This window comes from Piscinibacter gummiphilus, from assembly GCF_002116905.1.
GTDB classification, from domain to species: Bacteria; Pseudomonadota; Gammaproteobacteria; order Burkholderiales; family Burkholderiaceae_C; genus Rhizobacter; species Rhizobacter gummiphilus.
Window position 1 is genome coordinate 4,326,148 of record NZ_CP015118.1, and the last position, 112,014, is coordinate 4,438,161.

The 112,014-nt window shown below is 70.5% G+C and carries 109 protein-coding genes, 1 tRNA gene and 1 riboswitch (2 of these 111 cut by a window edge); of the genes, 74 read left to right on the top strand and 36 right to left on the bottom strand.

Annotated elements, in window-relative coordinates:
- The 3 genes from A4W93_RS19585 to A4W93_RS19595 all read right to left on the bottom strand — a co-directional run.
- On the bottom strand, positions 1–856 hold the beginning of the coding sequence (locus tag A4W93_RS19585; protein ID WP_085752207.1) for an autotransporter outer membrane beta-barrel domain-containing protein. 2,651 nt of this gene lie to the left of the window's left edge; 856 of the gene's 3,507 nt are visible here — the first part of the coding sequence; its start codon is at positions 854–856; the stop codon falls past the left edge of the window.
- Between the two features lie 203 nt (positions 857–1,059).
- Positions 1,060–1,944: an acyl-CoA thioesterase gene (locus A4W93_RS19590; protein WP_085752208.1), complete on the bottom strand. Its 885-nt coding sequence runs from the start codon at positions 1,942–1,944 to the stop codon at positions 1,060–1,062.
- A gap of 37 nt (positions 1,945–1,981) precedes the next feature.
- Complete coding sequence (locus tag A4W93_RS19595) at positions 1,982–2,872, bottom strand: LysR family transcriptional regulator (RefSeq protein ID WP_085752209.1); 891 nt, start codon at positions 2,870–2,872, stop codon at positions 1,982–1,984.
- A 102-nt stretch (positions 2,873–2,974) separates the two neighbouring features.
- Between A4W93_RS19595 and A4W93_RS19600 the strand changes: the two genes are divergently transcribed.
- Together A4W93_RS19600 and dkgB are read left to right on the top strand one after the other, a co-directional pair.
- Positions 2,975–4,171, top strand: a complete 1,197-nt coding sequence (locus A4W93_RS19600) for an MFS transporter (protein ID WP_085752210.1) — start codon at positions 2,975–2,977, stop codon at positions 4,169–4,171.
- 12 nt (positions 4,172–4,183) lie between these two features.
- Positions 4,184–4,993 (top strand): 2,5-didehydrogluconate reductase DkgB, encoded by an 810-nt coding sequence (dkgB, locus tag A4W93_RS19605; protein WP_085752211.1) that lies wholly within the window; start codon positions 4,184–4,186, stop codon positions 4,991–4,993.
- A 428-nt stretch (positions 4,994–5,421) separates the two neighbouring features.
- Here the strand turns inward: dkgB and sixA are convergent, their stop codons facing one another.
- Genes sixA through A4W93_RS19625 form a run of 4 tightly spaced genes read right to left on the bottom strand, consistent with a single transcriptional unit; the run spans position 5,422 to position 9,831 of the window.
- The gene (gene sixA, locus A4W93_RS19610; RefSeq protein ID WP_085752212.1) at positions 5,422–5,883 is read right to left on the bottom strand and encodes a phosphohistidine phosphatase SixA; all 462 of its coding nucleotides are present in this window, start codon (positions 5,881–5,883) and stop codon (positions 5,422–5,424) included.
- A complete protein-coding gene (gene ppk1, locus A4W93_RS19615) occupies positions 5,883–7,934 on the bottom strand; it encodes a polyphosphate kinase 1 (RefSeq protein ID WP_085752213.1) in 2,052 nt (683 codons plus the stop codon). The genes sixA and ppk1 overlap by 1 nt, the downstream gene beginning before the upstream one ends.
- Positions 7,931–8,989 (bottom strand): glycosyltransferase family 4 protein, encoded by a 1,059-nt coding sequence (locus A4W93_RS19620; protein WP_085752214.1) that lies wholly within the window; start codon positions 8,987–8,989, stop codon positions 7,931–7,933. Before A4W93_RS19620 ends, ppk1 begins: the two co-directional genes overlap by 4 nt.
- Positions 8,986–9,831: a UDP-2,3-diacylglucosamine diphosphatase gene (locus tag A4W93_RS19625; RefSeq protein WP_085752215.1), complete on the bottom strand. Its 846-nt coding sequence runs from the start codon at positions 9,829–9,831 to the stop codon at positions 8,986–8,988. Before A4W93_RS19625 ends, A4W93_RS19620 begins: the two co-directional genes overlap by 4 nt.
- Positions 9,832–9,938: 107 nt before the next feature.
- Between A4W93_RS19625 and A4W93_RS19630 the strand changes: the two genes are divergently transcribed.
- The 7 genes from A4W93_RS19630 (at position 9,939) to A4W93_RS19660 (ending at position 16,849) form a co-directional block, all read left to right on the top strand.
- Positions 9,939–10,871 (top strand): hypothetical protein, encoded by a 933-nt coding sequence (locus A4W93_RS19630; protein ID WP_085752216.1) that lies wholly within the window; start codon positions 9,939–9,941, stop codon positions 10,869–10,871.
- Positions 10,871–12,607 (top strand): single-stranded-DNA-specific exonuclease RecJ, encoded by a 1,737-nt coding sequence (gene recJ, locus A4W93_RS19635; protein ID WP_085752217.1) that lies wholly within the window; start codon positions 10,871–10,873, stop codon positions 12,605–12,607. The genes A4W93_RS19630 and recJ overlap by 1 nt, the downstream gene beginning before the upstream one ends.
- Positions 12,608–12,626: 19 nt before the next feature.
- The gene (locus A4W93_RS19640; RefSeq protein WP_085752218.1) at positions 12,627–13,742 is read left to right on the top strand and encodes a PQQ-dependent sugar dehydrogenase; all 1,116 of its coding nucleotides are present in this window, start codon (positions 12,627–12,629) and stop codon (positions 13,740–13,742) included.
- Positions 13,743–13,799: 57 nt separating this feature from the next.
- Positions 13,800–14,663 carry a 3',5'-nucleoside bisphosphate phosphatase gene (locus A4W93_RS19645; RefSeq protein WP_085754243.1) on the top strand — a complete coding sequence of 288 codons (864 nt, stop codon included), beginning with the start codon at positions 13,800–13,802 and terminating at the stop codon, positions 14,661–14,663.
- Entirely contained in the window at positions 14,660–15,580 is a 921-nt protein-coding gene (locus A4W93_RS19650) for a DMT family transporter (protein WP_085754244.1), read from the top strand. Before A4W93_RS19645 ends, A4W93_RS19650 begins: the two co-directional genes overlap by 4 nt.
- A 145-nt stretch (positions 15,581–15,725) precedes the next feature.
- Positions 15,726–16,130 (top strand): response regulator, encoded by a 405-nt coding sequence (locus A4W93_RS19655; protein WP_085752219.1) that lies wholly within the window; start codon positions 15,726–15,728, stop codon positions 16,128–16,130.
- Positions 16,131–16,225: 95 nt separating this feature from the next.
- On the top strand, positions 16,226–16,849 hold the full coding sequence (locus A4W93_RS19660; protein WP_085752220.1) for an L-threonylcarbamoyladenylate synthase: 624 nt from the start codon (positions 16,226–16,228) through the stop codon (positions 16,847–16,849).
- Here A4W93_RS19660 and A4W93_RS19665 read toward each other — a convergent pair whose 3' ends face one another.
- The 4 genes from A4W93_RS19665 to A4W93_RS19680 are packed head-to-tail and all read right to left on the bottom strand — an operon-like array spanning position 16,850 to position 19,442.
- A complete protein-coding gene (locus tag A4W93_RS19665; protein ID WP_085752221.1) occupies positions 16,850–17,209 on the bottom strand; it encodes a RidA family protein in 360 nt (119 codons plus the stop codon).
- Positions 17,209–17,853 (bottom strand): glycerol-3-phosphate 1-O-acyltransferase PlsY, encoded by a 645-nt coding sequence (gene plsY, locus A4W93_RS19670; RefSeq protein WP_085752222.1) that lies wholly within the window; start codon positions 17,851–17,853, stop codon positions 17,209–17,211. The genes A4W93_RS19665 and plsY overlap by 1 nt, the downstream gene beginning before the upstream one ends.
- Before the next feature lie 25 nt (positions 17,854–17,878).
- A complete protein-coding gene (locus A4W93_RS19675) occupies positions 17,879–18,370 on the bottom strand; it encodes an aminoacyl-tRNA deacylase (protein WP_085752223.1) in 492 nt (163 codons plus the stop codon).
- A gap of 1 nt (position 18,371) precedes the next feature.
- Positions 18,372–19,442 carry an aldo/keto reductase gene (locus tag A4W93_RS19680; protein WP_085752224.1) on the bottom strand — a complete coding sequence of 357 codons (1,071 nt, stop codon included), beginning with the start codon at positions 19,440–19,442 and terminating at the stop codon, positions 18,372–18,374.
- 107 nt (positions 19,443–19,549) lie between these two features.
- Here A4W93_RS19680 and A4W93_RS19685 point away from each other — a divergent pair, with 107 nt between their 5' ends.
- A complete protein-coding gene (locus A4W93_RS19685; RefSeq protein ID WP_085752225.1) occupies positions 19,550–21,472 on the top strand; it encodes a PAS domain-containing sensor histidine kinase in 1,923 nt (640 codons plus the stop codon).
- 1 nt (position 21,473) lies between these two features.
- Here the strand turns inward: A4W93_RS19685 and A4W93_RS19690 are convergent, their stop codons facing one another.
- Positions 21,474–21,983, bottom strand: a complete 510-nt coding sequence (locus tag A4W93_RS19690; RefSeq protein WP_085752226.1) for a GNAT family N-acetyltransferase — start codon at positions 21,981–21,983, stop codon at positions 21,474–21,476.
- Positions 21,984–22,059: 76 nt separating this feature from the next.
- Here A4W93_RS19690 and A4W93_RS19695 point away from each other — a divergent pair, with 76 nt between their 5' ends.
- From A4W93_RS19695 to A4W93_RS19755, 13 genes are all read left to right on the top strand, one after another.
- On the top strand, positions 22,060–22,992 hold the full coding sequence (locus A4W93_RS19695; RefSeq protein WP_085752227.1) for an alpha/beta fold hydrolase: 933 nt from the start codon (positions 22,060–22,062) through the stop codon (positions 22,990–22,992).
- A 69-nt stretch (positions 22,993–23,061) separates the two neighbouring features.
- Positions 23,062–24,169 (top strand): peptide chain release factor 2 gene (prfB, locus tag A4W93_RS19700; protein ID WP_099959940.1). Its coding sequence is split into 2 segments (ribosomal slippage): positions 23,062–23,142 and positions 23,144–24,169, totalling 1,107 coding nucleotides; the frame shifts between segments, so codons are not numbered across the junction.
- A gap of 139 nt (positions 24,170–24,308) precedes the next feature.
- Positions 24,309–26,984 (top strand): aminopeptidase N, encoded by a 2,676-nt coding sequence (gene pepN / locus A4W93_RS19705; protein ID WP_085752228.1) that lies wholly within the window; start codon positions 24,309–24,311, stop codon positions 26,982–26,984.
- Positions 26,985–27,012: 28 nt separating this feature from the next.
- On the top strand, positions 27,013–28,026 hold the full coding sequence (locus A4W93_RS19710; RefSeq protein WP_085752229.1) for a class 1 fructose-bisphosphatase: 1,014 nt from the start codon (positions 27,013–27,015) through the stop codon (positions 28,024–28,026).
- A gap of 43 nt (positions 28,027–28,069) precedes the next feature.
- A tRNA-Thr gene (locus A4W93_RS19715) sits at positions 28,070–28,145 on the top strand.
- Between the two features lie 181 nt (positions 28,146–28,326).
- Positions 28,327–28,749 carry a VanZ family protein gene (locus A4W93_RS19720; protein ID WP_237357583.1) on the top strand — a complete coding sequence of 141 codons (423 nt, stop codon included), beginning with the start codon at positions 28,327–28,329 and terminating at the stop codon, positions 28,747–28,749.
- A 374-nt stretch (positions 28,750–29,123) separates the two neighbouring features.
- Positions 29,124–29,711, top strand: a complete 588-nt coding sequence (locus A4W93_RS19725) for a PEP-CTERM sorting domain-containing protein (RefSeq protein WP_085752230.1) — start codon at positions 29,124–29,126, stop codon at positions 29,709–29,711.
- 174 nt (positions 29,712–29,885) lie between these two features.
- Positions 29,886–30,431 (top strand): peptide-methionine (S)-S-oxide reductase MsrA, encoded by a 546-nt coding sequence (msrA, locus tag A4W93_RS19730; protein ID WP_085752231.1) that lies wholly within the window; start codon positions 29,886–29,888, stop codon positions 30,429–30,431.
- 7 nt (positions 30,432–30,438) lie between these two features.
- Positions 30,439–31,089, top strand: a complete 651-nt coding sequence (locus A4W93_RS19735) for an ABC transporter ATP-binding protein (RefSeq protein WP_085752232.1) — start codon at positions 30,439–30,441, stop codon at positions 31,087–31,089.
- Positions 31,086–32,354 carry an ABC transporter permease gene (locus A4W93_RS19740; RefSeq protein ID WP_085752233.1) on the top strand — a complete coding sequence of 423 codons (1,269 nt, stop codon included), beginning with the start codon at positions 31,086–31,088 and terminating at the stop codon, positions 32,352–32,354. Before A4W93_RS19735 ends, A4W93_RS19740 begins: the two co-directional genes overlap by 4 nt.
- A 15-nt stretch (positions 32,355–32,369) precedes the next feature.
- A complete protein-coding gene (locus A4W93_RS19745; RefSeq protein WP_085752234.1) occupies positions 32,370–32,882 on the top strand; it encodes a DUF3299 domain-containing protein in 513 nt (170 codons plus the stop codon).
- A gap of 25 nt (positions 32,883–32,907) precedes the next feature.
- On the top strand, positions 32,908–33,261 hold the full coding sequence (locus A4W93_RS19750; protein ID WP_085752235.1) for a hypothetical protein: 354 nt from the start codon (positions 32,908–32,910) through the stop codon (positions 33,259–33,261).
- A gap of 108 nt (positions 33,262–33,369) precedes the next feature.
- Positions 33,370–35,433, top strand: coding sequence for a TonB-dependent receptor (locus A4W93_RS19755; protein WP_085752236.1), 2,064 nt, complete (start codon positions 33,370–33,372; stop codon positions 35,431–35,433).
- A gap of 32 nt (positions 35,434–35,465) precedes the next feature.
- Here A4W93_RS19755 and pdxH read toward each other — a convergent pair whose 3' ends face one another.
- Positions 35,466–36,101, bottom strand: a complete 636-nt coding sequence (gene pdxH / locus A4W93_RS19760; protein WP_085752237.1) for a pyridoxamine 5'-phosphate oxidase — start codon at positions 36,099–36,101, stop codon at positions 35,466–35,468.
- A gap of 176 nt (positions 36,102–36,277) precedes the next feature.
- Here pdxH and A4W93_RS19765 point away from each other — a divergent pair, with 176 nt between their 5' ends.
- Positions 36,278–36,901, top strand: a complete 624-nt coding sequence (locus A4W93_RS19765; protein ID WP_085752238.1) for a nucleotidyltransferase family protein — start codon at positions 36,278–36,280, stop codon at positions 36,899–36,901.
- Here the strand turns inward: A4W93_RS19765 and A4W93_RS19770 are convergent, their stop codons facing one another.
- Positions 36,902–37,519: a gamma-glutamylcyclotransferase gene (locus A4W93_RS19770; RefSeq protein ID WP_085752239.1), complete on the bottom strand. Its 618-nt coding sequence runs from the start codon at positions 37,517–37,519 to the stop codon at positions 36,902–36,904.
- A 45-nt stretch (positions 37,520–37,564) separates the two neighbouring features.
- Between A4W93_RS19770 and A4W93_RS19775 the strand changes: the two genes are divergently transcribed.
- The 4 genes from A4W93_RS19775 to eda all read left to right on the top strand — a co-directional run bounded on the left by A4W93_RS19775 (position 37,565) and on the right by eda (position 42,794).
- Positions 37,565–38,041, top strand: a complete 477-nt coding sequence (locus tag A4W93_RS19775; protein ID WP_085752240.1) for an OmpA family protein — start codon at positions 37,565–37,567, stop codon at positions 38,039–38,041.
- Positions 38,042–38,172: 131 nt separating this feature from the next.
- Positions 38,173–40,278, top strand: a complete 2,106-nt coding sequence (locus tag A4W93_RS19780) for an AsmA family protein (protein WP_085752241.1) — start codon at positions 38,173–38,175, stop codon at positions 40,276–40,278.
- A gap of 60 nt (positions 40,279–40,338) precedes the next feature.
- Positions 40,339–42,156, top strand: coding sequence for a phosphogluconate dehydratase (edd, locus tag A4W93_RS19785; RefSeq protein ID WP_085752242.1), 1,818 nt, complete (start codon positions 40,339–40,341; stop codon positions 42,154–42,156).
- The gene (gene eda, locus A4W93_RS19790; RefSeq protein WP_085752243.1) at positions 42,147–42,794 is read left to right on the top strand and encodes a bifunctional 4-hydroxy-2-oxoglutarate aldolase/2-dehydro-3-deoxy-phosphogluconate aldolase; all 648 of its coding nucleotides are present in this window, start codon (positions 42,147–42,149) and stop codon (positions 42,792–42,794) included. Before edd ends, eda begins: the two co-directional genes overlap by 10 nt.
- Positions 42,795–42,800: 6 nt before the next feature.
- On the opposite strand, the gene A4W93_RS19795 is transcribed toward eda, so the two are convergent.
- From A4W93_RS19795 to A4W93_RS19805, 3 genes are all read right to left on the bottom strand, one after another.
- Entirely contained in the window at positions 42,801–44,471 is a 1,671-nt protein-coding gene (locus A4W93_RS19795; RefSeq protein WP_085752244.1) for an alkaline phosphatase D family protein, read from the bottom strand.
- Between the two features lie 76 nt (positions 44,472–44,547).
- Entirely contained in the window at positions 44,548–44,979 is a 432-nt protein-coding gene (locus A4W93_RS19800) for a VOC family protein (RefSeq protein ID WP_085752245.1), read from the bottom strand.
- An 83-nt stretch (positions 44,980–45,062) separates the two neighbouring features.
- Positions 45,063–45,620, bottom strand: a complete 558-nt coding sequence (locus A4W93_RS19805) for a PaaI family thioesterase (RefSeq protein ID WP_085754246.1) — start codon at positions 45,618–45,620, stop codon at positions 45,063–45,065.
- Positions 45,621–45,697: 77 nt separating this feature from the next.
- Between A4W93_RS19805 and A4W93_RS19810 the strand changes: the two genes are divergently transcribed.
- From A4W93_RS19810 to A4W93_RS19835, 6 genes are all read left to right on the top strand, one after another.
- Entirely contained in the window at positions 45,698–46,180 is a 483-nt protein-coding gene (locus A4W93_RS19810) for a MarR family winged helix-turn-helix transcriptional regulator (protein ID WP_085752246.1), read from the top strand.
- Positions 46,173–47,429 carry an MFS transporter gene (locus tag A4W93_RS19815; protein ID WP_085752247.1) on the top strand — a complete coding sequence of 419 codons (1,257 nt, stop codon included), beginning with the start codon at positions 46,173–46,175 and terminating at the stop codon, positions 47,427–47,429. Before A4W93_RS19810 ends, A4W93_RS19815 begins: the two co-directional genes overlap by 8 nt.
- Before the next feature lie 123 nt (positions 47,430–47,552).
- On the top strand, positions 47,553–49,025 hold the full coding sequence (locus A4W93_RS19820) for a sensor domain-containing diguanylate cyclase (protein ID WP_157782197.1): 1,473 nt from the start codon (positions 47,553–47,555) through the stop codon (positions 49,023–49,025).
- A 127-nt stretch (positions 49,026–49,152) separates the two neighbouring features.
- Entirely contained in the window at positions 49,153–49,407 is a 255-nt protein-coding gene (locus A4W93_RS19825; protein WP_085752249.1) for a hypothetical protein, read from the top strand.
- A 58-nt stretch (positions 49,408–49,465) separates the two neighbouring features.
- Positions 49,466–49,750 (top strand): hypothetical protein, encoded by a 285-nt coding sequence (locus A4W93_RS19830; RefSeq protein WP_085752250.1) that lies wholly within the window; start codon positions 49,466–49,468, stop codon positions 49,748–49,750.
- 124 nt (positions 49,751–49,874) lie between these two features.
- Positions 49,875–50,687 (top strand): YdcF family protein, encoded by an 813-nt coding sequence (locus A4W93_RS19835; RefSeq protein ID WP_085752251.1) that lies wholly within the window; start codon positions 49,875–49,877, stop codon positions 50,685–50,687.
- A 188-nt stretch (positions 50,688–50,875) separates the two neighbouring features.
- On the opposite strand, the gene A4W93_RS19840 is transcribed toward A4W93_RS19835, so the two are convergent.
- Entirely contained in the window at positions 50,876–52,489 is a 1,614-nt protein-coding gene (locus tag A4W93_RS19840) for a UbiD family decarboxylase domain-containing protein (protein WP_085752252.1), read from the bottom strand.
- Between the two features lie 308 nt (positions 52,490–52,797).
- On the opposite strand from A4W93_RS19840, the gene A4W93_RS19845 reads away from it, so the two are divergent.
- From A4W93_RS19845 to A4W93_RS19930, 19 genes are all read left to right on the top strand, one after another.
- On the top strand, positions 52,798–53,691 hold the full coding sequence (locus A4W93_RS19845; RefSeq protein WP_085752253.1) for a lytic transglycosylase domain-containing protein: 894 nt from the start codon (positions 52,798–52,800) through the stop codon (positions 53,689–53,691).
- 38 nt (positions 53,692–53,729) lie between these two features.
- Positions 53,730–53,861: riboswitch (ZMP/ZTP riboswitch) on the top strand.
- An 84-nt stretch (positions 53,862–53,945) separates the two neighbouring features.
- Positions 53,946–55,196, top strand: a complete 1,251-nt coding sequence (gene glyA, locus A4W93_RS19850; protein ID WP_085752254.1) for a serine hydroxymethyltransferase — start codon at positions 53,946–53,948, stop codon at positions 55,194–55,196.
- Between the two features lie 58 nt (positions 55,197–55,254).
- The gene (gene nrdR / locus A4W93_RS19855) at positions 55,255–55,698 is read left to right on the top strand and encodes a transcriptional regulator NrdR (RefSeq protein WP_085752255.1); all 444 of its coding nucleotides are present in this window, start codon (positions 55,255–55,257) and stop codon (positions 55,696–55,698) included.
- 89 nt (positions 55,699–55,787) lie between these two features.
- Positions 55,788–56,324 carry a GspH/FimT family pseudopilin gene (locus tag A4W93_RS19860; RefSeq protein ID WP_085754247.1) on the top strand — a complete coding sequence of 179 codons (537 nt, stop codon included), beginning with the start codon at positions 55,788–55,790 and terminating at the stop codon, positions 56,322–56,324.
- Positions 56,311–56,754: a type IV pilin protein gene (locus A4W93_RS19865; protein ID WP_085754248.1), complete on the top strand. Its 444-nt coding sequence runs from the start codon at positions 56,311–56,313 to the stop codon at positions 56,752–56,754. The genes A4W93_RS19860 and A4W93_RS19865 overlap by 14 nt, the downstream gene beginning before the upstream one ends.
- Positions 56,754–57,446 (top strand): prepilin-type N-terminal cleavage/methylation domain-containing protein, encoded by a 693-nt coding sequence (locus A4W93_RS19870; RefSeq protein WP_085752256.1) that lies wholly within the window; start codon positions 56,754–56,756, stop codon positions 57,444–57,446. Before A4W93_RS19865 ends, A4W93_RS19870 begins: the two co-directional genes overlap by 1 nt.
- Positions 57,443–58,669 carry a hypothetical protein gene (locus A4W93_RS29775; RefSeq protein ID WP_099959942.1) on the top strand — a complete coding sequence of 409 codons (1,227 nt, stop codon included), beginning with the start codon at positions 57,443–57,445 and terminating at the stop codon, positions 58,667–58,669. The genes A4W93_RS19870 and A4W93_RS29775 overlap by 4 nt, the downstream gene beginning before the upstream one ends.
- Entirely contained in the window at positions 58,666–59,829 is a 1,164-nt protein-coding gene (locus A4W93_RS19875) for a PilV family protein (RefSeq protein WP_085752257.1), read from the top strand. Before A4W93_RS29775 ends, A4W93_RS19875 begins: the two co-directional genes overlap by 4 nt.
- A 50-nt stretch (positions 59,830–59,879) precedes the next feature.
- Positions 59,880–60,947 (top strand): bifunctional diaminohydroxyphosphoribosylaminopyrimidine deaminase/5-amino-6-(5-phosphoribosylamino)uracil reductase RibD, encoded by a 1,068-nt coding sequence (ribD, locus tag A4W93_RS19880; RefSeq protein WP_085754249.1) that lies wholly within the window; start codon positions 59,880–59,882, stop codon positions 60,945–60,947.
- A gap of 22 nt (positions 60,948–60,969) precedes the next feature.
- The gene (locus A4W93_RS19885) at positions 60,970–61,596 is read left to right on the top strand and encodes a riboflavin synthase (RefSeq protein ID WP_085752258.1); all 627 of its coding nucleotides are present in this window, start codon (positions 60,970–60,972) and stop codon (positions 61,594–61,596) included.
- Positions 61,597–61,732: 136 nt separating this feature from the next.
- On the top strand, positions 61,733–62,824 hold the full coding sequence (ribBA, locus tag A4W93_RS19890) for a bifunctional 3,4-dihydroxy-2-butanone-4-phosphate synthase/GTP cyclohydrolase II (protein ID WP_085752259.1): 1,092 nt from the start codon (positions 61,733–61,735) through the stop codon (positions 62,822–62,824).
- Between the two features lie 43 nt (positions 62,825–62,867).
- The gene (gene ribH, locus A4W93_RS19895; RefSeq protein ID WP_085752260.1) at positions 62,868–63,332 is read left to right on the top strand and encodes a 6,7-dimethyl-8-ribityllumazine synthase; all 465 of its coding nucleotides are present in this window, start codon (positions 62,868–62,870) and stop codon (positions 63,330–63,332) included.
- The gene (nusB, locus tag A4W93_RS19900) at positions 63,329–63,826 is read left to right on the top strand and encodes a transcription antitermination factor NusB (protein WP_085752261.1); all 498 of its coding nucleotides are present in this window, start codon (positions 63,329–63,331) and stop codon (positions 63,824–63,826) included. Before ribH ends, nusB begins: the two co-directional genes overlap by 4 nt.
- A gap of 262 nt (positions 63,827–64,088) precedes the next feature.
- Positions 64,089–65,873 carry a serine/threonine-protein kinase gene (locus tag A4W93_RS30635; RefSeq protein ID WP_085752262.1) on the top strand — a complete coding sequence of 595 codons (1,785 nt, stop codon included), beginning with the start codon at positions 64,089–64,091 and terminating at the stop codon, positions 65,871–65,873.
- The gene (locus tag A4W93_RS19910) at positions 65,870–66,262 is read left to right on the top strand and encodes a TssQ family T6SS-associated lipoprotein (RefSeq protein ID WP_169726565.1); all 393 of its coding nucleotides are present in this window, start codon (positions 65,870–65,872) and stop codon (positions 66,260–66,262) included. The genes A4W93_RS30635 and A4W93_RS19910 overlap by 4 nt, the downstream gene beginning before the upstream one ends.
- A 40-nt stretch (positions 66,263–66,302) precedes the next feature.
- Positions 66,303–66,719, top strand: coding sequence for a tol-pal system-associated acyl-CoA thioesterase (gene ybgC / locus A4W93_RS19915; protein ID WP_085752263.1), 417 nt, complete (start codon positions 66,303–66,305; stop codon positions 66,717–66,719).
- A gap of 77 nt (positions 66,720–66,796) precedes the next feature.
- On the top strand, positions 66,797–67,510 hold the full coding sequence (tolQ, locus tag A4W93_RS19920) for a protein TolQ (RefSeq protein WP_085752264.1): 714 nt from the start codon (positions 66,797–66,799) through the stop codon (positions 67,508–67,510).
- A 3-nt stretch (positions 67,511–67,513) separates the two neighbouring features.
- A complete protein-coding gene (locus tag A4W93_RS19925) occupies positions 67,514–67,939 on the top strand; it encodes an ExbD/TolR family protein (protein ID WP_085752265.1) in 426 nt (141 codons plus the stop codon).
- Positions 67,940–67,964: 25 nt separating this feature from the next.
- On the top strand, positions 67,965–68,840 hold the full coding sequence (locus tag A4W93_RS19930) for a cell envelope integrity protein TolA (protein WP_085754251.1): 876 nt from the start codon (positions 67,965–67,967) through the stop codon (positions 68,838–68,840).
- Positions 68,841–68,849: 9 nt separating this feature from the next.
- On the opposite strand, the gene A4W93_RS19935 is transcribed toward A4W93_RS19930, so the two are convergent.
- From A4W93_RS19935 to pcp, 5 genes are all read right to left on the bottom strand, one after another.
- Positions 68,850–69,566, bottom strand: a complete 717-nt coding sequence (locus A4W93_RS19935) for an anti-sigma factor (protein ID WP_237357584.1) — start codon at positions 69,564–69,566, stop codon at positions 68,850–68,852.
- Positions 69,563–70,114: a sigma-70 family RNA polymerase sigma factor gene (locus tag A4W93_RS19940; protein WP_085752267.1), complete on the bottom strand. Its 552-nt coding sequence runs from the start codon at positions 70,112–70,114 to the stop codon at positions 69,563–69,565. Before A4W93_RS19940 ends, A4W93_RS19935 begins: the two co-directional genes overlap by 4 nt.
- A gap of 50 nt (positions 70,115–70,164) precedes the next feature.
- Positions 70,165–70,707 carry a DUF3455 domain-containing protein gene (locus A4W93_RS19945; RefSeq protein WP_085752268.1) on the bottom strand — a complete coding sequence of 181 codons (543 nt, stop codon included), beginning with the start codon at positions 70,705–70,707 and terminating at the stop codon, positions 70,165–70,167.
- A gap of 110 nt (positions 70,708–70,817) precedes the next feature.
- On the bottom strand, positions 70,818–71,999 hold the full coding sequence (locus A4W93_RS19950; protein ID WP_085752269.1) for an NAD(P)/FAD-dependent oxidoreductase: 1,182 nt from the start codon (positions 71,997–71,999) through the stop codon (positions 70,818–70,820).
- A gap of 97 nt (positions 72,000–72,096) precedes the next feature.
- Positions 72,097–72,720, bottom strand: a complete 624-nt coding sequence (gene pcp / locus A4W93_RS19955) for a pyroglutamyl-peptidase I (RefSeq protein ID WP_174694891.1) — start codon at positions 72,718–72,720, stop codon at positions 72,097–72,099.
- A 793-nt stretch (positions 72,721–73,513) separates the two neighbouring features.
- Between pcp and A4W93_RS19960 the strand changes: the two genes are divergently transcribed.
- From A4W93_RS19960 to A4W93_RS19970, 3 genes are all read left to right on the top strand, one after another.
- Positions 73,514–75,397 carry a GspE/PulE family protein gene (locus A4W93_RS19960; protein WP_085754253.1) on the top strand — a complete coding sequence of 628 codons (1,884 nt, stop codon included), beginning with the start codon at positions 73,514–73,516 and terminating at the stop codon, positions 75,395–75,397.
- Positions 75,398–75,569: 172 nt separating this feature from the next.
- Complete coding sequence (locus A4W93_RS19965; protein WP_085752270.1) at positions 75,570–77,402, top strand: methyl-accepting chemotaxis protein; 1,833 nt, start codon at positions 75,570–75,572, stop codon at positions 77,400–77,402.
- A 267-nt stretch (positions 77,403–77,669) separates the two neighbouring features.
- A complete protein-coding gene (locus A4W93_RS19970; protein ID WP_085752271.1) occupies positions 77,670–77,885 on the top strand; it encodes a putative motility protein in 216 nt (71 codons plus the stop codon).
- A gap of 42 nt (positions 77,886–77,927) precedes the next feature.
- Here A4W93_RS19970 and A4W93_RS19975 read toward each other — a convergent pair whose 3' ends face one another.
- Positions 77,928–78,431 carry a hypothetical protein gene (locus A4W93_RS19975; protein WP_085752272.1) on the bottom strand — a complete coding sequence of 168 codons (504 nt, stop codon included), beginning with the start codon at positions 78,429–78,431 and terminating at the stop codon, positions 77,928–77,930.
- 253 nt (positions 78,432–78,684) lie between these two features.
- Here A4W93_RS19975 and A4W93_RS19980 point away from each other — a divergent pair, with 253 nt between their 5' ends.
- From A4W93_RS19980 to A4W93_RS19990, 3 genes are all read left to right on the top strand, one after another.
- Positions 78,685–79,089 carry a VOC family protein gene (locus A4W93_RS19980; protein ID WP_085752273.1) on the top strand — a complete coding sequence of 135 codons (405 nt, stop codon included), beginning with the start codon at positions 78,685–78,687 and terminating at the stop codon, positions 79,087–79,089.
- Positions 79,090–79,401: 312 nt separating this feature from the next.
- Complete coding sequence (locus A4W93_RS19985; protein ID WP_157131709.1) at positions 79,402–80,388, top strand: hypothetical protein; 987 nt, start codon at positions 79,402–79,404, stop codon at positions 80,386–80,388.
- A gap of 401 nt (positions 80,389–80,789) precedes the next feature.
- Positions 80,790–82,868 carry a TerD family protein gene (locus A4W93_RS19990; protein ID WP_085752275.1) on the top strand — a complete coding sequence of 693 codons (2,079 nt, stop codon included), beginning with the start codon at positions 80,790–80,792 and terminating at the stop codon, positions 82,866–82,868.
- Positions 82,869–82,948: 80 nt separating this feature from the next.
- On the opposite strand, the gene A4W93_RS19995 is transcribed toward A4W93_RS19990, so the two are convergent.
- Complete coding sequence (locus A4W93_RS19995; RefSeq protein ID WP_085752276.1) at positions 82,949–84,847, bottom strand: B12-binding domain-containing radical SAM protein; 1,899 nt, start codon at positions 84,845–84,847, stop codon at positions 82,949–82,951.
- Positions 84,848–84,983: 136 nt separating this feature from the next.
- Between A4W93_RS19995 and A4W93_RS20000 the strand changes: the two genes are divergently transcribed.
- The 5 genes from A4W93_RS20000 (at position 84,984) to A4W93_RS20020 (ending at position 90,809) form a co-directional block, all read left to right on the top strand.
- Positions 84,984–86,321 (top strand): acyclic terpene utilization AtuA family protein, encoded by a 1,338-nt coding sequence (locus A4W93_RS20000; protein ID WP_085752277.1) that lies wholly within the window; start codon positions 84,984–84,986, stop codon positions 86,319–86,321.
- Positions 86,318–86,707 (top strand): AtuA-related protein, encoded by a 390-nt coding sequence (locus A4W93_RS20005; protein WP_085752278.1) that lies wholly within the window; start codon positions 86,318–86,320, stop codon positions 86,705–86,707. Before A4W93_RS20000 ends, A4W93_RS20005 begins: the two co-directional genes overlap by 4 nt.
- Positions 86,704–87,699, top strand: a complete 996-nt coding sequence (locus tag A4W93_RS20010) for a Bug family tripartite tricarboxylate transporter substrate binding protein (RefSeq protein WP_085752279.1) — start codon at positions 86,704–86,706, stop codon at positions 87,697–87,699. Before A4W93_RS20005 ends, A4W93_RS20010 begins: the two co-directional genes overlap by 4 nt.
- A gap of 76 nt (positions 87,700–87,775) precedes the next feature.
- Positions 87,776–90,124, top strand: coding sequence for a membrane-bound PQQ-dependent dehydrogenase, glucose/quinate/shikimate family (locus tag A4W93_RS20015; RefSeq protein ID WP_085752280.1), 2,349 nt, complete (start codon positions 87,776–87,778; stop codon positions 90,122–90,124).
- Between the two features lie 46 nt (positions 90,125–90,170).
- Positions 90,171–90,809 (top strand): DsbA family oxidoreductase, encoded by a 639-nt coding sequence (locus tag A4W93_RS20020; RefSeq protein ID WP_085752281.1) that lies wholly within the window; start codon positions 90,171–90,173, stop codon positions 90,807–90,809.
- A 4-nt stretch (positions 90,810–90,813) separates the two neighbouring features.
- Here A4W93_RS20020 and A4W93_RS20025 read toward each other — a convergent pair whose 3' ends face one another.
- From A4W93_RS20025 to A4W93_RS20035, 3 genes are read right to left on the bottom strand one after another with little or no spacing between them, the layout of a single operon-like run.
- Positions 90,814–92,814: an LTA synthase family protein gene (locus A4W93_RS20025; RefSeq protein WP_085752282.1), complete on the bottom strand. Its 2,001-nt coding sequence runs from the start codon at positions 92,812–92,814 to the stop codon at positions 90,814–90,816.
- A complete protein-coding gene (locus tag A4W93_RS20030) occupies positions 92,814–93,464 on the bottom strand; it encodes a hypothetical protein (protein ID WP_085752283.1) in 651 nt (216 codons plus the stop codon). Before A4W93_RS20030 ends, A4W93_RS20025 begins: the two co-directional genes overlap by 1 nt.
- Entirely contained in the window at positions 93,461–94,564 is a 1,104-nt protein-coding gene (locus A4W93_RS20035) for a sialidase family protein (RefSeq protein ID WP_085754254.1), read from the bottom strand. Before A4W93_RS20035 ends, A4W93_RS20030 begins: the two co-directional genes overlap by 4 nt.
- A 290-nt stretch (positions 94,565–94,854) precedes the next feature.
- Between A4W93_RS20035 and A4W93_RS20040 the strand changes: the two genes are divergently transcribed.
- The 4 genes from A4W93_RS20040 to A4W93_RS20055 are packed head-to-tail and all read left to right on the top strand — an operon-like array spanning position 94,855 to position 98,483.
- A complete protein-coding gene (locus A4W93_RS20040) occupies positions 94,855–95,544 on the top strand; it encodes a paraquat-inducible protein A (protein WP_157782198.1) in 690 nt (229 codons plus the stop codon).
- A complete protein-coding gene (locus A4W93_RS20045; RefSeq protein ID WP_237357585.1) occupies positions 95,541–96,218 on the top strand; it encodes a paraquat-inducible protein A in 678 nt (225 codons plus the stop codon). The genes A4W93_RS20040 and A4W93_RS20045 overlap by 4 nt, the downstream gene beginning before the upstream one ends.
- Positions 96,211–97,893, top strand: coding sequence for a PqiB family protein (locus A4W93_RS20050; protein WP_085752286.1), 1,683 nt, complete (start codon positions 96,211–96,213; stop codon positions 97,891–97,893). Before A4W93_RS20045 ends, A4W93_RS20050 begins: the two co-directional genes overlap by 8 nt.
- On the top strand, positions 97,890–98,483 hold the full coding sequence (locus tag A4W93_RS20055; protein WP_085752287.1) for a PqiC family protein: 594 nt from the start codon (positions 97,890–97,892) through the stop codon (positions 98,481–98,483). The genes A4W93_RS20050 and A4W93_RS20055 overlap by 4 nt, the downstream gene beginning before the upstream one ends.
- Before the next feature lie 37 nt (positions 98,484–98,520).
- Here the strand turns inward: A4W93_RS20055 and A4W93_RS20060 are convergent, their stop codons facing one another.
- The 3 genes from A4W93_RS20060 to A4W93_RS20070 form a co-directional block, all read right to left on the bottom strand.
- Entirely contained in the window at positions 98,521–100,866 is a 2,346-nt protein-coding gene (locus A4W93_RS20060; protein ID WP_085752288.1) for a peptidase inhibitor family I36 protein, read from the bottom strand.
- 270 nt (positions 100,867–101,136) lie between these two features.
- A complete protein-coding gene (locus tag A4W93_RS20065) occupies positions 101,137–101,568 on the bottom strand; it encodes a hypothetical protein (protein WP_085752289.1) in 432 nt (143 codons plus the stop codon).
- A 143-nt stretch (positions 101,569–101,711) separates the two neighbouring features.
- Positions 101,712–102,599, bottom strand: a complete 888-nt coding sequence (locus tag A4W93_RS20070; RefSeq protein WP_085752290.1) for a LysR family transcriptional regulator — start codon at positions 102,597–102,599, stop codon at positions 101,712–101,714.
- A gap of 101 nt (positions 102,600–102,700) precedes the next feature.
- Here A4W93_RS20070 and A4W93_RS20075 point away from each other — a divergent pair, with 101 nt between their 5' ends.
- The 4 genes from A4W93_RS20075 to A4W93_RS20090 are packed head-to-tail and all read left to right on the top strand — an operon-like array spanning position 102,701 to position 105,428.
- Positions 102,701–103,387 (top strand): type 1 glutamine amidotransferase domain-containing protein, encoded by a 687-nt coding sequence (locus A4W93_RS20075; protein WP_085752291.1) that lies wholly within the window; start codon positions 102,701–102,703, stop codon positions 103,385–103,387.
- 22 nt (positions 103,388–103,409) lie between these two features.
- Positions 103,410–104,123: an SDR family NAD(P)-dependent oxidoreductase gene (locus A4W93_RS20080; protein ID WP_085752292.1), complete on the top strand. Its 714-nt coding sequence runs from the start codon at positions 103,410–103,412 to the stop codon at positions 104,121–104,123.
- Positions 104,124–104,133: 10 nt separating this feature from the next.
- Positions 104,134–104,364, top strand: coding sequence for a tautomerase family protein (locus A4W93_RS20085; protein ID WP_085752293.1), 231 nt, complete (start codon positions 104,134–104,136; stop codon positions 104,362–104,364).
- Positions 104,361–105,428, top strand: a complete 1,068-nt coding sequence (locus A4W93_RS20090) for an NAD(P)H-dependent flavin oxidoreductase (protein WP_085752294.1) — start codon at positions 104,361–104,363, stop codon at positions 105,426–105,428. Before A4W93_RS20085 ends, A4W93_RS20090 begins: the two co-directional genes overlap by 4 nt.
- Here the strand turns inward: A4W93_RS20090 and A4W93_RS20095 are convergent, their stop codons facing one another.
- From A4W93_RS20095 to A4W93_RS20105, 3 genes are all read right to left on the bottom strand, one after another.
- Positions 105,429–106,352 (bottom strand): GGDEF domain-containing protein, encoded by a 924-nt coding sequence (locus tag A4W93_RS20095; protein ID WP_218919224.1) that lies wholly within the window; start codon positions 106,350–106,352, stop codon positions 105,429–105,431. It abuts the gene before it with no gap.
- 89 nt (positions 106,353–106,441) lie between these two features.
- A complete protein-coding gene (locus tag A4W93_RS20100; RefSeq protein ID WP_085752296.1) occupies positions 106,442–106,966 on the bottom strand; it encodes a hypothetical protein in 525 nt (174 codons plus the stop codon).
- Positions 106,967–106,984: 18 nt separating this feature from the next.
- Entirely contained in the window at positions 106,985–108,070 is a 1,086-nt protein-coding gene (locus tag A4W93_RS20105; protein WP_237357586.1) for an extracellular catalytic domain type 2 short-chain-length polyhydroxyalkanoate depolymerase, read from the bottom strand.
- A 219-nt stretch (positions 108,071–108,289) separates the two neighbouring features.
- Here A4W93_RS20105 and A4W93_RS20110 point away from each other — a divergent pair, with 219 nt between their 5' ends.
- Together A4W93_RS20110 and A4W93_RS20115 are read left to right on the top strand one after the other, a co-directional pair.
- Entirely contained in the window at positions 108,290–109,777 is a 1,488-nt protein-coding gene (locus tag A4W93_RS20110) for a cytochrome ubiquinol oxidase subunit I (RefSeq protein ID WP_157782199.1), read from the top strand.
- Complete coding sequence (locus tag A4W93_RS20115) at positions 109,774–110,481, top strand: glutathione S-transferase N-terminal domain-containing protein (protein ID WP_085752298.1); 708 nt, start codon at positions 109,774–109,776, stop codon at positions 110,479–110,481. Before A4W93_RS20110 ends, A4W93_RS20115 begins: the two co-directional genes overlap by 4 nt.
- A gap of 4 nt (positions 110,482–110,485) precedes the next feature.
- Here the strand turns inward: A4W93_RS20115 and A4W93_RS20120 are convergent, their stop codons facing one another.
- Positions 110,486–111,112 carry an NIPSNAP family protein gene (locus A4W93_RS20120; protein WP_085752299.1) on the bottom strand — a complete coding sequence of 209 codons (627 nt, stop codon included), beginning with the start codon at positions 111,110–111,112 and terminating at the stop codon, positions 110,486–110,488.
- Positions 111,113–111,122: 10 nt separating this feature from the next.
- Positions 111,123–112,014 carry the 3' portion of an FAD-dependent oxidoreductase gene (locus A4W93_RS20125; protein ID WP_237357587.1) on the bottom strand. It continues 857 nt past the right edge of the window, so the window shows 892 of its 1,749 coding nt (coding positions 858–1,749); its start codon lies beyond the right edge, outside the window; its stop codon occupies positions 111,123–111,125.

Below are 112,014 nucleotides of genomic sequence, written 5' to 3' on the forward strand. Positions count from 1 at the left end.
TCATGTTCGGCGCGTCGATGTTCAGCGTGCCGCCGTGGAAGACGGGGTTCAGCGTGGTGCCGAGGTTGCTGGCGTCATAGGAGGCCGCGCCGGTTCCGATGTCGGTGGCGGACGGACCGTTGCCGATCTGGCCCTGCTGGACGAGGTAGCCGATCAGGTTGTCGGTGAAGAGGGGCTGGAAGTTGTCGCTGTCGAGGAAGTTGACGTCGAGCACCGACACGATGGAGCCGCGCATCGCGTTGCTCAGCGTACCGGCGCCCCAGGCCGCGGCGCCGCATTCGATGGTGATGCACAGGCCGGAGCCCACGTTGGTGAACTTGCCGACGGCGTTGAAGGTGACGCTGCTGGTGTTGTTGACCGTCAGCAGCTCCGGGATGATGGCCTGCGTGCCGGGCGAGTAACCGCCCGTCGTGACCGGGCCGCCCCCGAGCGTGCCGAGCAGCGTCGACAGCGCGGCGTTGCGGAGGGCGCCATAGCCCGAGTTCTCGCCCATCATGAACATGGTGCCGCCACCCTGCAGGTAGCTGGTGATCGTGTTGGCGTAGCCGCTGCTGATGGCGGCGTTCGCGCCCAGGTCCCACACCTGGCTGTACATGGACAGGTCGGTCGGCAGCGCGCCCGACGAGATGATGGTGGCGGTGTTGCCGGCCAGCTGCAGGCGGGTCTGCAGGTTCGTGTCGGTGGTCGGCACGAGGTTGTAGTTGATGATCAGCACGTCGGCGGCCTGCGCGCCGAACGCGAGGCCGAGGCCGACGGCGGCGCCGATGATGCGGCGGCCGGTCAGGGCGCAGGTGGCGATGGAAACGAGGCGGCCCGCCATGCGGGTCAGGCGGAAGCTCAGGACGTCGAGGGTCATCGGTGGAGGGGTACTGCAGGGTGGATCGCGGCGCCGCCGCGGCCGGGCACATGCCGCGGCGAACCCTTCATCGGACCTTCCGATCCACCTCTGAACCTCGACGCTCGCATTCACTCACATGAATGTGCGTTTAGACCGATTCGGCCAGTTTTGCGCGTGAATGTCCCGGAATGTTGATCTCGCGCAACATCCCGGTGCGCGGCTCAGCCTTTCAGCGACGACCCCGGCAGGGCCTTGGTGCGCATCAGGCCTTCCTGCGCGACCGAAGCCACCAGCCGCCCATCCTGCGTGAAGATGCTGCCGCGGCAGAAGCCGCGGGCGTTGCCGGCCGCGGGCGAGTCGGTGGCGTACAGCAGCCATTCGTCCATGCGGAAGGTGTCGTGGAACCACATCGCGTGGTCCAGGCTCACGACCTGCACGTCGCCCTTCATGAAGCTCATGCCGTGCGGGGCGAGCGCCGAGCGCAGCAGCCCGAAGTCGGACGAATACGCCAGCATGGCCTGGTGCAGCACCGGGTCGTCGGGCAGGCGGTCGATGGCGCGGAACCAGGCGTCGTTGCGCGGCGGCGCCGGGGCGGGGTCGATGGGGTCCAGCGGGGCCACCTGGCGGATCTCGATGGCCGTCTCGGCATGCAGCACGTCGCGCAGGCGCTTGGGCAGCCGGTCAATGTGCTGGCGGCGGAACTCGAGGTCGCTGATCAGGCCCTCGGGGCCGGGCACCTGGGGCATGTCGCCGTGGTGGGACGGCCCCTCCTCGCGCACGTGGAACGACGCGGCGAACCCGAAGATGGGCTGGCCGTGCTGGATGGCCACCACCCGGCGCGTGGTGAAGCTGCCGCCGTCGCGGATGCGGTCGACGTCGTAGACGATCTTCGCGTTCTTGTCGCCCGGGCGCAGGAAGTAGGCATGCAGCGAGTGGACGGAGCGGTCGGCCTCGACCGTGAGCGCCGCGGCCATCAGGGCCTGGCCCAGCACCTGGCCGCCGAACACGCGCGGGCTGCCGATGTCGCCACTGACACCGCGGAAGAGGTTCTGCTCGAGCTGCTCCACCTGCAGCAGCTCGACCAGTTCTTGGACTTCGGACTTCATGCCCTCATGATCGCACGCCGCCCACCGGCGTGCATCGTCACGTCGGCGACAGTTTCGCCCCGACGAAGTCCAGGAAGCAGGTGACGCGCGCTGCCAGCTGCGTGTTGCGGTAGTACACGGCGTTGACGGACTGGCGCACGTCGGCGGTCAGGCGCGGCAGCACCTCCACCAGGTCGCCGCGCCCGCGGTCGGCCGCGGTCATGAAGTCGGACAGGCACACGATGCCCGCGCCGGCGAGCGCCAGCTGGCGCAGCGTCTCGCCGCTGGACGCGGTGATGGCCGGCGACACCGCCCATTCATCACCGTGCTCGCCCCGCAGCGGCCAGCGGTTGAGCGATTCGGGCTGCGTGAAGCCGAGCAGCGTGTGGCCCGACAGCGCCGCGACCGAGCGCGGCTTTCCGCGCGACGCGAGGTACGCGGGGCTCGCCAGCACGCGGAGGCGGCTCGTGGTGAGCGGCCGGGCGTGCAGCGTGGAGTCGCGCAGCGTGCCGATGCGGATGGCGATGTCGGTGCGGCGCTCGATCAGGTCGATGTTGAGCTCGTCGGTGTCGAGTTCGAGCGTGATGCCGGGGTAGCGCGCGCGGAACTCGGGCACGAGCGGCACGATGGCGTGCAGCATGAACGGCGTGGCCGCATTGACCCGCAGCCGGCCCACCGGCTGCTGGCGACGCGCGGCCATCTGCTCCTCGGCGTCGTCGATGGACGCGAGGATGGCCCGCGTGTGCGCGAGGAAGGCCGCACCCTCCTCGGTCAGTTCGATGCGCCGCGTGGTGCGCCGGAGCAGCGTGGTGTCGAGCTTGCGCTCGAGCCGCGCAAGCGCCCGGCTCACGCCCGAGACGGTCTGGTCGAGCGCCTCGGCGGCGGCGGTGATGGAACCGGTGTCCATCACCGTGGCGAAGGCCAGCAGCTCTTCGAGAGTGGTTTTCATGATTCTTGATTTCCAGTCAAGAACATTGTGCCCACTGGGGTGTTTTTCTGCAAAAGCGAACGGCCCACACTCCGCTCCCATGACATCCACCGGAGTTCTTTCATGCCCCTCGCCCTGCTGGCGCTGACCCTCAGCGCCTTCGCCATCGGCACCACCGAGTTCGTGATCGTGGGCCTGCTGCCCACGGTGGCCGCGGACCTCGGCATCGGCCTGCCGTCCGCCGGCCTGCTGGTCAGCCTCTACGCCCTGGGCGTGGCCATCGGCGCGCCGGTGCTCACTGCCCTCACCGGCAAGGTGCACCGCAAGACGCTGCTGCTGTCGCTGATGGCGCTCTTCACGCTCGGCAACCTGCTCGCCTGGCAGGCGCCCGGCTACGGCACGCTCGTCGCGGCGCGGGTGCTGACCGGCCTCGCCCACGGCGTGTTCTTCTCGATCGGGTCCACGATCGCCACGGGCCTCGTGCCGAAGGAGAAGGCCGCGAGCGCCATCGCCATCATGTTCACGGGCCTCACCGTCGCCCTGGTGACGGGTGTGCCGCTCGGCACGTTCATCGGCCAGCACTTCGGCTGGCGCGAGACCTTCCTCGCGGTGTCGCTGCTCGGGGTCGTCGCCTTCATCGGCAGCGCGGTGTTCGTGCCGAAGTCCATCCGGCACAGTCCGCCCGCCTCGCTCGCGGTGCAGGCCCGCGTGCTCGCCGAGCCGCGCCTGCTGCTGGTCTACGCGAAGACGGCCATCGGGTACGGTGGTTCGTTCATCCCGTTCACGTTCCTCGCGCCGATCCTCACCGACGTGTCCGGCTTCAGCGAAGGCGCCGTGGGCTGGGTGATGCTCGTCTACGGCCTGTCGGTGGCCGCCGGCAACCTGTGGGGCGGCAAGCTCGCCGACCGGCTCGGCCCCATCCCCGCGCTGAAGGTCATCTTCGCGCTGCTGGCGGCCGTGCTGCTCGTCTTCAACCTGACCGCGCCGCACCCGTGGCTCGCCGTGGCCACCGTGCTCGCCTGGGGCGCCGTCGCGTTCGGCAACGTGCCGGGCCTGCAGGTGTACGTGGTGCAGCAGGCCGAACGCCACACGCCGCAGGCGGTGGACGTGGCCTCGGGCCTGAACATCGCCGCGTTCAACCTCGGCATCGCCGGCGCTGCGTGGGCCGGCGGCCTGATCGTCACCCACCTCGGCCTGATGCACACCCCCTGGATCGGCGCCCTCGTCGTCCTCGTGTCGCTGGGCCTCACCACGTGGAGCGGTGTGCTCGACCGCCGCTCGCCTCCCCTCGCCCACCGCGCCGCAACGGCCGCCCACTGAATGAAAGTCACCATGAACAACACCATCCCCGCCCTCGGCCTCGGCACCTTCCGTCTCAAGGGCGACGCGGCCCTCGACTCCGTCCGCCAGGGCCTGCAGGCCGGCTACCGCCTCATCGACACCGCCCAGATCTACGGCAACGAAGCCGAGGTGGGCCAGGCCATCGCCGACAGCGGCGTGCCACGCCGCGAGCTGTTCCTCACGACGAAGGTCTGGACCGAACACCTCGCGAAGGACCGCCTTGCCGACAGCCTCAAGGAGAGCCTGCGCAAGCTGCGCACCGAGCAGGTCGACCTGACGCTGATCCACTGGCCCTCACCCGGCGGCGCGGTGCCCGTCGCCGAGTTCATGGGGGCGCTGGCCGACGCGCAGGACCAGGGGCTCACGCGCCTGATCGGGGTCTCGAACTTCAACAACGCGCTGCTGCAGCAGGCCATCGACGCGGTCGGTGCCGACCGCATCGCGAGCCACCAGATCGAGTTGCACCCTTATCTGCAGAACCGCACGGCCACGGGGTTCGCCAAGGCGCGTGGCATCCACGTGACCTCGTACATGACCCTCGCCTACGGCAAGGTGCTGGGCGACCCGGTGATCGGCGAGATCGCCGCGGCACGGGGCGCGACGCCGGCGCAGGTGGTGCTCGCGTGGGCGATGCAGTCGGGGTACGCCGTGATCCCGTCGTCGACGAAACGCGTGAACCTCGACAGCAATCTGAAGGCGGCCACGCTGGTGCTGCGCGCGGACGAGATGAAACGCATCGCGGGACTGGACCGCGGCGAGCGGCTCGTCAACCCGGAAGGTCTGGCGCCGAAGTGGGACTGACCCGCGTGGAGTCATCCCGGCGAACGCCCACTGCTGTCCGGGGAAAATCAGACGCCCTCAAAATACTTGTCATCCCGGCGCAGGCCGGGACCCTGAGCCTTCTCGGAAGCGCGGCGTTGAACATCGAGACACTGCGCCTCGGCACGAGGGCAGCAAGCCATCGCGGAGGACTTTCTGGAGCCTGAGCGGGGCACAACGCCCAGGGTCCCGGCCTGCGCCGGGATGACAGCTTGTTTTTGCGATGCGATCGAGTCACGACTTCGGCAGATGCGTTGCATCCCGCTCGGGATCGGGCCTGTCGCCGATCTTCCGTTTTTTCCCCGGACAGCAGTGGGCGAACGCCGGGATCCACTGCAATCCAGGCACGCCCCCGGGTCGAGTGGGCCCCGGCGTTCGCAGAAGTGACGGCGTCTTCCGCGTCTTCTTTCTTACAGGTGGTCCGGGGACATCACGGCCTGGACCAGCACCTGCGAGACCCCCTCGCGCTCGCGCTGCCGCAGCCACCACACGGCCCCCTTCTTCAGCACCCACGTCTGGTGCACCTCGCCGAGCAGCAGCGCCGCCACCTGCCCGAGCGTGGGCTGGTGGCCCACGATGAGCACCGGCTCGCTGGCATCGGGCCAGCGCGCCGCGCTCAGCAGCGCCACCGGCGACGCCTCGGGGGCGATCGCCGGCACGGTCTTGAAGTTGCGGTCGAGGGCCTTGGCCGTCTGCTGCGTGCGGACCGCCGGGCTCACGAGGATGCGCGTGGAGTGGGCGAGCCGCTGGTTCAGCCACTCGGCCATGCGCTGGGCCTGTCGCTCGCCCTTCGTGGTGAGCGAACGGTCGAGGTCGGACTGACCCTCCTTGATCACGTGGGCTTCGGCATGCCGCCACAGAATGAGGTCCATCAGTCGCTCCCGGAATGTCTCGCCATCAGGGCCTGTTGCGCGCAGGGCCCTTCGGTGCCGAGGCGCACGTAGTTGCCGTCGGCCTCCAGCTCCCACGCGTCCTTCCGGTCGTGCAGGTACGGCACCAGGCATTCGTCGATCACGCGCTGGCGCAGTTTCACGTCGCGCACGGGCCACGCCACCTCGATGCGGCGGAACATGTTGCGCCCCATCCAGTCGGCGCTCGACAGGAACAGCGCCTCCTCGGCCTCGGTGGCGCCCCAGCGGAAGTACAGCACGCGCGAGTGTTCGAGCAGGCGGCCCACCACCGAGATCACGCGGATGCGGTCGGTCACGCCCGGCACCTTCGGCGGCAGCATGCAGGCGCCGCGCACGATCAGGTCGATGTGCGCGCCGGCCTTCGCGGCGTTCACCAGCGCGGCGATGATGGGCACGTCGGTCAGTGCGTTGATCTTCGCGACGATGCGGGCCGGCTTGCCGTCGCGGGCAGCCGCGGCCACCTGGTCGATGTGGTTGACCATCTGCCGGTGCAGCGCGAACGGCGCCTGCAGCAGCTGGCGCAGCGGGCGCGTCTTGCCGAGGCTCGCGAGCTGCTGGAACACCGCGTCGGCGTCCGAGGTCAGGTCGGCATCGGACGTCAGGTAGCCCACGTCGGTGTAGAGCCGCGCGGTCTTCGGGTTGTAGTTGCCGGTGGAGAGGTGGCCGTAGCGGCGCAAGCGCGTGCCTTCGCGGCGCGTGACCAGCAGCAGCTTCGCGTGGGTCTTCAGGCCCACGATGCCGTACACCACCTGCGCGCCCACGGCCTCCAGCCGCTCCGCCCAGTTGATGTTGGCCTCTTCGTCGAAGCGGGCCTTCAGCTCCACGACGGCCATCACTTCCTTGCCGCGGCGGGCCGCCTCGATCAGCAGGTCCATCAGCGGCGACTCGCTGCCGGTGCGGTAGATGGTCTGCTTGATGGCCAGCACGTCGGGGTCGTGGACCGCTTCGCGCAGGAACTGCACCACCGGCTCGAACGATTCGAACGGGTGGTGCATCAGCACGTCGCGCTGCTGCAGTTGCTCGAAGATGGGAATGCCACGGGCCAGGCCGGCCGGCCACGGTGCGTCGTAGGGCGGGAAATGCAGCTCGGGTGCCACGGCGCCGTCGATCAGCGCGTTCAGGCGCACGAGGTTCACCGGCCCGTTGACCTGGTACAGCGCCGCCGGCGGCAGCGCGAACTGCTCCAGCAGGAACTGCGACAGCTCGGGCGGGCAGGTGTTGACCACCTCGAGCCGGATGGCCTGGCCGAAGTGGCGCGTGGTCAGGCCCGAACGCAGGGCCTGGCGCAGGTTCGTCACGTCCTGCTCGTCGACCTCGAGGTCGGAGTCGCGCGTGAGGCGGAACTGCGAGAAGGCCTCGACCTCGCGGCCGGGGAACAGCTCGTCGAGGTGGGCGCGGATCACGCTCGTCAGCAGCACGAAGGACTGCGTGCCGCCGGAGATCTCGGCCGGCAGGCGGATCACGCGCGGCAGCACCCGCGGCACCTTCACGATGGCGATGGTGTTCTCGCGGCCGAACGCGTCCTTGCCGCCCAGGCGCACGATGAAGTTCAGCGACTTGTTGGCGACCTGCGGGAACGGGTGCGACGGGTCGAGGCCCACCGGCACCAGCAGCGGCCGCACCTGGCGGTGGAAGAACTGGCTCACCCACTGGCGCTGCGCCTCGTTGCGCTCGCTGTGGTTGAGGATCTCGATGTGGTGCTTCTTCAGCGCCGGCATCACCTCGTCGTTGAACGCGTGGTACTGGTCGTCGATGAGCGCGTGGGCGTCGGCGGCGATGGCCTCCAGGTCGCGGTTCGAGACCCCGGCCCCGGGCACGCGCGCCGCCTCGATGTAGTCGGCGAACCGCACCTCGAAGAACTCGTCCATGTTGGACGACACGATGCAGATGTACCGCAGCCGTTCGAGCAGCGGGACGTCGGGGCGCCGGGCCTGGGCGAGCACCCGCCGGTTGAAGTTCAGTATGGCGCGTTCGCGGTTCAGCAGGGCGAGCGTCGGGGCGTCATCGGTCATGACACCAGTTTATGAAAGTCCGATGGCGGTTTTGTGACAGTCGTCACGACAGTGTCACGGGCGAGCACTAGGTGTCCGATGAACTGGCTGCACACCGCGTCCCAATCCATCGTCAACGCACGCGAACGGGCCTGATCTCGAGGCACTTCGAGTGCTTTCAGCGCCGCGGTGCGCAGATCCTCGTGGAGCACGCCCCCCGCGGCATCGGATCCCAGCACGTCCAGCGGACCGGGCACGGGGTAGGCCGCGACCGGCGTGCCGCAGGCCAGGGCCTCCAGCATCACGAGGCCGAAGGTCTCCGAGCGGCCGGGGAACACGAAGGCATCGGCCGCGCTGTAGATGTTCACCAGTTCGCTGCGGGGCACCACGCCGCGCCAGTGCACGTTCGGATAGGCGCGCTGCAGGCGTTCCTGGAGCGGACCCACGCCGTAGACCACCTTCGAGCCGGGCAGGTCCAGGTCGAGGAAGGCCTCGAGGTTCTTCTCGTAGCTCAGGCGCCCGACGTGGAGGAAGACGGGACGCGGCAGGCCGAGGTCGGCGCCCTCGACCGGCTTGAAGAGCCGCAGGTCGACCCCGTGCGACCAGGGCTTGAGCGGCGCGAAGCCGTAGCCTTCGAGGATGCCGTACATGCCGTGGCTCGGCACCAGGATGCCGGACGACGGCGCGTGGAAGCGGCGGAACCAGGCGTAGCCCCAGCGCTCGGGAATGTGCAGCGCCCGCGCGAGGATCTCGGGGAACCGGGTGTGGAAGGCCGTGGTGAAGCGGCGCTTGTGCTTGAGGCACCAGGCCCGTGCCGCCGAGCCGAGCGGCCCTTCGGTGGCGATGTGGATCGCGTCCGCGTCGGCGGCTTCCAGCAGCTTCGCGACCTGTCGGCCCGGCCGCCAGGCGAGTTCGATCTCGCGGTACCCGGGACAGGCGAAGCGCCGGAAGCCGGACGGCTCGATCAGCACCACCTCGTGGCCGCGAGCGAGCAGGCCCTCGTGCAGTTCCACGAGTGTGGTGACCACCCCGTTGACCTGGGGCTTCCAGGCGTCGGTGACCAGTGCGACCTTCATGCGGCCACCGCCACCGCAGGGACCGCACGGCCGGGCAGGCGGGCCGACCAGTCGAGGATTTCGAGCCGGCCGTCGGCGTGTTCGACCAGGGCCGTGAGGCTCTCGACCCAGTCGCCGTCGTTGGCGTACAGAACGCCTTCGATGTCGCGCATCTCGGCGTGGTGGATGTGGCCGCAGACCACCCCGTGCACGCCGCGCCGGCGCGCCTCGCGGGCCACGGCGTTCTCGAAGTCGCCCACGTAGCTCACGGCCCGCTTGACCTTGAGCTTCAGGTACTTGGAGAGGCTCCAGTACGGCAGGCCGAGGCGGGCCCGCAGGGAGTTCAGGTAGCGGTTGAGCTTCAACGTGAACTCGTACAGCGTGTCGCCCACGTGGGCGAGCCACTTGGCGCACTGGATCACGCCGTCGAACAAGTCGCCGTGCATGACCCACAGCTTGCGGCCGTCGGCCGTCTCGTGGATCCACTCCTCGGCCACGTCGATGCCGCCGAAGTTGTGGCCCACGTAGCGCCGGGCGAATTCGTCGTGGTTGCCGGGGATGAAGATCACCCGCGTGCCCTTGCGCGCCTTGCGCAGCAGCTTCTGCACCACGTCGTTGTGGGCCTGCGGCCAGTACCAGCTGCGGCGCAGCTGCCAGCCGTCGATGATGTCGCCCACCAGGAACAGGTGGTCGCACTCCACGTGTCTCAGGAAATCGAGCAGCGCCTCGGCCTGGCAGCCGGGTGTCCCCAGGTGCAGGTCGGAGATCCAGACCGCACGGTATCTCGCCTTGCGGCCGGGCGACGGTTCGTCGTCCGGCGGCGGCTCGGCCCATGCACGGAGGATGGCGGCTTCGGTTTGCATGGACCTGCATCGTCCCCCCCGGGTGTGACGCGGCCGTGGCGCCCGCATGAACCCTTGGTGACGGGGCCGCCGTAGGGGCATTGCGCCCCAACCGGGATAATCCACCCATGCACCTGATGATTCCGTTCGCCTCCGTGATGTCCGACAGCGGGCTCCACACGCTCCGCGACCTGACGCTGCCGAACCTGTCGAAACTGTTCGCCCGACTCACCCCGACGCGACGCACCGGCACCGACGAATACACGCTCAACACCCCGCACGAACGCGCGCTGGCCGAGGCCTTCGGCTGGTCCGGCGACGACGGCTGCCTGCCCTGGGCGGCCCACGCCGCCGCGGCCGACGGTGTCGACACCGGCACGGCGGCCTGGGGCCAGCTGACCCCGGTCCACTGGCACGTGGGCGCCGACCACGTGAGCCTCGCCGATCCGCACGCCCTCTTCCTCAGCGCCCAGGCCTCGCACACGCTGTACGAGGCGGTGAAGCCGCTGTTCGAGAGCGAGGGCTGGTCGCTCGCCTGGGGCTCGCCCGGCCGCTGGTTCGCCGCCCACGACAGCCTCGACAACCTGCCCTCCGCGTCGCTCGACCGCGTGGTGGGCCGCAACATCGACCTGTGGATGCCCACGCACCCGCAGGCGCGCCTCCTGCGCCGGCTGCAGAACGAGGTGCAGATGCTGCTGTACCAGCACTCGCTGAACGACGAACGCGTGGGGCTCGGCGCGCTCCCGGTCAACTCGTTCTGGCTGAGCGGCTGCGGCCGCGCCCAGCCGGTGCCGGAAGACCGGGACCGCGTCGTCGACCACCGCCTGCGCCAGCCCGCCCTCGCGGGCGACTGGGCCGGCTGGGCCGAGGCCTGGCGGGCGCTCGACGCCGGCCCGCTCGCCGAGGCCGCCGAACGCGCGCGCCAGGACCAGCCGGTGACCCTCACGCTGTCCGGCGAACGCTTCGCCCAGCGCCTCGAACTGCAGCCGCAGCCGCTGTGGACCCGCATGCGCCGGCAGTTCAGCGCGCCCGCCCCCTACCCGCTGCTGGCGGCCCTGTGATGAACACCCCCTCCATTGTCCGCCGCGACGTGCCGCCCCGCCCCCTCTGGGCGCTGGAGCAGGCCGGCGTGCCTCCGCTGCTCGCGCGGCTCTTCGCCGCCCGCGGCGTGAGCCGCTTCGACGAACTCGACGACGGCCTCGCCCGCCTGCTGCCCCCCGCGCAGCTCAAGGGCGCGACCGAGGCCGCGCGGTTCCTCGCCGACGCCCTCGCCGCCCGGCGGCGCATCTGCGTCGTCGCCGACTACGACTGCGACGGCGCCACCGCCTGCGCCGTCGCGCTGCGCGGCCTCGCGCTGCTCGGCGCCGCACCGGGCACGCTGACCCACGTGGTGCCCGACCGCGCGGTGCACGGCTACGGCCTGACGCCCGCCATCGTCGAACTGGCGATGACCGTGACACCCGACGTGCTGCTGACCGTCGACAACGGCATCGCGAGCCTCGCCGGCGTGGCCCACGCCCGCGCCCGCGGGCTCGACGTGGTCGTCACCGACCACCACCTGCCGGCCAAGGAAGACGGCGTCGGCACGGTGCTGCCCGACGCCACGGTGATCGTGAACCCGAACCAGCCGGACTGCGGCTTCGAGAGCAAGAACCTCGCGGGCGTGGGCGTGATGTTCTACGTGCTGCTGGCCCTGCGTTCCGAGCTGCGCTCGCGCGGCGCCTTCACGCCCGAGAACCAGCCGCGCCTGGATGCGCTGCTCGACCTGGTGGCGCTGGGCACGGTGGCCGACGTCGTGCGGCTCGACGCGAACAACCGCCGCCTCGTCGCCCAGGGCCTGAAGCGCATCCGTGCCGGGAAGATGCAGGCCGGGGTCGCCGCGCTGTTCGCCGCGGCCGGGCGCGACGCGCGGCGTGCGTGCGGCTTCGACTTCGGCTTCGCGATCGGCCCGCGCATCAATGCCGCGGGCCGGCTGTCCGACATGACGCTGGGCATCGAATGCCTGCTGACGGACGACCCCGCGCGCGCGCACGAACTCGCCCAGCAGCTCGACACCATCAACCGCGAACGCCGCGAGGTGGAGGCCGGCATGCGCGAGCACGCCGAGGGCATGCTCGAGGACCTGCTGGCCCAGGGCGGCCTCGCCGGCGACCCGCCGCCCGCGCTCGCGCTCTACGACCCCGATTTCCACGAGGGTGTGGTCGGCATCGTCGCCGGCCGCATGAAGGACCGGCTGCACCGGCCCACCTTCGTGTTCGCGAAGGGCCAGGACGGCCTGCTCAAGGGCTCGGGCCGCTCCATCCCCGGCTTCCACCTGCGCGACGCGCTGGACCTCGTCAGCAAGCGCCACCCCGGCGTGCTGGTGCGTTTCGGTGGCCACGCGATGGCCGCCGGCGCGACGCTGGCCGAGAGCGACTTCCCCGTGTTCGAGCGCGCACTGCGCGAGGTGGCCGGCGAGTGGCTGGACGCCGCCACGCTGTCGCGCACGCTGATGACCGACGGCCCGCTCGAGGCCGGCTACTTCACCCCCGAAACCGTGCGCTCGCTCGACGCCCAGGTGTGGGGCCAGGCCTTCGAGCCCCCGGTGTTCAGCGACGAGGTGGAGGTGATCTCCCAGCGGCTCGTGGGCGAGAAGCACCTGAAGCTCGCCGTGCGCCACGGCGGCACGGTGCGGGACGCCATCTGGTTCGGGCACAGCGAACCGGTGGGCGAACGCGTCACCCTCGCCTATCAATTGCGATTGGATGAGTACAACGGGAAACAAAGAGTCCAAATGATCGTCGAAGGGATCGTCTGAACCACCAGGAACCCTCGCCATGCCCATCGCCCGCCGCCTGTTCATCCTGACCTCCCTCCTGCTGACCGGCGCCTGCGTGCGCGCCGATCCGCAACTCGGGGTGGTCACCGTCGCGAAGGGCCTCGAGAACCCCTGGGGCATCGCCTTCCTGCCCGACGGGCGGATGCTCGTCACCGAACGCCCCGGGCGCCTGCGCCTCGTCACGCCGGACGGCAAGCTGGGCGCCCCGATCGACGGCGTGCCCAAGGTCGACGCCCGCGGCCAGGGCGGCCTGCTCGACGTGGTGCTCGACCCGTCCTTCGCGGCGAACCGCCGGGTCTACCTCAGCTACTCGGAGCCGGGCACCGGCGACGACACGGGCAAGAACGGCACGGCCGTGGCCCGCGGCCGGCTCGACGGCAACCGCCTCGCCGACGTGGCGGTGATCTTCCGCCAGAAGGACAAGCACGCCGGCACCGCCCACTTCGGCTCGCGCCTCGTGTTCGACCGCAGCGGCCGCCTGTTCATCACCCTCGGTGACCGCTTCGCCCGCCGTGCCGACGCGCAGCACCTCGGCACCCACTTCGGCAAGACGATCCGCATCGAGGCCAACGGCGGCGTGCCGGACGACAACCCGTTCGTGAAGACGCCCGGCGCCCTGCCCGAGATCTGGAGCTACGGGCACCGCAACATGCAGGGCGCCGCGCTGCACCCCACCACCGGCGAACTGTGGACCCACGAGCACGGCCCGCAGGGCGGCGACGAGGTCAACGTGGACCTCGGCGGGCGCAACTACGGCTGGCCGGTGATCACCTTCGGCGCCGAGTACGGCAGCGGCCAGAAGATCGGCGAAGGCACCTCCAAGCCCGGCATCGAGGACCCGGTCACCTACTGGGTGCCGTCCATCGCCCCGAGCGGCATGGCCTTCCTGACGAGCGACCGCTACCCCGGCTGGAAGGGCAGCCTCTTCGTCGGCGCGCTGCGGGGCAAGGTGCTCGTGCGCCTGGAGCTCGACGGCCGCAAGGTGGTGCGCGAGGAACGCCTGCTCGCCGACCTCGACGAGCGCCTGCGCGACGTGCGCCAGGGCCCGGACGGCTGGCTGTACCTGCTGACGGACAACGACGACGGGCGGATTCTGCGACTCACGCCACGCTGAAAGGACCTGCGCCGGGCACGGGGTCCACCCGCTGCCTACAATGTCTCGGTGGAAACCCTGAACAACGACCTCAACGCCGACCTGCACTGCCACTCCGTGGTGTCGGACGGCACGCTCACGCCCGAGGTGCTCGCCGCCCGGGCGAAGGCGAACGGGGTCGCCCTGTGGGCCCTCACCGACCACGACGAGGTGGGCGGACAGCACCGCGCCCTGGCCGCCGCCCGCGAGCAGGGCATGGCGTACCTCACCGGCGTCGAGATCTCGGTCACCTTCGCGAACGTCACGGTGCACATCGTGGGCCTCGGCTTCGACCCCGACGACACCACGCTCGTGCAGGGCCTGTGGGCCACCCGCAACGGCCGCGAGGCGCGCGCCCGCGAGATGGCCGAAGGCCTGGCGAAGGCCGGCATCACCGGCACGTACGAGGGGGCGCTCAAGTACGTCGGCAACCCCGAACTCATCTCCCGCACGCACTTCGCCCGCCACCTGGTGGACAGCGGCGTGTGCAGCGACACCCAGGAGGTGTTCCGCCGCTACCTGATCGAGGGCCGCCCCGGCTACGTGCCCCACCGCTGGGCGAAGCTCGGCGACGCGGTGCGCTGGATCACCGGCGCCGGCGGCACGGCCGTCATCGCCCACCCGGGCCGCTACAAGTTCACGCCGAACGAGGAGTACGCGCTCTTCACCGAGTTCATCGCCCACGGCGGGCGTGGCGTGGAGGTCATCACCGGCAGCCACACGGCGGCCGACTTCGTGAAGTACGCCGGCATGGCGACCGAGTTCGACCTGCTGGCCTCGCGGGGCTCCGACTTCCACAGCCCCGAGGAAAGCCACGTCGACCTGGGCCGGCTGCCGCCGCTGCCCGCGAAGCTGACCCCGGTGTGGCAGGCGCTCGCGCACCGCGTGGCGTCGCCGGCGTGAAGGGGCACCACCCCACCCTCGGCATCGCGCTGATCCTGCTGATGGCGGGGTGCTTCGCGACGATGGACACGTCCATCAAGTACCTCGGCGCGTTCGTGCCGGTGCTGCTGATCATGTGGGGCCGCTACCTGACCCAGACGCTCGTGATGACCGTCTGGCTGCTGCGCTCGAAGACGTCGACCTTCCGCGCGGCCCATCCGAAGTTCCAGCTGCTGCGCGGCATCCTGCTGCTGCTCACGAGTTCGGCAAGCTTCTACGGCGTGCAGTACCTGCCCGTCGCCGAGTTCACCGCCATCAACATGCTCACGCCGGTGATCGTCACGCTGCTCGCGGGCTGGGTGCTGCACGAGCGGGTCTCGGCGCTGCGCTGGGCGCTGGTGTGCGGCGGCTTCGCGGGCGCGCTGATCGTCATCCGCCCGGGCAGCGGCATGTTCGGCTGGGCGGTGTTCCTGCCGCTCGCCGGGGCCGTGAGCTACGCGAGCTTCCAGGTGCTCACGAGCAAGCTCGCCGCGCTCGAGAGCCCGTTCACCACGCACTTCTACACGGGCCTGACCGGCACCGCGGTGCTCACGCCGCTGCTGCTGTCGAGCCCGATCGACATCGTCGGCACCCTGCAGGCCGCCACCGCCGGCCACCTCGCGCTGATGCTCGGCATCGGCCTGCTCGGCACCACCGGCCACCTGCTGCTGATCCTCGCGCTGGGCCTCGCGCCCACGTCGACGCTGATGCCGTTCGTCTATACGCAGATCGCCTTCGCCGCGGCCGTCAGCTACGCGGTGCTGGGCCACGCGCCCGACCAGTGGGGCTGGGTCGGCATGGGCGTGGTGGCCGTGTGCGGCGCGGCCAGCGCCTGGCTCAACGTGCGCAAGGGGGCGGTGCCCTCCTCGGCCGTCGCGGCCGACACGATCGCGGACTGATCGCCAAGCGGCCGCAGCCCTGGCGGCGGACACGCGGCGCCCCTGTAGGACAAGCGCGCAAACCGGCTCGGCTGCGTGAAAACCCCCGCGTGCACGGCGTCCCCCGGCGCAATCATGGACCTCACACCGTTTTTCGGAGAGGTCCATGAACCCCAGGAACGATGGCCCCGGCGCCTCCGCGCTGGTGGCCGAGGACGACGCGGCGAGCCAGGTGCTCGCGATGGCGGTGCTCGAACGAGAAGGCCTGCACGTGACGGTGGTGGGCGACGGCGCCGAGGCCGTGGCGGCCTGGCGGGCGGGGCACTACGACATCCTCTTCCTCGACAACCACATGCCGCGCATGAACGGGCGCGACGCGGCCACCGAGATCCGTGCCGCCGAACGCAGCGAGGGCCGCGCCCGCACGCCCATCATCGGCATCACCGCGAGCGGCCTGCCCGAAGAACGCAACGAATGCCTCGACGCCGGCATGGACGCGCTGCTGCTCAAGCCGTTCCGCCTCGACGACCTGTCCCGGCTGCTGCATGAATGGCTTCCGGAGCCCCAATGAACGGCCCGGCCCTCGCCCCACCGCCCACCGGGCCCGCCCCGGGGACAAGCCGCACGCCGTGGCAGCACGGGCGGCGTGGCATTAGGATCGGCACCATGCCCCGATACGTCGAAGTCCACCCCGACAACCCCCAGCACCGCCTGCTCAAGCAGGCGGCCGACGTGCTCCACGGTGGCGGCATCGCCGCGGTGCCCACCGACTCCAGCTACGCGCTCGTGTGCCACCTCGACGACAAGGCGGCCGCGGAGGCGCTGCGGCGCCTGCGCGGGGTCGACGACAAGCACCACCTGACGCTGCTGTGCCGCGACCTCTCCGAACTGGCGAGTTACGCGAAGGTGGACAACAAGCAGTACCGCCTGCTCAAGAGCGCCACGCCGGGCCCGTTCACGTTCATCCTCGAGGCCACGAAGGAAGTGCCGCGGCGCGTGTCGCACCCGTCGCGCCGCACCATCGGGCTGCGCGTGCCGGACCACCACATGCTGCAGGAGCTGATGGGCGTGTTCGGCGAGCCGCTGCTGGGCACCACGCTGATCCTGCCCGGCGACGACCACCCGCTCAACGACCCGGAGGAGATCCGCGAGCGGCTGCAGAACCAGATCCACGTGGTGCTCGATGCCGGCGCGTGTGCGATGGAGCCCACCACGGTGGTGGACCTCACGTCCGGGGAACCGGTCCTCGTGCGCGAAGGCCGGGGCGACCCGGCCCTGCTGGGCCTTTGATCAGACCCGCAGCGCGGCCGTCACCACGATCTCGAGGCGCCAGCCCGCGCGCATCAGCTTTGCCTGCACCGTCGCGCGCGGCGGCGCGTCGCCCGGGGCCACCCAGTCGTCCCACACCTCGTTCATGCCTTCGAAGTCCGCCGGATCGGCGAGGAAGATCTGGGCCATCAGGATGTGGGCGTTGTCGGTGTGCGCCTCGGCCAGCAGCTTGTCGATGGCGGCCAGCACCTGGCGGGTCTGGGTGCGGATGTCGGAGGTCTCGTCCTCCGGCACCTGACCGGCGAGGTACACGGTGCCGTGGTGGATCGCCATCTCGGAGAGGCGGTCACCCACGTGGAAACGGCGCACGGGGTTGGTCATCAGTGTTTTCCTTTGGCAGCGGGCTTGGCGCCCGCGGACTTCTGGCCGAGCTTGCTTTCGGTGCCGGCCAGCAGCTTGCGGATGTTCGGGGCGTGGCGCCAGATCAGCAGCACGCCCATCACGGCCGCGGCGAGCGCGATCGAGTCGAAGCCCCAGATCAGCATCTGGTAGAACGGGGCGAACACCGCGGCCACGATGGCCGCGAGCGACGAGTAGCGGAAGAAGACCGCGATGATGATCCAGGTCAGCAGCGTGGCGAGCCCCAGCCACGGGTTGAACGCGAGCAGCACGCCGGCGGCCGTGGCAACGCCCTTGCCCCCCTGGAACCGGAAGAACACCGGCCACAGGTGGCCGAGGAAGGCGCCGAGGCCCACCAGCGCCACCGCGCCCTCACCCAGCCCGTACGGCTCGCCGAAGCGGGCCACGAGCCACACCGGCAGCCAGCCCTTGAGCGCGTCGAACACCAGCGTGAGGATGGCCGCGAGCTTGTTGCCCGACCGCAGCACGTTCGTGGCGCCCGGGTTGCCCGAGCCGTAGCTGCGCGGGTCGTTCAGGCCCATGGCCCGGCTGACGATGACCGCGAAGGACAACGAGCCGATCAGGTAGGCCGCGACGGTGGCGGCGAGGACGTACAGGTTCTGCATGGAAAAGGGAATCGGGCGAAGGCCGTCATTCTGCACCGGCGCACTGCACCGGCCGTGCCCCGAGCGTCTCGGTGAGTACCCGGGGGTCGATGCCCACGAGGTAGCCGCGCCGCCCGCCGTTGATCAGGATCTTCGGCAGGTCGAGGATCGTGGACTCGACGTGGACGGGCATCTCCTTGCGCGTGCCGAACGGCGACGTGCCGCCCACCAGGAAGCCGCTGTGGCGGTTGGCCACCTCGGGCTTGCACGGCGCCACTTTCTTCACCCCGATCTGCCGCGCGAGGTTCTTCAGGCTCACCTGCCGGTCGCCGTGCATCAGCACGATCAGGGGCTTGGCGGCCTCGTCCTCCATCACGAGCGTCTTGACGACGGCGTGCTCGTCCCAGCCGAGCTGCTTCGCCGACTCGCCGGTGCCGCCGTGCTCGACGTACTCGTACAGGTGCTCGGTGTACGGCACCTTGTGCGCCTTGAGCCAGGCGGTGGCGGGGGTTTCGGAGGCGTGGTCCTTGCGGGCCATGTCACTGGGCCGGATCGCGATGGGTCCAGCGGATGGCGTCGATCTCGGCCAGCAGTTCCGTCGACAGCGTGGTGCCCCACGCATCGACGTTCTGGTCCAGCTGCTCCGGCTTCGTCACCCCGATGATGGTGCTGGCGACCCGCCACGACGTGTAGCAGAAGGCCAGCGCCATCTGCGTGGGCGTGAGGCCGTGCCGGCGTGCGAGCGCGTTGTAGAGGCGGGCCGCGGCGAGCGCCTCGGGACGGCCCCAGCGCTGCGCCTTCATCGAGTCGAAGATCGCGAGGCGGCCCGGCTTGTCGTCGGAGTTCAGGCCCACCTCGTCGTACTTGCCGGTCAGCGCGCCGAAGGCGAGCGGCGAGTACGCGAGCATCGAGACGTTCAGGCGGTAGAGCGACTCGTCGAGCCCGTTGTCGAGCGCGCGGCTGTTCAGCGCGTAAGGGTTCTGCACGGTGGCCACGCGCGGCAGGTTGTGCTGCTCGGCCAGGCGCACGAACTCGTGCACGCCCCACGGGCTTTCGTTCGACAGGCCGATGTAGCGCACCTTGCCCGCCTTCACCAGGCCGGCGAGTGCCTCGAGCTGCTCGTGGATGGTGGTGAAGTCGCGGTCCTGCGACGGGTCGAAGTACAGGTTGCCGAACGTGGGCACGTTGCGGTTCGGCCAGTGGATCTGGTACAGGTCGATGCGGTCGGTCTTCAGGCGAGCGAGGCTGTCGTCGCAGGCCTGGCGGATCTCGTCGGGCAGCAGGTTGCGGCTGCCGCCACGCACCCAGGGCATGCCGCGCGAGGGGCCCGCCACCTTCGTGGCGAGCACGACCTTCTCGCGGGCGCCGGGGCGCTGGGCGAACCAGTTGCCGATGATGCGTTCGGTGGCGCCGTAGGTCTCGGCCCGCGCCGGCACCGAGTACATCTCGGCCGTGTCGATGAAGTTGATGCCACGGCCGAGGGACTGGTCGAGCAGCTCGTGGGCGGCGTGTTCGCCGACCTGCTGGCCGAAGGTCATGGTGCCGAGGCAGATGGGGGTCACCCGCAAGTCGCTGCGGCCGAGGGAAATCAGGGGCAAGGGCGTGCTCATCCCCCGAGTTTAGGGTCTACCCGGACAAGTTGCTGGCGAGGGATCATCCATCATGTGCCGAACCCCGTCGACGGACGGCACATCGACGGCAGTACCGGGGAGATGTGATGGCAATCGGCAGCAAGGTTGACCCTGAGTCCAGCGCCCTGCTGCAGGTGGCCGAAGCGCCGCGTCATGTCCTGTGGGTCCACGACACCGCCCCGTCCGACCGCGTCTGCTATGTCAGCCCGTCCTTCGAGCGCATCTGGGGACGCCCTGTCACCGCGCTCTACGCCGACCCGCAGGAATGGATCGCAGGCGTCCATCCCGACGACCGCGAGCGTGTGGTCGCCGCCTATGACCACTGGGTGGCGGCCCCGCGCGAACGCACCTACGACATCGAATTCCGCGTCGTGCACCCCGAGGGCACCGAACGATGGATCCACGACACGGGCCACGCGGTGCTCTCCGCCTCCGGCAACCTGCAGCTCACCGGCATCGCCGAGGACATCACCGACCGCCGCCGCGACGAGGACGCCCTGCGCGAGCAGCAGCGGTACTTCCGCGAGATGACCGAGTCGCTCACGCAGCTGGTGTGGGCCACACGCCCGGACGGCCATGCCGACTACCTGAGCCCGCAGTGGATCCAGTACACCGGCGTGCCCGCCGAACTGCAGTACGGCGACGGGTGGCTGATGCAGGTCCATCCCGACGACCGCCCCGCCGTTGCCGTGGCCTGGCGCCGCGCGGTGCGCGACGGCACGCCGTACGCCATCGAGATGCGCCTGCGCCGCCACGACGGCACCGACCGCTGGTTCATGGCCCGCGGATGTCCGCTGCGCGCGATCTCGGGCGAGATCCGCCACTGGTACGGCACCAGCACCGACATCGACGACCTCAAGCGCGCCAACGCCGAGCTGCAGCGCGAGCGCGACCGCTTCGCGATGGTGGCCAGCACGTCGCCGAGCGCGGTGCACACGCTGCGGCGCTCCGCGGACGGCGAGTACGCGGTGGTGTTCGGCCTCGACCGTTTCGCCGAAATGTACGGTGTGACGTCCGCCGAGCTGGGGGACAACGCGCTCGCGGTGTTCGCCACGCGTGTCCACCCCGACGACCTGCCCCGCCTGTCGAAGAGCGTCGAGGTCTCCCGTCGCGAGGTCTCCCCATGGCGCGAGGAGTTCCGCATCCGGCACCCGGTGCGCGGCGAGCGCTGGATCGAAGCCCATTCGATGCCCGTCCGGGAGGCCGACGGCACCACCCTGTGGCACGGCACCCTCACCGACGTGACCGAACGGCGTGAAGCCGAGGCCCGCATCCGCTCGCTCAACGCCGACCTGGAGGCCCGTGTGGCCGCCCGCACGGCCGAGTTGCAGACGGCCATGCAGGAGCTGGAGGCGTTCAGCTATTCGGTGTCACACGACCTGCGTGCGCCGCTGCGGGCCATCGACGGGTTCTCGCAGGTGGTGCTGAAGGACTTCGGCCCGCTGCTGCCCGAGACCGGCGAGCGTTACCTGAACATCATCCGCGACAGTGCCCGGAAGATGGGCCAGCTCATCGACGACCTGCTCGCGTTCTCGCGCCTCGGCCGCCAGGCCCTCACGCGCCGTCCGGTCGACACCTCGATGCTCGTGCGCGAGGCCCTCGAGACGCTCGCCCCCATGCGCCAGGGCCGCGTCGTCGACGTGCACATCGGCGAGCTCCCCCCGAGCGACTGCGACCCGGCGATGCTGCGCCAGGTCTGGATCAACCTGCTCTCGAACGCGCTGAAGTACACCCGCAACCGGCCCGAGGCTCACGTCGAGGTGGGGTTCGACGGCCCGGAGTTCTTCGTGCGCGACAACGGCACCGGCTTCGACATGAAACACGCCCACAAGCTGTTCCACGTCTTCGAACGCCTGCACCGCATGGACGAGTTCGAGGGCACCGGCGTGGGCCTGGCGATCGTGCAGCGCATCGTCGAGCGCCACGGCGGCACGGTGCGGGCCGAGGCCGCGCCCGGCCAGGGGGCGGCGTTCTACTTCAGGCTCGGAGAAACCGAGGCCGTGGACTGACTCAGGCGCCGTGGGTCGCGGGCTGGCCCGCCAGCGCGAGCATCGCGTCGCCGGTGACGCGGCACAGGCGCCAGTCGGGCATCACGGTGGCGCCCATGCGCTCGTAGAAACGGATGGCGTCGGTGTTCCAGTCGAGCACGCACCACTCGAAGCGTCCGTAGTGGCGGTCCACCGCCAGCTTGGCCAGGCGGCCGAGGAAGGCCTCGCCGATGCCCTGCCCGCGCGAACCCGGCTTCACGTACAGGTCCTCCAGGTACAGCCCCGGCTGTGCCAGGAACGTGGAGAAATTGGTGAAGAACAGCGCGAACGCCACCACCTCGCCGTCCACCTCGGCCACCATGGCTTCGGCCGCGGGCTTTTCGCCGAAGAGCTGCGGGCGCAGCTTCTCGGGGGTGACCTGCAGCAGGTGGGTCAGCTTCTCGAATTCCGCCAGCTCGCGGATCAACCCGACGATGGGTGCCACGTCGCGGAGTTCGGCGGAACGGATCGAAAAGCGTGATGGGTTTGACATGGGTGGGGCCTGGAACAGTCGAAGGTTGTCACCCGACGGACAACGCCGCTTGGTGCACCGCAATATCATCTCACGCATGACCCCGTATGCCGTACGACGCGAAAGCCACAGTGACTTCCTGACCCTCCGCGGATTGCGCTACCACGTGCGCCAGTGGGGAGACGAAAGCCTGGTGACCCCCGATCGCCCGCCGCTCGTGCTGCTGCACGGCTGGATGGACGTGGGGGCCTCCTTCCAGTTCCTGGTCGACGAACTCGCGTCGATCGAAGGCCCCGACCGCTGGATCATCGCCCCCGACTGGCGCGGCTTCGGCCTCACCGAAACCCCGCAGGCCGACGGCTACTGGTTCCCCGACTACCTGGGCGATCTCGACGCGCTGCTCGACACGCTGCTGGCCCACGCCCCGGCCGACCAGCAGATCGACCTCGTGGGCCACAGCATGGGCGGCAACGTCGTGATGCTCTACGGCGGCATCCGCCCGAAACGCATCCGCCGCCTCGTGAACCTCGAAGGCTTCGGCCAGCCCGCCTCGCGCCCCGAGGACGCCCCCGGCCGCTATGCCAAGTGGCTCGACGAGCTCAAGGAACCGTCGTCCCTGAGCTCGTACAAGAGCGTCGACGGCGTCGCCCGCCGCCTGCAGAAGAACAACCCGCTGCTGCCCACCGACCGCGCCGACTGGCTCGCCGCGCACTGGTCCGCCCCCGACGCGGCCGGCGACTGGCGCATCCTCGGCGACCCGAACCACAAGCGCAGCAACGCGAACATCTACCGCAAGGAAGAGGCCCTCGCCTGCTGGGCGGCCATCGAGGCCCCGCTGCTGTGGGTGGAAGGCGACCAGACCGACACCGACCGCTGGTGGGCCGGCCGCTACACCAAGGCCGAGTTCCACGAGCGCCTCTCGGTGGTGCGCCGGGTCGAGAAACACATGCTCTCGCCGGCCGGCCACATGCTCCACCACGACCAGCCCCGGGCGCTGGCCGAACGCCTGAAAGCGTTCCTCGGGGCCTGACCGCGGTGTGGGGGTTCGCTCCTGTGTGAAAATTGCGGGTTAACGAAGCACTGCGCAGGAAAGCACACCATGGACGTCGAACACATCAATGCCATCGGCAACACCCTCTCCGATCTGACCCGCCGCACGGTCGATCTACGGGGGTATCTTTGACTACGATCGCAAAGCCCTTCGGCTGAACGAAGTCAACGCCGCGCTCGAGAACCCCAAGGTCTGGGACGAGCCCAAGCGCGCCCAGGAACTGGGCAAGGAAAAACGGTCGCTCGACACCGTCGTCGAGACCATCGACCACCTCACCTCGAACCTCGCCGACAACTCCGAGTTGTACGAGATGTCGAAGGAAGAAGGTGACGTCGACGGCCTGCAGGCCATCGAGGCCGACGCCGCGAAGCTGCGCGAGATCGTCGAGGGCCTGGAATTCCGCCGGATGTTCAACAACCCGGCCGACCCCAGCAACTGCTTCATCGACATCCAGGCCGGCGCCGGCGGCACCGAGGCCTGCGACTGGGCCAGCATGCTGCTGCGCCAGTACCTCAAGTACTGCGAGCGCAAGGGCTTCAAGACCGAGGTGATGGAAGTCAGCGAAGGCGACGTCGCCGGCATCAAGAGCGCCACGATCAAGGTCGAGGGCGACTACGCGTTCGGCCTGCTCCGCACCGAGACCGGCGTGCACCGCCTCGTGCGCAAGAGCCCGTTCGACAGCTCGGGCGGCCGCCACACGAGTTTCGCGAGCCTGTTCGTGTACCCCGAGGTCGATGAATCCTTCGAGATCAACATCAACCCGGCCGACGTGCGCACCGACACCTACCGCGCGAGCGGCGCCGGCGGCCAGCACATCAACAAGACCGACTCCGCGGTGCGCCTGACCCACATCCCGACCGGCATCGTCGTGCAGTGCCAGAACGACCGTTCGCAGCACCGCAACCGCGACGAGGCCTGGCAGATGCTGCGCTCGCGCATGTACGAGCACGAGATGCGCATCCGCATGGCCGAGCAGCAGAAGCTGGAAGACACGAAGACCGACGTGGGCTGGGGCCACCAGATCCGCTCGTACGTGCTCGACCAGAGCCGCATCAAGGACCTGCGCACGAACGTCGAGATTTCCAATACGCAGAAAGTCTTGGACGGCGATCTGGACACGCTCATCGAGGCCAGCCTCAAGATGGGCGTTGCCTGATGGACACGGCGCTCCTCCCCCTGCCGTCATCCCGGCGAAAGCCGGGATCCACCGGGGACAGGAGCGCCCACCGGCGCAGTGGGTCCCGGCCTTCGCCGGGATGACACACCGAACGTAGAACAAGAGACAGGACATCCCCATGCGTGAAGGCACCGCCCAACTGATCCGCCGCGAGGACTACACCGCGCCGGCGTACTGGATCCGCAGCGTCGACCTGACGTTCGAACTCGATCCGGCCAAGACCCTCGTGATCAACCGCATGCAGGTCGAGCGCAACGCCGACCAGCCGGCCCAGCCGCTGCGCCTGCACGGCGAGGACATCACGGTCACCCGCGTGCTCGTCAACGGCGACTCGGTGTCGTTCCGCCACGAGGACGGCCAGCTCGTCATCGACACGCTGCCCGACACCCCGTTCTCGCTCGAGATCCGCAACATCTGCGCGCCCGACAAGAACACGAAGCTGTCGGGCCTGTACCAGTCGGGCGGCGGGCTGTTCACGCAGTGCGAGGCCGAGGGCTTCCGCCGCATCACCTACTTCCTCGACCGCCCCGACGTGATGGCGGTCTACACCGTGACGCTGCGCGCCTCGAAGGCCGCGTACCCGGTGCTGCTGTCGAACGGCAACCTCGTCGAGCAGGGCGAGCTGCCCAACGGCAAGCACTTCGCGAAGTGGCACGACCCGTTCCCGAAACCCAGCTACCTCTTCGCGCTGGTGGCCGCCGACCTCGTGGCCCGCGAGCAGCACATCCGCACCCGCTCGGGCAAGGACCACCTGCTGCAGGTGTACGTGCGCCGCGGCGACCTCGAGAAGACCGAACACGCGATGAACTCGCTCATCGCCAGCGTGGTGTGGGACGAGGCCCGCTTCAAGCTGCCGCTGGACCTGGAACGCTTCATGATCGTCGCCGTGGGCGACTTCAACATGGGCGCCATGGAGAACAAGGGCCTGAACATCTTCAACACGAAGTTCGTTCTCGCCACCCCCGCCACCGCCACCGACGTCGACTACGCCGGCATCGAGAGCGTCGTGGGCCACGAATATTTCCACAACTGGACCGGCAACCGCATCACGTGCCGCGACTGGTTCCAGCTGAGCCTGAAGGAAGGCCTCACGGTCTTCCGCGACCAGGAGTTCAGCATGGACATGACCGGCAGCGCCACGGCGCGCGCGGTCAAGCGCATCGAGGACGTGCGCCAGCTGCGCCAGATCCAGTTCCCCGAGGACGCCGGCAGCATGGCGCACCCGGTGCGTCCCGACAGCTACGTCGAGATCAACAACTTCTACACGGCCACCGTCTACGAGAAGGGCGCCGAGGTCGTGCGCATGATGCAGACGCTCGTGGGCCGCGACGGTTTCGCGCGGGGCATGACGCTGTACTTCGAGCGTTTCGACGGCCAGGCCGTGACCTGCGACGACTTCGCCCAGTCCATCGCCGACGCCAACCCCGACAGCGAACTCGCGCGCCAGCTGCCGCAGTTCAAGCGCTGGTACAGCCAGGCCGGCACGCCGCGCCTCGCGTCGCGCGGCCGCTTCGACGCCCCCACGCGCACCTACACGCTGAGCCTCGAGCAGCACGGCCTGCCCTCGCCGGGCCAGTCCGAGAAGGAACCGTACGTGATCCCCGTGGCCATGGGCCTCGTGGGCCGCGACGGCCGCGCCATCCCGTTGCAGCTCGAAGGCGAGGCCGAGGCCTCCGGCACCGAACGCGTGCTCGTGCTGAACCAGCCGCGCAACTTCTACACCTTCGTCAACGTCGACGTCGAACCCGTGCCGTCGCTGCTGCGCGGCTTCTCGGCCCCGGTCGTGCTGAACGACCACCTCGCCGACGCCGACCTGCTGGTCCTGCTGCAGCACGATCCCGATCCGTTCAACCGGTGGGAAGCCGGACAGCGCCTCGCGCTGAACCGCCTGCTCGCCGCCATCGGCAGCGACGAGCCGCTGGTGCTCGACGCTGGCTTCACCGACGCGCTGCGCGCGGTGCTGCGCCACCCCGAGCTCGATGCCGCGTTCAAGGACCTCACGCTCACGCTGCCGAGCGAGACCTACCTCGCCGAGCAGCTGCAGGTGGTCGACCCGCAGAAGATCCATGCCGCGCGCGAGTCGATGAAGCTGCAGCTCGCACAGGCCCTGCGCGACGACTGGGCCTGGGCGTTCGAGCAGCACCAGGTGGCGGGCGGCTACTCGCCCGACGCCGTGTCGGCCGGCAAGCGGTCGCTCGCGAACCTGAGCCTGTCGATGCTGTGCCTGGCCTCGGCCGCCGACGGCGACACCGTGTGGCCGGGCCGCGCGTTCCAGCGTTTCAAGGACGCCGGCAACATGACCGACCGCCTCGGCGCGCTGAGCGCCCTCACCGGCTCGCACGCCGAGCTGGCCGCGCCGGCGCTCGAGCGCTTCCACGCGCTCTTCAAGGGCGACGCGCTCGTGATCGACAAGTGGTTCGCGCTGCAGGCCACCACGCCCGAGAAGAACGGCCTCGTGTTCGAACGCGCGAAGCAGTTGCTCAAGCACCCGGACTTCTCGCTCAAGAACCCGAACCGCGCGCGCAGCCTGATCAGCGCGCTGTGCATGAACAACCCGGCCGCGTTCCACCGCGCCGACGGTGCCGGCCATGCGTTCTGGGCCGACCGCATCGTCGAGCTCGACGGCATCAACCCGCAGCTGGCCGCCCGCATGGCCCGCGTGATGGACCGCTGGGCCGCGCTCGCCGAACCGTACCGCACCAGCGCCCACGCCGCCCTGCAGCGCGTGGCCGCGAAGGCCGACCTGTCCAACGACGTGCGCGAGATCATTGGCCGCGCACTTCAACAGGTCTGACAAGATTCCCAAGCCTCCTGGAGTTCCAATGACCAAACGCATCAGCCTCACCCAGTACCTGATCGAACAGCAGCGGCTGCACGGGCACATCCCGTCGCAGCTTCGCCTGCTGATCGAAGTGGTGGCCCGCGCCTGCAAGCGCATCAGCATCAGCGTCAACAAGGGCGCGCTCGGCGACGTGCTCGGCACCGCCGGCAGCGAGAACGTGCAGGGCGAGGTGCAGAAGAAGCTCGACATCATCGCCAACGAGGTGCTGATCGAGGCCAACGAATGGGGCGGCGCGCTCGCCGCCATGGCCAGCGAGGAAATGGAAGGCATCTACGTGGTGCCCAACCGCTACCCGCAGGGCGAGTACCTGCTGCTGTTCGATCCCCTCGACGGCTCGAGCAACATCGACGTGAACGTCAGCATCGGCACCATCTTCTCGGTGCTGAAGAAGCCCGACGGCAGCGCCGGCGTGAGCGAGGACGACTTCCTGCAGCCGGGCAGCCAGCAGGCCGCGGCCGGCTACTGCGTGTACGGCCCGCAGACCACGCTCGTGCTGACCGTGGGTGACGGTGTCGCGATGTTCACGCTCGACCGCGAGCAGGGCTCGTGGGTGCTGACCGCCGACGACGTGCAGATCCCCGCGGACACGAAGGAGTTCGCGATCAACATGAGCAACATGCGGCACTGGGCCCCGCCGGTGAAGCACTACATCGACGAATGCCTCGCCGGCAAGACCGGCCCGCGCGGCAAGGACTTCAACATGCGCTGGATCGCGAGCATGGTGGCCGACGTGCACCGCATCCTCACGCGCGGCGGTGTCTTCATGTACCCGTGGGACCAGCGCGAGCCCGAGAAGGCCGGCAAGCTGCGCCTGATGTACGAGGCGAATCCCATGAGTTTCCTGGTCGAGCAGGCCGGCGGCGCCTCGACGAACGGCCGCCAGCGCATCCTCGACCTGCAGCCCACGAAGCTGCATGAACGGGTGTCCGTGGTGCTGGGCTCAAAAAATGAGGTCGATCGCATCACTCAGTACCACCTGGATGCAAAAACCTGATCTATAATCGCGGGCTGCACCGGTCCTCGGGCCGTTGTGCAAAGCCGATGTAGCTCAGTTGGTAGAGCAGCGCATTCGTAATGCGAAGGTCGGGAGTTCGACTCTCTTCATCGGCACCAATCCTCGAAAGGGCTTGCGAGCAATCGCAAGCCCTTTTGTTTTGGGCGGCCGCCGGGAACCTCGGGCGGTTTTTCACACTCCGATCACGCGCACCGCGCATCCGGCTCGCCGGGCCTTCACACAGGGCCGCTAGCATGGGCGCATGCGGTCTTCACCGCCCGTTCGCCACCCGAGTGCCCCATGCCCGATCCCAAGACGCCGTCCCGCCTCGCCCAGGCCGCCCCGCTGCTGGCAGGTGCCCGAGCCATCCGCCACTGGCGCGTGATCTCCCTGCTGCTGTTCGTCGTGGTGATGGTGCTCGCGCTGATGCCGCAGGCGCCCACCGAGTTCTCCACGGGCTGGGACAAGCTGAACCACGCCCTCGCCTTCTGTGCCCTCGCGTTCGCGTGGCGCCTGGGGTTCCCCGGCGGCGGCTGGCGCTGGGTCCAGCTCGGCCTCGCGCTGCTCGCGACGGGCGGCGCCATCGAGATCGTGCAGCAGTTCGTGCCGGGCCGTCAGGCCGACTGGGCGGACCTGCTCGCCGATGCCATCGGCGCGGCCATCGGCATGTCGATGGTCGCCACCGTCGAGTGGCTGGTGCGTCCCGCCGCACGCCTGCGCTGAACACGACCTCGCGTCAAGCAATCGATTGTTTCGATGGGTTATCGGGGTTGGCGAATGCGCCACACCCCCGATGAACACGGGGCACGCGGCCGAACGGCCTTCTGGGAAAACCCGTGCGAATCCCATCCACTACACGTCGCCACCCGCCGTCCAGCGGGGATTCCCTTTCGTTCTAGGGGCGACCCCGTGAGTGGGGGGCTTTCACCCCGCGGCAACGCGCGGACACTGCTTCTGCGATGTCGCCGACCACGGCCCTCCCACCTGCCGCAGCCAGAACAACCACGGGGATGCATGCGAGCAGCGCTCTCCCGATGGAAAGCACATCGTCGTTCTGTCCATGCGCCCATCCGGCGCAACTCTTGGGAAGCCCCGACATGTCATTCCGTCCTCACCACGCCCTGCGCACCCTCGCGGCCGCCGCCACCCTCGTGGCCGCATCCACCGCTGCCTCCGCGGCGGCCACCCAGTGGTTCTTCTCCGGCGTCAGCTTCACCGACGGCGCCAACGCCGAAGGCTCGTTCTTCTTCGACGGCACCACGTTCTCCGACTGGGACGTGCAGTCGTACCGGCTGCCCGGCGCCCCCGGATTCCCGGAAGTGATGCCCTACCAGTACACGGTGTCCACCTCCACGTTCAGCACCGACGGCTACGGCATCACGTTCAACCGCAACGACAGCGGCCCCGGCAACTTCTTCTCGATCTACTTCAACTCGCCGCTGGGCGCGAACGGCGGCTCCACCACGGCCTGGGCCTGGGAGCGCACCGAGTCGTTCGGCGGCTCCATCAACTCCCACAGCAGCACGGCCGACTTCACCGTGGCCTCGGCCTCGCTGACCAACACCGTGCGCTCGCTGCCGGCCGCGGTGGCCGCGCCGGTGCCCGAACCGGAAACCTACGCGATGCTGGCACTCGGCGCCCTCTTGGTCGGTGGCGTCGCCCGCCGCACCCGCCGCGCGGCCTGATCGCAGCAGGCCATCCCGGCGAACGCCGGGATCCACCGCCCCGGGCGCCCAGGTGCCGCGGTGGGCCCCGGCCTCCGCCGGGGTGGCGCCCTCCTGAAGACCGTGTCACGACCCTTCCGCCGCGCTTGACGCAGAATGCGGGTTTTCCACTGACTCCCTTCAGGCGGCCGCATCATGACTCCACACCTCGAGACCATCACCCTCGGCGGGGGCTGCTTCTGGTGTGTCGAGGCGGTCTATGAACAGGTCGAAGGCGTGGTCTCGGTCGAATCGGGCTACAGCAACGGCCACGTCAAGAACCCCACGTACGAGCAGGTCTGCAACGGCGACACCGGCCACGTCGAGGTCGTGCGGGTCACGTTCGACCCCGCCCGCATCAGCCTCACCGAGGTGCTCGAGATCTTCTTCGTCGTGCACGACCCCACCACGCTGAACCGCCAGGGCAACGACATCGGGCCGCAGTACCGCTCGGGCATCTACTACGAGTCGGCCGCCCAGGAGCGCATCGCGCGCGAGGTGCTGGGCGAACTGGCGTCGAGCGGCGTGCACCGCTCGCCCATCGTCACCGAACTCACGCCGCTCGCGAACTACTCGCGCGCGGAGGACTACCACCAACACTACTTCGCCCAGCATCCGGGCCAGGGCTATTGCGCGTTCGTCGTCGCCCCGAAGGTCGAGAAGTTCCGCAAGACCTTCGCTCGCCACGTCCGCAAGGGGTGAGGGCCGCGTGCTCGAATTCCAGAATCTCCGGCACCGCTACACGCCACAGGTCGAGGTCCGGTTCCCCGACCTGCGCCTGGCCCATGGTGACCACCTGCTCGTGCTGGGCGCCTCGGGCTCCGGCAAGTCGACCCTGCTCGCACTGATCGCCGGCCTGCTGAGCCCCACGAGCGGCCACGTGCGGGTCGAAGGCACCGACGTCGGCAGCCTGCGGGCCAGCGCCCGCGATGCCTGGCGCGGCGCCACGCTGGGCTTCGTGCCGCAGCGGCTGCACCTGAGCCCGAGCCTGTCGGTGCGGCGCAACCTCGAGCTGCCGTTCGTCTGCGCCGGTGAACACGTCGACGGCCCGCGCATCGCCACCGTGATGGACCACCTGGGCATCGGCGCGCTGGCCCACCGCCGCCCGCACGAGCTGAGCGTGGGCCAGGCCCACCGCGTGGCGCTCGCCCGTGCGCTGCTGCGCGAGCCGCGGCTGATCCTCGCCGACGAACCCACCGCGAGCCTCGACGACGAGGCGGCCACCGATGCCCTCGGGCTGCTGCGCCAGGCGGCCACGGAGACCGGCGCCACCCTGGTGGTGGCCACCCACGACCGGCGCGTCACCGACTGGCTGCCCGGCGCCCACGTCCTGCGGCTCGCAGCCGCCCCCGCGCCATGAGGCTCGCGCTGCTCGCCTGGCGCTACCTGTGGGCCCGGCCGCTCGTGGCCGTGCTGAACCTGGTGCTGCTGTCGCTCGGCCTCGCGTCGATGACCTTCGTGATCCTGGCCAGCGAACAGGTCGAGCACGCGGTGCAGCGCGACCTGGCCGGCATCGACCTCGTCGTGGGTGCAAAGGGCAGCCCGATGCAGTTGATCCTGTCCGGGGTGTTCCACCTCGACTCGCCCACCGGCAACATCCCGCTCGGCACGGTCAAGCTGCTGCGCGACCACCCCCTGGTGGCACGGGTCGTGCCGCTGTCGCTCGGGGACAGCCTGCACGGCTTCCGCATCGTGGGCACCACGCGCGAGTACCTCGACCTGTACGGCGGGCAGATCGAACAGGGCCGCACCTGGAAGATTCCGCTCGAGGCCGTGCTGGGCGCCGATGCGGCGGCCGAACTGAAGCTGCGCCCCGGCGACACGTTCGCCGGCTCGCACGGCCTCGGCATGGGAGGGGACGAACACGACCACTACCGCTACACCGTGGTGGGCACCCTCGCCCGCACGGGCACCGTGCTGGACCGCCTCGTGGTCACCAGCACCGAGTCGGTCTGGGCCGTGCACGCCCACCACGGCAGCGCGCCGGCCGAGGCCGGCCAAGCCGCCGACGAGCACGGGGATGACCACGACCACGGCCACGACGACGACCACGACGCGGCCCACGAGAACGAAGACGACCCCCGCGAGGTCACCCTGCTGCTGGTCTCGTACCGCTCGCCCCTGGCCGCCGTGAGCCTGCCCCGCTGGGTCAACGCCCAGCCGGCGCTTCAGTCCGCCGCCCCGGCCTTCGAGACGGCGAGGCTGATGAAGATGGTGGGCGCGGGCACCGAGGTGCTGCGCGGGTTCGGCATCGTGCTGCTGGCGGCCGCGGGACTGTCGGTGTTCATCGGGCTGTACCACGCGGTGCGCGAGCGCCAGGCCGACCTGGCGATGATGCGCATGCTCGGCGCGCCCCCCCGCCGGGTGGCCACGCTGGTGGTGGCGGAGGCCTTGTGGCTCGCGCTGCTCGGGATCATCATCGGACTTGTGGCGGGTCATGCCGTGACCCACCTGCTGGGCAGTTTCCTGCAGACCGAACGATCGCTCTCGCTGACCGGCGCCTGGGTTTCCCCGTGGGAAGCCGTGGTGCCGGCCGCCGCGGTGCTGCTGGCCCTGCTGAGCGCGGCGCTGCCGGCGATCCGGGCCTTCCGCCTCGACGTGACGAAGCTGCTGCAGGCCCATTGAACGGGTTGAACGAACATGAAGACCGAAGTCCTCCTCCTTCTCGCAGCACTGTGCTGTGCCGGCCCGGCTGCGGCCCAGCCCAGCGGCCCGGGCTCCACCGGCAAACCCCAACCCGGCTCGGGCGCCGGCTACCACGACCCGCGCAGCCAGTTCCCCCCGCTGAAGGAACGCGAAGGCGTCGTGTCCTGGAACCTGCTGTCGTCGGTCACCACCCGGGTCGAGGGCGCCTTCGTGCGGCCGGTGTACCCGAAGGCGGTGCAGGCGCTCAACAACCGTGAGGTGACGGTGCAGGGCTTCATGATGCCGCTCGAACCCGGCAAGCAGCAGAAGCACTTCCTGCTGTCGGCAGTGCCCACCACCTGCTCGTTCTGCACCCCGGCCGGCCCCGAGGGCCTCATCGAGGTGAAAAGCAAGGGCCCGGTCACGTTTTCACAAGAGGCGGTGACGGTTCGTGGCAAGATGTCCGTCCTGCCCAGCGACCCCTATGGCATGTTCTACCGGCTGGCCGATGGCCAGCTGGTGAAGTGATCCCCGCGCCCTGTCCCGCTCCTGAATGCCGCTCCGCTCCCCGAGTCCGCTGACCGCCCTTCGCCACCGGCTGCTGCCGCTGGCGATCGTGCTGTTGCTGCTCGCGCAGACGCTGGCGCTCGTCCACCGCGTGGTGCATGCCCCGGGCGCACCGCGGGCCGTCGCCTCGGCCGCCGACCACGGCCTGTTCAACGACCACTCCACGGCGGAGTGCAAGCTGTTCGACCAGCTCGCCCCCACCGACCTCGCGACCGCGCCCGTCCTGGCCCTGTCGTTCGCGCCCGCCGCCGAGCCGCCCGCGCCGGTGGCCGACGCCGTGCCGCTGGCCGCCCGGCTCCGGGCGTTCCGCGCACGCGACCCACCCCTCTCCCTCGCCTGATCGTCCCCCTTTGATTCGCCGGGCCGCGAGGCCCGGTGCCCGGCCGTGGCCGCGGGTGCCTTCGTGCGCCTGCCTGGCCGCGCCAACGATCCTGTTGAGAGATTCGAGATGTCCTCCCTTTCCTTCCCGCGCCCCACGGCGCTGGCCGGCGCGCTCGCGCTGGCGTTCGCCGCATCCGCCCACGCCCAGACCGCCGAGCCGGCCCCGGCCACACCCGCCTCCACCACCCTCGCCCCGGTCGTCATCACCGGCAACCCGCTCGGCAACGCCGACGTCGCCGCCCCCACCACGGTGCTCGGCGGCGATGCCCTCGTGCTGCGACGCGCCAGCACGATCGGCGAGACCCTGAACGGCCTGCCCGGCGTGTCCTCCACCTACTTCGGCCCCAACGCGAGCCGCCCCGTGATCCGCGGCCTCGACAGCGAACGCGTGAAGGTGATGGGCAACGGCGGTGCCTCGCTCGACGCGTCCACGCTCAGCTACGACCACGCCGTGCCCATCGACCCGCTCGTGGTCGACCGCATCGAGGTGCTGCGCGGCCCGGCTGCGCTGCTGTACGGCGGCAACGCCATCGGCGGTGCCGTGAACACCATCGACAACCGCATCCCGAAGCAGCCCGTGGAAGGTGTGTCGGGCTCGGCCGAGGCCCGTGTCGGCGGTGCCGAGAACGAACGCGGCGGCGGTGCGCTCGTCGAGGCCGGCAACGGCAAGTTCGCGCTGCACGCCGACGTGTTCGGCCGCGACACCGACGACCTGCGCGTGCCCACCTACCGCCCCGTCGAGGGCGGCGACGTGCTCGACGAGACGAAGCGGGTGCGCAACTCCGCGAGCCGCTCGAAGGGCGGCGCGGTGGGCGGCTCGCTGTTCTTCGACCAGGGCTATGCCGGCCTGTCGGTCGACACGTACGACAGCAAGTACGGCGTGGTCGCCGAACCCGACGTGACCATCAAGATGAAGCGCGACCACGTCGGTTTCGCCGGCGAGCTGCGCGACCTGGGCGTGGTGAAGGCGCTGCGCGCGCAGGTGAACCACACCGACTACGAGCACCAGGAGATCGAGGGCAGCGGCGAGGTCGGCACCACGTTCAAGACGAAGGGCAACGAACTGCGCCTGGAAGCCGAGCACGCACCGCTCGGCCCGTTCCGCGGCGTGGTGGGCCTGCAGGCCGAGGACGTGGACTTCTCGGCCCTGGGCGAGGAAGCCTTCGTGCCGAGCACCCACACGCGCAAGCAGGCACTGTTCGCGCTCGAGGAACTGTCGTGGGCCGGCGGCACGCTGCAGGGCGGTGTGCGGGCCGACCACGTGACCGTGGAGTCCGAGGGCGACGCGGACGGCGCCGACCCGAAGTTCGGCCCGCCCGCGAAACGTTCGTTCTCGCTCGCGAGCGCGTCGCTGTCGAACGTCTACAAGTTCGACAAGGCCTGGTCGATGACGGGCGCGCTGAGCTACACCGAACGTGCGCCCACATCGTTCGAGCTGTACGCCAACGGCGTGCACGCGGCCACCGGCACCTACGAACGGGGCGACCCGAACCTCGGTGCGGAGAAGGGCACGAACCTCGACGTCGCGCTCGCGTGGAAGGACGGCCGCAACCACCTGCGCATGGGCGCGTACGCCACGCACTTCTCGCGCTTCATCTCGCTCGACGCGACCGGTGACACCATCGACATCGTGGAGGACGGCCAGACCGAGAGCTTCCCCGAGTACCAGTTCCGCGCGGTGCGCGCACGGCTGTACGGCTTCGAGCTGGAAGGCGGACACCGCCTGCTCGACGGCGCATGGACGCTCGATGCCAACGGCAAGGTGGACATGACGCGCGGCAAGAACCTCGACAGCGGCGAGGCGCTGCCGCGCATCGCCCCGCTGCGCGCGACGCTGGGCCTCGACGCCGGCTATGCACTGTGGACCGCACGCGCCGAGCTCGATGCGGCCGCACGGCAGACGAAGGTGCCGTCGACCGACCGCGAGACCGCGGGCTACGGCCTCGTGAACCTCTCGCTCAGCCGCCGGTTCACGTTCGGCCCGGCCGATGGCAACGACGGCGTGGCGTTCCTGAAGGTGACCAACGTGGGTGACAAGCTCGCGTACAGCGCGTCGAGCATCGACACGATCCGCGGGCTGGCCCCGCTGGCGGGCCGTGCCGTGAAGGCGGGCGTGCGCGTCAACTTCTGACGCGGGCCGGGGTCACCGGGCCGGGGTGCGTGTCACGGCGCGAGCCGTTCACGCACCCACGTGCCGCCGTCGAGCCGGTAGCGCAGGCGGTCGTGCAGGCGCGAGGGCCGGCCCTGCCAGAACTCCCAGCGGTCGGGCACCAGGCGGTAACCGCCCCAGTGCGGCGGCCGTGGCGGGTTCAGCGCGAACTTCGCGGCGGCCTTGGCCGCGTTGGCCACCAGCACGGCGCGCGACGCGATCACCTCGCTCTGCGGCGAGGCCCAGGCGCCGAGGCGGCTGTCGAGGGGGCGCGACTGGTAGTACGCGTCGCTCTCTTCCGCACTCACCTTCTCGACCACCCCCTCGATGCGCACCACCCGCTCCAGTTCGACCCAATGGAACTGCAGCGCGGCGAACGAATCGGCCTCGAGTTCGCGGCCCTTGCGGCTCTGGTAGTTCGTGAACCACACGAGGCCGCGCACGTCGTAACCCTTGATGAGGACAATGCGGGTGGACGGGCGTCCGTTCGGGCCCACCGTGGCCAGCGTCATCGCGTTGGGTTCGGGCAGTTGCCCGTCGAGGGCCTGCTGGAACCACTGCCCGAACTGGCCGAGCGGGTCGGGGGACGACGCGTTCTCGTCGAGTTCGGCGCGTTCGTAGCTCTTTCGGAGGGCGGCGATGTCGGTCATGGGTGCAGTATAGGAAAACCCATGTCGGCACGACCCTGTCCAACTCGACGCATTTCCTCTCGGGACAATGCCTTAAGTAATGCCCCCACTGGTTCGAACGGCCCAAACGGACCATTCTGGGAGCCAGATGGCCCGCCGATCGGGGACGGGCCGCATGAACTCAGAGAGGTGGCCGAATGAAATCGCGGCCAGCGGTGATCGTCCTGGCGGCGGGAAGAGGAAGCCGCTTCCAGGGCATCCAGCACAAGTTGACACAGCTCGTCGGCACGTCCAGCGTGCTCGCGACCACGCTCGTCAACGCGCTGGCCGCCGAACTGCCCGTGCTGGTCGTCACCACCGAGCCGTTCGCCGAACTCGCGAGCCACCACGTCGCCACGCGGGACATCGTGCTGCTGCCGGCCGCCGGCAGCGCCGCCAGCCAGGGGCTGGGCATGGGGTACTCCATCGCGGCCGGGGTCGCGGCACGCTCCGATGCCTCGGGCTGGCTGATCCTGCCCGCCGACATGCCCCTCGTGCAGCCGTCCACGCTGCGCTCGGTGGCCCGGGTGCTGGACCACCACCCGGTGGCCTATGCACAACACCAGGGCAAGCGGGGCCATCCGGTCGGGTTCTCGGCCGAGCTGTACTCCGAACTCGTGCGCCTCACGGGCGACGAAGGGGCTCGGCGGCTCGTCGCCCGCTACCCCTGCAAGGAGATCGAGGTCGACGACCCGGGCGTGCTGCTCGACATCGACACGGTGGACGACCTGTCGCACGTGCGGGCCACGTACGCGATGTCGCCGTTCCAGAACTCGGTCTGATCAGTCCGTGAGGGCATGCGCCCGCGCCAGCGCCACCAGGCGCTCGATGCCGCGGTCACGGATGCCGCGGCTGTGCAGGCAGCGCGCCGTCTCCAGAAGGTAGGCCAGCGTGGTGCCGTAGCGGCCGCAGGCGTTGCGCAGGGTGTCCACCAGCCGCGTCTCCTCCATCGTGCCGGTGTAGTTCGGGCTCGCGCGGCTGAGCGTGAACGCGAGCGCCTTCACGGGCCCCTCGCGCGTGTGGCACATCAGCCAGCGCGGGTCGTACACGCTGTTGGGCATCTCGCGCTCCCACAGGCGCGGCAATTCGGCGTCGACACGCTCGCGGGCGATGCGGTACACCACGCCGCGGCACGAACCGCCCGGCACCAGCGCGAACACGAGGCCCGGGCATTCGGGCGTGCCGCGGTTGATGCGCGAGGCCATCTCGAGGGCCCGGTGCCAGCCGTGCACCCGCGCGTCGCGGTGTTCCACCGATTCGAACTCGGGGCGCCAGATGAGCGAGGCGTAGCCGAAGACCCACAGGTCGGTCTGCCCGCCCCAGGCTTCGCGCGCGAGCTTCAGCAGGTGCTCGGGGTGGCGATGGGCAGGTAACGGACGCAACGGAGCCACGGGATGCATGGGTTCACACTCTAGAATGAAAAATCATCCACAGGGGAGCCGGAAATGAGTGATCAGGAAAATCCTGAGCAGAAGTTTGCACTGGGCCTCGTCGGCCTGATCGTGGCCGCCATCGTGGCCTCCGTCATCGCGCTGGGCGCGTGGAAGGCACGGCCGCACCCGGCGGCAGCGCCCACCGCGCCGGCCGCTGCCGCCACGGCGGGCACCACCGACGGCGTCGAACGCATCTACTTCCAGGTGGGCCAGGACCAGCTGCCGCCGGAAGCCGCCGAGGTGCTGTCCCGCGTGTCCACCGCGGCCCGCGCCAACGCGGCCGCGGTCGTGTCGGTCTCGGGGTTCCACGATGCCAGCGGCAATGCCGCCAGCAACGAAGACCTGGCCAAGCGCCGCGCCCAGGCCGTCCAGCACGCGCTGGAGGCCAACGGCGTGTCCGGCAGCCAGATCAAGCTGAACAAGCCGGCGCTGACCACCGGTGGTGCGGACGCCCAGGAAGCCCGCCGCGTCGAGCTGCGCGTCGAGTGATCTCCGGGGTCCGGATGCGTAGGACAAGCCTCACGCGGCTTGCCGGTCGCCACCGATAGGGCCACGCCGGGCATCGGCCTACCGTGTGGACATGCTGCGGCTCGCGCCGCACGTGCCCTCACGGAGACCCGATGCCCACACCCGACACCACCGCCCCGCCCCCGCCGTCGCGCCCCACCTCGCGTGGCGGCCGTGCCCTGCGCTGGACGGCTGGGGTGTTCGGCGTGCTCGTGCTCGCGGTCGTGGCCTGCGAGGTGGCGGGCTGGCCCTTCCTCGCGAAGCCGGTCGAACGTGCGCTGTCCGACACACTGAAGCGCGAGGTGCTGCTGCGGGCGGCCGACGACTCCACCTCCACGGAGGGCGCCACCGTGCGCTTCTTCGGCGGCCTCAAGGTGCAGGTGCCGCTGCTGCAGATCGGCGCGCCCGTCTGGAGCCAGAAGCCCTATTTCCTGCACGCGGAAGGCGCGCGCATGCGGCTCTCGTACGCGGCGCTGTGGCGTGCGCGCGAAGGCCAGCCGCTCGACATCGCCCTGCTCCATGCCGACCACCTCACCGTCCATGCCGAACGACTGAAGGACGGACGAGCCTCGTGGCAGTTCGGCGACCCGAACGCCCCGCCCCCGCCAGCGGACGAAGAAGACCCGCTGCAGCTGCCGACGATCCGCGAACTCACGGTGCGCGATGGCCACCTCACGTACAAGGACGTGCCGCTGCGCGCCGACATCACCGGCGACGTCCAGCTCAACGAGGGCACGCTCGCCGACAACACGGTCTCGGGCCTGCTCGGCTCGGCCCAGGGCACCTACGGCAACGCCGCGGTGAAGGCGAAGCTCACCGCCGCCGGCGCGATGCCGCTGCTGGCCTCCCCCAACGACGCCCCGCCCACGCCGGTCGAACTCGACCTGAAGGCGGGCCGCGCGGCGCTGCACTTCAAGGGCACGGTGTCCGACGTGCTGCGCCTCGGCGGCATGAGCGGCACGTTCCGCGTGACCGGTCCGTCGCTGGGCGCCGTGGGCGAACCGCTGGGCGTGACCCTGCCCACCACCGGCGCGTTCGACATGCGCGGCCGCATCGTCAAGCAGGGCGAGGTGTGGCGCTTCGTCGCCGACAAGGCCACCGTGGGCACGAGCCACCTCACGGCCGCGCTGACGTTCGACCCGCGCGGCGCCGTGCCGATGCTGTCCGGCGAGGTGCGGGGCTCGCGCCTGATGCTGGTCGACCTCGCGCCGTCCATCGGCGCCGAGCCCGCGCCGGCCCCGGGGGCCAAGCCCGAGACGCCGGGGCCGAAGGTGCTGCCCGACCGCGAGTTCGACCTGCCCTCGCTGCGCGCCATGAACGCCAACGTGCTGATGAAGTTCGAGAACGCCGACCTCGGCGCCATCTTCGCCCGTCCGCTGAGCCCGCTGCAGACGCACCTCACGCTGCGCGACGGCGTGCTGCGCCTCGACGACATCGTCGCCCGCACCGCCGACGGCACGTTGCGGGGCGACGTCTCGCTCGACGGGTCGGGCCAGGTGGCGCTGTGGCGCACCGACCTGCGCTGGAACAACGTGCGCCTCGAACGCTGGATCGCCCAGGAGCGTGCGAACGACGCACCGCCCTACGTGGCCGGCCGCCTCGTGGGCCGCGCGCAGCTCAAGGGCCAGGGCAAGTCCACCGCCGAGATCCTGTCGACGCTCGACGGGTCGGTGCGCACCTCGCTGCGCGACGGCAAGGTGTCCCAGCTCGCGATCGAGGCCGCGGGCATCGACGTGGCCCAGGCGCTCGGCTTCGTGATCCGGGGCGACCGGGACCTGCCGGTGCAGTGTGCCCTCGTCGACCTGCAGGCCGACAAGGGTGTCTTCAAGCCGCGGGCGATGGTGGTGGAGACCACCGACTCCAACGTGTGGGTGGACGGCTCGGTGTCGCTGCGCGAGGAGAAGCTGGACCTGCGCGCCGTGGTCTCGCCGAAGGACTTCAGCCCGCTCACGCTGCGCACGCCCGTGCACGTCAGGGGCACGTTCAGCGACCCGGCCGTCTCGCTCGAGAAGGCCCCGCTCGCCCGCAAGGCCGCGCTGGCCGTGCTGCTGGGCCTCGTGCACCCCGTCGCCGCGGTGATCCCGCTGCTGGACCCGGGCTCCGACGATGGGCACGACATGGAATGCGCCGCGCTGCTCAAGCGGGCACGCCAGGCGGCCGAGGGCCCGCTGCCGCCCACCACCACGGCCGCGGCGCCGTCGCCGCGGCGTGCAGAGTGACGTCCGCCGCCGGATAATGCGCGCATGGGGCCCACGAGGCCCTTCACTTCCGGTCTCCGCATGAAACAAATCCTGCTCGACGTCGCCCACCGGATCCAGGAGCGCAGCGCTGCCACCCGCACCGCCTACCTCCGCCGGGTCGATGCGGCCATCCAACGCCCCCGTGGCAGCGACCGCATGGGTTGCGCCAACGTGGCCCACGCCTTCGCCGCGCTGCCGGCCAACGACAAGCTGCGCATCGTCGCCGAACGCGCACCGCACATCGGCGTGGTCACGGCCTACAACGACATGCTCTCGGCCCACCAGCCGTACGAAGGCTTCCCCGCCATCATCCGCGACGAGGCCCACCGCCAGGGCGCCACCGTCCAGGTGGCCGGTGGCGTGCCCGCGATGTGCGACGGGGTCACCCAGGGCCTGCCCGGCATGGAGCTGAGCCTCTTCTCGCGCGACAACATCGCGATGGGCACCGCCATCGCCCTCACCCACGACGTGTTCGACGCCGCGCTGCTGCTCGGCGTGTGCGACAAGATCGTGCCGGGCCTGCTGATCGGCGCACTGCACTTCGGCCACCTGCCCTGCGTCTTCGTGCCGGCCGGCCCCATGGGCACGGGCCTCTCCAACAGCGACAAGGCCAAGGTGCGCGAGCAGTTCGCCCAGGGCCTCGTGGGCCGCGAGGAGCTGCTCGCCGCCGAATCGGCCGCATACCACGGCGCCGGCACCTGTACCTTCTATGGCACGGCCAACAGCAACCAGATGCTGCTGGAGGCCATGGGCCTGCACGTGCCGGGTGCCGCCTTCGTGCACCCACACGCGGACCTGCGCGAAGACCTCACGCGCGAGGCCGTGCGCCACGTGCTGTCCATCACGCCGAAGGGCCGCTTCACCCCCATCGGCCGGCTGGTCGACGAACGGGTCATCGTCAACGCGATGGTGGCGCTGCTGGCCACCGGCGGCTCCACCAACCACCTGATCCACTGGGTGGCCGTGGCCCGCGCCGCGGGCATCCTCATCGACTGGACCGACTTCTCCGAACTGTCGCACCACGTGCCGCTGCTCGCCCGCGTGTACCCGAACGGCAGCGCCGACGTGAATCAGTTCCAGTCGGCCGGCGGCCCGGGCTTCGTGATCCGCGAGCTGATCGACAGCGGCCACATGTTCGGCGACGTCGCCACCGTCTCGCGCGGCAACACGCTGCGCGACTACGGCCAGGCGCCGCACCGCGAGGGCCACCAGGTCGTGTGGCGCGACCTGCCGGCCGACAGCGGCGACGACACCGTCGTGCGCACGGCCGCCGCCCCGTTCAGCGACACCGGTGGCCTGAAGCTGCTCACCGGCAACCTCGGCCGCTCGGTCATCAAGGTGTCGGCCGTGCCGGTGGCGAACCACGTCATCGAAGCGCCGGCCCGCGTGTTCAACGGCCAGGACGAACTGCTCGCGGCGTTCAAGGCCGGCGAACTCGAACACGACTTCGTCGCGGTCGTGCGCTTCCAGGGCCCCCGTGCCAACGGCATGCCCGAGCTGCACAAGCTCACGCCGCCCCTCGGCGTGCTGCAGGGCAAGGGCTTCAAGGTGGCGCTGGTGACCGACGGCCGCATGAGTGGCGCCTCGGGCAAGGTGCCCGCGGCCATCCACGTGAGCCCCGAGGTGCTGGCCGACGGCCCGCTCGGCAAGGTGCGCACGGGCGACCTGATCCGCCTCGACGCCGTCAACGGCACGTTGAACGCGCTGGTCGACGACGCGACCTGGGCCGCGCGCACGATCGAGCACATCTCGGACGACGCCGTCGAGAACAACGCCCACGGCCTCGGCCGCGAGCTCTTCGGCGGCATGCGCCGCAACGTCCGCACCGCGGAAGAAGGAGCCGTCACATGGCTTTGAACGACGACGAAGGACTGCAGCCGCTCGACCTCGTGGGCCACGGCCCCGTGATCCCGGTGATCGTGATCGACCGCCTGGAAGACGCGGTGCCGCTCGCAGAGGCCCTGGTGGCCGGCGGCGTGCGCGTGCTGGAGGTGACGCTGCGCACGAGCGTCGCGCTGCGCTGCATGGAGGCCATCGCGAAGGCGGTGCCCGACGCCATCGTGGGCGCCGGCACCGTGCGCAGCGTGACCGACGCGCAGGCCGCGAAAAACGCGGGCTGCCGCTTCGCCGTGAGCCCGGGCTACCTGAGCGAGATCGGCAACGCCTGCCGCGAGCTCGACCTGCCGCTGCTGCCCGGCGTGGCCACCGGCAGCGAGGTGATGGCCGCGAACCGCGACGGCTACTCGTTCCTCAAGCTGTTCCCGGCCACGGCCGTGGGCGGCATCCCGCTGCTCAAGTCGCTCGCGGGCCCGTTCGCCGACGTGATGTTCTGCCCCACGGGCGGCATCACGCTGCAGACCGCGCCCGACTTCCTCGCCCTGCCCAACGTGCCCGTGTGCGGGGGCTCGTGGCTCACACCCGCCGACGTCATCGCCCGCAAGGACTGGGGCCGCATCACCGAGCTGGCCCGCGAGGCGTCGCGCCTGCGGGCCTGAACGCCCTCAGGCGACCGGCACCACCTTGCGGTTGCCGGCGCCCGGCAGCGTGCGCAGCGACTGGCCCACGACGGCCTGGTAGGTGTGGCTGGCGATCGTGTTCACGAACACGAAGTCGGCCCGCACCTCCTGGGCCGTGGCCTTGAGCACGAGGTAGCCGCGGCGGCTCGTGTCGGCATACACGAGGTCATCGATCAGCATCGGGAACGCGCCGCCCAGCTGGGCCGGCGGCACCGTCGGCAGGTACACCTCGAAGCCCGGGGACGACACCGACGACGTCGCGAACTCCACGCCCACCACCTGGCCCGTCGAATCCGTCAGGTCGCTCGCCCACGCGTTGTGTGTGTCGCCGGCCAGCACCACGAGGTTGCGGTCGTTCGCCTTCACGGCGGCCAGCACGGCGTCGCGGGCCGCGGGGTAGCCGTCCCACGCGTCGAGGTTGTACGGGATCTTCGGCTGCGCGACGAGCGCGGCCTGCTCCGGCGTGCGCGCGCCGGCAGGCGTCTGCAGCGCGGTGAGGTAGGCCGTCATCGTGGCCACGCCCGGGTCCTGCGCGACGGACGCGGGGATCGACATGCGCGACATCAGCACCTGCTGGCCCAGCACCTGCCACTGCCCCTTCGAGGTCTGCAGCTGCGTCGCGAGCCACGTGTTCTGCTCGGCGCCCAGCAGCTGGCGCGCCGGGTCGTGGGCCAGGCCCTGCAGGTACGCGGTGACGTCCACCTGCTGGTCGCGCCCGATGTTGCGCGTGTCGAGCATGTGCAGCGACAGCAGGTTGCCGAAGTCGAACGAGCGGTAGATCTTTTCCGGGCGGGCCGCGTCGGGCAGGCGCGTGGGCATCCACTCGTGGTACGCCTGGATGGCGGCGGCGCGGCGGTCGGCGAACTTGCCCTCGGTGCCTTCGGTGTGGTTCTCGGCGCCGTTCTTCCACGTGTCGTTGGCGATCTCGTGGTCGTCCCACACCGCGATCATCGGCATCGCGGCGTGCAGCGCCTGCAGGTCCGCGTCGGTGCGGTACTGCGCGTAGCGACGGCGGTAGTCGGCGAGCTGGATGGTCTCGGTGGGCGGCACCGAGAGGCGGCCCAGCGTGGCCGCGGTGTCGGACGCGTAGCCGCCCACGCCGTATTCGTAGATGTAGTCGCCGAGGTGCACCGACGCGTCGAGGTCGTTGCGCAAGGCGGCGTCGGCGTACACGTTGAAGTAGCCGGCCGGGTAATTCGAGCACGAGAACACCGCGAGGCGCACGGTGTCGACGTTGCCGGTGGGCAGCGTCTTCGTCGAACCCGCGGGCGAGCGCTGGGCGCCCACCGCGAAGCGGTAGTGGTAGCGGGTGGCCGCGGCGAGGCCGGTGACGTCGACCTTGACGGTGTAGTCGCGCGCGGCGTTCGTCGTGGTGCTGCCCGACTTCACGATGGTGGCGAACTGCGCGTCGCTCGCCACTTCCCAGGACACGGGCACCTCGCCATCGGCGGCGGGGGTCACGCGCGTCCACAGGATCACGCGGTCGGACTGCGGGTCGCCGCTGGCCACGCCGTGCTGGTACGAGACCTTCGGCGCCTCGGGCGCCGGTGTGTCATCGTCGCTGCCGCAGGCCGCCAGCGGCAGCACGCCCCCCACGGCCACCGAGCCCAGGGTGACGTTGCGGAGAAAGCGGCGGCGGTTCGATTCGGTGGTCATGGAGGGCGGTGGAGGACATGCCGGTTCGGCGACCGACAGTGTCCGAAGCCCTCATGACAGCGCGGTGACCTGTCCGTTACCAGACGCCCGTGTTCTTCATCGACGCCCAGGGCTCGGCCGGGGCCAGCGCCGGACCATCCTGCAGCAGTTCGACCGAGATGTCATCGGGCGAGCGCACGAAGGCCATGCGGCCGTCGCGCGGCGGGCGCAGCACGGTCACGCCGTGGTCCTGCAGGCGCTGGCAGGCAGCGTAGATGTCGGGCACCGCGAACGCCAGGTGACCGAAGTTGCGGCCGCCGGTGTAGACCTCGGGGTCCCAGTTGAAGGTCAGCTCGACCTGGGGCTGGAACGGGCCGGCCTCGTCGTTCGGCGCGGCGAGGTAGACGAGCGTGAAGCGGCCGGCCTCGTGTTCGGAGCGGCGGACTTCCGTCATCCCGAGCGCATCGCGGTAGAAGGCGAGCGAGGCGTCGAGGTCGGTCACGCGGACCATGGTGTGCAGGTACTTCATCGGAGGGCTCGGGTCGTGAAAGCGGATGCGGATGGGATGCGGCAGTATCCCGCACGCCACGTCCCGTGTCCCGCGCTCGGGCTTCAGGCGGCCGTGGGCGCGTCCATGATGAAACACGTGGTGGACGCGTGGGCGTACAGCTTGCCGTCATGGCCCACGAGCCGGCCCTCGGCCGTGCCCATGCTGCGGCCCATGTGGATGACACGGCCCTCGGCGCGCACCAGCGGCACCTTGTCGGTCAGCGCGCGCACGATGTTGATCTTCAGCTCCACCGTGGTGTAGACGCGGCCCGCAGGCAGCATCGAATGCACCGCGCAGGCCACGCACGAGTCGAGCAGCGTGGCGAACCAGCCGCCGTGCACCGTGCCGAGCGGGTTGTAGTGGGCGCGCTGGGGGCGCCCCTGGAAGATGGCGTGGCCGGGTTCGATCCGCAGCGGCAGGAACGACAGCGTGTCGCCGATGTGCGGGTACGGCAGTTCGCCCGAGCTGATGCCGTCGAAGAACTGCATGCCGGTGCGGCCCGCGAGCTCGCTCGGATGGCACACGCCGGGTCGGCTCAGGCGCGCGCGCACGGCTTCTTCCTCGGCGCGCCACTGGGCGAGGACGGTCTCGGGATCGGGGGTCGCGGTGTCGGCGGTCATGAGGCTCTCCATCGGGTCGATCGGTTTCGCGGATTCTAAACACTTGCAGCTGCAAATGTTGCAACTACAATTCCAACATGCCACGCACCGCTCGCACCTCCGCCGCGCCCGCCGCCACGCTGCCCACCGGCTGCACGAACCTCAAGCTGCGCCAGCTCACGCGCCAGGTCAGCCGCCTCTACGACGCCGAGGTGATCGCGAGCGGGCTCAAGACCACGCAGTACTCGCTGCTGTCGCACGTGGTGGCGCTCGGGCCGGTGCGTCCGTCGGACCTCGCCGCGCAGATGCGCATCGAACCGTCCACCCTGACCCGCAACCTGCAGCCGCTGATCGCCGCCGGGCTCGTGGAGCAGGGGCCGGGTGAAAACGCGCGCAGCCGCCTCGTCGTCGCCACGGCCGCCGGGCGCGAGAAACGCACCGAAGCCCGCAAGGCCTGGAAACACGCGCAGCTGTCCCTGAACGAGACGCTGGGCACCGCCCGTGTCGTGCGCCTCCACGCGCTGATCGACGAATGCCTGGACATCCTGGGCACCCCACCCGAAGGACCGCCCGATGAATGACACCTCCCGCGCCCGCGCCGTCGCGACGGGCCTCGTGCTGCTGGCCGCGGCCGGCACGTTTTCACTGACGATGGGCGCGCGCCAGTCGATGGGCCTGTTCCTCGGGCCGCTCAACACGTCCACCGGGCTGGGCCTCGCGAACATCAGCCTCGCCTTCGCCTTCGGCCAGCTGTGGTGGGGCCTCACCCAGCCCTTCGCGGGCATGGCCGCCGACCGGTTCGGCGCCGGCCGCGTGCTGGCCGCCGGCATCGTGCTGCTCGCGGTGGGCACCGTGCTCGTGCCGATGATGACCACCACGCTCGGCCTCATCCTCGCCATCGGCGTGATGGCCGCGGGCGGATCCGGCATGGCCGGACCCGCGGTGCTGATGGGCGCGACGATGCGGCTCGTGCCCGCGGAGCGCCGCGGCATGGCCACCGGCATCGTCAACGCGGGTGGGTCGTTCGGCCAGTTCGTCTTCGCACCGCTCGCCGCCGGCATCTCGGCGGCCGCAGGCTGGATCACCGCGCTGCAGGCGCTGGGTCTCATCACGCTGTTCGCGCTGCCGGCGGCCTGGGTGCTGCGCGGCGCCTCCACCGCACCCGTCCCGGCCGCGACCACCACACCCGCCGCCGCTGCGGAGCCGCTCGGCGCCGTGCTGCGCCGCGCCGCCACGAACCGCAGCTACGTGCTGCTGTGCCTGGGCTTCTTCGTGTGCGGCTTCCACGTCGCCTTCATCGCGACCCACCTGCCCGGCGTGGTGGCCGCGTGCCAGCTGCCGCCCCAGGTGGGCGCGTGGGCGCTCGGTACCATCGGGCTCTTCAACATCGTGGGCAGCCTCGCGATGGGCTGGGCGGTGTCGTTCCAGGGTGGCCGCTGGCGCATGAAGTCGCTGCTGTCGCTGCTCTACGCGACCCGCGGCCTCGCGGTGCTCGTGTTCCTGCTGGCCCCGAAGACCGAGGCGACGATGCTGGTCTTCGCCGCGGTCATCGGCGTGACCTACCTGTCCACCGTGCCGCCCACGGCCGGGCTCGTCGCGAAGATGTTCGGTCCGGCGCGCATGGCCACGCTGTTCGGCATCGTGATGCTGGCCCACCAGATCGGCGGATTCCTCGGCGCGTACCTGGGCGGCAAGTCGTTCGAGTGGACCGGCAGCTATGACTGGATGTGGTACGCCGACATCGTGCTGGCCGTGGGCGCGGCCTTCGTGCACCTGCCGATCCGCGAGGCGCGGCGCGACGACGCCCGGCTGGCCGCCGCCCCGGCCTGAGAAGCGTGCATTGTTGACAGCCGCCCCCCCGCGTTCGGGCGGGCTGTCCCACCGGCGCACCGGGAAGGCAGATCGTAAAATTTGCCTACCCAGTCGTTGGTTAGCGAGTTTTTCATGCTTCACATGGCACGCGTCGGACGCGTCGCCGACGCTGCTCAGCGGTTCGGTCTGATCCTCATGGTGGGCGCTCTGCTCACCGCCCTCTGGGTGGCGTTGATCGTCTTCTTCTCGGTCCAGCGCACCCGCCTGCTCGACCAGGCGTCCCGCGACGTGCGGCTCGTCAACACCGCCGTGGCCCAGCACGCCGAAGGCCTGTTCCGGGCCATCGAGACCGACCTGCGCACGCTCGACCTGTGGCTGCGCGCACACCCCGACATCGACCCGCTGACCGACCCCGCATTCACCGCGCTGGTGGCCGAGATGAGCCGCTCGTCACGCGGGCTCATCGACCTGCGCATCGTCGACCGCGACGGCAACCTCTACACGCTCCCCTGGGTCCCGGGCCGCGAGCCGACGAACGTGAGCGACCGCGACTACGCCCAGGCGCACGACGGCGTGCGCTCTCCCCGCGCCGTGTTCGTGGGCAAGCCGGTGCAGAGCCGCGTGACCGGCGAGTGGTCCATCCCGGTGTCGTGGCGGCTCGAGCAGCCGGCCGGCCGCTTCGCCCTCGTCACCTGCGCCGTGCAGCTCGACCGCCTGTTCGAGATCCACGACCGCCTGCGCTACCAGCCGGCCGGCACCATCAGTCTGGTGCGGCGCGACGGCGTGCTGCTCTCGCGCACACCGTTCGATCCCCGTTTCCTCGGCCGCGACGTGCGCAGCGTGCAGAACTTCGCGGACGACGTCGAGGCCCACGACAACGGCACGTTCACCAGCAACGGCATGATGACCGACGGCATCGCCCGGTTCGGCACCTACGAACGGCTCGACAACGTGCCCGTCACCGTGGTCGTCTCGCGCGGCCTCGCCGAAGTCATGGAACCCTACAACGTGCGCCTGCGCGCGGTGGTCGGCACATCGGCGCTGATCACGCTCGCCGTGATCGCGTTCACCGCGTTCCTGCACCGCTCGCAGCGTGCGCTGCGGCAGGCCGAGCGGGACCTGCAGCGCCTGGCCACCACCGACGAACTCACGGGCACCTGCAACCGGCGGGCCTTCAGCGGCGTCGCCGAACGCGAGTTCCTGCGCGCGAAACGCTTCGACCGTCCGATGACGCTGCTGGCGCTCGACATCGACCATTTCAAGCTCATCAACGACCGCCACGGCCATGCCGTGGGTGACCGCGTGCTCAAGACCTGCGCCGAGCGGTGGATGAAGCTGCTGCGGGGGCAGGACCTGCTCGGCCGCCTGGGGGGCGAGGAGTTCTGCGTGCTGCTGCCCGAAACGCCCCCGGCCGTCGCCATGGCCGTGGCCGAACGGCTGCGCGCAGCCACGTCGTCGGTCCCCACGGGCGACGGCGTGGTCGTCACCGTGAGCATCGGCGTGAGCAGCCTCGCGCCCGACGACGAGGACTGGGCGGACACCCTCGAACGCGCCGACCACGCACTCTACGTGGCGAAGGACGAAGGCCGGGACCGGGTCGCCCTCGCAGGCTGACAGCATTTCGAAACGGCTGGTCCCCTCTCATGGGTGTCACGCCCTTCCGGTGGATGGCGCCCCCGCACGTCGCCCACGAAGATGGCGCCATGGTCTGCAGCAGTGAGCAGGCGCGAGGAGACAAACCATGCATTTCGACGAACGAACCGAAGGCGACTACCGCATCTACGCAGGCGCCGTGGAGGGCCCCTGTGGCGACGGCTACATCGCCGCGGTGGTGGTCAGCCGCATGACCGGGCCGAACGGCTCCGGCCCCGTCGCCTACCGCGACGACAGCATCGCGTGCGGCCACCGCTGGCCGTCACCGGAAGCCGCGCTGACCCACGCCCTCGCGCGCGCCCGCGAAGTCATCTATCGCGAACGCCACCGCCTCGCCTGCTGAGAGGGTTCCGGGGGACAATGCCGACTTTCCGAAGACGCCCGCACCACGCCCCACCGCCATGATCGTCCGCATCGACATCGAACAGACCGAGACCGCCGCCTTCGCCTACCGCGTCAGCTACGAGGCCGAGACGCTCTATGACGACGAAGACCTGCCGTCCTTCGGCGAGGCCCTGGTCGCGGCCATCGAGGGGCTGGCCCCCGACGTCGTCGGCGTCGAACTGGCCTATGGCGGCGTGGTCTCGGGCACTTACCCGCTCGACGTCGTCGCCGCGAACCTGAGCCAGGTCGCCACGCACGCGGTGAACACCACGGCCGCCATCTTCGAAGCGCGCTCGCGCTGACACTTGGTCACCGGGCCGCCGCGCGGCCCGGCAATAAATCACGCCCGGCGCCCCGGGCAGTGACCCCGGCGTGGCCCACAATCCGCATCCGGAACGTGCCCCCCACCCCGAAGAAAGCCACCGCATGAACGGCCTGCTGACCCTGCTCGGCATCGAGTCCTGGAAACCCATCGCCGGCGCACTGCTGCTGCCACCGGTGCCGCTGCTCCTGCTGGTCCTGATCGGCGCGCGGCTGATCCTGCCCCGCCGCGGCCTCGGGTGGTTCGTCGTCATCGTGAGCGTGATCGGGCTCTGGCTCGGCTCCTGCGTGGGCACGGCCCAGTTGCTGACCACCGTCGCGCTGAAGCCGCCGAAGCCGCTGTCCCTCTCCGACATCGCCGAACTCAAGGACGAGGCCCGCGCACGCAAGCCCGTCGCCATCGTGGTCCTGGGCGGCGGCGCCGAGGCCCTCGCCCCCGAGTACGGCGTGGCCAACCTGAAGCCCTGGTCCCTCGAGCGGCTGCGCTACGGCGTGTGGCTGAACCGCGAGACGGGCATCCCGATGGCCATGAGCGGCGGCGTGGGCTGGGGCGCCCTCCCCGACAGCCAGACCGAAGCCCAGATCGGCGCCCGCATCGCCTCCCAGGAATTCGGCCGCCCGCTGAAGTGGATCGAGGACACCTCCCGCGACACCCGCGAAAACGCGCTGCGCACCGTGGCCCTGCTGCGCGCCGACCAGATCAACCACATCGTCCTCGTCACCCACGGCACCCACATGCCCCGCGCCGTGAAACTCTTCGAAGCCGCCGCCGGCGGGAACATCCGCATCCAGCCCGCCCCCATGGGCCTGGCAAAGTCCAACCGCGCGCCCTGGCTCGACTGGGTCCCGTCGTCCCAAGGCTTCCTGCAAGTGAACGCCGTCCTCCACGAGTTCGCCGCCAGCATCACCGGCGCATGAAAGAGACGCAACCGGGGCGAGCGAGCGAAGCGACTTGGGAGGGCCAAAATGATGCCCCTCCCGACCAGAACGGTGGGAGGGGCGGACGGCTGACGCCGTCATTTCGGGGCTCCGGAGGAATGGAGTCCGGGGCTCCTGTGCGCAGAGACTGCGACTTGGGTTGCACCTGCGTGGCAGGTGACTAGAAGTTAGGCGCTGGCGCCCCGGCTTGCAAGGTCGCCGTCTCTATGGATAACCCCGCCTCGGTTCGAAGGTTTCATCACGGCGTCGAACAGATGCGCTACACGCGCCTCCACGTCCGCGTCCATCGCGATGGTGCGCCCCCATTCGCGCGCCGTCTCGCCCGGCCACTTGTTCGTGGCGTCCAGCCCCATCTTGCCGCCGAGGCCGCTCACTGGTGACGCGAAGTCCAGGTAGTCGATGGGCGTGTGCTCCACCAGCGTGGTGTCGCGCACCGGGTCCATGCGGGTGGTGATCGCCCAGATCACCTCCTGCCAGCTGCGGATGTCCACGTCGTCGTCCGTCACCACGATGAACTTCGTGTACATGAACTGGCGCAGGAAGCTCCACACGCCGAACATCAGGCGCTTCGCATGGCCGGGGTAGCTCTTGCGGATGCTGATGATCGCCATCCGGTAGCTGCAGCCCTCGGGCGGCAGGTAGAAGTCGGTGATCTCGGGAAACTGCTTCTGCAGGATGGGCACGAACACCTCGTTCAGCGCCACGCCCAGCACGGCGGGTTCGTCCGGCGGCTTGCCCGTGTAGGTGGAGTGGTAGATGGGGTCGTGCCGGCGCGTGAGGCGCGTGACCTCGAACACCGGGAACCAGTCCTGCTCGTTGTAGTAGCCGGTGTGGTCGCCGAACGGGCCCTCCAGGGCGTGCAGGTAGCCGCCGATCTCCTTCATCGGCACGCCGCGTTCGCTCACGCCGGTCCAGCCCGGCTCGGCCGGGGGAATGTGCCCCTCGAGCACGATCTCGGCCGAAGCCGGGGCCTGCAGCATCGTGCCGGCCTCGCCCACGCCGGTGTCGACCACCTCGGTGCGTCCGCCGCGCAGCAGGCCGGCGAACTGGTATTCGGAGAGCGTGTCGGGCACCGGGGTCACGGCACCGAGGATGGTGGCCGGGTCCGCCCCGAGCGCCACGGCGATGGGGAACGGCTGCCCCGGGTTCACGCGGGCGAAGTCGCGGAAGTCGAGCGCGCCGCCCCGGTGGGCGAGCCAGCGCATGATCACCTGGCGGCGGCCGATCACCTGCTGGCGGTAGATGCCGAGGTTCTGGCGGCGCCGGGGGTTCGCGACCGACTGCGGACCGCGCGTGATCACCAGGCCCCACGTGATCAGGGGGCCCGCATCGCCCGGCCAGCACGTCTGCACCGGCAGTTCGTCCAGGTCCACCTCGCTGCCCTGGAGCACCTCCTCCTGGCACGGCGCCTTGCGCACGGAGGCGGGCTTCATGTCCCACAGCGCCTTGGCCATCTGCAGCAGGCGGCCGGTGTCCTTCAGGCCGCGCGGCGGTTCGGGTTCCTTGAGGCTCGCGAGCACCCGGCCCACGTCCCGGAGTTCCGTCAGGTCCTTGGCGCCCATGCCCCGGGCCACCCGCCCTGTCGTTCCGAACAGGTTCGTCAAGGCCGAAATTTTGTAACCCGTCGGGTTCTGGAACCAGAGCGCCGGGCCCCCGGCCCGCAACACCTTGTCACTGACCGCTGTCATTTCAAGCCGCGTGGATACAGGGTCCGCAATCCGACGAAGTTCGCCGTCCCGCTCCAGACCCGCCATGAAGTCACGCAAATCGCGGTATTTCATGCTTTTGAGTTATGAGAGATGGTTTTCATATTCTTGACTCATTAGAAATCGTCTTCCTAGAATCCGCGCACTCTGACACAGATCAGGGATTACCCGTGCCCCAGTTCGTTGACGTGAACGAGGGGCACTCACTGAGAAGAAGCCGCATTGGCGCGGGGTCCGGCACCGTTCGGACCGAGCCCGGGGCGATGCGGCAGATTATCGCTGTCCCCCTTGCGCGAGGGGTCCCTACCTGGGGCCATGCGCGGGATGATGGCGATGAGGACAGGAGTGACATGAAGACCATTCGTCAACGAACCGCCCCCGTCATGGGTGCGGCTCAATCCGTCGCACGGGGCACCCAGGTGTTCCTGCGCGACGTGGGCCACGGCCTGCTGGAAGTCAGCCACAACACCTTCGCGCTCGTCGGCTTCGCCCTGGTGGCGCTGCTGGTGTTCGCCGCCGGACGCGCCGACCTGCGCGCCTCGTTCGAATCCCAGGCACTCGGCTGGCTGCAGGCCCGCCACGAGGCCCGCACCGAAGGCACCATCGAGGCGCTCGCCGCCTTCAACGAACCCGACGCCATCCTGCGTGCCACCGCGGCCGACCTGAAGGACCTCACGAAGCAGCAGGCCGCCGTGGCGGTCTGGATCTCGCGCCGCTACAAGGTCGCGCCCGAACCCGTGAGCCGCCTCGTGAAGGAGGCCTGGACCGTCGGTGCGAAGACCAACCTCGAGCCCACGCTGATCCTGGCCATCATGGCCATCGAGTCGAGCTTCAACCCGTTCGCCCAGAGCCCGGTGGGCGCCCAGGGCCTGATGCAGGTCATGACCCGCGTCCACGACGACAAGTACGAACCGTTCGGCGGCAACCACGCCGCGTTCGACCCGGTGACGAACCTGCGTGTCGGCGTGCGCGTGCTGAAGGAATGCATCGCCCGCGCCGGAAGCATCGAAGGCGGCCTGCGCTTCTACGTGGGCGCGGCCAACCTCGCCGACGACGGCGGCTACGCCTGGAAGGTGCTGGCCGAGCAGGCCCACCTGCGCGCCATCTCCGGTGGCGGCCACGTGCCGGTCAACGCCCCGCTGGGCTCGCCGCCGCCGGTCACGGCCGTGGCCAACGACCCGGTCGAGGCGCCCGCCGCCGAACCGGCCGCCGATGCCGTCGTGCGCACGAGCGCCTCGCACGCCCCGGTGGGCGACAAGGTCGCCCTGCTGAACTGACCCGCGGTTTGGCGCCAGGGGCGCCTCGCGGTACACTCCGTCACCTGCGCAACTGGCGATGGGGCGTCACGAACCGAGCGTTCGCGAGCCTGAGGTGGTGAACCACCGGGAAGCGCAGGCGGCAGGGGCAACAGCCCCCGTCGTTTCAGCCGTTCGCCTGGGCAGCCCTGTGATCGTTTGCCAACGAGGTTCCACCGCGAACCCTTCGGCAGGTGTTCCACCCGGGACTTCTTTTCCAAGAGGACTGCCACACCATGTTCGACCGTTCCCAATCCACCATCGCTTCCGTCGATCCCGAACTCTGGGCCGTCATCCAGAACGAGAACCAGCGCCAGGAAGACCACATCGAGCTGATCGCGTCCGAGAACTACGCGTCGCCGGCCGTCATGGCCGCGCAGGGCACGCAGCTCACGAACAAGTACGCCGAGGGCTACCCCGGCAAGCGCTACTACGGTGGCTGCGAGTACGTGGACATCGCCGAACAGCTCGCCATCGACCGCCTGAAGCAGATCTACGGCGCCGGCTTCGCCAACGTGCAGCCGAACTCGGGCTCGCAGGCCAACCAGGGCGTGTTCTTCGGCCTGCTGCAGCCGGGCGACACCATCATGGGCATGAGCCTCGCCGAAGGCGGCCACCTGACCCACGGCATGCAGCTCAACATGAGCGGCAAGTGGTTCAAGGTCGTCAGCTACGGCCTCGACGCCAACGAAGCCATCGACTACGACGCGATGGAACGCCTGGCCCACGAGCACAAGCCCAAGCTGATCATCGCCGGCGCCTCGGCCTACAGCCTGCGCATCGACTTCGAACGTTTCGCCAAGGTGGCCAAGGCCGTCGGCGCGTACTTCATGGTCGACATGGCCCACTACGCCGGCCTGATCGCCGCGGGCGTGTACCCGAACCCGGTGCCGTTCGCCGACGTCGTCACGTCCACCACGCACAAGAGCCTGCGCGGCCCGCGCGGTGGCGTCATCCTGACGAACAACGAAGACATCGCGAAGAAGATCAACAGCGCGATCTTCCCCGGCATCCAGGGCGGCCCGCTGATGCACGTCATCGCCGCGAAGGCCGTGGCCTTCAAGGAAGCCCTGTCGCCCGAGTTCAAGGCCTACCAGCAGCAGGTCGTGAAGAACGCCGCCGTGCTGGCCGAGACGCTGGTGCAGCGCGGCCTGCGGATCGTCAGCGGCCGCACGGAAAGCCACGTGATGCTGGTCGACCTGCGCCCGAAGAACCTGACGGGCAAGGAAGCCGAGGCCATCCTGGGCCTGGCCCACATGACCTGCAACAAGAACGGCATCCCGAACGACCCGCAGAAGCCGATGATCACCAGCGGCATCCGCCTGGGTTCGCCGGCGTTCACCACGCGGGGCTTCAAGGAAGAACAGGCGCGGGCCACCGCCAACCTGATCGCCGACGTGCTCGACAACCCGCACGACGAAGCCAACCTGGCCGCCGTGCGCGCCAAGGTCGCGGCACTGACGCGCGACTTCCCGGTCTACCGCTGACCTGTCCACGACCGGCGCGCGTTCGCGCGCGCCGGTCGTCCGCACCCGCCCCGCCACGATGCGTTGCCCCTTCTGCAGCCACGAGGAAACCCAGGTCGTCGAGACGCGCGAGTCCGACGAGGGCGACGTCGTGCGCCGACGCCGCCGGTGCCAGAGCTGCGACAAGCGCTTCACCACGTACGAACGCGCCGAGATCGCGATGCCCCACGTCGTCAAGAAGGACGGCACGCGGGCGGAGTTCGATCCCTCGAAGATCCGCGCCTCGATGAGCCTCGCGCTGCGCAAGCGGCCGGTGAGCGTCGAGCAGATCGACGCGGCGATGGAACGCATCCAGGACAAGCTGCTCAACAGCGGCACGAAGGAAGTCCCGTCCACGCGCCTCGGCGAATACGTCATGCGCGAGCTCAAGCGCATCGACAAGGTCGCATACGTCCGCTTCGCCTCGGTCTACCGCAGCTTCGAGGACGTCGACGAGTTCAGGCAACTGATCCGCGACATCTGAACCTCGCCTCCGCACCCCCTGTGCACGTCACGGGTTAGGACCCGGCCGCCTCGGCCGGTGCATCGCGGGCGGTTCCTACAGTGGAGGGCATGCCCTTCCACGCCCTCTCTCCGTCCCACCCGCGCGGCTTCACGCTCGTCGAGGCCCTCATGGTGCTGGCCCTGCTGGCGGTGCTTGCGCTGCTCGCAGGGCCGCCGCTGCAGTCCCTGGTCGACCGCTGGCGCCTCGACGCCGCCGCCACCGCCCTCGCCCACGACCTGCAGTTCGCGCGCTCCGAAGCCGTGGTGCGCAACGAGCCGGTCCGCCTGTCCGTGCTGTCCGACGGGGCGCTCGGCACGTGCTACCTCGTGCACACCGGCCCGGCCTCCGCGTGTTCATGCAGCGCCCGTTGCACGGGTGAAGCTTCGTGGCTGCGCCAGGTCGACCTGCCGGCCTCGCGGCGGCTCACGCTGCAGGCCCCGGCCACGTCGCTCCACTTCGACCCGCAGCTGGGCACCTGCACGCCCGCGGGCACCTTCCAGCTGAGCAGCCCGTCGGGCGCCGCGGTGAACCAGATCGTCAGCGTCATGGGCCGCGTGCGCTCGTGTTCGCCGGGCGGCACGGTGGCGGGCCATGCGGCGTGCTGACGTGCGGGCCCGCGGCTTCACGCTGGTCGAGGTCCTGGTGGTGCTGGTCATCGTCGCCGTGCTCGCGCTGTTCGCCTGGCCGGCCTTCCACACCCACTGGCTGCGGGCACGCCGCGTCGACGGGCATCTGGCGCTCATGCAGCTGCAGCAGCACCAGGCCCGCTGGCGCAGCGACCACCCCGGCTACGCCACCGCGGCCGAACTGGACGCGCCGGCCACGTCGCCCGAGGGCCACTACCGCCTGAGCGTGCTCGACCCGGACGCGGCCGGCTACCTGCTGCGGGCCGAGGCACAGGGCGGCCAGCGGGCCGACACGGGCTGTGCCGTGCTGGTGCTCCGCCTGGAACAGGCCCACACGTCCCTGCGGTCGCACACCGCGGCCGGGACGGAAAACCTCGAGCCCGCCAACCGCCGGTGCTGGAGCCGGTGATGTGGCGCCCTCCGCTCTCACGCCGGCACCAGCACGGCCTGTCCCTCGCCGAGCTGATGGTGGGCCTGGCCCTCGGCCTGTTCGTCGCCGCCGTCGCGCTGGCCGCCCTCGTCCAGCAGGCCCGGGACACCCGCCGCCTGCTCCTCGAAGACCGCCTCGACCAGGACCTCCACGCCACCGCCCACCTCATGGCCCGCCATCTGCGCCGCGCCGGGTACTGGGCCCACGCGGCACGGGACGGCGTCTGGCGCCCCGGCGCCCCGGACCCGGCGGCCAATCCCCACGGCCTCACCGAGGGGTCACCCGACACGCTGCGGTTCACCTACTCGAGTCCCGGCCACCCGCCCGACGACGCCAACACCGTCGCCAGCCACGAGCAGTTCGGCTTCCGCCTGCGCCAGAACGTGCTCGACATCGAACTCGGCAACGGCCGCTGGCAGCCGCTCACCGACCCGTCGCGGCTGCACGTCACCGCACTGCACATCGCCCCCCGCGCGCAGGAGCGCCCGTTCGGCGCGGTGTGCCCCCGGCCGTGCCCCGGCGACGACCCCGCCTGCCCGCCCCGGGTCCGCACGCTGGGGTTCGACGTGGCCATCGAGGCCACGCTGCCCCAGCCCGGCTCGCCGGTGCGGCGCGCGGCCGGGCATGTCCGGCTTCGGAACGACCAGCGCGTGGGGGCCTGCCCGCCATGACCGCCGCGCGCATTCGCGGCGGTGCCGCACTCTCCGTCGTGCTCACGGTGGCCGGCGTGCTCCTGCTGCTGGCCGGTGTCGTGCACGGCCATCTGCTCACCAGCCGGCGCCTCGCGGCCAACCAGCAGCGCGCCGCCATCGCGGCCGAGGCCGCCGACGCCGGCATCGACTGGCTGCTCGGCCGGCTGAACGCGGGCACGCCGGTCGACACCGCCTGCCGGCCCGAACCGGGCAGCACGGGCCCCACGTTCCGCGAGACGTTCGCGGGCGACCCCGGTGACGACGGTGCCTGGAGCCCGTCAGCCCACTCCGCCGCCTGCGCGATCCGCGAGGCCGGGTGGACATGCCGCTGCACCACGTCCGGCGCCACACCTCCGCATGCCGCCCCGCCGCCCCACGCCGCGTTTTCGGTGCGGCTGGACACGGACACCCCGTCCGACGTGATGCGCCTCACCGCCACCGGCTGCAGCGGCTGGGCCTCCGACTGCGGCGGCCCCGAGGGTGCCGGGGCCGACGCGCGGGCCCATGCGGTCGTTTCGGTGGGCCACCTCCCGGCACTGGCCCACCCACCGGCCGCCGCGCTGACCGTCCACGGCCGCCTCGACCTGGGCGACGCGGCCTGGTCCGTCGCCGCCGGCGTCCGGCCCGGCACGCTGGCCGTGCGCACGGGCGGGGCCCTGAACGCCGGCCGCCTGGACGTCCAGGGCCCTCCGGGCGCGCCGCGGTCGTCGCTGCTGTCCGCGGCCGACCCGTCGCTGCAGGCCACCGCGCCTGCCGCGGCCTTCGCGCGCCAGTTCCACATGGACCCGGCCGGCTGGCGCGCCCTGCCCGCCGTGCGCGAGGTCCCGTGCAGCACCCCGTGCGACACGGCACTGCACACGATGCTCGGCCCCCGGGTGCACCACCCGATGCTGTGGCTCGCGGGCGGGCTGCACCTCGCGGCGCCCTCCACGCTCGGCACCCCGGAGCGCCCGGTGCTGCTGGTGGTCGACGGGCCCGTGCACCTCGCCGCCGAGGTGCACGTCCACGGGCTCGTGTGGGCCCGGTCGCCCCGATGGGACTCGCCCGGATCGGCCGAGATCACCGGCGCCGTCGTGGCCGAAGGTGACCTCGCGGGCAGCGGCACCACGCGGGTCCGCCACGACCTGCCCACGCTGCAGGCCCTGCATCACCGCACCGGCACCTTCGTGCGGATCCCCGGCAGCTGGAGGGACTTCGAATGAGAGGTCGGAAGGGCAGCTCCCGCGGCATCGCCCTGCTCGAAGCGCTGGTGGCGTTCGCGCTGCTGTCGCTCGCGCTGTTCGCCACACTGCACCAGCAGGCCCGGGCCCATGCCGACGCCGGCGAGCTGCACGAGCGCCAGCAGGCCGTGCAACTCGCGCGCGACACCCTCGAACGCCTGCGCGCCTTCACCGCCCCGGTCACCGAAGCCGGGCTGGACGGGTTCGATGCCATCGGCCCGTCGACCCGCGTGGTGGACACCGCCGCCACGCGGTTCACCGTGCACACCGCCTTCGCGGCCGATGCCGACGCCCCGATGAAACTCGGCGCCGTCGAGGTTCGCTGGTCCGACCGCCAGGGTGCGCCGCGCCAGGTGTTCGTTCCCACCGCGATCGACAGCGCCCTGCCACTGCATGCCGCGCTGCTGGTGCACCGCGCATTCCCCGGCCCCGTGGCCGGGCCGCACGGGCGCCACGCCGCCATCCCGGAGGGCGCCCGCGAGGCCGGGGCAGGCCATCACCTCTGGTCACCGGGCTCGGCGCCGGGTCACCCGGACGGCCTCGCGTTCCTGGTCGATGGCCTCACCGGCGACATCGTGGCCGCCTGCGCCACCACCCCGCCGCCCGACCGCGCCCCCACCGGCTGCGAGCCGTTCCAGGGACGATGGCTCACCGGCCACGTGCGCTTCTCCGCGACGGCCCCGCCCGACCCGCGCACGCCGGGCGACCCGCCGCGCCCGTTCGAGGTGGCCCTCACGCTGGATGCGCCCGCGGCCCCGGCCACCTGCTCGGTCGAATCCATCGCCATCGCACCCGACACCGCCGACTCACCCGCGGAACGGTTCGCCCGGTACACCTGCGTCGTGCCCCTGCCCGCGCATGGCGCCGGCTGGTCGGGTCGACTCGAGGTGGTTCCCTCGGGCTGGCGCCTCGGCCTGCACCGCGACCACCAACGCGTGTGCCGCTACACCGCCGACCTCGACGGCAGCGGTGCCATCGACCGCAACGAGGAGCACCCGGCCACGTACACGGACGTCACCATCTCCCTCGTGCAGCAGAACTTCCTCGTGGTGCGCGGCGACCAGGACTGCCCGGCCGGACCACCCGGTCCCCACGCCCCTCACAATGTCGGCTTGGCCGACACCGTTCCGCACCAGCCGTGACCCTTCCCAGCCCGTCCTTTCCCGACCCGTCCCCCGCCGACCAGGCGGCGATGCGGCAGGCCCTCGCGCTCGCGCGCCAGGCCATCGCGCTCACCGAACCGAACCCCCGCGTCGGCTGTGTCATCACCGACGCGGCCGGCCGGGTGCTGGGCCAGGGTCACACGCAGCAGGCCGGCGGCCCCCATGCCGAGGTGATGGCGCTGCGCGACGCCGCGGCACGGGGCGAAGACGTGCGCGGGGCCACCGCGTACGTGACGCTGGAGCCCTGCTCGCACCACGGCCGCACGCCACCCTGCTGCGACGCCCTGGTGGCCGCGGGCCTCGGCCGCGTCGTCGCGGCCATCGAGGACCCGAACGTGCTCGTCTCCGGCCAGGGCCATGCGCGCCTGCGCGCAGCGGGCATCCGGGTGGACGTGGGCCTCGGGGGCGACGAGTCCCGGGAACTCAACATCGGCTTCTTCTCGCGCATGCAGCGCGGCCGACCGTGGGTGCGGCTGAAGGCGGCGGTGTCCCTCGACGGGCGCTCGGCCCTCGAGAACGGCGTCAGCCAGTGGATCACCGGCGAAGCGGCCCGCACCGACGGCCACGCCTGGCGCCGCCGCGCGGGCGCCGTGCTCACCGGCGTGGGCACCGTGCGCGACGACAACCCGCGCCTCGACGTGCGCCTGGTCGACACGCCCCGCCAGCCGCTGCGCGTGGTCCTCGATTCGCAGCTGGCCACACCACCCGAGGCCCGCATCCTCGACGCCCCGGGCTCCGTGCTGATCGTCGCCGCCCGCGCCGATGCCGCCCGGGCCGATGCGCTGCGCGCCCGCGGCGCCGAGATCGTCGAGGCCCCGGCCCCCGACGGCCGCGTCGACCTGCCCACCGTGCTGCGCCTGCTGGGCGAGCGCGGCATCAACGAACTGCACGTCGAGGCGGGGCGCACGCTGAGCGGCGCCTTCGCGCAGCAGCGCCTCGTCGACGAATACCTCGTCTACCTCGCCCCGAAACTCCTGGGCCGGGGGCGCGACCTCGCCACCTTTGGCCCGCTGACCGACCTGGGCGACGCCGTGACGCTACAGTTCCACGACGTCGAGCGTGTCGGCACCGACCTGCGCGTGCTGGCCCGCCCCTGACCCACCTTCACGACCCACCACCATGTTCACAGGCATCATCACCGGCCTCGGCCGCATCACCGCCGTCGAGGCCCTCGGCGCGGACCCGTCCCACGGCAAGCGGCTGACGATCGAGACCCCCGCGGCCTACCTCGACGACGTGCAGCTCGGCGACAGCATCGCGCTGAACGGCGCCTGCATGACGGTCACCACCTTCGACCCCGCGGTCCGCCGCTTCACCATCGACATCTCCGCCGAAAGCCTCGACAAGACCGCCGGCCTCGCCACCGAAGGCCCCGTCAACCTCGAGAAGGCCCTGCGTCCCAGCGACCGCCTGGGCGGCCACCTGGTCAGCGGCCACGTCGACGGCGTCGGCACCGTCACCCATTTCGCCCCGGTGGGCGAATCGTGGGAACTGCGCATCGAAGCCCCGACCGACCTCGCCCGCTACCTCGTCTACAAGGGCTCCATCACCGTCAACGGCGTGAGCCTCACCGTGAACCGCACCGAAGACCGTGCCACCGGCTGCGAGTTCAGCATCAACCTGATCCCCCACACGCTGGAACACACCACGCTGGGCCAGCTGGAGGCGGGCAGCCGGGTGAACCTCGAGATCGACCAGATCGCGCGATACACCGAACGGATCCTCTCGCTGCGCACGGTGGGCTGACCCACCACCGGTCACCCGGCGAACGCCGGGGTCCACCGTCCCCATGGCGCGCCCCACCGGCAGTGGATCCCGGCGCCCGTCGGGATGACGGGTTGTGAGGAAGCGGCGTTGAAGGCCCTCCGGCTAAAATCCCGGGATGCCGATTTCACCCATCCCTGAACTGGTCGCCGAACTGGCCGCCGGCCGCATGGTCATCCTCGTCGACGAGGAAGACCGCGAGAACGAGGGCGACCTCGTGCTGGCCGCCGACCACGTGACGCCCGAGGCCATCAACTTCATGGCCCGCTTCGGCCGCGGCCTGATCTGCCTCACGCTCCCGCGCGAGCGCTGCGAGCGGCTCCAGCTGCCGCCCATGACCCGGCGCAACGGCACGCAGCACGGCACCGCGTTCACGGTCTCGATCGAGGCCGCCACCGGGGTGACCACCGGCATCTCCGCCGCCGACCGCGCCCGCACCGTGCAGGCCGCCGTCGCGAAGGACGCGCAGGCGTCCGACCTGGTGCAGCCCGGCCACATCTTCCCGCTGCAGGCGCAGGACGGCGGCGTGCTCATGCGCGCCGGCCACACCGAAGCCGGCTGCGACCTCGCCGGCATGGCCGGCCTGAGCCCCACCTCCGTGATCTGCGAGATCATGAAGGACGACGGCACCATGGCCCGCCTGCCCGACCTCGAGGTCTTCGCGAAGGAACACGGCCTCAAGATCGGCACCATCGCCGACCTGATCGGCTACCGCAGCCGCAACGAATCGCTCATCGAGCGGCTCGGCCAGCGGGTCATGCACACCGCCCAGGGCGACTTCACCTGCACCACGTTCCGCGACCGCACCGGCGGCGTGCACCTCGCGCTGAGCCACGGCCCGGTCGACTCGGGCGACGAGGTGCTCGTGCGCGTGCACGAACCGCTCTCGGTGCTCGACCTGCTCGACGCCGGCGCCTGCGGCCACTCGTGGCCGCTGCCGAAGGCCCTCGCCGCGCTGCAGGCCTCGGGCCGCGGCGTCGCGGTGCTGCTCAACTGCGGCGACGATGCGAAGTCGCTGCTGTCGCGCCTCCAGGTCGAGGAGACCCCGGCCGCGCCGCGCGGCCAGATGGACCTGCGCATCTACGGCGTCGGCGCCCAGATCCTCCGCGAACTCGGCGTCTCGCGCATGAAGCTCCTCGGCAGCCCGCGCCGCATGCCGAGCATGACCGGCTTCGGCCTCGAGGTGACCGGCTTCGTCGCGGCCGAGTGACCTGACGTGATCCCCGCACCCCTTTTTCCCGAGGACCCCACCCATGCAAGCTGCTGACAAGGGCCAGGCCACCGATCTGGATGGAACCGACCTGCGCATCGGCATCGTGCAGGCCCGCTTCAACGAGAAGCTCACGCAACAGCTCGCCACGTCGTGCATCGACGAACTGGTGGCGCTGGGCGTGTCGGCCAAGCACATCAAGCACGTGACCGTGCCCGGCGCCCTCGAAGTGCCCATCGCGCTCAACGCGATGGCCGAGAGCGGCCGGTTCGACGCCCTCGTCGCCCTCGGCTGCATCATCCGCGGCGAGACCTACCACTTCGAACTCGTGGCCAACGAGAGCGGCGCCGGCGTGACCCGCATCGCCCTCGACCACGAGCTGCCCATCGCCAACGCGATCCTGACCGTCGAGAACGAGGAACAGGCGTGGGCACGCGCCGAAGAAAAAGGGCGCGACGCCGCCCGTGTGGCCGTGGAAATGGCCAATCTGCTGGAAGACCTTTCGTGACCGACACCCCGAAGAAGAAACCCGCCGCCCGCGGCACCCCGAAGGCCGCCGCGCCGAAGTCGGCCCGCCGCCGCTCGCGCGAGGTGGCCCTGCAAGGCCTCTATGAATGGCTGATCTCGGGCACCGAGGCCGCCGTGATCGACGCCCACATGCGCGAGCAGGAGGGCTTCGAGAAGTGCGACCCCGCCCACTTCGAGGCGCTGCTGCACGGCTGCATCGCCGAAGCCGCGGACCTCGACGGCGTGCTCAAGCGCCACGTCGACCGCCAGACGAATCTGCTGTCCCCCATCGAGCACGGCGTGCTGATGATCGGTGCGTACGAACTCAAGCACTGCATCGACATCCCGTACAAGGTCGCCATCAACGAGGCCGTGGAGCTCGCCAAGAGCTTCGGCGGCACCGACGGCCACAAGTACGTGAACGGCGTGCTCGACAAGGCCGCCGTGGACCTGCGTGCCGTCGAAGTCGAAGCCTTCAAGGCCTCGAGGCGCTGACCCGGAAACCACGCTGCTGTCGCGAACCAGTCCAGGCGCCTCCCGAGGCCCCTGGACTTTTTTGTCCCAGGCCTCTGCGAGGCCGCTGGACTTTTTTCACACCCCTCCGTGGGGCAGGCGCATCGAAGTCCTTGCAGGTCGTCGTGTTTCGTGTCGGTGTGTTACGAAATCAACGAAGCCGGTGCTTTTTGGTGCCATGGCCCGGGCACATTGCACTAAGCTCGGTTCGTGGTGGTCGCTGGACCACGCCCTTTGCACTTCCATGTCTGGACCCGAGCCCGAACCGTCCCTGCCAGCCCCTGCCGACGCGACATCCGCCCCGGACTCCGCGCCGTGGAGCGACACGGACCTGGGTCTGTCCGCCACGCCGGCCGCGCGCACCTACGCCAGCCCCAACGGCGACCCTGAAAGCCAACCCGGCACCCAGCCCGCGAAGGCCGTCGTCGCCACCGACCAGCTCTCCACCATCGGCCACATCGGCCGCTACGCCCTCAAGTACCAGATCGGCGAGGGTGGCCTCGGCCGCGTCTACGCCGCGCACGACCCGCTGCTGTCGCGCCTCATCGCCATCAAGACGCTGAACCTCGAGATCTCGGCCGACGAGCGCGATTCGTTCAACGCCCTGTTCCTCAACGAGGCCCGCGCCGCCGGCGGCCTGAGCCACCCGCACATCGTCACGGTGTTCGACGCCGGCGTCAGCGAGCAGGGCCCGTACATCGCGATGGAACTGCTGCGCGGCCGTGACCTGCGCCAGCTGCGCCTCGAAGGCTGGCGGCCCACGCCCACGCAGGCCGCACTCGTGATCCGCCGCGTCGCCGACGCCCTCGCCTACGCCCACTCGAAGGGTGTGGTGCACCGGGACATCAAGCCCGCCAACATCTTCATGGTCGGGCGCACGCAGCCGCGCGTGCTCGACTTCGGCATCGCCCGCGTCGCGCACCAGCACGATGCGCAGGGCGACGGCGACCTGGTCGGCGGCTCGCCGTACTACATGTCGCCCGAGCAGATCCGCGGCGACACCGTCGACCGCCGCACCGACGTCTTCTCGCTCGGCGTGGTGCTGTACGAACTGCTGACCGACGTGCGCCCGTTCCGCGGCAGCACGCTGTCCGAGATCACCGGTTCGGTGCTCGAGTACGAACCGCCGGCCGCGCACGAGGTGGACGCCACCGTGCCGAAGGCACTCTCCGAGATCGCTGCCCGCGCCATGCAGAAGAACCGCGACGACCGGTTCAGCTCGGCCCGGTCGCTGTCCCGCGAACTGCGCCACTGGCTCGAGGAACATCCCCAGCAGGATGCCGAGGCCCCCGAAGCCCCCGCCGCCGCGTCGAAACGTCGCCTGGCCTGGGCCGCCGCCGGGGTCGCGGGCCTCGCCATCGCGGGCGCGGCCTGGTGGTCCTTCACCTCGCACGGCACCGGGGCCGAGGCCCTGCAGGCCGCGTTGCCCACCGCGTCCGCCGCGCAGCCCGCGCCGGCCGAAGCGCCGCCGCCCGCCGAGCCCGCACCGGCCCCCGTGGCCGCCGAGCAGGTCGCCGCCGCCGAGCCCGCTTCCGCGGTGCCACCGCTGCCCGATCCGGCGCCGGCCGCCGGCCCGGCCCCCGCCGCCCCGAACCTCGTGGCCGCCAACACCGCGGTCCCCGCCACGCCCGCGGCCGAAACGCCGCTGCCCACGGTCAAGCTCACACCTCCGGCGCCCGCCACCCCGGCCGTGAAGCCCCCGGCGGCCGACGTCGCCCAGGCCAAGCCCGCCAAGCCGCCGAAGGAAACCGCCAAGGAGCGCCGCGCCCGCGAGGCCCGCGAACGCGCCGAAAAGGCCGCCACGCCGGCCGTGGCCGCCACCGGCACCGTGCGCATCGCCGTCAGCCCGTGGGGCAACGTCGAGGTGGATGGCCGCTCGGTCGGTACCGCCCCGCCGCTCAACGAACTCAACCTGCCCGAAGGCCGCCACACCGTGGTGATCCGCAACGACGAATTCCCGCCGTTCACGGCCACCGTCAACGTGGTCTCGGGCCAACCCGTCAACGTGAAACACCGATTCGGATCATGACCAAGACCCTGCTGCTGTCGCTCTCCACCGCGGTGCTCATGCTCGCCGCGGGCTGCGCGCAACCGCCGCAGGCCCCGGTCGGCCTGCTCGACGTGACGGCCCGCCCGGCCGAGAAGGCCCTGCTGGCGGGCATCCGCACGTACGAGGACGGCCAGTACGCCGAGTCCGAGAAGCAGCTCAACGCCGCGCTGCAGGCCGGGCTCGTGTCCGCGAAGGACATGGCGGCCGCGCAGAAGTACCTCGCGTTCATCTACTGCACCAGCAACCGCGTGCCGCTGTGCGAGAACGCCTTCCGCGAAGCCCGCAAGGCCGATCCGGCCTTCGCGCTGAGCCGCTCCGAGCAGGGCCACCCGTCCTGGGGCCCGGTCTACAAGCGGGTCTTGCCATAATCCGCGGTCGGGACGGCATCATGCCGACCGCACCGCACCCATGACCCCAGACTCCACCTTCGCGCACACCCTGCGCATCTACTGGGAAGACACCGACGCCGGCGGCGTCGTCTTCTACGCCAACTACCTGAAGTTCTTCGAACGCGCCCGCACCGAGTGGCTGCGCGCCCGCGGCTTCGAGCAGGAAACCCTGCGCGCGAACCAGCGCGTGATGTTCGTGGTGGCCGACACCCGCGTGCGCTACCTGCGCCCCGCCCGGCTCGACGACCAGCTGCGGGTCACCGTCGAGGTGCGCGAGGCCGGCCGTGCGTCGATGGACATCGCCCAGGTGGCCTGGCGCGGCGGCGAGCGCCTGGCCGAAGGCGAGATCCGCATCGGCTGCGTCGATACCGACAGTTTCAAACCCCGCCGCATTCCCGCCGAGTTGCTGGAGGGTCTGGCCGTGGGACCGCGATAATCGGACCTTTTCCACGGAACCCGCGCCACGCCCCCGGCGTCTGACCGTCGCATTCCCCGAGCCAGGACACCGCCCGAATGAACCAGGATTTTTCCATCGTCTCGCTGATCATGAACGCGAGCTTCGTCGTCAAGCTCGTGATGGCCGGCCTGCTGCTCACGTCGCTCGCCAGCTGGACGGTGATCTTCGGCAAGCTCTTCGGCCTGCGCAAGGTGCGCAGCACCAACGAGGAGTTCGAGCGTGACTTCTGGACCGGGCGCAACCTCAACGACCTCTACAGCGACGCCGCCCAGCGCACCAACGGCGCCCCCATGGAACGCATCTTCGCGTCGGGCATGCGCGAGTTCATGAAACTGCGCGAGCGCCGCGTGGTCGACCCGTCCGCCCTGCTCGATGGTTCCCGCCGCGCCATGCGCGCCAGCCTGCAGCGCGAGCTCGACACCGTCGAGTCCAACCTCTCGTTCCTCGCCACCGTGGGTTCGGTGTCGCCGTACGTGGGCCTCTTCGGCACCGTCTGGGGCATCATGCACGCCTTCGTGGGCCTGTCGAACCTCCAGCAGGTGTCGCTCGCCACCGTGGCCCCCGGCATCGCCGAGGCGCTCGTGGCCACCGCCATCGGCCTGTTCGCCGCCATCCCCGCCGTGATCGCGTACAACCGCTTCGCGCGCGACATCGACCGCATCGCCATGCAGATGGACACCTTCACCGAGGAGTTCTCCAACATCCTGCAGCGCAACGCCGGCCAGCCCGCCCCGGCCGCCGCCACCGTGCCGGCCTCGATGGGACGCTGAACCATGCCCGCCGTCGCCGGACGCGGCTCGCGCCGCCGCACCATCGCCGAGATGAACATGGTCCCGTTCATCGACGTGATGCTCGTGCTGCTGATCATTTTCATGGTCAGCGCCCCGCTCATCACGCCGGGCGTGGTCGACCTGCCCACCGTGGGCAAGAGCAAGCAGCAGCCGCAGCACGTGATCGAGGTCGTGATCGCGAAGGACGAGACCATGAAGCTGCGCCTCGACAACAAGGAGAACGGCACCGCCACGATGAGCAACCTACGCCAGCGCGTGGTGTCGCTGCAGGGCGGCGACGACAACACGCCGGTGGTGATCTCCGCCGACCGCTCCGTCAAGTACGAACTCGTGGTCAAGACCATGGATGCGCTGCAGCGCGCCGGTGTGCAACGCGTCGGCCTCGCCGTGAAGACCACCGGTGTTTGAGTCCCGCCACCAGCCGATGCAGGACATGCAGCACCCCGTCCTGAACCGCGACGACCTGCTGCCCCGCCAGCCCGCCGGCATGGGCAAGGGCCTGATGCTGGCCATCGCGGCCCACGTGCTGCTCGTCATCGCGATCACCTTCAGCGTCAACTGGAGCTCGAGCGACCCCGCCGGGGTCGAGGCCGAGCTGTGGTCGGCCGTGCCGCAGATCGCCGCGCGCGGCGCGCCCCCGGTCGAGCCTGAGCCGGCCCCGGAACCGCCGAAGCCCGAACCCCGGCCCGAGCCGGTGCAGAAGCCGGTCGAAGCTCCGCCGCCCCCGAAGCCCGCCCCCGATCCGCAGATCGCGATCGAGAAGGAAAAGGCGCGCAAGGAGAAGCTGCAGAAGGAGAAGGAGGAAAAGCTCCGCGAGCAGCAGGAACAGGAACGCAAGGAAAAGCTCGAGAAGCAGAAGCGCGAGGCCGAGGACAAGAAGGCCGAAGAGAAGAAGCTCGCCGAGAAGAAGAAGCAGGACGCCGCCCGCCAGCAGGCCCAGCTCGACAAGCAGCGCCAGGAGCAGCTCGATCGCATCATCAAGCAGGCCGGTGGCGCCGCCAATGGTTCACCCACCGGTCAGGGCGCGGTGACGTCGGGGCCCTCCTCCACCTACGCCGGCCGCATCCGGGGCGCCATCGAGCCCAACATCACGTTCACGTCCGAACTCAACGGCAACCCCACGGCCGAGGTCGAGGTGCGCCAGGGTCCGGACGGCACCATCACCGGCAGCCGCCTCGTCAAGAGCAGCGGCGTGAAGGAATGGGACGACGCGGTGCTGCGCGCAGTCGACAAGACGCAGAAGCTGCCGCGCGACATCGACGGGCGCGTGATCTCGCCCATGATCCTCACCTTCCGCCCCAACAAGTAGGGCGGACGATCAAAGGGCCACCGTGCGGCCCACGTACAGGATCGGTCCGGTGGGCCGCCCGGTGGGCGACCCCGCCTCGGGTTCCAGCGTGATCTCGAACAGCTGGCGCGCCCCGACGGCGGGGAGCCGCTGCACCGGCAACTCGAGTGTCTGCCCGGCCCGCACGAGGCCGAGCGAGGTCGGGCCCGCCGCCCCTTCCGGCTTCGTCCAGAACTGCCAGGCCCGGCCCGCGGGGACACTGCCCACGTCGCCCACCGGCACCAGCCTCAGCGTGCGGCCGGCCTGCAACTCGACGACCCAGCCGGTGGACCGCTGGTCGGGGCTTTGCAGCACCGCGAGGTAGCGGGCGCCCGCCGGTTCTGGAACGGCCTGCCTCAGCAGCAGCGCGCCCATCAGCAACGATGCGGCCAGGCCGGCCGCACCCAGGCCCTGCCACAGCCGGAGCCGGTTCCACCAGGGGGGCGATGCCGGCTGGCGCCGAGGTGTCCGGGACACGGCGCCGACGGACACCTCGATCCGCCGCCACAGCGCGGGCGACGGCCCCACCGGGGACACCCTGCCCGTGAGCGGCAGCAGCCGGTCCTGCCAGGCGCCGACCCGGGCGCGCAGGTCCGCGTCGCGGCCCAGCACCGCCTCGAACGCGGCATGGTCCTCCGCGCCGAGCGTGCCCAGCACGTACTCCCCGGCCGCCCCGTCGCGTCCCTCGGCGTCGTCGAGTTCGATCACGCCAGGCACTCCTTCAGCGACGCGAGGCTGCGCCGGATCCACGACTTCACCGTGCCGAGCGGCGTGGCCAGGCGTTCGGCGATCTGCTCATGGGTGAAACCATCGACGAACGCATGCACGACACACGCGCGGCGCGGCGCCTCCAGGCGATCGAGGCAACGCTCGAGGCTGCCGGCGTCGAGGCCCCGGTCTTCCACCTCGGCGTCCCCCTGGACCGCGTCGGACCAGCGCGCCAGTTCGTCGGGCGCGAGTGAAATCACCCGGCCCGGATGGCGCACGGCCTTCAGCGCGCGGTGGCGCACGATGGTGTAGAGCCATCCACGCGCGGACCCGAGCGCGGGGTCGAAGGTGCCCGCATGCTGCCAGGCCTGCACGAACCCGTCGTGAACCACGTCCTCGGCCTGCTGGGGGTCGCGGACGATGCGCAGCGCCACGCCGAGCAGCCAGCGCGACTCCCGCTCGTACAGCGATCGCAGCGCATGGCGCTCACCGCGGGCGCAGGCCATCACGGCGGATTCGTAGTCGAAGGGGGCATCGTGCGAAGGCATGCGGTCACCGGCACTGGAGGTGCCGGTGACTGTAGCAGCCGCGCCGCCCGTCAAGCCGCCTTCCAGAAGATGTAGTCGGCCTGGTACGTCACGATTTCCTTGCGTCCCACGCCCGTGCCGTCGCACACCGCCGAGGGCGCGACGCCGCCCCGGGTGGCCACGCGCTGGATGTAGGCGACGCTGCTCATCGCGCCCATGCCGGTGGCCGGGTTGGCCTTGACCAGCTGCAGCGGGATGTTCCCGGCGGCGGCGGGGGCGACTGCGACCTGGGTCCCGGTGACGGCCGAGCCGTCGTTCGCGGCCCACGTCGCGGGCGGGCCGAAGTAGGTCCCGAGCTTGTTGCCGCTCCGGCTCTTCAGGTCGGCCTTCGGGCCGACGAACACCCATTCGAACGCGCCCGCCGCGTTGGCCTTGGTCCGGCACTCGTAGGTGATCTCGCCCACGCCCACGGTTTCGAGCGCGACCCGGTGGCCCGCCGGCACCTTGACGGCGTCGGGCAGGCCGTCCTGGCTGAACATCGGGGCGCCCGTGGGCGTGGCCGCGCAGGCGGCGAGCAGCAGTGCGGCGGACAGGGCGGTGAGGATGGACTTCATGGAGCGGCTCCTGGGGCAGTTGAGGGGTTGTGGCCGAAGCTCACTCCCCTACTAGCCCCGGCCGGATGCCGTGGATGCACCGGGCGCGAAAAAAACCCGCAGCGTCCGGCCTACTCGGGCCGCGCCTGGGCCTCCAGCTCGTCCACCGGGTGCCCCGTGGGCAGGAACGGCTCCTCGGGCTCCGCCGCCTCCAGCGGCGCGCCCGGGGCCCGCAGCGCCGCGAGGCGCTCGCGGTCGGCCCGCTCCTTCAGCCAGCCCACCCAGCGCCCGGTGACCGACAGCCCCCCCACGCTGGCCACGGCACGCCCCTCGCCCAGGTCGATCAGGTGCAGCCGGCCGGAGCGGCGGTGGCGCTTCACCAGTTCCCCGCCGGCGAGGAAACGCCGAAGGTTCAGCGACAGCGGCTCCTCGCCCCGCAGCTGCAGCCCGGCGGGCGGCCGCCAGCCGTCGGCCCGCACCGCGATCTCGCCGCTCGCGAACACCTCGGGGTGCGAGGGGCTCTGCAGCGTGTCGCCCACGAGGATGAAACCCTTCTGGCCGAGCTGCAGCCCGCTGTCGGGGGCCCAGCGCGGCGGGCCGGCATCCAGTGCCACCAGCGGCGCGTCGCACGCGAGGCGCAGGCCCTGGCCCAGCAGCATCTGGTTGCCGAAGAGCGCATCGCAGCGGTCCTCGAACAGCGTGACGCCGCCCCGCTTGAGCAGCTGGCGCACGCGGTGCTGGAACACCACGGGGGCATGGGGCACCGGCGCGCCATGGCCGGTCACCAGCGCCACGCGCGCCCGCTTGCCCAGCCGCAGGTGCACCGCGAGGGCCAGCTCGATGGCGGGTGCCTCGGCCCCCACCACCACCACGCTCAGCGCCTGTTCCGACGCCAGGGCGACCAGCGCGCCCCAGAGCCGCAGGAAGTGGTCGAAGGGCCGGTGGAACAACGCGTTCTCGCGGGCGCCGGCGATGCGGTCCCGGTCCGGTGCGGCGGGCACGTCGATGCTCAGCGCGTCGTACGCCACCGTGTGGCCGTTGGCCAGCGAGATCTGCCGTCGGCCGGCATCGACCGCGAGCGCATCGTTCTCGACCAGCGCCACCCCCGCCCGCGCCGCCAGCGGCGCGAGCGCGACACAGCATTCGGCCGTGGAATGCCGGCCCGAGATCCACCCGGCCACCATGGCCGGCGACACATGGCGGCCATGCGGCGCGACCAGGGTGACGCGCGTGCCGGGCAGCGGGGACGTGGCCAGGTCATGGAGCACCCGAAGGTGCGCCGGACCACCTCCCAGCAGGACAAGATGCTTCATGAAGGCAACGAAGAGACAGGTGTGCTGGCACGGAGTGTCGCACCCTTGCGGCCCCCCTCTTCCGCTCGACCCCTGGACGAGGGGGGCGTGACGCAGTTCACGCCGGCATCGCCGCCTCGATCGCGAGCCGCACCGCGGCCACCTGCGATTCGAGCGCCATGCCGGGCACGCCGGCGCGCCCCGCGGCCTGCCGCGGCAGCAGCGGCAGGTGGATGAACCCCGCCGGCAACGCACGGCCCACGAGGCGGTGCTGCAGCGTGTAGAAGACGTGGTTGCAGACGTAGGCCCCCGCGCTGCCCGACAGCTCCGCCACGTGCCCGTGCGCGCGCAGCGCCTCCAGCATGCGGGTGAGCGGCAGCGTCGAGAAGTAGGCGGCGGGCCCGCCGGCCACCACCGGGGTGTCGCGCAGCACGGCGCCGGCGTTGTCGGGCTGGACGGTGTCGCTGAGGTTGACCGCCACCCGCTCCAGCCGCAGGCCGGGCGCCCCGGCCGCCTGGCCGAGGCAGATCACGAGCACGGGCGACAGCGCCTCGAGCGCGCGGTCCAGGCCCGCCACCGCGTCGGCGTACACACACGGCAGGCCGAGGCCCACCACGGCGGCCCCGCCCACGTGTTCGCCGTCGAGCGCCTGCACCACCTCGAGGGACGGGTTGACGGTGTCGCCGCCGAACGGCTCGAAGCCGGTCAGCAGGATCTTCGGAGGGCGGCGGGTGCGGGTCACCACTGAATTGTGCACGTTAGACCGGCCATTTCCGGGGTTCGGCCGCCCCCTGCGTCCCTACCATCGAAGGCGCGGGCGCAGTCTGGTCCGCACACCGCCGGCGTGCGTCCGGCCTGCTCTTGAGGACGACCGCACCGTGTCCGATCTTTCCGATTTCGTGAACCTCGATTTCGACGGCGACACGCCGATCTTCCGCCCCGCGCCGGCCCCCGCCGAGAAGGCGCAGCACGTCGCGTTCCGCTGGCCCACCCCGCCGTTCGCCACCTACCCCGATGCCCTGGAGCAAAGCCAGGCGCAGCGGTGCGAGTTCGTGGGCGTCAACGGCAAGAAGGTCAACGGCCGCCTCATCTTCTTCGTGCCCGACGACTTCGTCGCCCACGTGCAGGTGCCCCCGGCCCGCACGACGATGCCGCTGCGCTTCAGCCAGTTCCGTTCGCTGCGCGTGCTCGACGCGCTGTCCCCGCTCGATGCCGGCGCAGACCGCCACGCCCCGCTGCTCGACCAGCGCCCGCGCAGCACCTACCGCATCACGCTGCCCGGTGGCGGCACGATGGAAGGCGAGACCATCGGCCACGTCGAGAACGCCCACGGCCTGTTCCTGTTCCCGCCCATCGGCGACGACGGCAGCGTGCAGCGCCTCTTCGTGCCCCGCAACGGCTACGCCGGGTTCGACGTGGGCCCGCGCATCGGCGAGCTGCTCGTCGCGAAGAACATGGTCACGCCGCAGCAGGTCGAGCAGGCCGCCGACATGCAGCAGCAGCTGCGCAGCCAGAAGCTCGGCGACATCCTCGTGATGCGCCAGGTCGTCACCGCCGAACAGCTGCTGTCCGCCATCGAGAAACAGGCCAGCATGCCGATGGTGCGCATCGGCGAGGCGCTCACCTCGCTCGGCATGGTCACCGACGAGCAGCTGCAGGACGCCCTCGCCCAGCAGAAGCAGGACCGCAACGTGCCGCTCGGCGAGCTGCTGGTGCGCATGGGCATCGTCTCCCGCGAGGACCTGCAGAGCGCCCTCGCGAGCAAGATGGGCTACCCGCTCGTCAACCTCGACCAGTTCCCGTTCGAGGAAGAGGCCGTGCGCAAGCTGCCCTATGCCGTCGCGGCGCGGGTGCAGGTGATGCCGCTGATGATCCGCGACGGCCGCCTGGTCGTCGCCCTCGACGACCCCGTGCGCCGCCGCGCCACGGTGGACGAGGTCGAGTTCATCACCCAGATGAAAACCGTGCCGGTGCTCGCGCAGTGCCTGAGCATGGAGGCCGTGCTCGCCAGCACGTACGAGAAGTTCGGCGCCGCCGGCGCCCGCCTGTCGCTCAACGTGATGGCCGACCCCATCCCGTTCGAGGTGCACGACACCGGCAAGCTGATGGAGACGCTCGAGAAGGAAGGCCTGGACGCGCTCGCGCCCGAGGACGACCGCCAGATCGAGCAGAGCGACAACTCGCTCGTGCGCCTGATCAACAACATGATCATCGAGGCCCACGCCGAGGGGGTGTCCGACATCCACGTCGAGAGCTACCCCGGCCGCGACAAGATCAAGATCCGCTTCCGCAAGGACGGCCTGCTGCGCACGCACCTCGAGCTGCCGCCGAACTACCGCAACGCGGTGATCGCGCGCATCAAGATCATGTGCGACCTCGACATCTCCGAGCGCCGCAAGCCGCAGGACGGCAAGATCAACTTCGCGAAGTTCTCGCCGCAGCACAAGATCGAGCTGCGCGTCGCCACCATCCCCACCAACAGCGGCCTGGAAGACGTGGTGATGCGCATCCTGGCGTCCGCCAAGCCCATCCCGCTCGACAACCTGGGGCTGAACCCGTACAACCTCAAGCACCTGAAGGAGGCGATGGAACGCCCGTACGGCCTCGTGCTGTGCGTGGGCCCCACCGGCTCCGGCAAGACCACCACGCTGCACTCGGCGCTGAGCCACATCAACGTGCCCGAGCGCAAGATCTGGACGGCCGAGGACCCGGTGGAAATCACCCAGCCCGGCCTGCGCCAGGTGCAGGTGAACCCGAAGATCGACTGGACCTTCGCGAAGGCGCTGCGCGCCTTCCTGCGCGCGGACCCGGACGTCATCATGGTCGGCGAGATGCGCGACGAGGAAACGGCCCAGATGGGCATCGAGGCCTCGCTCACGGGCCACCTCGTGCTCTCCACGCTGCACACCAACAGCGCCCCCGAGACGGTCACGCGCCTGATCGACATGGGACTCGACCCGTTCAACTTCGCCGACTCGCTGCTGGGCGTGCTCGCGCAGCGCCTCGTGCGCCGCCTGTGCAACCACTGCCGCACCTCCCGCCCCGCCACCGAGGACGAGGTCAACGAGCTGCTCGACGACTACCTGCACGTCGCCCCGCACGGCCACCCCGACTTCGACCGCGACACCGTGCGGCGCAGCTGGACCGAGCGGTTCGGCCGCGAGGGCCGCCTGATGATGTTCCACAGCCCCGGCTGCGAACACTGCGGCAACACGGGCCAGAAGGGACGCGCCGGGCTGCACGAGCTGATGATGGTGTCGCGCGAGCTGCGCCGCATGATCCAGACCACTTCGCGCGCCGAGCAGCTGCTGCACACGGCGATGACCGAGGGCATGCGCACGCTTCGCCAGGACGGCATCGAGAAGGTGCTCCAGGGCATCACCAGCCTGAGCGAAGTGCGGGCCACGAGCAACGTCTGACCGGCGGTCTTGTGCAGGGGTCTTGACCGGTGAAGTGCCAAATCCACCCGGGTTTACCCCTCAAGTCCCGTCCGGACAGGCCGTAAAGAACCGTCATCGAGTCCATTCAGTCGCGCGCCGCCCGTGCGCGCCTTTCCGTGTCCGACCGAGCCCCTTCCAGGAACCCTCGTCCATGAAATTCTCCGACTTCAAGCTGGGCGCCAAACTCGGCACCGCGTTCTTCGCCGTCGTCCTGCTGACCACCGCGGTGGGTGGGTTCGCGCTGCTCCAGCTGGCGCGCCTGAACGACAACAACGGCGAAATCACCGAGAACTGGCTGCCCGGCGTCATCGCCGCCACCGAGGTGCGGGCTTCCGTGAACATGGTCCGCTCGGCCGAAGTCGACATGGTGCTGGCCGTCGATGCGAAGCAGTCGGAGGCGGCACAGGCCAACTTCGAGAAGGCCACCAAGCGGCTGGACGAGGCCTTCACGAAGTTCGAAGCCCAGATCTCGTCGGACGCGGAACGCGAAGCCTTCAACGACCTGAAGAACGATCGCGTGAGCTTCGACGCCTCGCATCGCAAGCTGGCCGAGCTGGCCGCCGGGGGCGAAGCGCTGTTCCCCGTGGCCCGCGCGTGGCTGCAGGGTGAATCGCTGGTGTCGTTCCGCAACATGCTGACCAACGTGGGCAAGCTCACCGACGCGAACGTCGAAGGCGCCGACCTCGCCGGCAAACAGGCCGAGGCCACGTACCAGGCGGCCCGTCTCTGGGTCATGGGCTTCGTCGCCGCCGCCATCGCCATCGCCATCGGCATGGCCGTCTGGATCACCCGCCTGATCACCCGCCCGGTCGCCCGCGCCGTCCAGGCCGCCGAACGCATCGCCGCCGGCGACCTCACCGTCGACCTGCACACCACCGGCAAGGACGAAACCGCCGTGCTGCTGCAGACGCTGGGCGGCATGAAGGACCAGCTCGCCCGCATCGTGGGCGGTGTGCGCCAGAACGCCGACGGCGTGGCCACGGCCAGCGCCCAGATCGCCTCGGGCAACAACGACCTGAGCGCCCGCACCGAACAGCAGGCCAGCGCCCTCGAAGAGACCGCCGCCTCGATGGAAGAACTGTCGAGCACCGTCAAGCAGAACGCCGACAACGCACGCCAGGCCAACCAGCTCGCGATGGGCGCGTCCACCGTGGCCGTCCAGGGCGGTGAAGTCGTGAGCCGCGTCGTCGACACGATGAAGGGCATCAACGACAGCTCGAAGAAGATCGTCGACATCATCAGCGTCATCGACGGCATCGCCTTCCAGACGAACATCCTGGCGCTCAACGCCGCGGTGGAAGCCGCCCGTGCCGGCGAACAGGGCCGCGGTTTCGCGGTGGTGGCCGGTGAAGTGCGTTCGCTCGCGCAGCGCAGCGCCGAAGCGGCGAAAGAGATCAAGACCCTCATCAGCGACAGCGTCGAACGCGTCGAGCAAGGCACCACGCTCGTGGACCAGGCCGGCACCACGATGCAGGAGGTGGTGGGCGCCATCCGCCGCGTGACCGACATCATGGGCGAGATCAGCGCGGCCAGCACCGAGCAGAGCAGCGGGGTCGCGCAGGTCGGCGAAGCCGTCACCCAGATGGACCAGGCCACGCAGCAGAACGCTGCGCTCGTCGAGGAATCGGCGGCCGCCGCCGAAAGCCTCAAGGTGCAGGCCCGCGCGCTGCTGGAGGCCGTGTCGGTCTTCAAGCTCGAGCACGGCAGCAGCACCTTCGTGCCGTCCACGCCCAAGGCCGATCCGGCCCCGGTGGTGACGGCCAAGGTGGAGCCGGTGCTGGCGCCGAAGCCGGTCGTCGAGGCTCCGAAGGCCGAAACCCCCAAGGTGGAACGCCGCAGCCCGAACCGCGCCAAGAACGTCGTGCGCCCGGACTTCGCGAAGACCGAACCGAAGGCCCTGCCCGCTGCCGCGCCGACCGCGTCGAAGACCATTCCCACCGCCGCCGCGTCCAGCACGGGGACGGACGATTGGGAGACCTTCTGATCGGCTCGCGCTGAACGAACGAACAACCCGGCCTCGGCCGGGTTGTTCGTTTCGAGGATCCGCTTCAACCTGAACACCTCGCCGTCGTCCTGACCGTCGACGGCCAGGCCGACGAGGCCATGACCACCGCGCTGCGCAACAAGGCGTTCGCTCTGCCCAGGGAGTTTTTCATGGGCAAACTGTTTCTCGTGGTCGCGAGACGCTGAGCACCTTGGCGTCGCGCAGGCCCGGCCTCAGCCTCGCACGGGAAGTGCCGATAAGAACGGCATGGTCATCACCAACTCCCCCAGCGTCGGCGCCGCGGTCAACAGCGCCTCCAACAGCACGCCTGGCAGCGTCGGCGAAGCCGCGGGCGTGATGGTGCTCCGCAAGGCCCTCGACACGCAGGCCGCCGGTGCCGCGGCGCTGATCGCCGCGTTGCCGCAGCAGCCCGCGCTGGCCACGGAAGGCAATCTCGGGCGGAACGTCAACACCTACGCCTGACCTGCTCACGGCGAGCGGGAATCGCCGCGACGAGCGCGAGGTTCATGGCACGGCCCGATGGCACGCCATGCTCGCCTGAACGATGCGCCAGCCGCGCGAAGGCACCGGCGACGTGGCCCCAGACGGGTCGATGCGCTTGACGTCCACCGCGCAAAAGTCCGGCTTGCCGAAACCGCCGGAGGACCTGAAGTCGACCAGTTGGTACTGCACGTTGGCCTCAGGAACGAAGGAGACGGCGATGCGGCAACTGCTGTTGTTCATGCTGGCCGTGTCCAGGCCGAAGAACTTCTCCTCGCCGGGCACCAGGCGCATCGGGCGGGACGAGCCAGCCCTCGGCACCTCGGTGCGCCCTTGGACACAACCCTTGGCGTTGAACTGCAGTGCGTACAAGGCCGGGCCCATGGTAGACGACCCCTTGAACACCGCGGTGGCGGCGTCGGGCGCGTCCTCCGCCGGCGCCTGATGCTGCTTGCCAGCGCAGCCGATCAACGCAGCAGCGCAAAGAAGGGGAAGGGCACGGTGTGGAAGGTGTTGCAAGAACGGCATGGTCTGGCTCCTGGATGACGTCATCTTGGAGCAGAACCTTTGTCGCAACGGAGCGACCGCCGCAACCGCCGGTTGACCGGAAGGGTCTTCAGGCGCAATGCGTCCCGCCGTCGGGCCGGCCGCAGCGACGCCGTCGATCGAACGAAGCCGTGCGACTTGATCGCCCCGGCTTCCACTGCCCGGCCCGCGCTTGCGAGACAGGCCACCTCATCCCGACAATGTGCGCTCCGAAGCAGAAACGAGGAGCGTCTCCGTGCTGTCCCACATCTTCGTGAGCGTCCAGGACTTCGACCGGGCACTGAAGTTCTACACCGGGCTGATGTCCCTGCTGGGCAACGAGCTTCGCTTCAGTGAACCGGATCGGCCGTGGGCTGGCTGGCACTCCGTGGGCGCTTCCCGCCCGTTCTTCGTCATCTGCAAGCCCTACAACGGCGAACCGCACGATCCGGGCAACGGCCAGATGGTCGCGTTCCTGGCCAGGGAACGGGCCGACGTCGCCGCGGCCCACACCTATGCAGTCGACCATGGAGGCACCTCCGAAGGTCTGCCCGGCTTGCGGCCGGAGTACCACCCGAACTACTACGGTGCCTACTTCCGGGACACGGAAGGCAACAAGCTGTGCGTGGCGTGCCATGAGAGCGAAGGGCCGCACGCTTGATGAAAGTCGCTTCCCGGGGCAGCCTGTAGACGCTCTGGGTCAGCCTGGAGTGTCGAGTTCAGATTCAGACCTTCCCCCCCCAAGGCCGCCTCCGCGACCGGAATCGTTGAAGTGGCCGATGACCCCGGATCGTCCGCTACAACGTCCGAGCGTTTCGCCCCCGGAAAGAAATGGTCTTTGTGGCTCACCGCATGAGCCTCTGGTGCGGCAAGATGCCAAGCTCACCATGCAGCCCAGGCCGAGGTCTCGCATGCGACCTTCGGATCACCGACTCAAGGAGCGACAGAGATGCACAGGGGATCGTTCAGCTTCATGGCTTCCCAGGAGGCCTACGCCAAGGCATCCAAGCGCTGGTACGTGTCGCCGCTGCAGTGCGATTGCTTCTGGTTCGATCTGGTCGTGAATCCGCCGCAGGGGCCCGGCGTTCCGGAGCCCATCAAGGGACATTTCCAGGAATTGAAACGGCGAGTCGAGGAGTCTCTGGAAAAGAGGTTCATCTACCTGTACGGCTCGCGGAAGAAGGTCCGGCTGAATGCCCGGAAGCCCCTGAACCGAGGGTTCTTTCGCCGCCACGTCTCGGTGAACGTCCTCGTCGGCGCGGAGGGACGGCGTCGGCGCGTGCCGTGCGACCTCACTCCGCTCGGGATCCGTGATCCAGCAACCTGCCGGGTGCGGGCGACGGACAAGCTCCTCAGCGTTTCCCAGGACGGAAAGCAATGGATCTCCACGTCGATCCATGACTTCCTGCAGGTGTGCGCCCTTGAGGACATCGGGCTTTCCACCGACATCCACTACGTCGGACTCACGAAGAACCCTCACACCAGGCCCCTTGGCCGCGAGCATCGGGGTTATGGGGACATGGTCTATGGCGTCGGCAGCGACGACAACGACTTCTTCCTCTATGTCGCCGTGTTCAAGGTGATGACCAGCGCAGCCCACCCGGCGAGCGGCCTCAACTTTCTCGTCGCCAACGCCATGACCAATGAAGTTCCCGCCCAGCCGGAGGGGCAACTCATCGAAGGTGCGTTGATCGCATACTTCGACAGCGAGTATCAGGACGAGCAAGGGGCTGGGGAACGGGCAAAGCTCGAGGCGCAACTCCGCCGCCTTCAACGCGAACACGCCATCGAGTCCGTCGTCATCGATTTCGAGATCGAGGGAGACTCGCCCTACTATCGCCTGGGCTCGCGTGCGCGCATCGCCGCCCAGCGTCACGTGTTCCGTTGTCATCTTGTCGACGACCTGCTCGCGATCGAACCTCTCGGAGAGGCGTTCGACGCCAACGCACTTTTCGTTTGAGGGCCGTCACACGCCCTCCCCCGGCGGTACGCCCCGCGTCGCCAACGCCCTCCCAATCCGATGCCGATTCTCCGTCGTCTTCGGCGCATGCTGCGTGAACCACGACCGCACGTCCTCCTCCAGCCCGATGCCTTGCATTTGGTTGTAGAGAGCCTTCTTGAGCGGGCGCTCAGGGTGAGGTCTGGAGTTGCGGTTCAGATTTCATATGTGACCTCGACAGCGTGATCGAGAGGAACAGCGACAGGCGTCGGCCTCGCCGAGCCCAGTGGACCCGATGCGGTTGCGCTAAGATCATCCGCGCGGCTATGGGGGTCCTTCCTTCTCAAACCTCTGAACCTAGGGCTCCCGCTTTCCGCTCATCGCCTGCCTTCGGCAGGCGATCTTGTTTCTGGGGAGAGTGAATGAACGAGCTCTATCTGCGTCGTCGCCTGCGATTGCATGTCCAGCCCGGGACGGCCTGTGTCACGCCGCAGCGGATGGCGGGGATGATGCAGGAACTGGAGGCGCTGGGTTTCGTGCTGGCCGATGATCTCGTGTCGAGACTTTCCACCTGGTCCCCCGAGGACGCGGCCCGGCTGTTGCGGGACGCCACGCGCGAGATGCGAAAGCTTGTGGGAGCGCACCGCCAGCACGTCCCGCTTCATGCCGGCTTTCCGGCCCAGGTGATGGCGCTGTCGGATGCGCAGCTGTACCTGAACGCGGTGAGCCACTATGTGAGCTTGCGCCGCATTCCGTCCGAAGGTGATGAACGCCCCCCGCTGCTGAACAACAGGTCCCCCCGAGTCGTGGAGCTGGGCTCCCTCGAGGACTTCGAGGCCATCTGCACCCGGCTGGCGGGGGCGGCCGCATCGCTCTCCGAGCAGGATCGGGCGGACTTGTCCTGGTTCATGCGGCAGTACCAGGCCGATGTGTTCCGCCTGCTGCCGGCCAAGTTCCCGTTCAAGGAAAACCTCGCGCTCGTCGCGGCCCAGCTGATGCTGCATGCGGGCGAGGATGAGCGCACCCAACGCCTGCTCGACGAACACTGCCGCACGGCGACCGATGTGTTGCGGCTGGCCGCAGGTCTGTCGGGCGGCGATGTGTCGCTGGCCGCGCCCACGCGATTCACCCGATTCACGCGTCGTCAGCGCCGCGTGCTGCTGGGCCTGCTCGAGGGCTCTCCTGCGCTGACAGAAGACTTGCGCCGCCGGTCGGAAGCGTTCAAGCGGCTGGGCGAGCGGCTGCATCCGGGCGAGCATGCCGGGCGCTTTCCGAAGACGGCAGAAGCCTTCTCGGTCATCCGCGACGCTCTGCCCTTCGACACCTTCAACGGGCGCGTCGAACGGGCGCTGGCGAGCGGTGACGTGATGGCGGCGGCTCTGGCACTGGAAGCCCGTCCTGGCGAGTACGCCCGCCGCCTGGATGCGCTGCTGCGCAAGTGCGACGAGCCGGCGGTCCTGGTGGCGCGCTTCGCCGCGTTGGCATCGCGCGTGTCGACGGCGGTGCTGCTGCAGGTTCTGGCGCATTTCAAGGCCCGTGACGGCCAGGCGCGGTTGCGTGTGTTCTTCCCGAAAGGGGACGTGGCCAAGGTCTTCGCGCAGCGGGATGCGCGCGAGCCGGTGGATGCGCACACCGCGCGGCAGGTGGTTCACGGCTGCGAGCAGGCGTTGCTGGCCCGCTTCGCGGCATTGCCCTCGCTGGGCCGCTGCCATGTGGATCCGGCTCTGGCCCATCACGTGGTGCCGCTGGCGCAACGCGCGGCCAGCAAGGCACTGCGCACCCTTGCAAGGGGCAGTCGCATCCCGATGCCTGAGGGCGGTTTCGTGCGCCTGTTCCTGTGGTGGATGAACGGACGCTCGCGAGTGGACATCGACTTGTCGGTGGTGCTGTACGGCGACGACCATCGCTACATCGACACCATCGCCTTCTACAACCTGCGAGGTTGGGGCGCCCACCACAGCGGGGACATCGTCGACGCCCCTCAGGGCGCGGCGGAGTTCATCGACCTGAACGTGCAGATGCTGCGCGCCCGTGGCGTTCGTTTCGTGCTGATGTGCGTCAACAGCTACTCGGGTCAAGCCTACTGCGACCTGCCCGAGTGTTTCGCGGGTTGGATGTCGCGCACGGATCTGAACTCGGGGGAGCCTTTCGAGGCGAAGACCGTGGTGGACCGCGTCGACCTGGCGTCCGACACCCGGATCAGCCTGCCACTGGCACTGGACCTGCAACGCCGAGAGGTCCTGTGGGCCGACATCGGACTCCAGGACCACCCGCGCTTCGCCAACAGCGTGGAGAGCAACCTGGCCGGTGTGTCCCTGATGCTGCGTGCGCTGCATGAGATGGTAAAGCCGGACCTGCACACGCTGATGTCGCTGCATGCGCGAGCGCGAGGCACGCTGGTGGACGACCCCACGGATGCGGACACCCGCTTTGGCACGGCAAGCGGTTGCACGGTCACGCCATGGGATCAGGATCTGATTCGGTCGGAGTACCTGCTCTAGGTCCGCACGGGCTGCTGCAGAAGCGGTTGCCCAAACCCGCCCCATGGGACGGTGCGTCGTTGACCGCCCTTCCCCCGCATTCAGCCCCGCGTCGCGAGCGCCCGCGCAATCCGATGCCGATTCACCGTGGTCTTCGGCACATGCTGCGTGAACCACGACCGCACGTCCTCTTCGAGCCCGATGCCGTGCATGTAGTTGTAGAGCGCCTTCTTCAGCGCAAAACCCAGCTGGTCGTGGTCGACGCCGGTCGGATCGTGGAAGCCCACGTCGTTCTTCGCGAACGACACCGGCGGCAGCGGCTCCAGCGTCACGCCATACGCGGCCGGGTCTTGCCCCACCGGTGAATGCACGGTGCACGCGAAGCGGTGGAAGAAGCCGCTCTGGATGCAGCCGTTCTCGAAGAGCTGGCGCACGTACTCCAGCGCGTCCACGGTGTCCTGCACGGTCTGGGTGGGGAAGCCGTACATCAGGTACGCGTGCACGAGGATGCCGGCGTCCGAGAACGCGCGCGTGACCCGCGCCACCTGTTCCACCGACACGCCCTTCTTCATCAGGTTCAGCAGCCGGTCGGACGCCACCTCGAGCCCGCCCGAGATCGCGATGCAGCCGCTGTCGGCGAGCTGCAGGCACAGCTCGGGGCTGAAGGTCTTCTCGAAGCGGATGTTGCCCCACCACGAGATGGACGTGCCGCGCTTCTGGATCTCGGCGGCCAGTGCCTTGAGCGCCTTCGGCGGCGCGGCCTCGTCGACGAAGTGGAAACCGGTCTGGCCTGTCTCGGCAACGATGGCCTCGATGCGGTCGACGAGCGTCTCGGCCGACGCACCGTCGTAGCGCGAGATGTAGTCGAGGCTGACATCGCAGAAGCTGCACTTCTTCCAGTAGCAGCCGTGGGCGACGGTGAGCTTGTTCCATCGCCCGTCGGACCACAGCCGGTGCATCGGGTTCAGCATGTCCAGCAGCGACAGGTAGCGGTCGAGCGGCAGGCCGTCCCACGTGGGCGTGCCCACCTCGGCGAAGGCCACGTCGGGTTCGCCCATGTCGGAGAACTTCACCGCGTCCTGGCCGGCAGGCCGGTGGAAGGTGCGCACGAGGCGCTGCGCGGAGCGTTTGCCGGCGAGGTGGTCCAGCAGCGCGAGCAGCGGGCGCTCGCCCGCGTCGAGCGTGACGAAGTCGAAGTGGTCGAACACGCGCGGGTCCGACAGCTCGCGCAGCTCGGTGTTGACGAAGCCGCCGCCGAGCGCCGTGACGATGGTCGGGTCGACCGCCTTGATGGCCTGGGCGATGCGGAAGGCCGCGTACACGGCGCCCGGGAACGGCACGGACACCAGCACCAGCCGCGGCTGGTGGCGGCGCACCGCGTCGAGCGTGAGGTCGTGCAACGTGCGGTCGACGAGGTTCAGCGGCGCGGCCAGCGCTTCGGCGAGCGGGTCGAACGTGGGCTGGCTCTGTGCCAGCGACTCGGCGTAGCGCACGAACTCGAAGCGCGGGTCCACCGCGTCGCGCAGCACGTCGGCCAGGTCGTTGAGGTACAGCGTGGCGAGGTGGCGGGCGCGGTCCTGCAGGCCCAGGGCGCCGAAGGCCCACGCGAGGGGGTCGCCGCCGTCGTCGTCCACGTACACCTCGAGCGACGCGAAGCGCGAGCCCTCGGGCAGGAAGGCGCGGCCGCAGATGCGGTGTGCCAGGGTCGAGTCACGGCCCTGCAGGAACGCGAGCACGGGGTCGATGGTGGCGAGGTAGCGGTCGAAGCGGTCGTCGAACGCGTTGGCGTTCGCGCTGCGCTTTTCCTCCGGCATCGCGCGGATGTGCTCGCGCACGGCGCGCAGCCCGTCCTGGGAGAACAGCGCCAGCACGAGGGCGAGCGCCAGGTCTTCCTGCACGGCGTCGAACCCGCGCGACCGCAGGAACCCGGTGAGGTAGGCGGTGGACGGGTACGGGGTGTTGAGCTGCGTCATCGGGGGGATGACGGACAGGATGCGCATGGCGGGAACAGCAGGAGCGAACAGGGGTGCATTTTGCCAGGGCCGCCTATTCGGGGCTTCCACAGGCAGAACGGCCCGATCCGTCCTACAGTGTCGCCCTCGGCCCGCCCTTTGGCGGGCGCTCGGATTTCCAGCGATGGTGGATGGACAGGGACAGGTGTTGAGGGTGGGCTGCGCGGCCGGGTTCTCCGGCGACCGCACGGACGCGGCCGGCCCGGTGGTCGAGGCCCTGGCGGCCGCGGGCGGCCCGGCCGTGCTGATCTTCGAGACGCTGGCCGAACGGACGCTGGCCCTCGCGCAGCTGGCCCGCCGCCAGGACCCCGACGCCGGCTACGAGCCCCTGCTGGACGACCTGTTGCGGCCCGTGCTGGCCCGGTGCCTCGCAGCGAACATCCGCATCGTCAGCAACTTCGGCGCGGCCAACCCCGAGGGCGCCGCGCGCCGCATCGCCCGGCTGGCGGCCGAACTGGGCGCCCGGCCGCCTCGCATCGCCGTGGTCCGGGGTGACGACCTGAGCGGCCGCCTGGACACGCTCGGCGACGTTGCCCGGGGCCTCGAGGTCGTCAGCGCCAACGCCTACATCGGCGCCGAGGCCATCGCCGACGCGCTCTCGGCCGGGGCCGACGTGGTGGTGTGCGGCCGCGTGGCCGACCCGTCGCTGGTCGTGGGTCCCGCCCTCGCCCACTTCGGCTGGGCGCGCGACGACTGGGACCGCCTGGCCCGCGCCACGATGGCCGGCCACCTGCTCGAATGCGGCGCCCAGGTCACCGGCGGCTACTACGCCGACCCGGGCCTGAAGGACGTGCCGGGCCTCGCGCGGCTGGGCTACCCCATCGCCGAGATCGACGCCGACGGGCACTGCACGATCACCAAGCCCGCCGGCACCGGCGGACTGATCGACGCCCACACCGTCAAGGAGCAGCTGCTCTACGAGGTGCACGACCCGCACGCCTACGTCACGCCCGACGTGGTGGCCGACCTGGGCGAGGCCGTGGTCACCGAACTCGGCCCCGACCGCGTGCGCCTCACCGGCGTGCGCGGCCACCCGCGCCCGGCCGACCTGAAGGTCAACGTGTGCCACGCCAACGGCTGGCTGGCCGAGGGCGAGATCTCGTACGCGGGCGCCCGCGCCGAGGCCCGCGCCCGCCTGGCCGGCCGGGTGCTGCGCGAACGCCTGCCCGCGCTGTCGCTGCGCCTGGACCTGATCGGTGTCACCAGCGTGTTCGCCGACGACGCGGGCCGCGACCTCGCCGACCGCATTCCCGGAGACGGCCACGACGTGCGCCTGCGCGCCGCGGCGAGCCACCCCGACCGGGCGACGGCCGAGCGGCTGAACCGCGAGGTGACCGCGCTCTACACCACCGGCCCGGCCGGCGGCGGCGGCGTGCGCACGAGCCTGCGGGCGCGCCTGGGGACCGTGTCGTGCCTCGTGCCGCGCGAGCAGGTGCCCATCGCCTGGAGCTTCTCCGAATGAACGCCCCTTCCTTCATCCACGTGCCGCTGCACCGCGCCGCCCACGGCCGCACCGGCGACAAGGGCAACCGCTCCAACATCAGCGTGATCGCCTGGTCGCCCGCGCTGTGGGACACCCTCGTCGCCCAGGTCACCGAGGACGCCGTGGCCGACCTGTTCCGCCACCGCCGCCCCACGAAGGTCACCCGCCACCTGCTGCCGAACCTGCACGCGATGAACTTCGTGCTGGACGACGTGCTGGATGGCGGCGTCAACGATTCGCTCAACCTCGACAGCCACGGCAAGGCCCTCTCCTTCCTGCTGCTCGACCTGCCCCTCTCGATTTCACCCGACCTGGCCGGACACCTGCGGGGTCCGTCCGACACCTTCCCTGGAGACCTCCCATGACCGCCCCCACCCGGTTCGACATGCCCCGGCGCCGGACCCTCGCCGCCCTCGCCATCGCCTCCCTCGGCACGATGGGCGCGGGGACCGTCCTGGCCCAGGCGTACCCGGCCAAGCCCATCAACTTCGTCGTGCCGTTCGCGGCCGGCAGCGCCACCGACATGCTGGCCCGCGCGCTCGGCCAGTCCGTGAGCCAGGAGGGCCACCAGCCGGTGGTGGTGGACAACCGCGCCGGCGCCAACGGCATGCTGGCGGCCCAGTTCGTCGCGCGCTCGCCGGCCGACGGCTACACCGTGCTGATCGCCACGAACACCACGCAGGCCGCGAACCAGCACCTCTTCAAGAAGATGCCGTACGACCCGGTGAAGGACTTCGTGCCCGTCACCGGCCTCGGCAAGGGCGGCCAGGTGCTCGTGGTGCGCGCCGACGCGCCGTACAAGACGGTCGCCGAACTCGTCGCGGCCGCGAAGAAGGCCCCGGGCAAGCTGACCTTCGGCGGCGGCAGCGGGTCGAGCCGCATGGCCGTCGAGCTGTTCAAGCAGATGACCGGCACCGACATCCTGCACGTGCCCTACAAGAGCAACCCGAACGCGGTCACCGACCTGATCGGCGGCCAGATCGACCTGATGATCACCGACACCGCCACCGGCGTGCCCCACGTCAAGGGCGGCAAGCTGCGTGCGCTCGGCGTGTCGACGTCGAAGCGCCTGGCGATGCTGCCGGACGTGCCCACCATCTCGGAAGCCGGCGTGAAGGGCTACGAGTTCACCTACTGGTTCGCCGCATACGTGCCGGCCCACACCCCGGCGCCGGTCGTGGCCCACCTGCAGGAGCTGCTGGTGCACGCGACCAAGGGCCCGGGCGCCCTGGGCTTCTACGAGAGCACCGGTGGCGACGCGTGGACCACGTCGACCGACGAACTCGCGAAGTTCCAGGCCGCCGAGGCGGTGAAGTGGGGACAGATCATCAAGGCCGCGGGCGTCGAGCCGGAGTGACGTAAAGAAGTCTGAAGACACGCCACTCGGGAGCGCCGATTGCCTGCGGGACGACACCCCCGCTGCCGGAGCTCCGATGACCGCGTCGCCCACTGCTCGCCTTCCGTACCGCCCCATCGGCGGCGCCATCACCGCGCTGCTGGGGCTGATGCTCCTCGGGGGCGGCGCCTGGCTCGTCCGGCTCGGCGGCTCGTGGTTCTACGTCGCGGCCGGCGCCGTGCTGGTGATCGAGGGCGTGCTGCTCGCGCTCGGCCGGCGCTTCGTGCTGACGGTGCATGCGCTGCTGCTCGCCGCCACGATGGTCTGGGCGGTGTGGGAAGCGGGCCTCGACTGGTGGCCCATCGCCGCCCGCGCCGACGTGTTCGTGCTGATGGCCGTGTGGCTGCTGCTGCCCTGGCCGAAGGCGGACGGCCAGCCGCTCGGACGGGGGCCGCTCGCCGCGGTGCTGCTGGTCTCGGTGGCCGTCGCCGCCGCGTCGTGGGCGTTCGATCCGCACGACGTCGCGGGCGACCTCCCCCCGCGCGACCTGCCGGCCGCCGCGTCGCCCGTGCCCGACGGCGAATGGCACGCCTACGGCCGCACCGCCGCCGGCCAGCGGCATTCGCCGCTGCGCGCGATCACCCCCGACAACGTCGCCCGCCTGAAGCCCGCGTGGACCTACCGCACCGGCGACGTCCGCGGCCAGCCCGGCGATCCGGTGGAGACCACCTTCGAGGTCACGCCGCTGAAGGTCGGCAACCGGCTGTTCCTCTGCACGCCGCACCAGTCGGTGATCGCACTCGACGCCACCACCGGCGCCGAGCTGTGGCGCCACGACCCCAAGGTCCAGGGTGAACTCGCCCTGCAGCACCTGACCTGCCGCGGGGTCTCCTTCCACGCCGGACCGTCCCCCGTGCCCGGCGACACCTGCCTGAACAAGCTGTTCATGCCCACGTCCGACGCCCGCCTCGTGGCGCTGGACCCCGAGACCGGCCAGCCCTGCCCCGCGTTCGGCGGCGGCAAGGGCCAGATCGACCTGTGGGCCAACATGCCCAACGTGAACCCGGGCTCGTACTACTCGACGTCGCCGGTGGTCGTGACGAAACGCCTCGTCGTCGTGGGCGGCACGGTGCTCGACAACGTGTCCACGAAGGAAGCCTCCGGCGTGATCCGGGCCTTCGACGTCGACACCGGCGCGCTCGTGTGGAACTGGGACTCGGGCAACCCGGACGCCACCACGCCGATCGGGGCGGACCAGCAGTACACACCCAACTCGCCGAACAGCTGGTCCATCTCGAGCGTCGACGAGGCCCTCGGCCTGGTCTACGTGCCGATGGGCAACCAGCCGCCCGACCAGTGGGGCGGAAAACGCAGCCCGTCCGCCGAGAAGTTCTCGTCGTCCGTGGTGGCGCTGGACCTCGCCACCGGCCAGGTGAAGTGGCACTTCCAGACCGTGCACCACGACCTGTGGGACTACGACGTGCCGGCCCAGCCCACGCTCGTCGACCTGACCATCGGCGGCCAGAACGTGCCCGCCCTGGTGCAGCCCACGAAACAGGGCGAGCTGTACGTGCTCGACCGGCGCACCGGCCAGCCGCTGCTGCCCGTCACCGAGCGGCCCGCCCCGCAGGGCGCGGCCGAGGGCGACCACACGGCGGCCACCCAGCCCGTTTCGGCGCTGTCGTTCGACCCGCCGCCGCTCACGCCGCGGTCGATGTGGGGCGCCACCCTGTTCGACCAGCTCGCGTGCCGCATCAACTTCCACCAGCTGCGCTACGAGGGCCGCTACACCCCGCCGTCCACCGGCGGCACGCTGGTCTACCCGGGCAACTTCGGCGTCTTCAACTGGGGCGGCATCGCGGTCGACCCGGTGCGCCAGGTGGCCTTCACCACGCCCACCTACCTCGCCTTCGTCTCGACGCTGATCCCGCGGGCCGATGCCACCACCACCTACGTCCAGGGCAAGGAGGCGCCCCACGGCATGCTGCCGAAGCTCAACGAGAACTTCGGCGCGCCGTTCGCGGTGAAGCTGCACCCGTTCACGTCACCGCTGGGCATCCCCTGCCAGGCGCCGCCGTGGGGCTACGTGGCCGGCGCCGACCTCACCACGGGGCGCATCGCCTGGCGCCACCGCAACGGCACGGTGCGCGACATCACGCCACTGCCGCTGCCGTTCCGCATGGGGGTGCCGAACATCGGCGGCCCCATCGTCACCGCGGGCGGCGTGGCGTTCCTGACCGGCACCATCGACGACTACGTGCGGGCCTACGACGTGACCTCCGGCCGCCAGCTGTGGGAACACCGCCTGCCCGCCGGCGGCCAGGCCACGCCCATGACCTACCAGGGTGAGGACGGCCGGCAATACCTGCTGGTGATCGCCGGCGGGCACGGCTCGCTGGGCACCAAGGCGGGCGACCACGTGATCGCCTACGCCCTCCCGAAATAGCCCCACGCGTGACGGAAGGGGGCGGACCGCGAGATCATCCGTCCCCATGAAGATCGATTTCGTCTCCGACGTCTCCTGCCCCTGGTGCGCCATCGGGCTGCGCAACCTCGAAACCGCCCTGGAGCGCATCGGGCCCGACCTGAAGGTCGACCTGCACTTCCAGCCGTTCGAGCTGAACCCGAACATGGGCCCCGAAGGCCAGGACATCGCCGAACACCTGGGCGAGAAGTACGGCCTGTCGCCGGAGCAGCTCGCGCAGAACAGCGAGAACATCCGCGCCCGGGGCGAGTCCGTCGGGTTCACGTTCAGCATGGGCGCGCGCCGCCGCATCTACAACACCTTCGACGCCCACCGCCTGTTGCACTGGGCCGAGGGCGAAGGCCGCCAGCACGAACTGAAGCAGGCGCTCTTCAAGGCCTACTTCACCGACGGCCAGGACCCGAGCGACACCGCACTGCTCGTGGGCGTGGCCGGTGAAGTGGGCCTGGACGCGGCCCGTGCGCAGCAGGTGCTGGACAGCGGCGAGTTCGCCGACGAGGTGCGCCAGCAGGAACGCTTCTACCAGCAGCAGGGCATCCATGCGGTGCCGGCGGTGATCATCGACGACCGGCACCTGATCCAGGGTGGGCAGCCCGCCGAGGTGTTCGAGCAGGCGCTGCGGCAGATCGCTGCCGCCAAGGACTGACACGCTAGCGGCCGTCCAACCGCCGGTTGTGCGTCTGCAGGTACAACGCCGCATTCGCGTAGGCCCGCGGGAAACTCCCCCACTCCCGCACCCGCCGCACCGTCTCCTCGTCGGACGACGCCACCCGGTCCACCGACGGATCCGCCGCCTGGATGTCGAACACGGCCAGCGGCGGCCGGTCCACGAGGAAGCGGTCCCCCACCAGCACCCCGGCCTGCCCCGGCCCGCCGAACTGGAACGTGAAGGCCACGCGAGCGTCGTCGAACGCCGGGTCGAGCAGGTCGCGGCCCAGCGTGGTGTTGCGGTAGCCGATGCCGGCGAGCGAGGCGAGCGTGGGCATCACGTCCACCTGCTGCGCCCAGTGGTCGATCCGCCGCGGCGACACGCGGCCCGGCGCCACCACGAGGAACGGCGTGTGGCCCTGCGTGATCGCGAGGTCGTGCCACGATTTCGGCAGGTGCGACCCCGTGGGTCCGATGATGCCGTGGTCGCCCACGAACGCGAAGATCGTGTTCGCGAAGTACGGTTCCTTGCGGGCGTCGGCCATGAACCGGCCGATGCACCAGTCGAGGTACGCGAAGGCCTCGTACTCTTCCACCGAGATGAACCCCTGCGCCTTCAGTGCCTCGGCCGAACGCGGCGCCGGCTTGAACTCGGCGCGGTCGGCCGCGGGGATGGTGTACGGCCGGTGGTTGCCGCTCGTCTGCACCACCGCGAAGAACGGCTGCTTCCGCGTGCGGAAGACCTCGTTGGCCTCGCGCAGCAGGTTGCGGTCGGACACGCCCCACACGTCCTCGGACGGTGAGGCCAGGCGCCCCTGTTCGTAGATCTCGAGACCGTCGATGCTGGCCGTCAGCAGCCCGCGCACGTTCGCCCACGACGTGCTGCCGCCGATGAAGTAGAACTTCTCGTGGTCCTTGAACTCGTTCGCGATGACCTGCTGCCGCGTGGCCGCCGGGTTGCGCGACGCGGTGGACTGCAGTGACACGTCCGGGATCCCCGTGAGCGTGGCGAACACGCCGCGCGCCGTGTGGCCGTGGGCGCTCATCATCCGCGTGAACAGCACCCCTTCGGCCGCCAGCGCGTCGAACGCCGGGGTCGCGCCCGCCGGGCTGCCCAGCGCCCCCACCTTGTGGCCCGCGAACGATTCGAGCAGCACCACCACGACGTTCGGCACCGGCCCGCCCTTCGGCGGCACCGAACGCAGGAAGGACACGGGCTCGCTGGCCGCGAGCGGCGGCAGGCCCACGAAGCGGCGGATCGTGTCGGCGTCGGGCCGCATGCCGGCCTCGTCGAGGTGCTGCGTGCGGAAGGCCCAGGTGTCGGCGAGGTTCTGCAGCGGGTTCAGCGCGAGCTGCCGCCCGAAGGGGTCCGAGAGTTCGACGGCATCGCTCCAGCGCAGCGGGTACTGAGAGAAGCGACCGTGCACCGCCAGCAGCGCGAGCAGCACGACCAGCACCTCGCCGCCCACGGCCGGCCAGCGGGCCCGCGGCGCGCGGGCGGGCGCGGCGGCGCGCGACCACAACCCCCGGAAGACGGCATCGAGCACCAGCAGGGCCACGGCCACGCCCAGGGTGATCCACCCCACCGGGTACGACTGCCACACCATGCCCGCGCCTTCGCGCGGGTCCGCGGCGAGGTACAGCAGCATCCCGGAGAGCCGCTGGCCGAGGTAGGCGAAGTGCCCGGCGTCGAACACGCCCGCCAGCAACCACACGAAGCAGGCCACGAGCCACAGCACGCGCCACGTCACCTCGCCCCGCGGCGGCCGAATCCGCCGGCTCACCCACGGCAGCAGCGTCAGCACCCACAGCGGCAGCACCGACAGCAGGGCGATGCGCAGGTCGTAGCGTGCCCCGAGCACGAGGGCTTCGAGCAGGCCGGAGGCGGTTGTGGCGGCGGGTGCGAAGGCGAACGCGAAGGCCAGGCGCGCGAGCGTGCCGGCCACCCACAGCACCGCGGCCATCGCCAGGGCCAGGCGCAGCCCGGGTCGCAGCGCGCGCATCAGAGCACGGTCGCCGGTTCGGCGCTGGCGACCGGCAACGGCTGGCGCCGCGGTCGCGGCACCCGGCGCACCAGCACCACCACGGCCCACACCCACAGGAACGGGTCGATCAGCGCGTCCCACAGGTTGCCGGTGGGCAGGCGGCACAGTGCGAACGCCAGCACCGCGGCCAGCAGCGCGACGGCGTGCGCCGTGCCGCGCTCCATCACGAGGGCCGCCGCCGCGCCCACACCGATCAGCAGGCCCGCGACCGGTGCGCCCACCGGGCCGAACCCGCTCGGGTACACGCCCCGGGCGATCCAGCCGCTGGCGTCGAGGTACAGCAGCCCGCCCGCGAACGCGATGACCGCGGCGAACGCCGCGGGCATCGTGGCACGGTCCGTGCGGCCCGACCACCGCGCCTCGATCGACAGCACGCACAGAGCGATCCCGAGCGCGCTCGGCCGCTGGAAAGCCAGGCCGATCCAGTGCGCGGGCGACCACGGCCCCGGCAGGCTCATCAGCACGGCGAAGAGGCCGAGGGTGGCCAGCACCGTGCGGCGTGTCGGCGGCTGCCGCAGGGCCATCACGGCGAGCACGACCGCTGCGAGCACGACGGTCCAGCCGAGGCGCCCGTAGGCGTTCTGCCACAGGAGGTGGGGAAGGTTCAACGCTCGGTCCTCGCGTAGGAGATGTCGTAGACGTGGTGCGCGATCGCCTGGCGCTGGAAGGTGTAGGTCACGTGGAGTTCGCGGCCGACCTGCTGCACGCTCGGGTACGAGAACTCGTCGCCCGGCAGGCCCTTGAGCACGTCGACGCCGGGCGCCCAGCTGGCCGCGTCCGCCGAGACCGAGAGGCGAAGCCACTGCCGCGGCGACGCGGCGGTGTCGATCTGCTCGTTGTGCAGCATCACGAAGCCGCCGTCGCGCAGCCGCAGCGCGGCCACCGAGCTGTCGTGGTTCGCGAGGCCCGAGGCCGGCAGGTCCTCCCAGCTTTCGCCGCCGTCGCGGCTGACCGCCTGCTGCAGGCGGCGGTCGTCGCCGTGGTCACGCATCAGCGCCCGCATCTCGCGGCCCGACACCGCCACGAGGGCCGGCTGCAGCGCCGTCGTGAGCGAGCCGATGCGCGTGATCCACCGCGGGTCGCCGTCCTCGTCGAACGACACCAGCATCGGGTACTTGTTGCCCAGTTCGAAGTAGGCCGGCAGCAGCCACCCGCCGTCGGCGGCGCCGACCGGCGACGTGCGCACCAGCGCGCTCGTGTTGAAGAGGGGCGACATCGGCAGCACGCGCTGCACGTCGAAGGAACGTCCTTCGTCGGCCGACACGAGGTGCACGATGCGCGAGGCGGCCCAGCCGCCGAGGCCCGTGGCGACGACGTAGAGGTGCACACGGCCGTCGGGCGCGACCCAGGCGGACGGGTTGCCGATGCGGCGCACGGCGAAGCCGAGGGCGTCGCCCAGGGTGTCGCGGTCGACGACCGGGCGCGGCGCGCTCCAGCGGCCGTCGTCCCAGCGGGCCACGTAGACCTTGACGTCGGCGCCGCTCTCGCGTTCCCCGGCCCACCAGAAGGCGAGCAGGTCGTCGCCGGGCAGCGCGGCCAGCGCGCTCGCGTGGGCGGCGGGCACGCCGCGGGGCATCTCGATGCGGGCCGCGGAGCGCGGGGTCAGCACCACCTGCTCCTGGCCCAGGGTCCGGACGGCGGGCGGCGTCGGCGCTGCGGAGGCCGCTTCACGGCCCCACCGCGACGCCTCGGCGCCGATCGCTGCCATCAACAACACGCCGCACAGCGCGAACGTGGTCCCACGCGATCTGCCGAAGCGACGCACTTCGTTTCCCCCGGGGTTGTCTTGTTGTTCGGTCCCTGGTCACGCCGGCCGCATTGTGACAGCGACACCACAGCGCCCGTGACACGACGATGTGACGAAGTGCACGGGCCCGCGGGATTCCTCGGCGGCGAGGGGCCAGCCGACTCTCTGGCATGCTACGCACTCCCGTCGATCCGCTCACCCCGAAAGCACCGGCCCTTCGTGACCCACCCCGCCCCTCCCGGAAACACGCCATGCCCGGACTGAACATCCCGCAGGCAGCCGCGCGCCCCGCCAGCGCCCCCGCGCCGGAAGCGGCCTCGCCCGTGCTGGTGGGCCATCCCGGGCTGGTGGTGTGCGACGAGTGCGACGCCGTGCACAAGCGCATCCGCCTGAGCCGCGGCGTGGTGGCGCGCTGCCGCCGCTGCGGCGCGCTGCTCGGCCGCGGCCACGTCGTCACGCCCACCGGCCAGCTCGCGTTCGCGCTGGCGGCGCTGGTGTTCCTGCTGATCGGCAACTTCGCGCCGCTCGTCACGCTCGACCTGCAGGGCATCCACAAGACCGTGACGATGCCGCACGCCATCTGGCTCACCGCGCAGGCCGGCGAACCCATCACCGCGGTGCTCGCCTGCGTGACGGCCATCGTGTTCCCCGCGATGCTGGTGCTGCTGCGGCTCTACGTGCTGGGCTCCCTGATCCGCGGCCGCGTGCCGCCCGGCTTCCGCTTCGCGATGCGCGCGCTGCGCTTCGCCACGTACTGGAGCATGGTCGAGGTGTTCCTGCTGAGCGCGCTCGTTTCCATCGTGCGCAGCGCCGGCATCGCCGACCTCGTGCCGGGCATGGGCCTCTTCGCGTACGCGGCCCTCACGCTGCTGCTGACTTCCACCACCGCCGCCGGCCTCCATTCGATCTGGAAGCTCGGCAGCCGACTGGGGGCCGGATGATGGACGACGAGCCGATCCAGACCGGCCGCCAGCTGGGCCTCTACAGCTGCCACACGTGCGGCCGGGTGTCCGAACGGCAAGGCCATGCCGCGCCCGACGCGCCGCTCGCCTGCCCGCGCTGCGGCACCCACCTGCACCATCGCAACCCGCGCAGCCTCGAGCGCGCGTGGGCGTACACGTGGGCGGCCATCGTGCTGTACCTGCCCGCGAACCTGCTGCCGGTGATGACCACCATCAGCCTCCAGGGCGCGGTGGACCACACCATTCTCGGCGGCATCCACGAGCTGTGGATGAACCGCGACTGGGGGCTCGCGGTGATCGTGTTCGTCGCGAGTGTCGCGGTGCCCATCGTCAAGATCGCCTCGCTCGTGCTGCTGCTTCTCAGCGCCGGGCGCAACAGCACCTGGTGCTCGCGCGAGCGCACGGCGCTGTGGCGCGGCATCGAGGCGGTGGGCCACTGGTCCATGCTCGACGTGTTCGTGGTCGTGCTGCTCGTGGGCATGATCCACTTCGGCCCGCTGGCGGGTGTCGAACCCGAACCGGGGCTCGTCGCGTTCGGGGCGGTGGTGGTGCTGACCATCCTCGGCGTCTCCAGTTTCGACCCCCGCCTGCTGTGGCCCGATCCCGCCGACAATCCCCCCCAACCCAACGCCTCCCCGCCGCCCCATGAGTGAGTCCGACGATCCGAGCGCGCCGCCCGTGCCCTCTCCCCAGCCCGCCGCGGCACCGGAACCGGTGACCCGCCGCTGGCGCGGGCCGTCGCTCGTGTGGCTCGTGCCCATCGTGGCGCTGCTGGTCGGCATCTCGCTGCTCGTGCGCAGCCTGCTCGCCACCGGCCCCACGGTCACCATCGACTTCGAAAGCGCCGAGGGCCTGAAACCCGGCCAGACCGAGGTGCGCTTCAAGGAGGTGGTGGTGGGGCGTGTCGAGAGCGTCTCGCTGAGCGACGACCGCCAGAGCGTGACCGCCGTCGTCCGCCTCGTCCGTTCGGCCTCGTCGCTCGCGGTCGAGGACACCCGCTTCTGGGTCGTCAAGCCCCGCATCGACATCGGCGGCGTGAGCGGCCTCGAGACGCTGCTGTCGGGCGCCTACATCGGCGTGGACGCCGGTGTCTCCAGCGAAAGCCAGAGTTCATTCAAAGGCCTGCCCGGCCCGCCGTACCTGCTGCGCGGCGAACCGGGCCGCGGCTTCGCGCTGCGCACCGGCGACCTCGGGTCGCTCGACGTGGGCTCGCCCATCTACTACCGCCGCACGCAGGTGGGCCGTGTGGTGGGCTACAAGCTCGACCCCGAGGCCGACGAGATCGCGGTGCAGATCTTCGTCGAGGCGCCGTACGACAAGCTGATCAATCCGCAGACCCGCTTCTGGAACGCGAGCGGCGTCGACCTGTCCGTCAATGCGAGCGGCCTCACGCTCAACACGCAGACGCTCGCGTCGGTCATCTCCGGCGGGCTGGCCTTCGAGCGTCCGGCGGGCAGCACGACGCTGCCGCCCGCGGCCGACGGGCACATCTTCGCCCTGTACCCCGACCGCAAGGCGGCCATGGCCCCGCCCGACGGCGCGCCGCTGCGCGTGCGCATGGTCTTCGAGCAGTCGGTGCGTGGCCTGTCGGTGGGCGCGCCCATCGACTTCCTCGGCATCGAGATCGGCACCGTGCGCTCGATCGACCTCGACTTCGACCGCCAGTCGCACCGCTTCCCCATCGAGGTCACGGCCGACATCTACCCGCTGCGCCTGGGTGCCGCGCGTGACTCGCTCACACCGCCCGGCACCGACCCGGCGCGGCGCGACGTGGTGCTGCTCAAGGGCCTTGTCGACCACGGCGTGCGCGCGCAGGCACGCAGCGGCAACCTGATCACCGGGCAGATGTACATCGCCCTCGACTTCATGCCGAACGCGAAGCGCGTGGTGTTCGACACCAAGGGCGAGGTGCCGTCGATCCCCACCGTGCCGGGCACGCTGAGCGAGCTGCAGCCGCAGATCGCCGCCATCGTCGACAAGATCAACAAGGTGCCGTTCGACGAGATCGGCCGCAACCTCAACGGCACGCTGCAGAGCGCCAACAAGGCCATCGACCAGCTGAGCCCCGAGGCCCAGGCCGCGCTGGCCGAGGTGCGCAAGACACTCGCCGAGGTGCAGAAGACGATGGGTTCCGCGCAGACCACGCTCGGCAACATCGACCGCCACGTGCTCTCGCCCGACGCACCGCTGCAGCGCAACGCCGAACAGACGATGCAGGACCTGCAGCGCGCGGCCCAGTCGCTGCGCACCCTGACCGACTACCTCGAGCGCCATCCGGAATCGCTGCTGCGCGGCAAGCCGGACGACGCGAAGATCCCCTCCCGATGAACGCCACCATGCGCCTGCTGCCGCCCCTCGTGATCGCCGTCGCCGCCGGACTCGCCGCGTGCGCGTCCGACCCGCCCACGCGCTTCCACAGCCTGCAGTCGGCCACGGCGGCCGACACCGCCGCGGCGGCACCGCAGCGCCTCGTCGACCTCGGCCCGGTGGCCGTGCCACCGGCGGTGGACCAGCCCCAGTGGGTGGTGCGCCTGCCCGACGGCAGCCTGCGCGTGCTGGAACGGGAACGCTGGGTGGCCCCGCTGCGCGACGAACTGCGCGCGGCGCTGCTGGCCGGCCTGCGCGAACGGCAGGCCACGGGTGACGTGCGCACGGCCGCACCGCCGGCCCCGGCCGCGTGGCGCGTGCGGGTGGACGTCACGCGATTCGACACCGTTGCAGGCCAGGGCGCCTGGCTCGAAGCGCGATGGACGGCAGTGCCGCCGTCGGGCGCGGCGGGGTTCGCGTGCGAGGTCTCGCTGAAGGAGTCGTCGGAGGGCGACCCGCTCGCGCTCGCGGCGGCGCACCGCAAGGCGGCCGGCCGGCTGGCCGACCGCCTCGGGGCCTCGCTGGCCGCGGGGCGGTGCGAGGCGAACTGAATGAAGCGCCCCGGCATTCAGCGGGGCACTCCCACCATCAAGGGAAGTTGACGATGTTCACCGGAATGGTCGACACCCCTTGTGCCGGCCCGCCCGTGTTGTTGACGACGTGGTCGATCACGCCCACGCCGCCCAGCGACACCGTGAACACGCTGTGCAGCTTCACGCCCGGCGTGACCGGCACCTCGAAGCCGCGGTCCGCATGGATCGCCGGGTTCACGTTGAAGTAGCAGTACGCGCCGCCGCCCCACAGCTCGTGCGAAGTCACCGAGTCGGCGACCTTGTACGCGGCGTAGCCGAGGGCGCCGCTGCGCCAGGCGGCCTGGGTGGGCGGGTCGTACGGCATCTCGCTCTGGAAGAAGATCGTCTTGCCGTTCTGCCCGTTCCAGATCACCTGGTACTTCTCGTAGTGCTCGACGAAGAGGCCGGTGGCCAGCACGTTGTTGCCGTTGACGATCACCCCCGTGTCGGCCGGGTTCACCGTCCAGCCCGTGGGCGAGCTGCCGTGGTCGGCGCGCCAGGCCCAGATGTGGTCGATGATCGTGTCGTGGCTGTTGACGACCAGGCTGTTCGTGGCCTTGCCCGCGACGGCACCGCCGATGCGGAAGTACACGTCCTGGATGGTCGTCGGGTTCGCCGCGTGGCTGGCCGACGAACCCGCGGGACCCACCGTCAGCAGCGCCTGGCTGTTGACCGTGCCCGCGTCGAACAGCACGCCGGCGATCTTCACGCCGTCCACGTCGGCCACCGTCATCGCGTCGACGCCGTTCGCCGGCACGAGCGTCGGGAAGCCGATGCCCAGCACGACGGTGTCGGCGCGGGTCACGCGCAGCGTTTCGGTGAGCGTGTAGGTGCCCGGGGTCAGGAACAGGTGCAGGCCCTGCGACAGCGCCTGGTTCAGCGTGGCGGTGGTGTCGCCCGGACGGGCCACGTAGAACTGGCTCATCGGGATCGACGTGCCCGGCGTGCTGCCGTTGACCCAGCTGGCGCCCGACGCGTTGCGGCGCAGGGACGGCACGAACACGCGGTACTTGCCGGCCGAGTCGACGTACAGGTACGGCTTCTCGCGCGACACCGGCGTGGTGGCGAGCGTGGTGTGCGGCGGGGTCGGGAACGCGTTCGGCGGTGCACCGGTCACGCCCGAGAACACCATGTTCCACACGCCGTCGTACCAGACGCCGATGTGGCTGTCACGCGTGTACCACTGCTGCTGCGAGCCGGACGAGATCGAGCCGTCCACCTTGCTGTCGGCGAGGTAGCCGCCGCTCGAGTAGCCCTGGCCGTTGTCCTGGTTGGACGGACCCAGGTGCAGGTTGCCGATGATGTGCAGCCGGCGCATGGGCGCGGCCTGCGACACGGCCCAGCGGTTCGTGCCCCCTTGCGGCACGAGTGCGACGTTCTCGGCGCTGCGCCAGAAGTTCTGCGTCGCGTTGCCGAGGTCGCCGTCGTTCCAGCCGCTGTCGACGTTGATGGCGCCCTGCAGCGTCACGTCGTCCGGGTTCTGGCCCAGGCCCACGATGGACGTGTAGAAGCCGAGGTTGGCCCACACGCCGTTGTAGCGGCCCGGTTTGAACAGGAACGCGTAGCGCTGCGGACCGAACTGCGCCGTGGGGCTGCGCAGCTGCGCGTTGAACGCCGCGTCGAGCTTGCCCTGGATGGTGGCGATGGGCGTCGACGGGTCGAACACCGAGACGTTCGCGCCGAAGTCCGGGGTGTCGGACGTGGGCAGCGAGGGGCCGTTGTTCTGGGTCACCTTGAACGAGGACGCGATGTCGTTGAACGCGAGCGGCACGAGCGACGCGGTGTCGCCGGTCAGCTTCGTGGACTGCCCGCCGTGGTTCGCGTTGTCGTACAGCGTCACGCTGTACCCCGCGCGCACCTTGACGGACGAGATGCGGTCGTTCCGTGCGGCGCCCACGTAGGTGCTGTCGGCGTCGGCGCAGAACGAGGCGCCCGTGTAGTTGGTGTGCTCGTAGAAGCACGCGATGCCCGTGGGGTTCTCCGGCGTGGTGCCACCCACGGTGTACGACTTCACCGGCGTGTCATACGCGGGGTTGCCGTTGTTGTAGGTGAACGAGTACGCGATGACGTTGCCCGTGGTCGCGGTGAGGGGCTGCTCGTAGCGCGCGTTGGCCGATGACCAGCCCATGCGCACGTTCGTCTGCCCGCCGCCGTTGACGGTGTAGTGGGCGTCGACCCACGTGGTGTTCACCGTCGACTTGAACCACAAGGTGGCGGTGTTGCCTGAGACGGCGACGCCGTCGGTGTAGTCCGCCGCGAAGGCCGGCAGCGCGAGGCAGCCGGCGATCAGCAGCCCCACGCGCCATCGGAAGCGGGTGGTGGCCCGTCGGGGCGAGCCGAAACTCTGGAAGGTTCGATCCATCTGTGAGTCCTCTGGTGTGGCGCCACTGCGGGCGCCTTAGAACCGCGCGCCATCGTGAGGCGCGCACGCATCCACGGCAGACGAGGTCACTCGTTCCGCGCGGATTTCCCTGGGGGCCCGGATCGTTTTCGATTCGGGTGCGGGATGATGGAACCGATTCCATTCCAACGCCAGAGGCCGGGACTGGGGATTCCCCGCAGTCATCGTTAACAGTTGTATGAGGGTGTTGGCGGCAGCGCCTGGCGTGCCGCTTTCAGGCTTGGGCGAGGACTACGCGCCGAGCCGCGCGCGCGTGCCCTGCCGCTGCGCGATGCGCCTCAGCTCGGCTTCGAACCGCTCCACGTCGGCCACGGCAGGCGACAGCCGCAGCAAGCAGGTCTCGGCATGCACCTGCCGCTCGCCCGGGTTGGCGCGCAGCGTCACCTCGAGCGTCGCGGTCTCGGCGAACAGCTTGCGGTACAGGTCGAGCCGCACGGTGCCGAACCCGGCGAAGTCTTCCTGCCCCAGCAGGAAGTCGCGCCGCTCGCTGCGGCCGTTCAGGAAGTTGCGCAGGCGGTCGGCGACGTCGCGCAGTTCGTCGGGGCTCGCGTAGAGACTGATCTCGCCCGAGAACCGCTCGCTGGCGGCGGAGACCCGCAGCTCCTGGAGTTCCTCGTCGGCCCAGGTCACGGCGAGGTCGAGGTGGGGGGTGCGGGAAGTCATCGTCGGCTCGGGCCGTGCAGGGGATCGGGTGGGATGCTGCGGAGTATGAAGCCGGGCGTTCCGCCCGTCCTGCGCGCCGGTCGGGTCCGGAGAGAAGGTGTGACCGATTTCTCGATCGGCCGACGCGGATGTCGCGCGGACGCTCAGGCCCCGAAGAGGGCCTTCTCGCCGGCGAAGACCCGCTCGAGGTGATCCGCCACCGTCCGGATCGGCACGTCCCGGCGGTCCTGCCGCCGGATCAGCATCCAGATCTCCCTCGGCTCGGGCACACGGCCGAGGTCGACGGCACGCAGGTCCGGCATCTGCCGGCCGATGTAGTGCGGCAGCAGCACCAGCCCGGCGCCAGCCCGGGCGGCCGTGGCCTGGGCCATCTGGTGCCCGGCGCGGAACGCCACGCGCGACCGAGGGAAATGCCGCGCCAGCCATGCCGCGTCGGGGATGTCGGCGTTCTCCTCGTCGAAGCCCACGAACACCGGTTCGGCACCCGCCGCCACCGCGACGCACACCGCAGCCGTGCCGTAGAAGCCCGAGGCCATCAGGCCGAGCGGCTTGGCGATCACGTCGCCGTCCTTCGGTGCGCCCAGCCGCACCGCGATGTCGGCCTGGTGGCGGTCGAGGCTGATCGATCGCATGTCGGTCGCGAGGTCGATGTCCAGGCCGGGGTGCAAGGTCGGCAGTCCAGCCAGGCGGGCGATCAGGAAACCGAGCGCCAGCGCGGGCGACGCGTTGATGCGTACCAACCCCTTCGGCGCACCGTCGTCACCGTTGCGGCCGAAGGTGAGCGCCGCGGCCTCCATGTCGCCCGCGGCCACCAGGGCGCGTGTGCCCGCGGGCGTGAGCACGTAGCCCTCGGGCCGGCGCTCCACGAGCTTTTCGCCCACGCTCTCTTCCAGCGACTGGATGCGCCGGGAGATCGTGGCGTGCGTGACCGACAGCGCCCGCGCCGCGGCCGACAGGCTGCCGTGCCGGCCGAGGGCGAGGAACACGCGGACGTCCTCCCAGTCCACCGCTGTGCGTTTTTGATCAGCCATTGAGAAAGGATAGCGGCTTCCGCACGAGGGGGTCGGCACCTACTCTGTGAACAACGCCGGATGGACCGGCGTCCCTGATGTCACAGCCTAGGAGCCACACCATGAAGATCCTGATGGTCCTCACGTCCCACGACCAACTCGGCAACACCGGCCAGCCCACGGGGTTCTGGCTCGAGGAACTCGCTGCCCCCTACTACGCCTTCAAGAACGCCGGCGCGCAGATCACCCTCGCGTCGCCCAAGGGAGGCCAACCGCCGCTCGACCCGAAGAGCAACGAGCCCGGCTTCCAGACGGACGCCACCCGCCGGTTCGAGGCCGATGCCGCCGCCACCGCGCAGCTGGCGAACACCCTGCGCCTCGACAGCGTGAACCAGCGGGACTACGACGCCGTCTTCTACCCGGGCGGCCACGGCCCGATGTGGGACCTCGCGGAAGACCGCCACTCGATCGCGCTGATCGAGTCGTTCGTCGCGGCGAACAAGCCCGTCGCGCTGGTGTGCCATGCGCCGGCCGCGCTGCGCCACGTGAAGGGCACCGACGGCCGCCCGCTGGTGGCCGGCCGCCAGGTCACCGGATTCACGAACACCGAGGAGGAAGCCGTGCAGCTGACGAAGGTCGTGCCGTTCCTCGTGGAGGACTCGCTGAAGGCCAACGGCGGCGTCTACACGCAGGCCGCCGACTGGCACCCGCACGTCGTCAGCGACGGCCTGCTGATCACGGGGCAGAACCCCGCGTCGTCCGAACCCGCGGCCGAGGTGCTGATCAAGCGCCTGCGCCAGGCCGCCTGAACCCGAGCACAGGAACCCGAACATGAGCACCCCTCGCAAAGTCGCCATCGTCACCGGCGCATCCCAGGGCATCGGCGCCGGCCTCGTCGAGGCCTACCGCGGCCTGGGCTACGCTGTCGTCGCCAACTCCCGCAACATCCAGCCCTCGACCGACGACAACGTGGTCGCCGTGCCCGGCCACATCGGCGACCGCACGGTGGCGCAACGCATCGTGCACGTGGCGCTGGAACGTTTCGGCCGCATCGACACGCTGGTCAACAACGCCGGCATCTTCATCGGCAAGCCCTTCACGGAGTACACCGTGGAGGACTTCGAGAACGTGATGAACGTGAACGTCGCCGGCTTCTTCCACATCACGCAGCTCGTGCTGCCGCAGATGCTGCGGCAGCGCCACGGCCACGTCGTGCAGGTGACCACCACGCTCGTGAACCAGCCGATCGCCGGCATGGCCGCCGGCCTGGCCAGCCTGTCGAAGGGCGGGCTCGACGCCGTCACGCGCGGCCTCGCCATCGAGTACGCGAAGGACGGCATCCGCGTCAACGCCGTGGCCCCCGGGATCATCCGCACGCCGATGCACCCGCCGCAGACGCACGCCGTGCTGAACGGCCTGCACCCGATGGGCCGCATGGGCGAGGTGCAGGAGATCGTGGACGCCGTGCTGTACCTCGAACGCGCCGGGTTCGTGACCGGCGAATCCCTCAACGTCGACGGCGGCCAGCACGCCGGCCGCTGGTAAGGAGCCCGACATGCCGTACGTCAACATCCAGGTGACCCGAGAAGGCACCTCCCCCGGCGCGAGCGCCACCACGCCCGAGCAGAAGCGTGCCCTCATCCAGGGCGTCAGCCAGCTGCTGCTCGACGTGATGGGCAAGCCGCTCGCCTCGACGTTCGTCGTGATCGAAGAGGTCGACCTCGAGAACTGGGGCGTCGGCGGCCTGCCGGTGCAGGAGTTCCGGGCCGGGAGCAAGGTGCCATGAGCGCCCGGCCCGACACCCGCCTGCCGGACCTGCTCGGCATCGAACTGCCGGTGATCCAGGCGCCGATGGCGGGGTACACCACGCCCGCGATGGTGATCGCCGCCAGCGAGGCCGGCGGGCTCGGCTCGCTGCCCGGTGCGCTGCTGTCCATCGACGCGATGAACGAGGCCCTGGCGCGCATCCGCGCCGGCACCCGCAAGCCGATCAACCTGAACTTCTTCGCGCACACGGCGCCCGAGCCCGATCCGGCCGGGCAGATGGCGTGGCGGTCACGGCTCGCGCCGTACCACGTCGAACTCGGGCTGGATCCGGCGGCTCCCGTGCCGGCCGCCGGGCGGGCGCCCTTCGATGCGGCGTACTGCGGCGTGGTGGAGGCCTGGCGCCCCGAGGTCGTCAGCTTCCACTTCGGCCTGCCGGCGCCGGACCTGCTGGCGCGAGTGAAGCGCACCGGCGCGAAGGTCATCGCGTCGGCCACCACGGTCGCGGAAGCGCGGTGGCTGGCCGCCCACGGTGCCGACGCCGTCATCGCGATGGGCTTCGAGGCCGGCGGGCACCGCGGCAACTTCCTCGGCGACGACATGGCCACGCAGGTGGGCACGTTCTCCCTGGTGCCGCAGGTGGTGGACGCCATCGCGCTGCCGGTGATCGCCGCGGGCGGCATCGCCGACCCGCGCGGCGTGCGGGCCGCGTTCGCGCTCGGAGCCTCGGCCGTGCAGGTGGGCACCGCCTACCTGCGCACGCCGGAAGCGCAGGTCACCGCGCTGCACCTCGAGGCGCTGAAGTCCGCGCGGGACGACAGCACCGCGCTGACGAACGTGTTCACGGGCCGGCCGGCGCGGGGCATCGTCAACCGGCTGATGCGGGAGATCGGCCCGCTGTCGGACGTGGCGCCGGGCTTTCCCACGGCGGGAGGCGCACTGGTGCCGTTGCGGGCGGTGGCCGAACCGGCGGGGAACGCCGGATTCAGCAACCTGTGGGCGGGGCAGTCCGTGGCGCTCGCCCGCGAGATGTCCACGGCCGCATTGACCCGTTCGCTCGGAGACGCAGGCCTCGCGGCCGCGTGATCAGGCCGCGCCCAGTTCGATGCGGTCGCGCCCGCCCCGTTTCGCCTGGAACAGGCGGGCGTCGACGCCCGACACGAACCGCATCGGATCATCGCCGGCCGACGGGATGACCGTGCCCACGCCCATGCTCACGGTGAGGAGTTGGCCCACCGGCGAATCGGCGTGCGGGATCTGGGCCTTGAACACGGCCTGACGGCAGCGTTCGGCCACCGCCTTCGCGGCCGCCTCGTCGGTGGTGGGAAGCAGCAGCACGAACTCCTCGCCGCCGTAGCGGGCGAAGAAGTCGCGCGACCGGGTGGCCACGGACGACAGCGCCTGCGCCACGCGTTTGAGGCAGTCGTCGCCCTCGATGTGGCCGTAGTGGTCGTTGTAGCGCTTGAAGTGGTCGACGTCGAACATGATCAGCGACAGCGGCTGCACGTTGCGCCGGGCTTCGTTCCACTCGTCGTCGAACACCATGCTGAACTTGCGGCGGTTGGCCACGCCGGTGAGGCCGTCGCGGAAGGACAGTTCCTCCAGCTCCTTCTGCAGCGTGAGCAGCGCTTCCTCGGTCTTCTTGCGTTCGGTGATGTCGAACATGAAGCCGATGAGGGACTCGACGTTGCCCGCCTCGTCGCGCACCACATGCACCACGTCCCGGATCCACACGTACTCGCCGTTCGCCGTGAGCGCGCGGTAGTCGGCCTCGTGGTCGACGCCGGACTGCGACTGCGACACGCAGAAGTTCACGACCCGGTCGCGGTCGTCGGGGTGCATGCGTTCGGCCCAGTCGTTCACCGTGCCCCAGCTCGTCTGCCGCCAGCCGAGCAGCTGTTCGATCTGCGGGCCGATGTAGGCGAAGGTGGCCGTGGCCCAGTCGATCTTCCACGGGATGGCCTTCGTGGATTCGAGCAGGGTGCGGTAGACCGCGCTGTCGGGTTCGATGGAGTTCACGTGGGTACTGCGGAGAGGCTGCGTCCGCACAGCATAACGGCAGACAGCCCCGCCGCCCAGCGGGGCCCCGCACGTGCCGCTCAGGCCGGCGGCCGCGCCCGCTGCCCCACCCACCACGCGAGGTTCACCTGGATGTTCTCCATCAGCCGCACGGTGGCCGTGGCCTGGCTGGACACCAGCGCCAGCCCCTGCTGCACGAGGTTCACTTCCTGGTCCACGAACTTCGAGACCGTGTTGGCCTGCCGCACCTCGCCCATCTCCTGGGCGAGTTCGGCCAGGCCGTCGACCCACTGCGCCTGCAGCGACCACCACTGCCGGGCCACCGCCCCCGCGAGGTCGACCGCCTCGCGCGCCGCGGCGGGGTCGAACGCCATCGCGGGCAGCGCCGCGCCCGCTTGGAGCGCCTGGGCGGACTGGCTGGTCGCCAGATGCGTGGCGAGCTGTCCGAGCGACGCGCCGCGGGCCAGCGGCAGCCACGGCAGCGGGGCACGCAGCGGGTGGGCAGGATCGGGCAGCACGGCCGCGACGAGGCGTCCCTGTGCCGCGGCGAGGTCGCCGGCGCGTGCGCCAGCAGGGTCGGTCATCGAACCGTGGACGAGGCGCATCGGAGGCTCCTTCGCGTGTCAGGCCATGCCGCCCAGGCGCAGCACCATCGCATGGATGGCACCGATCTGGACGGCTCGCTGCGAGTAGTAGTCGGGGTGGCGCACGTCCGGGCTGCTGTAGCCCCACCAGTCCCAGCAGCCCTCGGGGTTCTGCGTGACACCGTCGTCGATGCCTTCCGCCTGCGGGTACAGCACGACGATGCCGTTGGTGTCGGCCATTTCGTTGTAGCCGGTGGTGGTCATGTAGCGGTTGCCGTAGGGCGGGTCGTTCGCCCGGTCGGGGCGGCCATTGACGAGGTCGACGTAGTTGTAGCCCTGCTTGCACCCGTGCAGCGCGACGTGCACGCGGCAGGGCCCGCCCTCCTCCACCGACTTCGGCACGTAGACGTAGCCGTAGGCGCTCATGCTCGAGCGCGGATCGTCGCCGAAGAACTCGCGCTGGTCGAAGCGCAGCAGCCGGCCGCCGAGGCGCTCGGCCGGGGCGTTCAGCGGCCCGTGCAGGTGTTCGAGCACGTCCCAGCTCTGCATGCGGGCCCCGGGCAGCCGGTTGATGTACGGCGGGCGGTTCGCGTCGAGCGGGTTGTCCTCGAGGTTCGTCGTCAGGATCGCGTGGCCGGCCGGCACGTCGTCGACGAACATCAGGTTCGCGGGTGGCACGCCCAGCGCCTCGTAGAAGCGCCGGGTGGTGTGCACCACCGACGAATCGACGACGGTGTCCGCGCTGCCGGTGAAGATGTAGAGCCAGTCGTCGGCCAGGTTCTCGACGGGGTCGATCAGCCGGTCCCGCGCGGTCTGCCGCGCCACCGCCACGAGGCGTTCGGGATCAGGCCCCACCTGCGGGATCAGCGGGTTCATGCAGACGAACAGCGCGTTCTGCACGAAGGCATCCTCCGCGATGAAGGACGCGGCGCGGAAGGTCTCGGCGCACCGGTACGGCCCGCCGGCGATGATGCCGGCACCCGAGAACATCGCCGAGTGCGCCAGGTGCAGCTGCACGGCCATGAACGCGCCGGACGAGAGCCCGGACACCGAACACCGGGTCAGGTCGGCGGCGCCCCAGGGCGTCAGCGGGTCCGCCAGCGGCGGGGAATGCGTGGAAGCCATCGGGATCCTCCGTCAGACGATCGACTCAGGACGGCGATGCTGCAGTGCCGCATGCGCGAAGGCTACACGATCGCGGACCCGTTCGTCGATCCCCATGCCCGCGGCGGGGGACTGTCCGATCACCCCGCCCCGACAGGCCTTCACGCCCACCCATTCGGACGTTGATCCGCGCCCGGAGCGGCTCCTACGATGCGCCTCCCCTTCGCGAAGGCGACGACCATGGACCTCTCTCACCTCGACGCCTCGCGGCTGCTGTTCGGCTTCACCGCGGCGTACCACTTCCTCTTCGTGCCCGTGACGATCGGGCTCATGGCCCTGATCGCGGTGTTCGAGGGCTGGGCCCTGTTCACGGGCCGGCCGGCGCTGCGCATCGCCGCGCGTTTCCTCGCGTGGCCCTTCCTGCTGCACTTCGCGTGCGGCGTGCTGACGGGCTACCCGCTTCGGCACCAGATCGAACTGCACTGGTCCGGCTACGCGGCCGTGGTGCAGCAGGTCGTGGGAACGGTGTTCGCCTTCGAGGGCGCGGTGGCGCCGTGGCTGTTCGCGCTGGTGGCGATGTTCGCGCTGGGCTGGCATCTGAAGCCCGTGTGGCACTGGCTCGTCAGCACGGCGCTCGCGGTGGTGCTGATCGTGCAGTCGGGCGCCATCCTGATGATCAACGCGTGGATGCAGCTGCCGGTGGGCGCCACCTTCGACGGCCACCGCGCGCGCGTCGACCACCTGTGGGACCTCGCCGGCAACCCGCTCCTCATCCCGAAGGTGCTGCACACGGTGGGCGGAGCCTGGGTGCTGGGCGGGTTCCTCGGCGTGTCGATCAGCGCGTGGTTCCTGCTGCGGCAACGGCACGTGGACATCGCGGGTCCGAGCCTGCGCGCGGCTGCCGCGTTCACGCTGGCGGCGCTGCTGCTCACGGGCATCGCCGGCCACTGGAGTGGCGAGCGCCTCGCGACACACCAGCCGGCCAAGTTCGCGGCCATCGAGGCCCTGTGGGAGAGCGACCCCGACGGCAACCCGCTGCTGCTGTTCGCGCTGCCCGACCAGGCGGCCCGGCGCAACCGCTTCGAGGTGGGGCTGCCCGGCGTGCTGGACTGGGTCGCCCACGCGGAGCCCGGTGAACTGCGCGGGCTGCGGTCGTTGGCGGACGAGACCGGCCGCACGCTGCGCCAGGCGCTGGACGACGCTCCGGCATCCCGGCTCGGTCCCACCACCCTCTTCGGTTCATCGTGCTGTGCCACGCGGCCGGGCGAGGCCGAGATCGACCATGTCGCGCGCCAGGCCCTGCCGCCCGTCGCGACCGTGTTCTGGTCGTTCCGCGTGATGCTGCTGGCGTGGGGGGCGATGGTGTGCCTCGTCGCCGCGGTGTTGTGGCGCCCGCCCGGGCCCCGCCTCCTCACCGCCTGCGTGTGGGCCGTGCCGCTGCCGTGGGTGGCCATCGAGGCGGGGTGGCTGGTGTGCGAGGCGGGACGGCAGCCGTGGACGATCACCGGGGTGCTGGCGACCCGGGCGAGCCTCGGGCATGTCTCGGCCGCGGAGGTGGGCAGCCACCTGCTGCTGGCCCTGGTGACGGGGGCGCTGCTGCTGGCGGTGCATGTGGCGCTGAACCTGGCCCATGTGCGGCGGGGGTTGCGGCCGGCCCCGGCAAGGTCTTGCGGGACGCGCCAGAATGCACCCCGGCCTTCCCTCCAACACCTGTCACGGACCCCATGACCCAGCTTTCCGATTTCCCCATCACGAAGAAGTGGCCTGCCCAGCACCCCGAGCGCATCCAGTTGTACTCGCTGCCCACGCCCAACGGCGTGAAGGTGTCGATCCTGCTGGAGGAGACCGGCCTGCCCTACGAGCCGCACCTGGTGAACTTCGCCACCAACGACCAGATGTCGCCGGAGTTCCTGTCGCTGAACCCGAACAACAAGATCCCGGCCATCATCGACCCCAATGGTCCGGACGGGCAGCCGCTCGCGCTGTTCGAGTCGGGCGCGATCCTGCTGTACCTCGCGAACAAGGCCGGGCGTTTCCTGCCGGCCGACACCACCGGCCGCTACGAGACGCTGCAGTGGGTGATGTTCCAGATGGGCGGCATCGGGCCCATGTTCGGCCAGCTCGGCTTCTTCCACAAGTTCGCCGGCAAGGACTACGAGGACAAGCGCCCGCGCGACCGCTACGTGGCCGAATCGAAGCGCCTGCTGTCGGTGCTGGACGTGCACCTCGCCGGCCGCGAGTGGGTGATGGGCGACGAGTACACCATCGCCGACATCGCGATCTTCCCGTGGGTGCGCAACCTCGTGGGCTTCTACGGCGCGGGTGAGCTCGTCGAGTTCGCGCTGTTCAAGAACGTGCAACGGGTGCTGGATGCATTCGTGGCGCGGCCGGCGGTGCAGCGGGGGCTGAACATCCCGCAGCGCCCGGCCTGACCGGTCAGCGCAGGCGCGACGCCGCGGTGGGCAACGCGATCGTCGACGTCATCGAGGTCGTGAGCCACGCCGGCCCGCCCTTCGGCGGCCAGATGCCATCGGCCACGGCCTGGCCCCGCGCCTTGGCGCGGGCGTCCAGCGACGGGTACGCCCAGATGTTGGTGAAGCGCGGCGCGCCGTCGAGCGCCACCATCGCGGCCACGCACGGCGAACGTTCGTGGCGCGCGGGCAGGTACTTCTCCCACAGGTCGATGGTGGGCTGCACGCCGCCCGGCTTGATGCCGTAGGTGCGGATCTCGTAGACCGGGCCGAGGATGCCCGACTCGGCCGACGGGCGCACCGGCTTCATCCACGGGAAGCCGCGGTAGGCATGCAACGCGAGGTCGACGTACAGCGCACCGCAGCCGAACGGATCGGCGTGCCGCAACGTGCGTTCGCGTTCGGCCCACAGCGCCTCGGCCGTGTCGAAGCCGCGCAGCACGGTCATCTGGTTCAGCACCCCGATGTCGGAGAACCACACGCCCAGCAGCTCCCCCCCGGCCTCGGGCGACGTGGAGAACGCCTCGACACCGGCGTTGGCGGGCGCGGCCGTGCCGAACGGCAGCGTGAGGGTCGCGATCTCGTAGAACATGGGATTCCTTTCAGGACAGGGAGAGGGATTCGGAATGGAGGGCGGGCTCGGCCCCCTCCCCATCGATGCCGGCCAGGTGGCGGCCGGCGATGTAGCCGAAGGTCATCGCGGGGCCCAGCGTGATGCCACCGCTCGGGTAGCGGCCGCCCATCACGCTCGACATGTCGGCCCCGCACGCGAAGAGACCCGGCACCGGCCGGCCGGTGCCGTCGAGCACCCTCGCCAGCGCATCGGTGCGCAGGCCGGCGAAGGTGCCGAGGCTGCCCGGCACGACCTTCACCGCGTAGAACGGGCCGCGTTCGATCGGCGCGAGGCACGGGTTCGGTGTGTGCGCCGCATCGCCGTTGACGCGGTTGTACGGGATGCCGCCACGGCCGAACGCGGTGTCCGTGCCCTGGACCGCGTCGCGGTTGTGGGTGGCGAGGGTCTCGGCGAACGCGGCCGCGTCGAGGCCGCAGGCCGCCGCCAGCTCGGCCGGCGTGCGCCCGCGCATCAGGTAGCCCGACCGCAGCGAGGGTCCGAGCGGCATCGGCGCCGGCTTCGCATGGCCGAGGCCGTAGTGGCGGATGAACGTGTGGTCGCACACGAGCCACGCCTCGACCGGCTCGCCCTTCGGCACGGCCGCGAGCAGGCCGCCGATGAAGTCGTGGTACGAGCCGGCCTCGTTGACGAAGCGACGGCCCGAACGGGTCACCGCGATGAGCCCGGGCTTCGCGCGTTCGAGCAGGTGCGGGAACGCGCCCACCGACCCGTCGCGCCGCGTCACGAGCGACACCGGTGCCCAGCCGCCGGCCGCGGGCAGCGTGTCGTCCACCACCGCGCCCACCGATTCACCGAGGCGCAGACCGTCGCCCGTGTTCGACGGCGGTGCGGCGGACCAGTGCTCGCGGCCCGTGGGCGCA

Coding starts and splice junctions, on each gene's coding strand:
- A4W93_RS20035 (WP_085754254.1), bottom strand. CDS start 94,564: ATGGCAGCGATCGGCGCCGAGGCGTCGCGGTGGGGCCGTGAAGCGGCC.
- A4W93_RS20090 (WP_085752294.1), top strand. CDS start 104,361: ATGAGCGCCCGGCCCGACACCCGCCTGCCGGACCTGCTCGGCATCGAA.
- A4W93_RS19640 (WP_085752218.1), top strand. CDS start 12,627: ATGCCCATCGCCCGCCGCCTGTTCATCCTGACCTCCCTCCTGCTGACC.
- A4W93_RS20120 (WP_085752299.1), bottom strand. CDS start 111,112: ATGTTCTACGAGATCGCGACCCTCACGCTGCCGTTCGGCACGGCCGCG.
- pdxH (WP_085752237.1), bottom strand. CDS start 36,101: ATGACCGACATCGCCGCCCTCCGAAAGAGCTACGAACGCGCCGAACTC.
- A4W93_RS20065 (WP_085752289.1), bottom strand. CDS start 101,568: ATGACTTCCCGCACCCCCCACCTCGACCTCGCCGTGACCTGGGCCGAC.
- A4W93_RS19770 (WP_085752239.1), bottom strand. CDS start 37,519: ATGCATCCCGTGGCTCCGTTGCGTCCGTTACCTGCCCATCGCCACCCC.
- A4W93_RS19845 (WP_085752253.1), top strand. CDS start 52,798: ATGGGTGCGGCTCAATCCGTCGCACGGGGCACCCAGGTGTTCCTGCGC.
- A4W93_RS19815 (WP_085752247.1), top strand. CDS start 46,173: ATGAATGACACCTCCCGCGCCCGCGCCGTCGCGACGGGCCTCGTGCTG.
- A4W93_RS19875 (WP_085752257.1), top strand. CDS start 58,666: ATGAGAGGTCGGAAGGGCAGCTCCCGCGGCATCGCCCTGCTCGAAGCG.
- A4W93_RS19995 (WP_085752276.1), bottom strand. CDS start 84,847: ATGCGCATCCTGTCCGTCATCCCCCCGATGACGCAGCTCAACACCCCG.
- A4W93_RS19885 (WP_085752258.1), top strand. CDS start 60,970: ATGTTCACAGGCATCATCACCGGCCTCGGCCGCATCACCGCCGTCGAG.
- sixA (WP_085752212.1), bottom strand. CDS start 5,883: ATGGACCTCATTCTGTGGCGGCATGCCGAAGCCCACGTGATCAAGGAG.
- A4W93_RS19745 (WP_085752234.1), top strand. CDS start 32,370: ATGAAGACCGAAGTCCTCCTCCTTCTCGCAGCACTGTGCTGTGCCGGC.
- A4W93_RS19695 (WP_085752227.1), top strand. CDS start 22,060: ATGACCCCGTATGCCGTACGACGCGAAAGCCACAGTGACTTCCTGACC.
- A4W93_RS19945 (WP_085752268.1), bottom strand. CDS start 70,707: ATGAAGTCCATCCTCACCGCCCTGTCCGCCGCACTGCTGCTCGCCGCC.
- A4W93_RS19720 (WP_237357583.1), top strand. CDS start 28,327: ATGCCCGATCCCAAGACGCCGTCCCGCCTCGCCCAGGCCGCCCCGCTG.
- A4W93_RS19780 (WP_085752241.1), top strand. CDS start 38,173: ATGCCCACACCCGACACCACCGCCCCGCCCCCGCCGTCGCGCCCCACC.
- A4W93_RS19680 (WP_085752224.1), bottom strand. CDS start 19,442: ATGAGCACGCCCTTGCCCCTGATTTCCCTCGGCCGCAGCGACTTGCGG.
- A4W93_RS19665 (WP_085752221.1), bottom strand. CDS start 17,209: ATGACCAACCCCGTGCGCCGTTTCCACGTGGGTGACCGCCTCTCCGAG.
- ybgC (WP_085752263.1), top strand. CDS start 66,303: ATGACCCCAGACTCCACCTTCGCGCACACCCTGCGCATCTACTGGGAA.
- A4W93_RS19835 (WP_085752251.1), top strand. CDS start 49,875: ATGAACGGCCTGCTGACCCTGCTCGGCATCGAGTCCTGGAAACCCATC.
- A4W93_RS19975 (WP_085752272.1), bottom strand. CDS start 78,431: ATGCCGTTCTTGCAACACCTTCCACACCGTGCCCTTCCCCTTCTTTGC.
- A4W93_RS19725 (WP_085752230.1), top strand. CDS start 29,124: ATGTCATTCCGTCCTCACCACGCCCTGCGCACCCTCGCGGCCGCCGCC.
- A4W93_RS19810 (WP_085752246.1), top strand. CDS start 45,698: ATGCCACGCACCGCTCGCACCTCCGCCGCGCCCGCCGCCACGCTGCCC.
- A4W93_RS20020 (WP_085752281.1), top strand. CDS start 90,171: ATGAAGATCGATTTCGTCTCCGACGTCTCCTGCCCCTGGTGCGCCATC.
- A4W93_RS19930 (WP_085754251.1), top strand. CDS start 67,965: ATGCAGCACCCCGTCCTGAACCGCGACGACCTGCTGCCCCGCCAGCCC.
- A4W93_RS19825 (WP_085752249.1), top strand. CDS start 49,153: ATGCATTTCGACGAACGAACCGAAGGCGACTACCGCATCTACGCAGGC.
- A4W93_RS20015 (WP_085752280.1), top strand. CDS start 87,776: ATGACCGCGTCGCCCACTGCTCGCCTTCCGTACCGCCCCATCGGCGGC.
- ribH (WP_085752260.1), top strand. CDS start 62,868: ATGCAAGCTGCTGACAAGGGCCAGGCCACCGATCTGGATGGAACCGAC.
- A4W93_RS19625 (WP_085752215.1), bottom strand. CDS start 9,831: ATGCAAACCGAAGCCGCCATCCTCCGTGCATGGGCCGAGCCGCCGCCG.
- A4W93_RS19740 (WP_085752233.1), top strand. CDS start 31,086: ATGAGGCTCGCGCTGCTCGCCTGGCGCTACCTGTGGGCCCGGCCGCTC.
- plsY (WP_085752222.1), bottom strand. CDS start 17,853: ATGCAGAACCTGTACGTCCTCGCCGCCACCGTCGCGGCCTACCTGATC.
- A4W93_RS19690 (WP_085752226.1), bottom strand. CDS start 21,983: ATGTCAAACCCATCACGCTTTTCGATCCGTTCCGCCGAACTCCGCGAC.
- A4W93_RS19910 (WP_169726565.1), top strand. CDS start 65,870: ATGACCAAGACCCTGCTGCTGTCGCTCTCCACCGCGGTGCTCATGCTC.
- A4W93_RS19820 (WP_157782197.1), top strand. CDS start 47,553: ATGGCACGCGTCGGACGCGTCGCCGACGCTGCTCAGCGGTTCGGTCTG.
- A4W93_RS20100 (WP_085752296.1), bottom strand. CDS start 106,966: ATGCGCCTCGTCCACGGTTCGATGACCGACCCTGCTGGCGCACGCGCC.
- A4W93_RS19685 (WP_085752225.1), top strand. CDS start 19,550: ATGGCAATCGGCAGCAAGGTTGACCCTGAGTCCAGCGCCCTGCTGCAG.
- ribBA (WP_085752259.1), top strand. CDS start 61,733: ATGCCGATTTCACCCATCCCTGAACTGGTCGCCGAACTGGCCGCCGGC.
- eda (WP_085752243.1), top strand. CDS start 42,147: ATGGCTTTGAACGACGACGAAGGACTGCAGCCGCTCGACCTCGTGGGC.
- A4W93_RS20010 (WP_085752279.1), top strand. CDS start 86,704: ATGACCGCCCCCACCCGGTTCGACATGCCCCGGCGCCGGACCCTCGCC.
- A4W93_RS19765 (WP_085752238.1), top strand. CDS start 36,278: ATGAAATCGCGGCCAGCGGTGATCGTCCTGGCGGCGGGAAGAGGAAGC.
- A4W93_RS19675 (WP_085752223.1), bottom strand. CDS start 18,370: ATGGCCCGCAAGGACCACGCCTCCGAAACCCCCGCCACCGCCTGGCTC.
- A4W93_RS19595 (WP_085752209.1), bottom strand. CDS start 2,872: ATGAAAACCACTCTCGAAGAGCTGCTGGCCTTCGCCACGGTGATGGAC.
- A4W93_RS19620 (WP_085752214.1), bottom strand. CDS start 8,989: ATGAAGGTCGCACTGGTCACCGACGCCTGGAAGCCCCAGGTCAACGGG.
- A4W93_RS19655 (WP_085752219.1), top strand. CDS start 15,726: ATGAACCCCAGGAACGATGGCCCCGGCGCCTCCGCGCTGGTGGCCGAG.
- A4W93_RS20080 (WP_085752292.1), top strand. CDS start 103,410: ATGAGCACCCCTCGCAAAGTCGCCATCGTCACCGGCGCATCCCAGGGC.
- dkgB (WP_085752211.1), top strand. CDS start 4,184: ATGAACAACACCATCCCCGCCCTCGGCCTCGGCACCTTCCGTCTCAAG.
- A4W93_RS19970 (WP_085752271.1), top strand. CDS start 77,670: ATGGTCATCACCAACTCCCCCAGCGTCGGCGCCGCGGTCAACAGCGCC.
- A4W93_RS19990 (WP_085752275.1), top strand. CDS start 80,790: ATGAACGAGCTCTATCTGCGTCGTCGCCTGCGATTGCATGTCCAGCCC.
- A4W93_RS19750 (WP_085752235.1), top strand. CDS start 32,908: ATGCCGCTCCGCTCCCCGAGTCCGCTGACCGCCCTTCGCCACCGGCTG.
- ribD (WP_085754249.1), top strand. CDS start 59,880: ATGCGGCAGGCCCTCGCGCTCGCGCGCCAGGCCATCGCGCTCACCGAA.
- A4W93_RS20040 (WP_157782198.1), top strand. CDS start 94,855: ATGCCCGGACTGAACATCCCGCAGGCAGCCGCGCGCCCCGCCAGCGCC.
- ppk1 (WP_085752213.1), bottom strand. CDS start 7,934: ATGACCGATGACGCCCCGACGCTCGCCCTGCTGAACCGCGAACGCGCC.
- A4W93_RS19860 (WP_085754247.1), top strand. CDS start 55,788: ATGCCCTTCCACGCCCTCTCTCCGTCCCACCCGCGCGGCTTCACGCTC.
- A4W93_RS19840 (WP_085752252.1), bottom strand. CDS start 52,489: ATGAAATACCGCGATTTGCGTGACTTCATGGCGGGTCTGGAGCGGGAC.
- A4W93_RS20000 (WP_085752277.1), top strand. CDS start 84,984: ATGGTGGATGGACAGGGACAGGTGTTGAGGGTGGGCTGCGCGGCCGGG.
- A4W93_RS20060 (WP_085752288.1), bottom strand. CDS start 100,866: ATGGATCGAACCTTCCAGAGTTTCGGCTCGCCCCGACGGGCCACCACC.
- A4W93_RS20025 (WP_085752282.1), bottom strand. CDS start 92,814: ATGCGCGCGCTGCGACCCGGGCTGCGCCTGGCCCTGGCGATGGCCGCG.
- A4W93_RS20110 (WP_157782199.1), top strand. CDS start 108,290: ATGGACCTCTCTCACCTCGACGCCTCGCGGCTGCTGTTCGGCTTCACC.
- A4W93_RS19950 (WP_085752269.1), bottom strand. CDS start 71,999: ATGAAGCATCTTGTCCTGCTGGGAGGTGGTCCGGCGCACCTTCGGGTG.
- A4W93_RS19870 (WP_085752256.1), top strand. CDS start 56,754: ATGTGGCGCCCTCCGCTCTCACGCCGGCACCAGCACGGCCTGTCCCTC.
- A4W93_RS20105 (WP_237357586.1), bottom strand. CDS start 108,070: ATGGCTTCCACGCATTCCCCGCCGCTGGCGGACCCGCTGACGCCCTGG.
- A4W93_RS19985 (WP_157131709.1), top strand. CDS start 79,402: ATGGCTTCCCAGGAGGCCTACGCCAAGGCATCCAAGCGCTGGTACGTG.
- A4W93_RS19710 (WP_085752229.1), top strand. CDS start 27,013: ATGACCAAACGCATCAGCCTCACCCAGTACCTGATCGAACAGCAGCGG.
- A4W93_RS29775 (WP_099959942.1), top strand. CDS start 57,443: ATGACCGCCGCGCGCATTCGCGGCGGTGCCGCACTCTCCGTCGTGCTC.
- A4W93_RS20045 (WP_237357585.1), top strand. CDS start 95,541: ATGATGGACGACGAGCCGATCCAGACCGGCCGCCAGCTGGGCCTCTAC.
- A4W93_RS19965 (WP_085752270.1), top strand. CDS start 75,570: ATGAAATTCTCCGACTTCAAGCTGGGCGCCAAACTCGGCACCGCGTTC.
- A4W93_RS19865 (WP_085754248.1), top strand. CDS start 56,311: ATGCGGCGTGCTGACGTGCGGGCCCGCGGCTTCACGCTGGTCGAGGTC.
- A4W93_RS19830 (WP_085752250.1), top strand. CDS start 49,466: ATGATCGTCCGCATCGACATCGAACAGACCGAGACCGCCGCCTTCGCC.
- glyA (WP_085752254.1), top strand. CDS start 53,946: ATGTTCGACCGTTCCCAATCCACCATCGCTTCCGTCGATCCCGAACTC.
- A4W93_RS19630 (WP_085752216.1), top strand. CDS start 9,939: ATGCACCTGATGATTCCGTTCGCCTCCGTGATGTCCGACAGCGGGCTC.
- recJ (WP_085752217.1), top strand. CDS start 10,871: ATGAACACCCCCTCCATTGTCCGCCGCGACGTGCCGCCCCGCCCCCTC.
- A4W93_RS20085 (WP_085752293.1), top strand. CDS start 104,134: ATGCCGTACGTCAACATCCAGGTGACCCGAGAAGGCACCTCCCCCGGC.
- A4W93_RS30635 (WP_085752262.1), top strand. CDS start 64,089: ATGTCTGGACCCGAGCCCGAACCGTCCCTGCCAGCCCCTGCCGACGCG.
- A4W93_RS19800 (WP_085752245.1), bottom strand. CDS start 44,979: ATGAAGTACCTGCACACCATGGTCCGCGTGACCGACCTCGACGCCTCG.
- A4W93_RS19940 (WP_085752267.1), bottom strand. CDS start 70,114: ATGCCTTCGCACGATGCCCCCTTCGACTACGAATCCGCCGTGATGGCC.
- A4W93_RS19795 (WP_085752244.1), bottom strand. CDS start 44,471: ATGACCACCGAATCGAACCGCCGCCGCTTTCTCCGCAACGTCACCCTG.
- A4W93_RS19925 (WP_085752265.1), top strand. CDS start 67,514: ATGCCCGCCGTCGCCGGACGCGGCTCGCGCCGCCGCACCATCGCCGAG.
- A4W93_RS20115 (WP_085752298.1), top strand. CDS start 109,774: ATGACCCAGCTTTCCGATTTCCCCATCACGAAGAAGTGGCCTGCCCAG.
- A4W93_RS20070 (WP_085752290.1), bottom strand. CDS start 102,599: ATGGCTGATCAAAAACGCACAGCGGTGGACTGGGAGGACGTCCGCGTG.
- A4W93_RS20005 (WP_085752278.1), top strand. CDS start 86,318: ATGAACGCCCCTTCCTTCATCCACGTGCCGCTGCACCGCGCCGCCCAC.
- A4W93_RS19600 (WP_085752210.1), top strand. CDS start 2,975: ATGCCCCTCGCCCTGCTGGCGCTGACCCTCAGCGCCTTCGCCATCGGC.
- msrA (WP_085752231.1), top strand. CDS start 29,886: ATGACTCCACACCTCGAGACCATCACCCTCGGCGGGGGCTGCTTCTGG.
- A4W93_RS19960 (WP_085754253.1), top strand. CDS start 73,514: ATGCGCCAGGTCGTCACCGCCGAACAGCTGCTGTCCGCCATCGAGAAA.
- A4W93_RS19660 (WP_085752220.1), top strand. CDS start 16,226: ATGCCCCGATACGTCGAAGTCCACCCCGACAACCCCCAGCACCGCCTG.
- A4W93_RS19590 (WP_085752208.1), bottom strand. CDS start 1,944: ATGAAGTCCGAAGTCCAAGAACTGGTCGAGCTGCTGCAGGTGGAGCAG.
- nrdR (WP_085752255.1), top strand. CDS start 55,255: ATGCGTTGCCCCTTCTGCAGCCACGAGGAAACCCAGGTCGTCGAGACG.
- A4W93_RS19755 (WP_085752236.1), top strand. CDS start 33,370: ATGTCCTCCCTTTCCTTCCCGCGCCCCACGGCGCTGGCCGGCGCGCTC.
- edd (WP_085752242.1), top strand. CDS start 40,339: ATGAAACAAATCCTGCTCGACGTCGCCCACCGGATCCAGGAGCGCAGC.
- A4W93_RS19805 (WP_085754246.1), bottom strand. CDS start 45,620: ATGACCGCCGACACCGCGACCCCCGATCCCGAGACCGTCCTCGCCCAG.
- pepN (WP_085752228.1), top strand. CDS start 24,309: ATGCGTGAAGGCACCGCCCAACTGATCCGCCGCGAGGACTACACCGCG.
- A4W93_RS20050 (WP_085752286.1), top strand. CDS start 96,211: ATGAGTGAGTCCGACGATCCGAGCGCGCCGCCCGTGCCCTCTCCCCAG.
- A4W93_RS19775 (WP_085752240.1), top strand. CDS start 37,565: ATGAGTGATCAGGAAAATCCTGAGCAGAAGTTTGCACTGGGCCTCGTC.
- tolQ (WP_085752264.1), top strand. CDS start 66,797: ATGAACCAGGATTTTTCCATCGTCTCGCTGATCATGAACGCGAGCTTC.
- A4W93_RS20075 (WP_085752291.1), top strand. CDS start 102,701: ATGAAGATCCTGATGGTCCTCACGTCCCACGACCAACTCGGCAACACC.
- A4W93_RS20055 (WP_085752287.1), top strand. CDS start 97,890: ATGAACGCCACCATGCGCCTGCTGCCGCCCCTCGTGATCGCCGTCGCC.